The 110,538-nt window shown below is 69.5% G+C and carries 104 protein-coding genes and 1 pseudogene (2 of these 105 only partly in view); 48 read left to right on the forward strand and 57 right to left on the reverse strand.

Going from position 1 to position 110,538, the window contains the following annotated elements; genetic code table 11:
- The 6 genes from AC07OC_RS23445 to AC07OC_RS23470 form a co-directional block, all read right to left on the reverse strand.
- Nucleotides 1–116, reverse strand: the start of a protein-coding gene (locus tag AC07OC_RS23445) for a hypothetical protein (protein WP_255591615.1). Its footprint begins 268 nt before the window's first position; only the first 116 of its 384 coding nucleotides appear in the window; its start codon is at nucleotides 114–116; its stop codon lies off the left edge, out of view.
- Nucleotides 117–188: 72 nt separating this feature from the next.
- On the reverse strand, nucleotides 189–596 hold the full coding sequence (locus AC07OC_RS23450; RefSeq protein WP_255591616.1) for a DUF6463 family protein: 408 nt from the start codon (nucleotides 594–596) through the stop codon (nucleotides 189–191).
- 12 nt (nucleotides 597–608) lie between these two features.
- The gene (locus AC07OC_RS23455; protein ID WP_494602366.1) at nucleotides 609–1,931 is read right to left on the reverse strand and encodes an ABC1 kinase family protein; all 1,323 of its coding nucleotides are present in this window, start codon (nucleotides 1,929–1,931) and stop codon (nucleotides 609–611) included.
- Nucleotides 1,918–2,478 (reverse strand): DUF2867 domain-containing protein, encoded by a 561-nt coding sequence (locus AC07OC_RS23460; RefSeq protein ID WP_218341266.1) that lies wholly within the window; start codon nucleotides 2,476–2,478, stop codon nucleotides 1,918–1,920. The genes AC07OC_RS23455 and AC07OC_RS23460 overlap by 14 nt, the downstream gene beginning before the upstream one ends.
- The gene (locus AC07OC_RS23465; protein ID WP_218296862.1) at nucleotides 2,475–3,356 is read right to left on the reverse strand and encodes a TetR/AcrR family transcriptional regulator; all 882 of its coding nucleotides are present in this window, start codon (nucleotides 3,354–3,356) and stop codon (nucleotides 2,475–2,477) included. The genes AC07OC_RS23460 and AC07OC_RS23465 overlap by 4 nt, the downstream gene beginning before the upstream one ends.
- A 303-nt stretch (nucleotides 3,357–3,659) precedes the next feature.
- A complete protein-coding gene (locus AC07OC_RS23470; protein ID WP_218296863.1) occupies nucleotides 3,660–4,400 on the reverse strand; it encodes a helix-turn-helix domain-containing protein in 741 nt (246 codons plus the stop codon).
- Between the two features lie 126 nt (nucleotides 4,401–4,526).
- Between AC07OC_RS23470 and AC07OC_RS23475 the strand changes: the two genes are divergently transcribed.
- The 3 genes from AC07OC_RS23475 to AC07OC_RS23485 are packed head-to-tail and all read left to right on the forward strand — an operon-like array spanning nucleotide 4,527 to nucleotide 7,980.
- Nucleotides 4,527–5,471, forward strand: coding sequence for a hypothetical protein (locus AC07OC_RS23475; RefSeq protein ID WP_255591618.1), 945 nt, complete (start codon nucleotides 4,527–4,529; stop codon nucleotides 5,469–5,471).
- Nucleotides 5,468–7,447: an MFS transporter gene (locus tag AC07OC_RS23480; protein WP_255591619.1), complete on the forward strand. Its 1,980-nt coding sequence runs from the start codon at nucleotides 5,468–5,470 to the stop codon at nucleotides 7,445–7,447. The genes AC07OC_RS23475 and AC07OC_RS23480 overlap by 4 nt, the downstream gene beginning before the upstream one ends.
- A 5-nt stretch (nucleotides 7,448–7,452) precedes the next feature.
- Nucleotides 7,453–7,980 carry a hypothetical protein gene (locus AC07OC_RS23485; RefSeq protein ID WP_255591620.1) on the forward strand — a complete coding sequence of 176 codons (528 nt, stop codon included), beginning with the start codon at nucleotides 7,453–7,455 and terminating at the stop codon, nucleotides 7,978–7,980.
- Nucleotides 7,981–8,052: 72 nt separating this feature from the next.
- On the opposite strand, the gene AC07OC_RS23490 is transcribed toward AC07OC_RS23485, so the two are convergent.
- Nucleotides 8,053–8,775 carry a GntR family transcriptional regulator gene (locus AC07OC_RS23490; RefSeq protein WP_218296864.1) on the reverse strand — a complete coding sequence of 241 codons (723 nt, stop codon included), beginning with the start codon at nucleotides 8,773–8,775 and terminating at the stop codon, nucleotides 8,053–8,055.
- Between the two features lie 156 nt (nucleotides 8,776–8,931).
- Between AC07OC_RS23490 and AC07OC_RS23495 the strand changes: the two genes are divergently transcribed.
- From AC07OC_RS23495 to AC07OC_RS23540, 10 genes are read left to right on the forward strand one after another with little or no spacing between them, the layout of a single operon-like run.
- Nucleotides 8,932–9,777 (forward strand): SDR family NAD(P)-dependent oxidoreductase, encoded by an 846-nt coding sequence (locus tag AC07OC_RS23495; protein WP_218341267.1) that lies wholly within the window; start codon nucleotides 8,932–8,934, stop codon nucleotides 9,775–9,777.
- A gap of 50 nt (nucleotides 9,778–9,827) precedes the next feature.
- Entirely contained in the window at nucleotides 9,828–11,036 is a 1,209-nt protein-coding gene (locus AC07OC_RS23500) for an ABC transporter substrate-binding protein (protein ID WP_218296866.1), read from the forward strand.
- Between the two features lie 54 nt (nucleotides 11,037–11,090).
- Nucleotides 11,091–11,993: a branched-chain amino acid ABC transporter permease gene (locus AC07OC_RS23505; protein ID WP_218341268.1), complete on the forward strand. Its 903-nt coding sequence runs from the start codon at nucleotides 11,091–11,093 to the stop codon at nucleotides 11,991–11,993.
- Nucleotides 11,994–11,998: 5 nt separating this feature from the next.
- Nucleotides 11,999–12,943: a branched-chain amino acid ABC transporter permease gene (locus tag AC07OC_RS23510; RefSeq protein WP_218341269.1), complete on the forward strand. Its 945-nt coding sequence runs from the start codon at nucleotides 11,999–12,001 to the stop codon at nucleotides 12,941–12,943.
- Nucleotides 12,940–13,704 carry an ABC transporter ATP-binding protein gene (locus AC07OC_RS23515; protein ID WP_218296869.1) on the forward strand — a complete coding sequence of 255 codons (765 nt, stop codon included), beginning with the start codon at nucleotides 12,940–12,942 and terminating at the stop codon, nucleotides 13,702–13,704. Before AC07OC_RS23510 ends, AC07OC_RS23515 begins: the two co-directional genes overlap by 4 nt.
- Nucleotides 13,697–14,440, forward strand: coding sequence for an ABC transporter ATP-binding protein (locus AC07OC_RS23520; protein WP_255591621.1), 744 nt, complete (start codon nucleotides 13,697–13,699; stop codon nucleotides 14,438–14,440). The genes AC07OC_RS23515 and AC07OC_RS23520 overlap by 8 nt, the downstream gene beginning before the upstream one ends.
- A 28-nt stretch (nucleotides 14,441–14,468) precedes the next feature.
- Nucleotides 14,469–15,221 carry an SDR family NAD(P)-dependent oxidoreductase gene (locus AC07OC_RS23525; protein ID WP_218296870.1) on the forward strand — a complete coding sequence of 251 codons (753 nt, stop codon included), beginning with the start codon at nucleotides 14,469–14,471 and terminating at the stop codon, nucleotides 15,219–15,221.
- 19 nt (nucleotides 15,222–15,240) lie between these two features.
- Nucleotides 15,241–16,020: an SDR family NAD(P)-dependent oxidoreductase gene (locus AC07OC_RS23530; protein WP_494602370.1), complete on the forward strand. Its 780-nt coding sequence runs from the start codon at nucleotides 15,241–15,243 to the stop codon at nucleotides 16,018–16,020.
- Complete coding sequence (locus AC07OC_RS23535) at nucleotides 16,017–17,729, forward strand: FAD-dependent oxidoreductase (RefSeq protein WP_494602372.1); 1,713 nt, start codon at nucleotides 16,017–16,019, stop codon at nucleotides 17,727–17,729. The genes AC07OC_RS23530 and AC07OC_RS23535 overlap by 4 nt, the downstream gene beginning before the upstream one ends.
- 14 nt (nucleotides 17,730–17,743) lie before the next feature.
- Nucleotides 17,744–18,352: a glutathione S-transferase gene (locus tag AC07OC_RS23540; protein ID WP_218341272.1), complete on the forward strand. Its 609-nt coding sequence runs from the start codon at nucleotides 17,744–17,746 to the stop codon at nucleotides 18,350–18,352.
- Between the two features lie 34 nt (nucleotides 18,353–18,386).
- Here AC07OC_RS23540 and AC07OC_RS23545 read toward each other — a convergent pair whose 3' ends face one another.
- Both AC07OC_RS23545 and AC07OC_RS23550 read right to left on the reverse strand, forming a co-directional pair.
- Nucleotides 18,387–19,382, reverse strand: a complete 996-nt coding sequence (locus AC07OC_RS23545; RefSeq protein ID WP_218296874.1) for a Bug family tripartite tricarboxylate transporter substrate binding protein — start codon at nucleotides 19,380–19,382, stop codon at nucleotides 18,387–18,389.
- Nucleotides 19,383–19,656: 274 nt separating this feature from the next.
- Entirely contained in the window at nucleotides 19,657–20,673 is a 1,017-nt protein-coding gene (locus AC07OC_RS23550; RefSeq protein WP_218341273.1) for a 1-aminocyclopropane-1-carboxylate deaminase, read from the reverse strand.
- Nucleotides 20,674–20,834: 161 nt separating this feature from the next.
- Between AC07OC_RS23550 and AC07OC_RS23555 the strand changes: the two genes are divergently transcribed.
- Nucleotides 20,835–21,350, forward strand: coding sequence for an Lrp/AsnC family transcriptional regulator (locus tag AC07OC_RS23555; RefSeq protein WP_218296876.1), 516 nt, complete (start codon nucleotides 20,835–20,837; stop codon nucleotides 21,348–21,350).
- 18 nt (nucleotides 21,351–21,368) lie between these two features.
- Here the strand turns inward: AC07OC_RS23555 and AC07OC_RS23560 are convergent.
- Together AC07OC_RS23560 and AC07OC_RS23565 are read right to left on the reverse strand one after the other, a co-directional pair.
- A pseudogene (locus tag AC07OC_RS23560) lies at nucleotides 21,369–22,272 on the reverse strand (EamA family transporter).
- Between the two features lie 106 nt (nucleotides 22,273–22,378).
- On the reverse strand, nucleotides 22,379–23,560 hold the full coding sequence (locus AC07OC_RS23565) for a saccharopine dehydrogenase family protein (protein ID WP_494602376.1): 1,182 nt from the start codon (nucleotides 23,558–23,560) through the stop codon (nucleotides 22,379–22,381).
- A gap of 269 nt (nucleotides 23,561–23,829) precedes the next feature.
- On the opposite strand from AC07OC_RS23565, the gene AC07OC_RS23570 reads away from it, so the two are divergent.
- From AC07OC_RS23570 to AC07OC_RS23590, 5 genes are all read left to right on the forward strand, one after another.
- Nucleotides 23,830–24,327, forward strand: a complete 498-nt coding sequence (locus AC07OC_RS23570) for a YiaA/YiaB family inner membrane protein (RefSeq protein WP_494602378.1) — start codon at nucleotides 23,830–23,832, stop codon at nucleotides 24,325–24,327.
- A gap of 105 nt (nucleotides 24,328–24,432) precedes the next feature.
- Nucleotides 24,433–24,888, forward strand: a complete 456-nt coding sequence (locus AC07OC_RS23575) for a hypothetical protein (protein WP_218296879.1) — start codon at nucleotides 24,433–24,435, stop codon at nucleotides 24,886–24,888.
- 77 nt (nucleotides 24,889–24,965) lie between these two features.
- Nucleotides 24,966–25,769 (forward strand): DUF2145 domain-containing protein, encoded by an 804-nt coding sequence (locus AC07OC_RS23580; protein ID WP_218297003.1) that lies wholly within the window; start codon nucleotides 24,966–24,968, stop codon nucleotides 25,767–25,769.
- Between the two features lie 76 nt (nucleotides 25,770–25,845).
- On the forward strand, nucleotides 25,846–26,901 hold the full coding sequence (locus AC07OC_RS23585) for a serine endopeptidase (protein ID WP_218296880.1): 1,056 nt from the start codon (nucleotides 25,846–25,848) through the stop codon (nucleotides 26,899–26,901).
- A 12-nt stretch (nucleotides 26,902–26,913) separates the two neighbouring features.
- The gene (locus tag AC07OC_RS23590; protein ID WP_494602380.1) at nucleotides 26,914–28,341 is read left to right on the forward strand and encodes an FAD-binding oxidoreductase; all 1,428 of its coding nucleotides are present in this window, start codon (nucleotides 26,914–26,916) and stop codon (nucleotides 28,339–28,341) included.
- Between the two features lie 27 nt (nucleotides 28,342–28,368).
- On the opposite strand, the gene AC07OC_RS23595 is transcribed toward AC07OC_RS23590, so the two are convergent.
- From AC07OC_RS23595 to tgt, 5 genes are all read right to left on the reverse strand, one after another.
- Nucleotides 28,369–29,784, reverse strand: coding sequence for a GGDEF domain-containing protein (locus AC07OC_RS23595; RefSeq protein WP_218296882.1), 1,416 nt, complete (start codon nucleotides 29,782–29,784; stop codon nucleotides 28,369–28,371).
- Nucleotides 29,785–29,920: 136 nt separating this feature from the next.
- The gene (locus AC07OC_RS23600; RefSeq protein WP_218296883.1) at nucleotides 29,921–30,490 is read right to left on the reverse strand and encodes a LuxR C-terminal-related transcriptional regulator; all 570 of its coding nucleotides are present in this window, start codon (nucleotides 30,488–30,490) and stop codon (nucleotides 29,921–29,923) included.
- A gap of 65 nt (nucleotides 30,491–30,555) precedes the next feature.
- Nucleotides 30,556–31,698, reverse strand: coding sequence for a GGDEF domain-containing protein (locus AC07OC_RS23605; RefSeq protein WP_494602382.1), 1,143 nt, complete (start codon nucleotides 31,696–31,698; stop codon nucleotides 30,556–30,558).
- An 80-nt stretch (nucleotides 31,699–31,778) separates the two neighbouring features.
- On the reverse strand, nucleotides 31,779–32,246 hold the full coding sequence (locus AC07OC_RS23610; RefSeq protein ID WP_255591624.1) for a hypothetical protein: 468 nt from the start codon (nucleotides 32,244–32,246) through the stop codon (nucleotides 31,779–31,781).
- A gap of 109 nt (nucleotides 32,247–32,355) precedes the next feature.
- Entirely contained in the window at nucleotides 32,356–33,528 is a 1,173-nt protein-coding gene (gene tgt, locus AC07OC_RS23615) for a tRNA guanosine(34) transglycosylase Tgt (protein WP_494602384.1), read from the reverse strand.
- A 132-nt stretch (nucleotides 33,529–33,660) separates the two neighbouring features.
- Between tgt and AC07OC_RS23620 the strand changes: the two genes are divergently transcribed.
- Nucleotides 33,661–34,140 carry a universal stress protein gene (locus AC07OC_RS23620; protein ID WP_218296886.1) on the forward strand — a complete coding sequence of 160 codons (480 nt, stop codon included), beginning with the start codon at nucleotides 33,661–33,663 and terminating at the stop codon, nucleotides 34,138–34,140.
- 96 nt (nucleotides 34,141–34,236) lie between these two features.
- Here AC07OC_RS23620 and AC07OC_RS23625 read toward each other — a convergent pair whose 3' ends face one another.
- From AC07OC_RS23625 to AC07OC_RS23640, 4 genes are all read right to left on the reverse strand, one after another.
- Complete coding sequence (locus AC07OC_RS23625; protein ID WP_010466226.1) at nucleotides 34,237–34,626, reverse strand: hypothetical protein; 390 nt, start codon at nucleotides 34,624–34,626, stop codon at nucleotides 34,237–34,239.
- Between the two features lie 384 nt (nucleotides 34,627–35,010).
- On the reverse strand, nucleotides 35,011–36,192 hold the full coding sequence (locus tag AC07OC_RS23630; RefSeq protein ID WP_218341318.1) for a phospholipase A: 1,182 nt from the start codon (nucleotides 36,190–36,192) through the stop codon (nucleotides 35,011–35,013).
- Nucleotides 36,189–36,425 carry a hypothetical protein gene (locus tag AC07OC_RS23635; protein WP_255591626.1) on the reverse strand — a complete coding sequence of 79 codons (237 nt, stop codon included), beginning with the start codon at nucleotides 36,423–36,425 and terminating at the stop codon, nucleotides 36,189–36,191. Before AC07OC_RS23635 ends, AC07OC_RS23630 begins: the two co-directional genes overlap by 4 nt.
- A 260-nt stretch (nucleotides 36,426–36,685) precedes the next feature.
- Complete coding sequence (locus tag AC07OC_RS23640) at nucleotides 36,686–38,785, reverse strand: ATP-dependent helicase (protein ID WP_218296888.1); 2,100 nt, start codon at nucleotides 38,783–38,785, stop codon at nucleotides 36,686–36,688.
- Between the two features lie 277 nt (nucleotides 38,786–39,062).
- Here AC07OC_RS23640 and AC07OC_RS23645 point away from each other — a divergent pair, with 277 nt between their 5' ends.
- Together AC07OC_RS23645 and AC07OC_RS23650 are read left to right on the forward strand one after the other, a co-directional pair.
- Nucleotides 39,063–40,340 carry an ABC transporter substrate-binding protein gene (locus AC07OC_RS23645; protein WP_255591627.1) on the forward strand — a complete coding sequence of 426 codons (1,278 nt, stop codon included), beginning with the start codon at nucleotides 39,063–39,065 and terminating at the stop codon, nucleotides 40,338–40,340.
- 134 nt (nucleotides 40,341–40,474) lie between these two features.
- The gene (locus tag AC07OC_RS23650; protein WP_218296889.1) at nucleotides 40,475–41,428 is read left to right on the forward strand and encodes an AEC family transporter; all 954 of its coding nucleotides are present in this window, start codon (nucleotides 40,475–40,477) and stop codon (nucleotides 41,426–41,428) included.
- 81 nt (nucleotides 41,429–41,509) lie between these two features.
- On the opposite strand, the gene AC07OC_RS23655 is transcribed toward AC07OC_RS23650, so the two are convergent.
- Nucleotides 41,510–42,238 carry a hypothetical protein gene (locus AC07OC_RS23655; RefSeq protein ID WP_218341283.1) on the reverse strand — a complete coding sequence of 243 codons (729 nt, stop codon included), beginning with the start codon at nucleotides 42,236–42,238 and terminating at the stop codon, nucleotides 41,510–41,512.
- A 404-nt stretch (nucleotides 42,239–42,642) separates the two neighbouring features.
- Here AC07OC_RS23655 and AC07OC_RS23660 point away from each other — a divergent pair, with 404 nt between their 5' ends.
- On the forward strand, nucleotides 42,643–43,515 hold the full coding sequence (locus AC07OC_RS23660) for an alpha/beta hydrolase (RefSeq protein ID WP_218296891.1): 873 nt from the start codon (nucleotides 42,643–42,645) through the stop codon (nucleotides 43,513–43,515).
- Nucleotides 43,516–43,655: 140 nt separating this feature from the next.
- Here the strand turns inward: AC07OC_RS23660 and priA are convergent, their stop codons facing one another.
- On the reverse strand, nucleotides 43,656–45,779 hold the full coding sequence (priA, locus tag AC07OC_RS23665) for a replication restart helicase PriA (protein WP_218296892.1): 2,124 nt from the start codon (nucleotides 45,777–45,779) through the stop codon (nucleotides 43,656–43,658).
- Between the two features lie 840 nt (nucleotides 45,780–46,619).
- Here priA and AC07OC_RS23670 point away from each other — a divergent pair.
- Nucleotides 46,620–47,063, forward strand: a complete 444-nt coding sequence (locus tag AC07OC_RS23670; RefSeq protein WP_370627860.1) for a NuoB/complex I 20 kDa subunit family protein — start codon at nucleotides 46,620–46,622, stop codon at nucleotides 47,061–47,063.
- Between the two features lie 6 nt (nucleotides 47,064–47,069).
- Here the strand turns inward: AC07OC_RS23670 and AC07OC_RS23675 are convergent, their stop codons facing one another.
- The 4 genes from AC07OC_RS23675 to AC07OC_RS23690 form a co-directional block, all read right to left on the reverse strand.
- Complete coding sequence (locus AC07OC_RS23675) at nucleotides 47,070–47,954, reverse strand: helix-turn-helix transcriptional regulator (RefSeq protein ID WP_492245091.1); 885 nt, start codon at nucleotides 47,952–47,954, stop codon at nucleotides 47,070–47,072.
- Nucleotides 47,955–47,968: 14 nt separating this feature from the next.
- Nucleotides 47,969–49,081, reverse strand: coding sequence for a uroporphyrinogen decarboxylase (hemE, locus tag AC07OC_RS23680; RefSeq protein WP_218341286.1), 1,113 nt, complete (start codon nucleotides 49,079–49,081; stop codon nucleotides 47,969–47,971).
- A 145-nt stretch (nucleotides 49,082–49,226) separates the two neighbouring features.
- Nucleotides 49,227–50,810 (reverse strand): MFS transporter, encoded by a 1,584-nt coding sequence (locus AC07OC_RS23685; RefSeq protein WP_218296896.1) that lies wholly within the window; start codon nucleotides 50,808–50,810, stop codon nucleotides 49,227–49,229.
- A 152-nt stretch (nucleotides 50,811–50,962) separates the two neighbouring features.
- Complete coding sequence (locus AC07OC_RS23690; RefSeq protein ID WP_369643533.1) at nucleotides 50,963–51,487, reverse strand: MarR family winged helix-turn-helix transcriptional regulator; 525 nt, start codon at nucleotides 51,485–51,487, stop codon at nucleotides 50,963–50,965.
- Between the two features lie 125 nt (nucleotides 51,488–51,612).
- On the opposite strand from AC07OC_RS23690, the gene AC07OC_RS23695 reads away from it, so the two are divergent.
- From AC07OC_RS23695 to AC07OC_RS23705, 3 genes are all read left to right on the forward strand, one after another.
- Nucleotides 51,613–52,566, forward strand: a complete 954-nt coding sequence (locus tag AC07OC_RS23695; RefSeq protein WP_494602388.1) for a tripartite tricarboxylate transporter substrate-binding protein — start codon at nucleotides 51,613–51,615, stop codon at nucleotides 52,564–52,566.
- A 147-nt stretch (nucleotides 52,567–52,713) separates the two neighbouring features.
- A complete protein-coding gene (locus AC07OC_RS23700) occupies nucleotides 52,714–54,048 on the forward strand; it encodes a sulfatase family protein (protein WP_494602390.1) in 1,335 nt (444 codons plus the stop codon).
- Nucleotides 54,049–54,130: 82 nt separating this feature from the next.
- Entirely contained in the window at nucleotides 54,131–55,351 is a 1,221-nt protein-coding gene (locus AC07OC_RS23705; RefSeq protein WP_492245094.1) for an MFS transporter, read from the forward strand.
- 64 nt (nucleotides 55,352–55,415) lie between these two features.
- Here AC07OC_RS23705 and paaN read toward each other — a convergent pair whose 3' ends face one another.
- Nucleotides 55,416–57,095: a phenylacetic acid degradation protein PaaN gene (gene paaN, locus AC07OC_RS23710; RefSeq protein ID WP_494602392.1), complete on the reverse strand. Its 1,680-nt coding sequence runs from the start codon at nucleotides 57,093–57,095 to the stop codon at nucleotides 55,416–55,418.
- 144 nt (nucleotides 57,096–57,239) lie between these two features.
- On the opposite strand from paaN, the gene AC07OC_RS23715 reads away from it, so the two are divergent.
- The 14 genes from AC07OC_RS23715 (at nucleotide 57,240) to AC07OC_RS23780 (ending at nucleotide 70,936) form a co-directional block, all read left to right on the forward strand.
- Nucleotides 57,240–58,043, forward strand: a complete 804-nt coding sequence (locus AC07OC_RS23715; RefSeq protein ID WP_494602394.1) for an enoyl-CoA hydratase-related protein — start codon at nucleotides 57,240–57,242, stop codon at nucleotides 58,041–58,043.
- Between the two features lie 7 nt (nucleotides 58,044–58,050).
- On the forward strand, nucleotides 58,051–58,515 hold the full coding sequence (paaI, locus tag AC07OC_RS23720; protein WP_494602395.1) for a hydroxyphenylacetyl-CoA thioesterase PaaI: 465 nt from the start codon (nucleotides 58,051–58,053) through the stop codon (nucleotides 58,513–58,515).
- 31 nt (nucleotides 58,516–58,546) lie between these two features.
- On the forward strand, nucleotides 58,547–59,854 hold the full coding sequence (gene paaK / locus AC07OC_RS23725; RefSeq protein ID WP_494602397.1) for a phenylacetate--CoA ligase PaaK: 1,308 nt from the start codon (nucleotides 58,547–58,549) through the stop codon (nucleotides 59,852–59,854).
- Nucleotides 59,855–59,876: 22 nt separating this feature from the next.
- Nucleotides 59,877–60,890, forward strand: a complete 1,014-nt coding sequence (gene paaA / locus AC07OC_RS23730) for a 1,2-phenylacetyl-CoA epoxidase subunit PaaA (RefSeq protein ID WP_492245097.1) — start codon at nucleotides 59,877–59,879, stop codon at nucleotides 60,888–60,890.
- Nucleotides 60,891–60,913: 23 nt separating this feature from the next.
- Nucleotides 60,914–61,243: a 1,2-phenylacetyl-CoA epoxidase subunit PaaB gene (gene paaB, locus AC07OC_RS23735; RefSeq protein ID WP_255591631.1), complete on the forward strand. Its 330-nt coding sequence runs from the start codon at nucleotides 60,914–60,916 to the stop codon at nucleotides 61,241–61,243.
- Between the two features lie 11 nt (nucleotides 61,244–61,254).
- Entirely contained in the window at nucleotides 61,255–62,031 is a 777-nt protein-coding gene (paaC, locus tag AC07OC_RS23740; RefSeq protein WP_218341293.1) for a 1,2-phenylacetyl-CoA epoxidase subunit PaaC, read from the forward strand.
- Nucleotides 62,031–62,573: a 1,2-phenylacetyl-CoA epoxidase subunit PaaD gene (paaD, locus tag AC07OC_RS23745; protein WP_218341321.1), complete on the forward strand. Its 543-nt coding sequence runs from the start codon at nucleotides 62,031–62,033 to the stop codon at nucleotides 62,571–62,573. The genes paaC and paaD overlap by 1 nt, the downstream gene beginning before the upstream one ends.
- 25 nt (nucleotides 62,574–62,598) lie before the next feature.
- Nucleotides 62,599–63,684, forward strand: coding sequence for a 1,2-phenylacetyl-CoA epoxidase subunit PaaE (gene paaE / locus AC07OC_RS23750; RefSeq protein WP_494602400.1), 1,086 nt, complete (start codon nucleotides 62,599–62,601; stop codon nucleotides 63,682–63,684).
- 134 nt (nucleotides 63,685–63,818) lie between these two features.
- Nucleotides 63,819–64,448, forward strand: coding sequence for a TetR/AcrR family transcriptional regulator (locus AC07OC_RS23755; protein WP_494602402.1), 630 nt, complete (start codon nucleotides 63,819–63,821; stop codon nucleotides 64,446–64,448).
- 126 nt (nucleotides 64,449–64,574) lie between these two features.
- On the forward strand, nucleotides 64,575–65,732 hold the full coding sequence (locus tag AC07OC_RS23760) for an ABC transporter substrate-binding protein (protein ID WP_370627858.1): 1,158 nt from the start codon (nucleotides 64,575–64,577) through the stop codon (nucleotides 65,730–65,732).
- A gap of 234 nt (nucleotides 65,733–65,966) precedes the next feature.
- Nucleotides 65,967–66,995 (forward strand): branched-chain amino acid ABC transporter permease, encoded by a 1,029-nt coding sequence (locus AC07OC_RS23765; RefSeq protein ID WP_218296910.1) that lies wholly within the window; start codon nucleotides 65,967–65,969, stop codon nucleotides 66,993–66,995.
- Complete coding sequence (locus AC07OC_RS23770) at nucleotides 66,992–68,905, forward strand: branched-chain amino acid ABC transporter ATP-binding protein/permease (protein WP_494602404.1); 1,914 nt, start codon at nucleotides 66,992–66,994, stop codon at nucleotides 68,903–68,905. The genes AC07OC_RS23765 and AC07OC_RS23770 overlap by 4 nt, the downstream gene beginning before the upstream one ends.
- Nucleotides 68,902–69,651 carry an ABC transporter ATP-binding protein gene (locus AC07OC_RS23775; protein ID WP_218341295.1) on the forward strand — a complete coding sequence of 250 codons (750 nt, stop codon included), beginning with the start codon at nucleotides 68,902–68,904 and terminating at the stop codon, nucleotides 69,649–69,651. The genes AC07OC_RS23770 and AC07OC_RS23775 overlap by 4 nt, the downstream gene beginning before the upstream one ends.
- 118 nt (nucleotides 69,652–69,769) lie before the next feature.
- Nucleotides 69,770–70,936 carry an ABC transporter substrate-binding protein gene (locus tag AC07OC_RS23780; protein WP_218341296.1) on the forward strand — a complete coding sequence of 389 codons (1,167 nt, stop codon included), beginning with the start codon at nucleotides 69,770–69,772 and terminating at the stop codon, nucleotides 70,934–70,936.
- A 23-nt stretch (nucleotides 70,937–70,959) separates the two neighbouring features.
- On the opposite strand, the gene AC07OC_RS23785 is transcribed toward AC07OC_RS23780, so the two are convergent.
- A complete protein-coding gene (locus AC07OC_RS23785) occupies nucleotides 70,960–71,865 on the reverse strand; it encodes a LysR substrate-binding domain-containing protein (RefSeq protein WP_218341297.1) in 906 nt (301 codons plus the stop codon).
- A gap of 264 nt (nucleotides 71,866–72,129) precedes the next feature.
- Between AC07OC_RS23785 and AC07OC_RS23790 the strand changes: the two genes are divergently transcribed.
- From AC07OC_RS23790 to AC07OC_RS23800, 3 genes are read left to right on the forward strand one after another with little or no spacing between them, the layout of a single operon-like run.
- Nucleotides 72,130–73,110, forward strand: coding sequence for a TerC family protein (locus AC07OC_RS23790; protein ID WP_218296915.1), 981 nt, complete (start codon nucleotides 72,130–72,132; stop codon nucleotides 73,108–73,110).
- Nucleotides 73,111–73,125: 15 nt separating this feature from the next.
- Nucleotides 73,126–73,287, forward strand: a complete 162-nt coding sequence (locus AC07OC_RS23795) for a hypothetical protein (protein WP_218296916.1) — start codon at nucleotides 73,126–73,128, stop codon at nucleotides 73,285–73,287.
- A complete protein-coding gene (locus tag AC07OC_RS23800) occupies nucleotides 73,278–73,859 on the forward strand; it encodes a DUF2062 domain-containing protein (RefSeq protein WP_369643521.1) in 582 nt (193 codons plus the stop codon). Before AC07OC_RS23795 ends, AC07OC_RS23800 begins: the two co-directional genes overlap by 10 nt.
- Before the next feature lie 169 nt (nucleotides 73,860–74,028).
- Here the strand turns inward: AC07OC_RS23800 and AC07OC_RS23805 are convergent, their stop codons facing one another.
- From AC07OC_RS23805 to AC07OC_RS23820, 4 genes are all read right to left on the reverse strand, one after another.
- The gene (locus AC07OC_RS23805; protein WP_218296917.1) at nucleotides 74,029–74,997 is read right to left on the reverse strand and encodes a Bug family tripartite tricarboxylate transporter substrate binding protein; all 969 of its coding nucleotides are present in this window, start codon (nucleotides 74,995–74,997) and stop codon (nucleotides 74,029–74,031) included.
- A gap of 104 nt (nucleotides 74,998–75,101) precedes the next feature.
- The gene (locus tag AC07OC_RS23810; RefSeq protein WP_218297010.1) at nucleotides 75,102–75,362 is read right to left on the reverse strand and encodes a DUF2783 domain-containing protein; all 261 of its coding nucleotides are present in this window, start codon (nucleotides 75,360–75,362) and stop codon (nucleotides 75,102–75,104) included.
- Between the two features lie 14 nt (nucleotides 75,363–75,376).
- Nucleotides 75,377–77,029, reverse strand: a complete 1,653-nt coding sequence (locus tag AC07OC_RS23815) for an FAD-dependent oxidoreductase (RefSeq protein WP_218341298.1) — start codon at nucleotides 77,027–77,029, stop codon at nucleotides 75,377–75,379.
- Nucleotides 77,030–77,055: 26 nt separating this feature from the next.
- Nucleotides 77,056–78,015, reverse strand: coding sequence for an MBL fold metallo-hydrolase (locus AC07OC_RS23820; protein WP_218296919.1), 960 nt, complete (start codon nucleotides 78,013–78,015; stop codon nucleotides 77,056–77,058).
- 143 nt (nucleotides 78,016–78,158) lie between these two features.
- Here AC07OC_RS23820 and AC07OC_RS23825 point away from each other — a divergent pair, with 143 nt between their 5' ends.
- Entirely contained in the window at nucleotides 78,159–78,968 is an 810-nt protein-coding gene (locus AC07OC_RS23825) for an IclR family transcriptional regulator (RefSeq protein ID WP_218341299.1), read from the forward strand.
- A 13-nt stretch (nucleotides 78,969–78,981) separates the two neighbouring features.
- Here the strand turns inward: AC07OC_RS23825 and AC07OC_RS23830 are convergent, their stop codons facing one another.
- A complete protein-coding gene (locus tag AC07OC_RS23830; RefSeq protein ID WP_218341300.1) occupies nucleotides 78,982–80,307 on the reverse strand; it encodes an O-acetylhomoserine aminocarboxypropyltransferase/cysteine synthase family protein in 1,326 nt (441 codons plus the stop codon).
- A gap of 60 nt (nucleotides 80,308–80,367) precedes the next feature.
- Nucleotides 80,368–80,883: a CoA-binding protein gene (locus AC07OC_RS23835; RefSeq protein ID WP_218341301.1), complete on the reverse strand. Its 516-nt coding sequence runs from the start codon at nucleotides 80,881–80,883 to the stop codon at nucleotides 80,368–80,370.
- Between the two features lie 91 nt (nucleotides 80,884–80,974).
- On the opposite strand from AC07OC_RS23835, the gene AC07OC_RS23840 reads away from it, so the two are divergent.
- Nucleotides 80,975–81,325, forward strand: coding sequence for a hypothetical protein (locus tag AC07OC_RS23840; protein ID WP_218296924.1), 351 nt, complete (start codon nucleotides 80,975–80,977; stop codon nucleotides 81,323–81,325).
- A 127-nt stretch (nucleotides 81,326–81,452) separates the two neighbouring features.
- On the opposite strand, the gene AC07OC_RS23845 is transcribed toward AC07OC_RS23840, so the two are convergent.
- The 4 genes from AC07OC_RS23845 to AC07OC_RS23860 form a co-directional block, all read right to left on the reverse strand.
- Entirely contained in the window at nucleotides 81,453–82,058 is a 606-nt protein-coding gene (locus AC07OC_RS23845; RefSeq protein WP_218341302.1) for a thioredoxin family protein, read from the reverse strand.
- 55 nt (nucleotides 82,059–82,113) lie between these two features.
- Entirely contained in the window at nucleotides 82,114–84,354 is a 2,241-nt protein-coding gene (locus tag AC07OC_RS23850) for a protein-disulfide reductase DsbD family protein (RefSeq protein WP_218341303.1), read from the reverse strand.
- Between the two features lie 204 nt (nucleotides 84,355–84,558).
- Nucleotides 84,559–88,359 carry a DUF748 domain-containing protein gene (locus tag AC07OC_RS23855; protein WP_218366911.1) on the reverse strand — a complete coding sequence of 1,267 codons (3,801 nt, stop codon included), beginning with the start codon at nucleotides 88,357–88,359 and terminating at the stop codon, nucleotides 84,559–84,561.
- Nucleotides 88,360–88,767: 408 nt separating this feature from the next.
- Nucleotides 88,768–89,523: an alanyl-tRNA editing protein gene (locus AC07OC_RS23860; protein WP_218296928.1), complete on the reverse strand. Its 756-nt coding sequence runs from the start codon at nucleotides 89,521–89,523 to the stop codon at nucleotides 88,768–88,770.
- A 131-nt stretch (nucleotides 89,524–89,654) separates the two neighbouring features.
- On the opposite strand from AC07OC_RS23860, the gene AC07OC_RS23865 reads away from it, so the two are divergent.
- Nucleotides 89,655–90,521 (forward strand): creatininase family protein, encoded by an 867-nt coding sequence (locus AC07OC_RS23865; RefSeq protein WP_218296929.1) that lies wholly within the window; start codon nucleotides 89,655–89,657, stop codon nucleotides 90,519–90,521.
- A gap of 150 nt (nucleotides 90,522–90,671) precedes the next feature.
- On the opposite strand, the gene AC07OC_RS23870 is transcribed toward AC07OC_RS23865, so the two are convergent.
- From AC07OC_RS23870 to AC07OC_RS23920, 11 genes are all read right to left on the reverse strand, one after another.
- Nucleotides 90,672–91,343, reverse strand: a complete 672-nt coding sequence (locus tag AC07OC_RS23870; RefSeq protein WP_218296930.1) for a histidine phosphatase family protein — start codon at nucleotides 91,341–91,343, stop codon at nucleotides 90,672–90,674.
- 96 nt (nucleotides 91,344–91,439) lie between these two features.
- Nucleotides 91,440–92,423: a threonine dehydratase gene (locus AC07OC_RS23875; RefSeq protein WP_218341810.1), complete on the reverse strand. Its 984-nt coding sequence runs from the start codon at nucleotides 92,421–92,423 to the stop codon at nucleotides 91,440–91,442.
- Entirely contained in the window at nucleotides 92,420–93,061 is a 642-nt protein-coding gene (locus tag AC07OC_RS23880) for a LysE family translocator (RefSeq protein WP_218341811.1), read from the reverse strand. The genes AC07OC_RS23875 and AC07OC_RS23880 overlap by 4 nt, the downstream gene beginning before the upstream one ends.
- A gap of 5 nt (nucleotides 93,062–93,066) precedes the next feature.
- Nucleotides 93,067–93,750, reverse strand: a complete 684-nt coding sequence (locus tag AC07OC_RS23885; RefSeq protein ID WP_370627887.1) for a VOC family protein — start codon at nucleotides 93,748–93,750, stop codon at nucleotides 93,067–93,069.
- 26 nt (nucleotides 93,751–93,776) lie between these two features.
- The gene (locus AC07OC_RS23890; protein WP_218341812.1) at nucleotides 93,777–94,652 is read right to left on the reverse strand and encodes a PhzF family phenazine biosynthesis protein; all 876 of its coding nucleotides are present in this window, start codon (nucleotides 94,650–94,652) and stop codon (nucleotides 93,777–93,779) included.
- Between the two features lie 178 nt (nucleotides 94,653–94,830).
- A complete protein-coding gene (locus AC07OC_RS23895) occupies nucleotides 94,831–95,694 on the reverse strand; it encodes a PhzF family phenazine biosynthesis protein (protein WP_218341813.1) in 864 nt (287 codons plus the stop codon).
- A gap of 8 nt (nucleotides 95,695–95,702) precedes the next feature.
- Complete coding sequence (locus AC07OC_RS23900) at nucleotides 95,703–96,329, reverse strand: glutathione S-transferase (protein ID WP_218341814.1); 627 nt, start codon at nucleotides 96,327–96,329, stop codon at nucleotides 95,703–95,705.
- A gap of 96 nt (nucleotides 96,330–96,425) precedes the next feature.
- The gene (locus AC07OC_RS23905; protein ID WP_218296937.1) at nucleotides 96,426–97,628 is read right to left on the reverse strand and encodes an aminotransferase-like domain-containing protein; all 1,203 of its coding nucleotides are present in this window, start codon (nucleotides 97,626–97,628) and stop codon (nucleotides 96,426–96,428) included.
- A gap of 88 nt (nucleotides 97,629–97,716) precedes the next feature.
- Nucleotides 97,717–98,046: a DHCW motif cupin fold protein gene (locus AC07OC_RS23910; protein ID WP_218341815.1), complete on the reverse strand. Its 330-nt coding sequence runs from the start codon at nucleotides 98,044–98,046 to the stop codon at nucleotides 97,717–97,719.
- A gap of 81 nt (nucleotides 98,047–98,127) precedes the next feature.
- Nucleotides 98,128–99,042, reverse strand: a complete 915-nt coding sequence (locus AC07OC_RS23915; RefSeq protein WP_218341816.1) for a DMT family transporter — start codon at nucleotides 99,040–99,042, stop codon at nucleotides 98,128–98,130.
- Nucleotides 99,039–99,653, reverse strand: a complete 615-nt coding sequence (locus tag AC07OC_RS23920; RefSeq protein WP_218296940.1) for a LysE family translocator — start codon at nucleotides 99,651–99,653, stop codon at nucleotides 99,039–99,041. Before AC07OC_RS23920 ends, AC07OC_RS23915 begins: the two co-directional genes overlap by 4 nt.
- Before the next feature lie 148 nt (nucleotides 99,654–99,801).
- Here AC07OC_RS23920 and AC07OC_RS23925 point away from each other — a divergent pair, with 148 nt between their 5' ends.
- On the forward strand, nucleotides 99,802–101,289 hold the full coding sequence (locus AC07OC_RS23925) for an aminotransferase-like domain-containing protein (RefSeq protein ID WP_494602413.1): 1,488 nt from the start codon (nucleotides 99,802–99,804) through the stop codon (nucleotides 101,287–101,289).
- 218 nt (nucleotides 101,290–101,507) lie between these two features.
- Here AC07OC_RS23925 and AC07OC_RS23930 read toward each other — a convergent pair whose 3' ends face one another.
- The 8 genes from AC07OC_RS23930 to flgF form a co-directional block, all read right to left on the reverse strand.
- A complete protein-coding gene (locus AC07OC_RS23930) occupies nucleotides 101,508–102,737 on the reverse strand; it encodes an HDOD domain-containing protein (protein ID WP_218296942.1) in 1,230 nt (409 codons plus the stop codon).
- 69 nt (nucleotides 102,738–102,806) lie between these two features.
- Nucleotides 102,807–104,060, reverse strand: coding sequence for a flagellar hook-associated protein FlgL (flgL, locus tag AC07OC_RS23935; RefSeq protein WP_494602415.1), 1,254 nt, complete (start codon nucleotides 104,058–104,060; stop codon nucleotides 102,807–102,809).
- A gap of 26 nt (nucleotides 104,061–104,086) precedes the next feature.
- Nucleotides 104,087–106,063 carry a flagellar hook-associated protein FlgK gene (gene flgK / locus AC07OC_RS23940; protein ID WP_218296944.1) on the reverse strand — a complete coding sequence of 659 codons (1,977 nt, stop codon included), beginning with the start codon at nucleotides 106,061–106,063 and terminating at the stop codon, nucleotides 104,087–104,089.
- A gap of 20 nt (nucleotides 106,064–106,083) precedes the next feature.
- Nucleotides 106,084–107,007 (reverse strand): flagellar assembly peptidoglycan hydrolase FlgJ, encoded by a 924-nt coding sequence (flgJ, locus tag AC07OC_RS23945; RefSeq protein ID WP_369643503.1) that lies wholly within the window; start codon nucleotides 107,005–107,007, stop codon nucleotides 106,084–106,086.
- Nucleotides 107,008–107,147: 140 nt separating this feature from the next.
- Entirely contained in the window at nucleotides 107,148–108,290 is a 1,143-nt protein-coding gene (locus AC07OC_RS23950; RefSeq protein ID WP_218341819.1) for a flagellar basal body P-ring protein FlgI, read from the reverse strand.
- A 410-nt stretch (nucleotides 108,291–108,700) separates the two neighbouring features.
- A complete protein-coding gene (locus AC07OC_RS23955; protein WP_369643501.1) occupies nucleotides 108,701–109,393 on the reverse strand; it encodes a flagellar basal body L-ring protein FlgH in 693 nt (230 codons plus the stop codon).
- A gap of 20 nt (nucleotides 109,394–109,413) precedes the next feature.
- Nucleotides 109,414–110,196: a flagellar basal-body rod protein FlgG gene (gene flgG, locus AC07OC_RS23960; RefSeq protein WP_218296948.1), complete on the reverse strand. Its 783-nt coding sequence runs from the start codon at nucleotides 110,194–110,196 to the stop codon at nucleotides 109,414–109,416.
- Nucleotides 110,197–110,241: 45 nt separating this feature from the next.
- Nucleotides 110,242–110,538: the end of a flagellar basal-body rod protein FlgF gene (gene flgF, locus AC07OC_RS23965; RefSeq protein ID WP_218296949.1), read on the reverse strand. It continues 444 nt past the right edge of the window; 297 of the gene's 741 nt are visible here — the last part of the coding sequence; the start codon falls outside the window, past its right edge; the stop codon is at nucleotides 110,242–110,244.

Genomic DNA, 110,538 nt, shown 5'->3' on the forward strand with positions numbered 1-110,538 from the left:
GGCACCACGCCCTGCGTGCGCAGTGCGCGAAACACGAGGAATTCACCCAGCACCGAGTGCGCAACGCCCACCAGGGCGAGGCCCCCGGCTGCCAGTACCAGCGCAATATTCATCATGGACAGTTTTCAAGTCAATCAGGGTGGCCGTGGAAGGTGCAGACGCGGCGCGTCGATCCGTCTTCGTCGCCTTCAGCGCCTTGGGGGCCAGCACAGGGCCAGCGCGGGCGGCAGCGCCAGCCAGAAGCCCGAGGCGGGCATGAGCACGATGCCCAGCAGCGTGAGTGCCAGCAACCCGGCACCGAGCCCGCGCATGGGGACGGGCGCCATGGCTGTGTTGCGTTCGGCCAGCAGGATGGCCCAGCCCAGCAGCGCGAACAACACGCCGAACAGCACAAACCAGACCACGGCGCCCACGGTCGGGTCTTTTTGCACGCTGTTGAAAACGCCGCGCCGCACGATCTCCTGCAGCTGGGTCGGAAACACGACGGCGGCATACAGCGTGTGCAGCAGCGCCACGGCCAGCATCCACGGGCCCTTCCAGCGGCTGCGAGGCGGCATGGCCGCAGAGCGAGGGGAGGGGGAGGTCAGGGTGGTCATGTGGGCGGGTTCCTAGGAAGAAAGAAGGGCGGGGCAATGCGTGCGCACCCGTGCACCCAGCCCCGTGAGCAGGTGCATCAGGCCCATCCACATGCGCTCGAACGCCGGCATTTCGCCGGGCACCTGCACCAGGTGATCGCCCAGCACGCGCTGGTGGCGGCCGGCGGTGATGGGTGGCGGCGTCTTGGCGCCAAAATCGAAAACCGCCTGCGTGAAGGGTTCCATCTGCCAGGCCTGCATGTCAGCCAGTGCGGGCGCGAGTTCGGCGGTGTAGGCCGGCACGGAGAGGCCGGCGTTGACGAGCCCGAGTGCCTGGTAGGCCTGCAGCACCAGCGCGTCGCGCTGCGGGTCGGAGGGAGGGCGCAGCAGTGCGGACCACGCCTGTGTCACTTGCGCCCGAAACCCGTCGGAGAGGCTGCGCGTGCAGCCAAAGTCGAGCACACCCACCGTGCCATCGGGGGCGAACAGAAAATTACCAGGGTGCGGATCGGCATGCACCCGGCCCAGCACAAAAGTGCAGTGCATGAACCAGTCCCACAGGTGCTGCCCGGCCTGATCGCGTTCCTGCTGTGTGGGTTGCGTGGCCAGCCAGGCCTGCAGGTGCTGGCCCGGCAGGAACTGCTGCGTGAGCACATGGGCCCGCGTGTGCGACAGGATGGGCCGCGCCAGCACCACGCCGGGCAAAGCCGCGTGCTGCGCAAACCATTGCAGTTGCTCGGCTTCCTGCAGGTAGTCCACCTCGCGCAGCAGCGTGGCCTCGATCTCGGCCATCACGCCGTCCACCACGGTGCTGGCGGGCAGGGGCATGTCGGTGTGGGCCAGCGCGCGCAGCGCGGTGCGCATCAATTGCATGTCGCTGGCGATGGTGGCGGCAATGCCGGGGTACTGCACCTTGACGGCCACCGTGCCGTGGCCCGCCAGCTGTGCGCGGTGCACCTGGCCCAGGCTGGCGGCGGCGAAGGCGGTGGGCTCGAAGTGGTCGAACAGCGCCTCGGGCTCCTGGCCGAAGGCCTGGCGGAACACGCGCCCCACCAGCGCGCGGTTGAGCGGCGGCGCCTGGTGGTGGGCGCGCGCCAGCTCCTGCCGCACGCCGTCGGGCAGCAGGCCCGGGTGCATGCTGAGCAGTTGCGATACCTTGAGCGCCGAACCCCGCAGCTGGCCCAGGGCGCCAAAAAGGATGCGGCCCAGGGCGGCCTCGTGGTCGGCCTGCGCCTGGGCAGACGGCGTGCTGCGCACGCGATGGCCTAGCTGGGCCATGCCGATGCGTGCCGCCGCCAGGCCCGTGATGGTGCCGCGCGCAAGCCGGCTGGTGCGCGGCGGGTCAGCGCGGGCCATGGTTTGAAGCGGCCAGTTGTTGCAGCATGGCCTGCACGATGCGGCGGTGAAACGGCGTGATGACGGCCATGTAGGCATGGCCCAGCGTGTTGTGAATGTGCACCACGGTGCTGATGACGACCGTGGGGGCACTGCCAGGCTGGCCGTGCTTGGTCAGCGAGACCTGCACATCCAGGTGTTTGTCGTCCTGCCCCATCACCACTTCGGTGTCGCTCAGATGGCGGATGAGGAAGATGCCCACGCGGTCTCCGACGCGGTAGCTGCGCGCATTGGTTGGAGAGGCTCCGCTGGCAAGCGGGTGCACGTCCTGCAACTGCCCCACGCCCTTGAGGCCCACCAGCCGCACCAGCTTGTTGCGGACTGCCAAAAGTTGCTCCGTCCACCGCGGTGTCCGGGCCAAGACCTCCAGCCAGGTCTGCAATGCGCTGGCGGCGGGGCGGGGATCGGTCGTTGTGAAGGCGTCAAAAAAATCCGCGTCATGCAAGGTGGCATGGATGACGGTGCCTGGGGGCACCTGGATTTCGCGCACGGCGCGGGCGGTGGTCATGCGGACTTCCTCTTGCGGGGCGTGGCCACTGGCTGTGCGGCGGGTGTCGGGCTGGCAGCGCGGGGTTTGCGCGGCGCACGCGGCGGTTTGGAAGGCTCCGGCGACCGGGATGGTTCAGCGGCTGCCGTGTAGGCGGGGGCCGGGCCGGGCGGTGCGCTGGCCATGGCCTGTCTGGCCAGCTGCAGCATGCCCATCAGGCCGCTGCTGTGCTGCACCATGCGGGCCATCTGGCTGCGCAGCACAAAGCCACCGAGCTGCAGCACGCGGTTGACGAGCCCTCCGCGCAGCGCCTGCACCAGCACGCCGAGCGAGAGGTCCACCAGCTGCGTGGTGTCGGCAAATTCCTCGGAGGTGTCGGCCAGCCAGTACGTCACCACACCGGCCAGGTAGTCGGTGTACAGCCCGCCCGCCATGCCCTTGAAGTCGCAGGGCTCGATTTCGCCACTGGCCTCCGCGGCTTCCAGAAAGCTGGCGACGGCCTCGCGCAGGCTGTGCCGTGCCGCCAGGGGCTCGGCCAGCATCGACAGCGGCGAGCGCCGCGCCAGGCTGCGCACCTGGGCCACGAACTCGCGGTCGGCCAGCAGGCGCTCCAGCACCGCGTCGGTCAGGCGCTGCAGCTTTTCCTGCAGGCCGTAGCCCGCGAAGCCGGGCGTCTGCAGGGTGTCGGCCAGCGCCTGGTGGGCCACGTCGTCCAGGTAGCCCAGCACGATGCGGTCCTTGGTCGGGAAGTATTTGTAGATCGTGGCGTCGCCAATGCCGGCGGCGCGGGCGATGTCCTTCATCGTCGTGCCGTCGAAGCCCTGGCGGGTCATGAGGTCCACCGCGCTGGCCACGATCTGGCGGCGGGTGGCATCTTGCTGCTGGCGGGTGGTCTTCATTTAATATCTTTAAATTGGTAAAATTTACTATTTAAAGAATAGTGTATTCACATTAAAGAGTCAACCGGCGCTGAAACGGGCATTCGGTGCGCTGGAGGCGGCTGTTCTGAGCACTTTTTAGCCCTCTACCGCTTGTCGGTAAAGCGCAAGAAGCTATCAAAAAGATAGTGTTTGTGCTGGCTCGCCCGGCCCCCCGCCATGCCATCGCCCTCCGAAACCGGCGCGCCCAAGGCCGGTGCACCCGTGGAACCGGCTCTGCCGGGCCACCGGGTGCGTCCCCCGCGGGGGACGCCGCGCAGCGGCTCAGGGGGGGAGTCGTCTCATCCCGGTGAAGGCCTCGAACTCCCAGCTGCGCATGGCCAGCAGCAGGGTGTAGCCCTCCAGTTCGCGCGGCGGCAGTTTCTGGTCGGCCAGGTGCTGCTGCGCGAAGTCCTGCGCCACGCGCTGCATGCGCTCCATGAAGGCGGGCGCCAGGCCCCGGCTGATGGTGCCGTGCACCAGCAGCACGCCTTCGCCCGGGCCGTCGAAGCCGCCCGCGAAATAGTCGAGCAGCGCATGCTCGCGAAAGTAGTTCATCACCGGCCCGTGGGGCCGCCAGCGGAAGGTCTTGGCCAGCTTGAGGCGGTAGCGGTTCAGCGGCCGCAGCTCGATGATGCCGATGCGGTCGAGCTGCGCGAGGTACTTGATGCCCTCGGCCTCGGTGAGGCGGTAGGTGGTGGTCACCTGCTCCAGCGTCCACTGGCTGAGCACGCAGATGGCCATGAGCAGCAGCTTCTTGTCGGCCACCACCGCGCGCTCCTGCTCCTGGCTCAGTTCCTTGAGCAAGGGCTGGCTGTCGGCCACGCGGCGCGCCAGGTCGGCGAAGTCCAGCGCCAGCGCGCGGCAGATAGCGTCGATGCGCGACAGCGGCATGTCGCCCTTGGCCAGCATGCGCTTGACGCTGGACTCGGCCATGCCCAGGGCCTGGGCCAGGTCCGCGTAGGTCATCTGCGCGGTCTTGAGTTCCTTTTTCAGGGCGGCAACGAGGTCGGCGGTGGTGCTCATGGGTATCGATTATCGGTACCCAGGGTGCTCCGGGTGGCCCTCCGTGCGACTTTTCGCGGCCCGGGGCCGTTGGGCTGAAGACACTGCGCTGCATCGATCAACCACCTGCCCACGGACACGACGACCATGACCGTTCTCCCCGCTCCCTTTCGCCATCGCCCCGGCCCGTCGCGCGCCGAGGGGGCCCTGCTGGGCCTCGCCGTGCTGCTGCTGGGGCTGGCGTGCCTGGGCCCGGCGCTGCCGGCCAGCACCCTCCAGCATGCCTTTGCGGACCAGCGCGCGCTGTGGGGCATCCCTTGCGCGCTGGATGTCCTGAGCAACCTGCCATTCGCCGCCGCCGGCCTGTGGGGGCTGCGGTGGCTGCGGCGCGTGGAGCGCCCGGCCATGGATGCGGCCTCCCGGGTCTTCGCGGCCCTGTTCTTCGCGGGCCTGGTGTGCACGGCCGTGGGCTCCGGCCTGTACCACGCGGTGCCCGACGATGCGGGCCTGCTGTGGGACCGGCTGGGCATGGTGCTGCCTTTCGCGGGCCTGCTGGGCCTGGCGGCGGGTGGCCGGGTGAGCGCCCGGGCGGGCTGGGCCGCCGCAGGCACGGTGTTGCTGGCGGGTCCGGCTGCGGTGCTGTGGTGGTCCACCACCGGCAACCTGCTGCCCTGGGCCGTGGTGCAGCTGGGCGGGATGCTGGTGGTGCTGGCGCTGGCCCTGCTGCCCCGGCGTGCGGGCACGCTGCCGGTGCACCTGGGCGCCGTGATCGCGATGTACGCCGTGGCCAAGCTGTTCGAGGCGGTCGACCATGCCGTGTTCGACGCCACGGCGCAGTGGGTGTCGGGCCACAGCCTCAAGCACGTGCTGGCGGCTGGCGCTGCCTGGCCGGTGCTGATGGCGCTGGATGCGCTGGCGGCTTCGCGCCACAGCCGCGCCCCGCGCCCCGCATTTGCCGCCATGTGCGGGCAGAATGGCGCCCACACCATGGGTGTCGCGCGCGGGCAGGGCCTCCAGCCCCGGGTGCGCCGGGCCATACCAACACACACAGCAGCCACCGCCGACCCATTGGACACGAGGAGAAACGCATGAACCCCGAGACCACCCCAGCCAGCGTGCCCCAGGCGCCCCACGTGCACTCCGTGCAGCACACGGGCAGCCCGGGCCATGGGCATGAGGACCCGAACCAGTTCGCGCTGTTGCGCCAGCGGCGCTTCGCCCCGTTCTTCTGGACCCAGTTCTCCGGCGCCGCCAACGACAACCTCTTCAAGTTCGCATTCACCGTGATGGTGACGTACCAGCTCAGCGTGTCGTGGCTGCCGCCCGCGATGGCGGGGCTGGTGATCGGCGCGCTGTTCATCCTGCCGTTCCTGCTGTTCTCGGCCACCTCGGGGCAGCTCACCGACAAGTACGACAAGACGCGCATGATCCGCTTCGTGAAGAACCTGGAGATCGCCATCATGCTGGTGGCCGCCTTCGGGTTCATCGCGGGCCACGTGCCCGTCCTGCTGCTGTGCACCTTCCTCATGGGCGTGCACTCCACGCTGTTCGGGCCGGTCAAGTTCGCCTACATGCCGCAGGTGCTCAACGAGCGCGAACTCACGGGCGGCAACGGCATGGTCGAGATGGGAACCTTCGTGGCCATCCTGCTGGGCAACGTGGCGGGGGGCCTGCTGGTGGCGCTGCCGGGCATCGGCCACACCACGGTGGCCGTGGCCTGCGTGGTGGCCGCGCTGGCGGGGCGCGCCGTGGCGCAGTTCATTCCCCCGGTGCCGGCCACCGACCCGGGGCTCACGATCAACTGGAACCCCTTCACCGAGACCTGGCGCAACCTCAGGCTCGCGCATGGCAACATCGTGGTGTTCCGCTCGCTGCTGGGCATCAGCTGGATGTGGTTCTTCGGCGCGGTGTTCCTGAGCCAGTTCCCCAGCCTGGCCAAGGAGGTGCTGCACGGCAACGAGCAGGTGGCCTCGCTGCTGCTGGTGGTGTTCTCCATCGGCATCGGCATCGGCTCGCTGCTGTGCGAGGTGCTCTCGCGCCGCCATGTCGAGATCGGCCTGGTGCCCCTGGGCGCCATCGGCATGAGCGTGTTCTCCATCGACCTGTACTTCGCCGCGCGCAGCCTGCCGCCCGCGGAGATCATGGGCCTTGGCACCTTTCTCGCGCAGAGCCAGCACTGGCGCGTGATGCTCGACCTGGCGCTGCTCAGCCTGTTCGCGGGCCTGTACAGCGTGCCCATGTACGCGCTGATCCAGATGCGCAGCCAGCCCACGCACCGCGCGCGCATCATCGCGGCCAACAACATCCTGAACGCGCTGTTCATGATCGCGAGTTCGCTCATCGCGGGCGCCTTGCTGGGCGCCGGTTTCACGGTGCCGCAGATCTTCCTGTTCACCGGCCTGGCCAATGCGGTGGTGGCGTTCTACATCTTCATGCTGGTGCCCGAGTACCTGCTGCGCTTCGTGGCCTGGGTGTCCTCGCGTTTCGTCTACCGCTTCAAGGTGCAGGGCGACGAGAACCTGCCCAGCACGGGCGCGGCCATCCTGGCCTGCAACCACGTGAGCTTTGTGGATGCCGTGCTGCTCATGGCGGCCAGCCCGCGCCCCATCTACTTCGTGATGGACCACCGCATCTTCCGCGTGCCGGTGCTCGGCTGGCTGTTCCGCCTGGCCAAGGCCATCCCCATCGCGCCCTACAAGGAAGACCCCAAGACCTACGAAGCCGCCTTCGACCGCGCCGCGCAGGTGCTGCGCGAAGGCGACCTGCTGGCCATCTTTCCCGAAGGCGGCATCACCAAGGACGGGCAGCTGCAGGAGTTCAAGGGCGGCATCATGAAGATCATCGAGCGTGCCCGCGAAGAGGGCATCGAAGCGCCCGTCATTCCCATGGCGCTGACCAATCTGTGGGGCTCGTACTTCAGCCGCATCGAGCAGGGCGGTGCTATGGTGCGGCCCTTCCGGCGGGGCTTCTACAGCCGCGTGGGCCTGAACGTGGGGCACGCCGTGGCGCCGTCGGACGTGCAGCCTTCGTTGCTGCGTTCGCGCGTGGCGGACCTGCTCGGAGCCTGACCGCCATGGAGCAGGACCGGGTGGAACAGGAAGAGCGCACCGCGCTGGCCCGCAAGATCATGGCCTTTCTGCGGGAGATCGGCCTGGACGTGGCCGAGGACGAGCTTGCCGGCGGCAACAGCTTCCTGCCCGGCGTGCGCATCGCGCGCGGCGGCCTGAGGGTGGACCTGGCGCGGCTGCGGTGGCCCGGCGACCTGCTGCACGAGGCCGGACACCTGGCCGTGGTGCCCGCAGCCCTGCGCGCGGGCATGGACGATGCCCTTGCCGAACTGCCCCCCGTGCCGCACGGCGGCGAGATCGAAGCCACGGCATGGGCCTGGGCCGCCCTGCAGCATCTGCGGCTGCCATCGGCCGTGCTGTTCCACGAAGGGGGCTACCACGGCCACTCGCAGGGCTTGCGCATGACCTTCGAGCTGGGCGTGTATCTGGGCGCTGCCGGGCTGGTGTCGGCGGGCCTCGCGGCATCGCCCGCACAGGCCGCCTCTTCGGGCGTTGCGCCCTATCCGCACCTGCAGGCCTGGCTGCGCGCCTGAGCCGCGATCCTGCCGGCATGGATACATGGGCCGGGAACCGCCCTCGGGCGTTCCGCCTGGCCTGTCGCCGGGTCAGTCTTTGGGCGCACCCCGGCGCGCCGGTGGCTTGGCCCCCGGCGCTGCGTCCCCGCACGAGAGCAGCTTCTCGTAGTTGCGCCGCAGGATCAGCCCTGCGTAGTACACGTGCTCGCGCATCAGCTGCTCGGCACGCACACAGTCGCGCGCGATGACCGCCTCGATGATGCGGTGGTGGTCGCCGTGCGAGCGCAGGATGATGGGATGGTCGTCCCACAGGATGATGCGGTCCGAGGCGAAGGGAATGTTCTGCGCCTGCTCCGCGAAGCGCGTGACCCAGGGGTTGCCCGAGGCTTCCAGCAGCGTGTCGTGGATGGTCACGTTCATCTGCTGGTAGGGCTCGTGGTCTTCGGGCCTCAGTTCTCCCAGGGCCAGGATGCGGTCGCCGTCCGCCAGCGCCCCGCGCAGCCGCTGCGCCTGTTCGGGCGTGAGTCCGCGCATGGCGGCGTTGCGGCAGGCCAGGCCTTCGAGCACCGCGCGCACCTCGTAGGCCGCGACGATCTCCTCCATGTTGAAGCCGCGCACCAGGTAGCCGCGCTTGGGCTGGTGGTCGACCAGCCCCTCGCTGGCCAGGGTGCTCAGGGCGGCGCGCACGGGGGTGCGCGAAACGCCCAGCTTCTCGGCCAGGGGGATTTCCTCCAGCCGCTCGTCGGGCCGTATCTCCCCGTTGAGGATCCAGTTGCGCAGCGTCTCGGTCACGTCCTGGGCCAAAGTTCTCATCCCTGCCGCTCCAGTAGAAATTTTCTTCAAGTATACATGTGCTGCCATTAATGGCATTTTTACGGGTTATCCCTGAGATAAATCAGTAGTCATGTATACATAATTGCCTCGCTTACGCACCATGCGTGATTTTGATCAAGAAGGGCGAGCGTGGATATGGCAAGGGTTGCAAGTGAAGATGGCGGCTGGCTGGGGTTGGCAAACCGCACCGGTGTGGTGACGGGCGCAGGCGGCGGCATCGGCCTGGAGATCGCCGTGCAGCTGCTGGCCGCGGGAGCCCGCGTCGCCTTGCTCGACCGCGATGCACAGCGCCTGGCGGAGATCGCCGGCGGACTGGGCGAGCACCCGGGCCGGGTCCTGCCGATCACCTGCGACGTGACCGACCCGCACAGCGTGCAGGCGGCGGCGGACCAGGTGCAAAAGGCCTGGGGCGCGGTGGATCTGCTGGTCAACAATGCCGCGGCCCTGTACGCCGACGCGCTGATGGACATCGCCGTCGACAAGTGGAACCAGCTGCTGTCGGTGAACCTGACCGGCTACCTGCTGTGCGCCCAGGCCTTCGGGCGGCAGATGATCGCCCACGGCGGGGGCTCGATGGTCCACATCGCGTCCATCTCGGCCAGCATTCCGCAGCCCTACAGCGGGGCGTACAGCGTGAGCAAGGCGGGCGTGAAGATGCTGTCGCAGCTGCTGGCCGTCGAGCTGGGCGCGCACGGCGTGCGCAGCAACGTGGTCAGCCCCGCGATGATCCGCACGCCCATGAGCGAGGGCATCTACACGGACCCCGCGGTGCGCCTGCGGCGCGAACAGATCGTGCCCGCCGGCCGCATCAGCACGCCCTCGGACATCGCCGGCGCCGTGCTGTTCCTGTCCAGCGAGCGGGCCAGCTACATCAGCGGCCAGGAATTCCTCGTCGACGGCGGCCTGACGCAGGCCTGGCTGGGCCTGATTCCCCGCCCAGGGTTCGAGAAGAAGGACACGGCCGCACAGCCGGCCGCCTGACGCCATTGCGCTCCCCGTTACCTCACCCCCCCCAAAAAAAGGAGACTCTCGTGAAACCAGCCAAGTCCTTGCTCGTGGCCTGCGTGGCCGCACTTTCCACCTTCTGCGCGCAGGCGCAGACCGAACCGGGCCTGACCGACAAGACCATCAAGCTCGGCCTGTTCGGGCCGCTGTCGGGCAACTCCATGGCCTACGGCTTCGACGTGATGAACGCGGCCAAGATGTACTACGACAAGATCAACAAGGACGGTGGCATCCACGGGCGCAAGATCGAACTGGTGGTCGAGGACGACCGCTGCAACGCCAACGACCTGCTGGCCGCCGTGAAGAAGCTCACCGAGCAGGACAAGGTCTTCGCGCTCAACGGGGGCTCCTGCTCTGCCGCCGTGGTGGGCGCGCGCGAGTACGTGGAACGCTCGCAGATCCCCCTGGTGATGCTCAACGCGTCGGGCGACGGCGCCCTGTACCCGCCGTCGAAGTACATCTACGGCGCGTTCTCCATCTCCCAGCGCGCGGTGGGCGGCTCGATGGTGCAGTTCGCCGCCGAGCACCTCAAGGGCAAGAAGATCGGCTACATCAACCACGACGATGCCTATGGCGGGTGGAACCTCGAAGCGGCGGAGTTCCAGGCCAAGCAGCTCGGGGTGGACCTGCAGGTCCAGTCGGTCGCGCCGAACCTGACCGACGTGACCGCGCCGATGCTCAAGATCCGCGCCGCCAACCCCGACGTGCTGCTGATCACCACCTACGCGCGCCCCGTGAGCCTGCTGGTCAAGAAGGCGCAGGAGCTGGGCTGGACCAAACCCATCGTGATCGCCGTCAACGGCACGGCCGACCTCAAGCAGCTGGTCGAGAACGTGGGCAGCAAGGATGCGTTCAAGAACGTCTACCTCCAGGAAGTGATGGCCGACGTGGCCGGCGGCCCCAAGCTCAAGTGGGTCTACGACATGTACAAGGCCTACTACCCCGAGCTGGCCGCCAAGCCCGGCTATCCGCAGACCTACATGCCCTACGGCATCCCGTCGGCGATGACCGTGGTCAACGCGCTCAAGGCCGCGGGCCCGCAGCTCACGCGGGAGAAGTTCCTCACCGCGCTGTCGCAGACCAAGTTCGAGTCGAACGTGATGGCCGGCCCGATCGAGCTCACGCCCACCGACCACGCGGGCCAGAAGTCGGCCATCTACCTGAAGTTCGACGGCACCAACATGACCGCGGTCCCAGGCGCCTACCGCAGCCTCTGGACCTACCAGCCCAAGTAACCAACCAGGAGAAGGGGCCGGTCCACGCCCGCGTGCGGCCGCCCCTCCATCGCCATGAGTTTCAGTGAGATTTGGCTGTTTCTGCAGCAGGGCATCCTTTCCGGCCTGGTGACGGGCAGCGTCTATGCGCTGCTGGCCATCGCCATCGTCGCGATCTTCAAGACCACCGACGTGCCGAACTTCGCCCAGGGCGAGATCTTCATGATCGGCGGCTATGTGGCGCTGTCCCTGCTGCTGATCGCGGGCTGGTCGTACGCCGTGGTCATCCCTGTCACGGTGGTCGCCGTGGCGGTGGGCGCGGCGCTCTTCCAGCGGGTGGTGATGGAGCGGGTGACCCATTCCAAGGGCGTGGGCCCGCAGCTGGTGATCGCCACGCTGGGCCTGGCCTACATGCTCAAGGGCCTGGTGCGCCAGACCGGGCTGGGCGACACGCCGCGCTCGCTGCCGCCCCTGGTCTCCAACGACCCCGTGATCATCGGCGACGCCTTTCTCACGCGGCTCGACGTGGCGATCTTCGTCGCCTCCCTCACCGCGATGGTGCTGATCTACCTGATGTTCAACCACACGCGCATCGGCAAGGCGATGCGGGCCGTGGGCATGAACCCGCGCGCCGCGCAGATCGTCGGCATCCGCCTGTCGCGCATCCGCATGATGGTGTGGGCCATGGCAGGCCTGCTGTCCGCGCTGGCCGCCCTGCTCATCACCCCCAAGATCCTCATCACGCCGGACATCGCGCACATCGCGATCCTGGCCTATGCGGCGGCCATCGTGGGCGGCTTCACCAGCCTGCCGGGCGCCGTGCTGGGCGGCCTCGTCATCGGCATCGTCGAGAACCTGGTGGGCCTGTTCATCTCCACCAACGCCATCGTGGTCGCGCCCTTCCTGGCCATCCTGGTCACGCTGATCGTGCGTCCGCAGGGCATCCTGGGCGGCAAGCCCCAAGTCAAGAAAGTATGAAAACCATGACCCGCGATCACTGGGCATTGCTCGCTGCCGCCCTGGTTCTGTTGATCCTTCCCTTCGCCGTGTCGGGCTATGTCCTGTACGTGGTCAACCTGCTGATGGTCTTCGTGGTGCTGGCCCTGGGCATGCACGTCGTGATCGGCGAATCGGGCCAGTTCGCGCTGGCGCACGCCGCGTTCTTCGGCATCGGCATCTACACGGCCGGCATCATCAACACGGCATGGCACCCGCCCTTCGTGCTGTCCGTCCTGGCCGGCGGGGCCCTGTCGGCCGTGCTCGGCTACCTCATCGGCTACCTGGCGCTGCGCATGCGCGACATCTACCTGGCCCTGGCCACCTTCGCCTTCGGCGAGGCGATGCAATGGGTCTTCCTCACCTGGGAGCGCGTCACGGGCGGCTCCAACGGCATGAAGATGGATCCGGCCAATCTGTTCGGCTACAGGCTGACCAACGACCTGCAGGCCTACCCCTTCGTGGTGGTGCTGGCGGGGCTGATGCTGTGGCTCACCGTGGCGCTGGCGCGCTCACAGTACGGCTCGTCGCTCAGGGCCGTGCGCGAGAGCGATGTGGCCGCGATGGCCATGGGCATCAACGTCAAGGCCATGAAGCAGAGCGCGTTCGCCATCTCGGCGGCCTTCGCGGGCATCGCCGGGGGCATGTACACGCTGTTCACCTCGTTCATCCACCCGGAGAGCCTGGGCTTCCAGACCACCATCCTGGTCCTCACCATGGTCGTCGTGGGGGGCATGGGCTCGGTGCGCGGCGCGGTGGCCGGCGCCATTGCCTTCGGCCTCATCTCCGAGCTGCTGCGCCAGCTCATGTCGGTGCAGGAAATCATCTATGGCGTGATCCTCATGGGGTTCATGATGTTCATGCCCAAGGGGCTGTTCGCCGACCGCAACCGCCGCGTGGCACGCAAGCCCGCCAAGGGGGTGCAGGCATGAGCACGCGCCCCTTCCTGGAAGTCTCCGGCATCACCGTGCGCTTTGGCGGGCTGGTGGCCGTGAACAGCCTCTCGTTCGACGTGGCGCGCGGCTCGATCCATGCGCTGATCGGCCCCAACGGGGCCGGCAAGTCGACCACCTTCAACTGCATCTCCCGCTACTACCAGCCGACCGAAGGCCGCATCGTTGTGGACGGCGAGGACGTGACGCACCATGCACCTTCGCGCATGGCCGGCATGGGTATCGCGCGCACCTTCCAGAACCTGGAGCTGTTCGGCGACCTGAGCGTGTACGAGAACGTGCTGCTGGGCTGCCACTCGCACAGCGCGAACACGCTGGGCCGGCTGCTGCGCCGCCCCGGCGGCGAGATCCGCGACCTGGTGGACAGCCTCATCGAGCGCGTGGGCCTGACCCACGACCGCGAGACCCGCGCCAAGGAACTCGACTTCGGCCACCAGAAACTGCTGGAGATCGCCCGCGCCCTGGCGCTCAAGCCGCGCCTGCTGCTGCTGGACGAACCGGCGGCCGGCCTGCGCAACCGGGACATCGAGAACCTGGACCACCTGCTGACCGAACTGGCCCAGAAGGACGGCATCACCGTGCTCCTGGTCGAGCACGTGATGCAGCTGGTGATGTCGATCTCCGACCGCATCACCGTCATGTCCTTCGGCCAGAAGATCGCCGAAGGCACCCCCAAGGAAATCAGCGAGAACCCGACCGTGATCGAAGCCTACCTCGGCAAGGGAGCGGCCCATGCCTGATCCCATGCAGCAACCAAGCCAGGGCGCACTGCTCGAAGTGCGCGGCATCAGCGCCTCCTACGGCGCCATCCAGGCGCTCTCGGGCGTGAGCCTGGCCGTGCCGCAGGGCGCCATCGTGGCCCTGCTGGGCAGCAACGGTGCCGGCAAGAGCAGCACGTTGAACGCGATCTCGCACCTCATCGATCCCACCGCCGGCGAGGTCCACTTCGCCGGCGAGCCCATCCACCGGCAGCCGTCCGACGAGATCGTCCGCAGGGGCCTGGTGCAGGTGCCCGAGGGGCGCGAGGTGTTCAAGGAAATGAGCGTGCGCGAGAACCTGGAGCTGGGCGCCTTCCTGCGCCGCGACCGCGCCGCGATCGCCGAGGACCTGGACAAGGTCTACACCCTGTTTGCGCGGCTCAAGGAACGCTCCGAGCAGCGGGCGGCCACGCTGTCGGGCGGCGAGCAGCAGATGCTGGCGATCGGCCGCGCACTCATGTCCCGCCCGCGGCTGATCATGTTCGACGAGCCTTCGATGGGGCTGTCGCCGCTGCTCGTCGAGCAGATCTTCGAGGCGATCCAGCGGCTCAACCGGGAGCAGGGTCTCACCATCCTGCTCGTGGAGCAGGACGTGCGCCTGGCGCTCACGGTGGCCAGCCACGCCTACATCCTGGAAAACGGCGAGATCACGCTGCAGGGCGCGGCGGCCCAGCTCATGGACGACCCGGCCGTGCGCCGGGCCTACCTCGGCGTCTGAACGGCGCCCATTCAGCAGGAGAAATTGGATGGATTTGTTGAAAGGCAAGCTCGCGCTGGTGACCGGCGCCGGCGGGGGACTGGGCTCGGCCATTGCGCTGGGCTTCGCGAACGAGGGCGCCAAGGTGATCTGCGCCGACATCGGTGCGGACAAGGCCGAGGCCACGGCCCGGCGCATCCGCGATGCCGGCGGCGAGGCCTGGAGCGTGGTGCTGGACGTGTGCGACCGGGCCGCCGTCCAGGCCTGCGCCGCGGACCTGCAGGCGCGCATCGGCCCGATCGACGTGCTGATCAACAACGCAGGCATTTCCGGCCGCGCGCGCATCGACGACCCGCACGCGCCCGAGGTGTGGGACCGCCTCATCGACGTGAACCTGCAGGGCCTGTTCAACGTCACGCATGCCTTCGTGCCGGCGTTGAAGAAGACCCGGGGGTGCATCGTGAACCTGTCGTCCATCGTGGCGTTCGTGAGCGGCATCTCGTCGGCGGGGTATGTCGCCTCCAAGGGCGCCGTGCGTTCGCTGACCCAGGTGCTGGCCCGCGACCTGGCGCCTTTTGGGGTGCGCGCCAATGCGGTCGCGCCCGGGCTGATGCTGACCGAGATGGTCGCCCCGCAGCTGGCCGTGCCCGGCGGCACGGACTGGTACATGAAGCGCGTGCCCGCGGGCCGCGGCGGCGAGGTCGAGGAAATCGTCGGACCCGTGGTCTTTCTTTCCTCCCACATGGCCAGCTATGTGAATGGTGTGGTGCTGCCCGTCGATGGCGGCTTTCTCTCGGCTTGATCGGAATCTTCGCAAACACATGGACGACAACAGCAACAGCAACAGCAACAGCAACAGCAACAGCAACAGCAACAGCAAACCGATTGCCCTGGTCACCGGCGGGGCCGGTGGAATGGGCCTGGCCACGGTCGAACGCCTGGCCCGCGACGGCTACGCCGTGGTGATGGTGGACCGCGATGAAGCCCTGGCGCAGCGCGAGACTGGCCGCTTGAAGGGCCTGGGCCTGGATGTGCAGTGCCGCGTGCTCGACCTGACGGACGAAGCGGCCGTGCGCGGCCTGGTGCACTCCCTGCCCCCAGTGCGCGCTCTGGTCAACAACGCCGGCATCTTCGACGAGCGCAAGTTCCTGGAGGTGAGCAACGACGACTTTCGCCGTGCCTACGAGGTCAACCTCATCGCCGTGGCCACGCTCACACAGGAAGTGGCCAAGACCATGCCCGAGGGCGGCCGCATCGTGAACATCGCTTCGCGCGCGTACCTGGGGGCGAAGAACCACCCGCACTACGTGGCCTCCAAGGCCGCCGTGGTCGGCTACACGCGCGCCAGCGCCATGGAACTGGCGCCGCGCGGCATCCTGGTCAACGCGATCGCGCCGGGGCTGATCGACACGCCCATCCTGCGCGCGCTCACGCCCGAGCGGCTGGCGGCGCAGCTCGCGCTGCAGCCCACGGGCAAGGCCGGCAGGCCGGAAGACATCGCCCAGGCGGTGGCCTTCCTGGTGTCGCCGCAGACCGGCTTCATCACCGGGCAGGTGCTGTTCGTCGATGGCGGCAAGTCGCTGGGTGGGTCGGGCGCATGACGGCCCCCCACTGGGATGCCGAGTACGACGTCGTCGTGATCGGCGCGGGCGCGGGCGGCATGGCCGCCGCGCTGACCGCGAAGATCGAAGGCTGCAGCGTGCTGCTGGTCGAGAAGACCGACCGCGTGGGCGGCTCCACCGCCGTGTCCGGCGGGGCCGTGTGGGCGCCGCTCAATGCGCAGTCGGCGCGGGTGGGCCACCCCGACAGCTTCGAGAAGGTGTGGACCTACCTGCGCAACACGGTGGGCGACGCGGCGCCGGCCGGGATGCAGCAGGCCTTCCTGCGCCACGGCGCCGGCATGGTCGACTACTTCGAGAAGCACACCGCCGTGCGGCTTGTCGCGCGCAGCTACTCCCCCGACTACTACCCCGACCGCGAGGGCGCGGCCTTCGGCGGCCGGTCGCTCGACCCGGCGACGTTCGACGGGCGGGAACTGGGCGCGCATTTCCGGGAACTGCGCGACCCCCTGCCCGAGTTCATGGTACTGGGCGGAATGATGGTCAACATGACCGACGCCAGGCACCTGCTGACGGTCACGCGCTCGTTCACGGCATGGCGCGAGGGCATGAAGCTCGTGCTGCGCTACTTCGCCGACCGGCTGCGCGGCTACCACCGGGGCACACGCCTGGTGCTGGGCAATGCGCTGGCGGCCCGGCTTTTCAAGAGCGTGATCGACCGTGGTATCGACTACTGGCTGGACACACCGGTGGAGAAGCTGGACGTGTCCCATGGCGCGGTGGTGGGCGTCTCGCTGGTGCGCGCGGGCAAGCCGGTGCAGGTGCGGGCGCGCCGCGGCGTGGTGGTGGCCACGGGGGGATTCCCCTGGAGCGAGGAACTGCGCAGTGCGCACTACCCCGCGCCGACGGGGCCCTGGTCCATGTCGCCGCAGGGCAACCGGGGCGAGGGCATCGCGCTGGCGCGCGAAGCCGGCGCGGTGCTGGGGCAGGGCCATACCAACCCGGCGTTCTGGGCGCCGGTCTCCATCCTGCAGCGGCCCGATGGCTCGGTCGTGCGCTATCCGCACCTGGTCTGGGACCGTGCCAAGCCCGGCCTCATGGCCGTGAATGGGGCCGGCCAGCGCTTCGTCAACGAAGCGACCTCGTACCACGAGTTCGTGCGGGCGATGTACCGCTCCCACGCCACGGTGCCCACGCTGCCGGCCTACCTGGTCTGCGACAGCGACTTCATGGAGCAATGGGGCATGGGCCTGGCGTTGCCGGGCGGGCGGCCGCGCGATCACCTCGTCAAGGCCGGCTACCTGGTGAAGGCGCCGACATTGCGGGCGCTGGGCGATGCCCTGGGCATCGGCGGCGCCGCGCTGCAGGCCACGGCCGAGCGCTTCAACGCGCAGGCCGACCAGGGGCGCGACGACGACTTCGGCAAGGGCAGCACCGAATACAACCGCTACCTGGGCGACGCGGCGCACCAGCCCAACCCCTGCATCGGTGCCTTGCGCCAGGGCCCGTTCTATGCCGTGAAGGTGTTCGCGGGCGACATCGGCACGGCCGTGGGCATTGCCTGCAACGAAAATGCCCAGGCGCTCGATGCCGCCGGCCAGCCCATCCCGGGCCTCTACGCGGCGGGCAATGACATGCATTCGGTGATGGGGGGCGAGTACCCCGCGCCCGGCATCACCCTGGGGCCCGCGCTGACCTTCGGGTGGATCGCCGGCCGACAGCTGGCGCAGGCTGCGCCTTCCCATCCATGAACCGGTGAACTTCCATGCAGATCTATTTCTCTCCGTTCTCCCCCTACGTGCGCAAGTGCCTGGTGACGGCGCACGAGCTGGGCCTCAGCGACCGCGTGCAGCTGCTGCCATCGAACGCCAACCCGGTCCGGCGCGACCAGGACATCATCGCCAGGAACCCGCTGGGCAAGGTGCCGACCTTCATCACCGACGAGGGCGCCGTGCTGTACGACAGCCGCGTCATCTGCGAATACCTCGACGAGATCGGCAACGGAACGCTGTTTCCCCGCAGTGGCGATGCGCGCTGGAATGCGCTGACGCTGCAGGCGCTCGGAGACGGCATCCTCGACGGCGCGCTGATCGCCCGCTATGAGGACGTGGCGCGGCCCGAGCCGCTGCGCTGGCCCGAGTGGCGCGCCGCGCAGCTGGACAAGGCCGAGACTTCGCTGGCCCACCTGTCCGCGAACCCCGCACTCATCGCGCCGCAGCGGCTGGACATCGGCACGCTCACGGTGGCCTGTGCGCTGTGGTACCTGGATCTCAGGTTTGCGGACTTCGGATGGCGCCAGCGCCATCCCGCCGTTGCGGCCTGGTACGAGGCATTTTCAAAGCGTCCATCATTGCAGGCGAGCTGGGCGCTGTGATCCGGCGCGCGCCAGCGCCCCATCGCTGCCGCGCTCACTCCGCCCGGATGTTCGCGCGCTGGGCGATCGCGCGCATGCGCGGCAGTTCGTCCTCGATCCGCGCCAGCACGGCGTCGCCGCTGGCATAGGACTGCTCCAGCCCGCTGGCGATGAGCTTGCTGCGGATCTCGGCATCCGCCATGGTCTCGGCCAGGGCCTTGCCCAGCTTCGCCTTGACTTCGGCGGGCAGGCCGCGCGGCGCCACGACGGCCAGCCACGAATCCGCGGCAAAACCCGCGAAGCCGCTTTCCGCCACCGTGGGCACATCCGGCAGCTGCGTGGCCCGCGCCGCGCCGGTGACCACGATGGGCTTGATCTTGCCACCCTTGAGCTGCGGCAGCGCGGCCGCCACCGTGTCGATGGTGAACGGGATCTGCCCACCGATCAGGTCGCTCATGGCGGGTGCGCTGCCCCGGTAGGGCACATGCATCAGCTGGATGCCGGTGGCCGACCACATCAGCTCGGCGGCAAAGTGGCCCGTGGTGCCGCTGCCGAACGAGCCGTAGGAGAACTTGTCCGGAGCGCGCTTCACCGCCGCGATCAGCTGCGGGAGGTTGGCCACCGGCACATCGCGGTGGGCCAGCAGGATCAGCGGCACGCGCGCCACCATGCCGATGGGCTCGAAGCTCTTGACCGGGTCGTATGGCAGCTTGTTGTTGAGCGCCGGGTTGACGGTGAAGGTGGAGCCCGAGCTGATCAGCAGCGTGTAGCCGTCGGCCGGAGCGTTGGCCACGAAGGATGCGCCCACGATGGTGCCCGCACCCGCCTTGTTCTCGACCACCACCGCCTGGCCCAGGCGTTCGCCCAGCTTCTTGCTGATGAGCCGGCCCACGATGTCGACGGCCCCGCCGGGCGGAAAGGGCACCACCAGCTGCACCGGCTTGGCGGGGTAGCCATCGGCGTGCGCCATGCGCCCCCAACCCAAGCCTGCGATGGCTGCCATGAACAACAAGGCGACGCTGGTGCGTCTTTTGGGCTGTGGGCATTTCATGTGGCGGTCCTTCTGGTGCGGGTTGTTCACCCTGCGTTGCGGCTGTGAACAAGGGGAAGGCGCGCCAGTCTTCGTCTCGCTCTGGCCACGCCTGTCGCTACCGCGGAGTTGTCGAGGCCGCCAGGGCGATGAGATGAGGGCACGGGACCATGGCGGTGGAAGACCGGGCGGCATGCGCAGGTCTTGCGAGGGCAGAGCGGGGGGCGCTCAGATCACGGACAGCCCGGCCAGCCGGCACAGGCGCTGTTGCTCGGTTTCCTCGCGCGGCGGTGCGTCAGCCGTTGCGAAAAAGAAAGCTGTAGGCGTTCAACGCCGGCACCCCTCCCAGGTGCGCGTACAGCACGCGGGAGCCTTCGGGGAATTCGCCCTTGCGCACCATGTCGATCATGCCGTGCATGGACTTGCCTTCGTACACCGGGTCGGTGAGCATGCCTTCCTGGCGTGCGCACAGGCGGATGGCTTCGAGCGTGCCCTCGTTGGGCAGGCCGTACTCGGGGCCGCCGTAGCGCGTGTCCAGCACCACGTCGTCGGCCGTGATCTCCTGGCCCAGCTCCACCAGCTTGGCCGTGTTCTGCGCGATGCGCAGCACCTGGGCATGCGTCTTCTCGGGCTTGGCCGAGGCGTCGATGCCGATCACCTTGCGCGCCCGGCCGTCGGCCGCAAAGCCCACCACCATGCCGGCCTGCGTGCTGCCCGTGACCGAGCACACGACGATGTAGTCAAACGTAAAGCCCAGCTCCTTCTCCTGCTGGCGCACTTCCTCGGCAAAGCCGACGAAGCCCAGGCCGCCGTACGGGTGCTCGGAGCAGCCGGCCGGGATGGGGAAGGGCTTGCCGCCGGCCTTCTTCACGTCCTCCATGGCCTGCTCCCAGCTGGGGCGGATGCCGATGTCGAAGCCCGCAGCGTCCAGGCGCACGTCGGCGCCCATGATACGGCTCATCTCGATGTTGCCCACGCGGTCGTACACCGCGTCGGAGTAGTTGACCCAGTTCTCCTGCACCAGCACGCATTTCATGCCCAGGTGCGCGGCCACGGCGGCCACCTGGCGCGTCTGGTTGGACTGGATGCCGCCGATGGAGACCAGCGTGTCGTAGCCGCCCGCGATCGCCTCGGGGATGAGGTATTCGAGCTTGCGCGTCTTGTTGCCGCCAAAGGCCAGGCCCGAGTTGCAGTCCTCGCGCTTGGCATACAGGTGCACCTTGCCGCCCAGGTGGGCCGACAGGCGCGGCAGCGCGGTGATGGGCGAGGGCCCGAAGGTCAGCGGGTGGCGGGCGAATTTCTGCAGGTTCATGGCGGGTTTCCGGTCGATGGAAGGGATGGTGCAAGAGGTGGCTTGCAGTGCCTTCATCGTAGGAAAACACGCGCATACAGTGGTTGCGAATTTCTTCCTGATTTCAGCGTTTCAGGTTTGTGTATGAGAATATGAAAAACTAATATTTCTCACAGATCACCATGCGCACAATAAAAGTTCGTGCCAAGAATGTGCCGCAGTCCGATGTGTCGGCCGAGCTGGACCGTACCGACAAGGCCATCCTGCGCCAGCTGCAGCGTGATGCCTCGCTGTCCAATGTGGCGCTGGCCGAGAAGGTGCACCTGAGCCCGCCCGCCTGCCTGCGCCGCGTGGAGCGGCTCAAGCGCCTGGGGCTCATCGACGGCATCGTGGCGTTGCTCAACCCCCAGGCCGTGGGCGCGGGCATGCTGGTGATGATTGGGGTGGTGCTCGACCGCTCCACGCCCGAGTCGTTTGCCGAGTTTGAAAAGGCGGCGGCCAAGGTGTCCGGCTGCATGGAATGCCATGTGGTCACCGGCGAGTTCGACTACTTCATGCTGGTGCGCACGCGCGACAACGACAGCTTCAACCGGCTGCATGCCGAGCAGCTGCTCTACCTGCCGGGCGTGCGGCAGGTGCGCTCGTTCATGGTGCTGCGCAATGTGCTGTCCACCACCGAGCTGCCGCTGGCGCTGTAGCGGCGGCCAGCCCTCCGCTCACGGGGCGCCGCGCAGGCGCCCCACCACGGCCGACCAGGCCGGACCGCCGAACAGGTTGACCACCAGCCCCGCCATCAAGAGCCCCCGCGCCCGCAAAGTGCACGGGCAACAACTGCTCGCCGAACACCCACCAGCCCGTGGTCAGGCCCACCACGGGCACCAGCAGGGTGAAGGGGGCGACGCGGTTCACCGGGTAGCGCGACATGAGATACGTCCACAGCCCGAAGCCCAGCAGCGTGGAGATCCAGGCGATGTAGGCCACGGCGGCCATGGATTTCAGCGACAGGTGCTGCACGGCGGCCCACACGGCCGCGGGCCCGTCCAGCAGCAAGGACAGCGCCACGAATGGCAGCGGCGCCACCACGCTCGACCACACGATGAAGGCAAACTGGTTCATCGGCCCGTAGCGTCCCACGGCGCGCGTGACGATGTTGCCGCAGCCCCACATCGCCGCCGCCCCCACGGTCAGTGCGAATCCCGCCAGCGGCATCGACGCGCCGTGGGCACTGCCGATCAGCACCAGCCCCACGCCGGCCAGCGCCAGGCCCGCCACCTGGTTGCCCTGCCATGCCTCGCGCAGCCACCAGGCCGCCAGCAGCAGCGTGAAGAACGACTGCGACTGCAGCACCAGCGAGGCCAGGCCCGACGGCATGCCGATGTGGATGGCGGTGAACAGCAGCGCGAACTGGCCCACCGCCATGGTCATGCCGTACAGCAGGTACAGGCGCAGCGGCACCCTGGGCGGCGTCACGAACAGCAGCGCCGGAAACGCCGCCAGCAGGTAGCGCAGCGCGCCCAGCAGCAGCGGTGGCACACCGGCCACGCCCACCTTGATGACGGCGAAGTTGAGCCCCCAGACCACGATGACGAGCAGGGCCAGGGCGAGATCGCGGGGGCGCAGGGCAGTGTTCATGCCCTGTATTTTCGGTGCACCGGCGGGTCCGTGGCCGCGCGTTTCACGACCGGCCTGGTGCGAAAACGGACATGCCCGGGCCCACCCCGGGGCGTTACGCCGCTTCCACCGCGAAGCTCAGCCCCGCGTGGGCCTGCAGCCGCGCGACCAGCTTGCCGCCCAGCGCGGGCGCCGTGGTCCAGATGCCGCCGGGGGTGTCCGTGGCGTCCTGCAGCAGGCACACGGCCGCCTCGGTGATCATCTTGGAGGTGGAGCCATAGCCCGGGTCGCGGTCGCCCTTGACGCCCACGCGCAGGCTATTGCCCACGGCGTCGGTGCCCAGGAAGAGCACGTCGTAGAAGCCGTTCTCGCGTTCCTCGCGCGAAGGGCCCTCGCCGGGCTTGGGGCCCTTGTCCGAGCCCAGCGACTTGTCGCCCGCCACGGCATTGGCCATGGCCTCGCCTTTTTCGCCCGGGCCGGTGATGAGCATTTCGTCGTACACGAAGTCGGTGCCGTAGGCGTGCTGCAGCAGGAAATTGGAGCGGTGCACGTTGCGGGTGTTGATGGCGGCCATCACGAACGGGGCCACCCACACTCCTTCGCCCAGGGCCTCGTCCACCATGGGCTTGTTGCCCGAGGGCTGGCGCGGCCCTTCGAAGCCGGGCGTGAGCGAGAACGGGTTCTTGAGCAGGTCCAGCACGGCGGGGTTGGTGGCGGCGGCGGCCATGGTGGCCTTCAGGCTGGCGGCGGTGCCGCCCGAGAATGTGCCCTTCATCTTGCGCACCCGGCCGCGCACCCGGCTCGCGGGGTGGCCGAAACGGGCCTTCATCTCGGTTTGCAGCAGGTACACGCCCAGGTCGAACGGGATGGAGTCGAACCCGCACGAGAACACGATGCGCGCGCCGCTGGCCCGGGCCGTGGCTTCGTGCGCGTCGATCATCTGGCGCATCCACGCGGGTTCGCCGCACAGGTCCACGTAGTCCACGCCGGCCGCCGCGCACGCGGCCACCAGTTCGTTGCCGTAGAGCTGGTAGGGCCCCACGGTGGTCAGCACCAGGCGGGTCTGGTCCATCAGCGCCTGCAGGCTGGCGGGGTCGGTGCTGTCGGTCACGATCAGCGGGGTGTCGGCCGGGGCGCCCACTTCGTCGCGCACGGCGGCGAGCTTGTCGGCATTGCGCCCGCCCATGGCCCAGCGCAGGCCGCTGCCGGTGGGATAGCGCTGCAAAAGGTACTCGACCACGAGGCGGCCCGTGAAGCCGGTGGCGCCGTGGACGACAAGATCGAAGGGTTTGGTCATGGGCTGTCTCCGTGCACTGCTGCGTGCGGGTGGGGGAAGGGGCGGGCGCCGCCGCGGGCGGCCGCCGGCTGCTGGGATGCGATTGTGAAAGACAAGCGGGTGCCGGCATGTCGCCCAGGTGCCGCTTGCGATGGGCAAAAAGTATCGTTTGGCGATACCGTGAAGCCGGACTGCCGCCACTGGCGCAACCCGGCGGGGGCGGCGGGGGCCGGGCCCGGCACCATGCGGTCCGTGTTCAACCACGGGCCTGACAAGGGCCCCACCTCTGTATGTCATCCAATGCCCCCTTCCTCGTTCAGCGTGACACCCGTGCCTGGCAACTGCAGGTGTGGGTCTCGTTCGGCATCGCCGTCTTCCTGTGCGCCGTGGGGCTGGCCTGGCTGCCGGGCGAGCAGCTGGAGCAGGCGTTCATGGTGATGGGCTATGTGTTCTGCCTCTCGGCCGCGTTCGTGCTGGCCAAGTTCGTGCGGGACAACGAGAGCGCCGCGCGCCGCGGTGCGGGCGACACGCCCATGTGGAAGCTGGTGGTCTGGGGCGGATTCGTGGTGGCCATGGGCCTCACGGGCTGGGGCCTGTTCGGCATGGAGATCAACGTGACCTACAAGGCCTTCCTGGGTGTGAGCTGGCTGTACCTGATCACCACCGCCTTCACGCTGGCCAAGATGCTGCGCGACCGCCACGAGGCTGACCTGCTGGAAGCGCGCCTGCAAGGCCGCCGCGAAGCTGCCGCAGCACATGCTGCTACGTCTGGTAACAACGCCAGCTGAGTTTCCGGCGTTCGCCCTGGCCCCATGGCGGATGCTCGGAGGTTGCCCTGAAAAAATCCGGTGCTGCCGCGCTACTGCGCAGCACCTCCCGCGAGGAGTGAAACCATGAAGAAATTGCCGAAGATCCTGACCCTTGCCCTGGCCGCCGGCCTGCTGTGCACGCTGGCCGCGCTGCCCGCGCGCGCCCAGAGCGAGGCCTCGGCCGCGCTGTCGCTGCTGCCTGTCGCGTCGGTGGTGGGCACGGCGTCGGTGGCGTCCGCCGCCGCTGGCGCGGTCGTGGCGGTGCCTGCCGCATTGTCGGTGGCGGGTGCGGTGCTGACCGTGAAGACGGTGGAGGCCTCGGCCACCGGCACGGTGTACCTGCTGGAGCGCGCCTCCGACGGCGCCCAGGTCAGCGTCGAGGTGGCGGGCCGGGGCGTGGGCGCATCGGCGCACACCGTGGGCACGGTGGTGACCTGCAGCGTGATCGGCACGGGCGTGGTGCTGTCGGTGGCGGGCGAGGCGATCGCCTTCGTGCCCAACGCCATCGGCCGTGCGCTGCTGCACAACGAGCGCCTGTAAGGGGCACCGCCATGGATGTGCAGCAGATGACCGTGACGACCCCGGCGCATGCCCGCGTGCGCTCCTTCAACCCCACCATGCTCGGCCTGGCCCTGGTGGCGGGCGCGGCCCTGCTGGCGGCGCCAGCGGCCCACGCGGGCCGCTCCTGCGAGGCCGCCAAGCCCGTGCCGGCCAAGGTGATCGAGCGCGGCATGCAACTGGCGCAGCAGACCTCCGCCGCGCTCGACGCGGAGCATGCGAAGTCCGGCGCCCAGGTGGTGGTGCTCGCCCGCGCCGGGCAGGACCTGAGCAAGTACGGCCTGCGCTATTCGCACCTGGGCTGGGCCTACAAGACACCCGAGGGCCCCTGGCGCGTGGCCCACAAGCTCAACGAATGCGGCACGGCCGTGGGGCACCTGTACCGGCAGGGCCTGGGCGAGTTCTTCCTGGACGACCTGTGGCGCTACGAGGCCGTCTACGCCGTGCCCACGCCCGAGGTGCAGCAGCGCCTGCTGGCCGTGCTGCAGGACAAGGCCCGCACCAGGACGCTGCAGCACCCGCCCTACAGCATGGTGAGCTACGTGTGGGGCCGCAAGTACCAGCAGTCCAACCAATGGGCGCTGGAAACGCTGGCCGTGGCCATGGAGCCCGCCACGGTGCGCAACCGCGAGCAGGCGCAGGCCTGGCTGCAGTTCAAGGGCTACGAGCCGACCACGCTCAAGCTCGGGCCGCTCACGCGGATGGGCGGGCGCGTGGGTTCGGCCAACATCGCGTTCGACGACCACCCGGGCGACAAGCGGTTCTCGGACCGCATCGAGACCGTCACGGTCGATTCGGTGCTGGCCTGGCTGCAGCGGGCCCAGCTGGCGGCCGCGCCGGTGGTGCTGACCGTGAAGAATTGATGAAATGGGCCGATTGCGCTTGACTGGTAAGCGCTGGCAGCTATCAAATGCATAGTATCTACAGAGGGGAATGATCATGAGCAAATCACTGCGGCTGTCTGAAAAATGGTTCCGCCGCGGCCTGTGGCTGGTGGCGCTGGTGTTTGCCAGCTTCCTCATCGGGCTGGGCGGCACCATCGTGGGCGATTTGCCCAAGGTCGAGACGCCGCTGCGCGTGGATGACTTCCTGGACAAGCCGGCCGCTGAAAAGCTGCGCGCCCAGGTCAAGGACGCGCGCCAGGCCGAGCAGGACGCGCAGACCGCGCTGGAGCAGGCGCAGTTGCAGCGCAGCAAGGCCCGCAGCGAAACGCAGGCCGCGCGCGAGACCTTCAACAACTGGCTCTCCACCCGCTCGGCCACCCAGCGCGCCGACCAGGACCCGGAGGTCATTGCGCGCACCCAGGCGCTCGATGTGCTCAAGCTCGCCGAGCGCAAGACCCAGCAGGCGGTGGAGCTGCAGCAGCAGGCCGCGCTCGACGCGCGCCAGGCGGCGGCGGCCACGCAGGAGCGCCTGAACAGCATGGAAGCCGATGGCTACGTGAAGCTGGAGGCCGAGCGCCGCAAGGTGGAGCTGCGCGTGTTCCTGTACCGCCTGGCGCTCACCCTGCCGCTGCTGGCCATCGCCGGCTGGCTGTTCGTGAAGAAGCGCAAGGGCACCTACTGGCCGTTCGTGTGGGGCTTCATCTTCTTCGCGCTGTTCGCGTTCTTCGTGGAGCTGGTGCCCTACCTGCCCAGCTACGGCGGCTATGTGCGCTACGTGGTGGGCATCGGCATCACGGCGCTGGTGGGGCGCTACGCCATCCTCGCGCTCAACCGCTACCTGGAGCGCCAGAAGCTGGCCGAAACCCTGCCCGACCAGGAGCGCCGCAAGGAGCTGAGCTACGACGTGGCCCTGGCCCGCCTGGCCAAGAGCGTGTGCCCCGGCTGCGAGCGGCCCGTGGACTTGAAGAACGAGAAGATCGACTTCTGCCCGCACTGCGGCATCGGCCTGTTCGACCACTGCGGCACCTGCACCACGCGCAAGAGCGCCTTCGCCCGCTTCTGCCATGCCTGCGGCACGGGCGCGGGGGTGCGGCTGGCGCGGGATGACTGAGCGGGTCCCCGCGTGACACCCTTGGGGGGGCTGCGCCGCCGCGAGCTTCTGGGCGCGCTGGCCGCCGCCGGACTGGCGGGGGCCTGTGCGCCGCTGCCGGCCCACAGTGCGCCCGGGGCGCTGATCGAGAACGTGACCCGCCTGTACCCCGTGCGCGTGTCGCGGGTGGTGGTGCCCGCCAGCCTGCAGGACGTGGCGCAGGCCGTGCGCAACTGGCCCGGCGCGGTGGCCGTGGGCGGCGGGCGCTACAGCATGGGCGGCCAGGTCGGCGTGGAAGGCGGCCTGCACATCGACATGCGCGGCATGAATGCCCTGGTGTGGCTGGACACCGGGGCGCGCACGGTGCGCGTGCAGGCCGGCATGCGCTGGCGCGACCTGCAGGACCACCTGGATCCCCACGACCTGGCGGTGCGCACCATGCAGAGCTACTCGAACTTCACGGTGGGCGGCTCCGTGTCGGTGAACGTGCATGGCCGCTATGTGGGGCACGGGCCCATCGGCGCGTCCGTGCGGGCCCTGCAGATCGTGCTGTCCAGCGGCGAGGTGCGCGAGGCCAGCCGCCAGCAGCACCCCGACCTGTTCCGTGCCGCGCTGGGCGGCTATGGCGGGCTGGGCGTGATCACCGAGGTAGAGCTGGACCTGGATGCCAACACCGCCATCGAGCGCACCGTGGCCCAGGTGGCGCTGGACGACTACCCCGGCTTCTTTGCCGCCAGGGTGGCCGCCAACGCGCGGGCCGTGATGCACAACGCCGACCTGCTGCCCCCCCGTTTCGACCGTGCCACCGCCGTGACCTGGGCCCGCACCGACAAGCCCGTGACCGTGCCCGGGCGCCTGGTGCCGCGCGGCCAGCGGTATGACCTGGACAAGAGCGTGATCTGGGCCATGACCGAACTGCCGGGCGGCCACCAGCTGCAGCACAAGGTGGTGCGCCCGGCGCTGCTGCGTGGCCAGCCGGTGGTGTGGCGCAACCACGAGGCCAGCCTGGATGCCGCCTCGCTGGAGCCCGCGAGCCGCGCACAGTCCACCTACGTGCTGCAGGAGTACTTTGTGCCCGTGGCCCGGTTCGCCGCTTTCACGCGGGGCTTGGCCCGCATCCTGCAGCAGCATGGGGCGCAGGTGCTCAACATCTCGGTGCGCCATGCGCCGCCCGACCCCGATGCCATCATGGCCTGGGCGCGCGAGGAGGTGTTTTCGTGGGTGCTGTACTACAGGCAGGGCACCCGCCCCGAGGCCTGTGCCGAAGTGGCTCTGTGGACGCGTGCGCTGATCGACCTGGCCCTGCAGCATGGCGGCACCTACTACCTGCCCTACCAGCGCCATGCCACGCGGGCGCAGTTCGCGGCGGCCTACCCGCAGGCGGACCGGTTTCGCGCGGCCAAGGCCGTCTGGGACCCCGCGGGGCGGATGACCAACATGCTCTGGGCGCAGTATCTGTAGAGGGACGCCGCGGGCCGGCGCGGGGGGCTACCCCATCATCACCCGGTTTCGCCCCTGCGCCTTGGCGCGGTAGAGCGCCGCGTCGGCCGCGAGCAGCAGCATGTCCATGTCGGCATCGCCGCCCAGCGTGGCGCTGTGCACCAGGCCGATGCTGATGGTGGCATGCCGTGGAACGCCCCCGGCGGCGCCAAAGGTCTGCTGCTCCACCACCTTGCGCAGGCGCTCTGCGATCGCGTGCGCCTCGGCGGGCGAGGCATCGGGCAGCACCACCGCGAACTCCTCGCCGCCCAGGCGGCCCAGCACGTCCTGGGGGCGCAGCGCGCCGGCCATGGCCTGGGCGAGGCCGACGAGGAGCTGGTCGCCCGCGCCGTGGCCCAGCTGGTCGTTGACCTGCTTGAAATGGTCCACGTCCACCATCAGCACGGCCAGGCCGGCGGATTCGCGCTGGTAGCGCGCGACCAGCCGCTCGCCCTGCTGCAGGAACGCGCGGCGCGCGAGCACGCCGGTCAGGTCGTCGTGCCGCACGGCGTGGTCCAGGCGGCGCAGGGCCTCGGCGCGCGCGGCGCTGGCGCAGGCCACGGCCAGCGGCCCCAGCGCCAGCAGCGTGACGCCCACGCGCAGCGAGAACACGTCGCTGGCATGCGCGGGCGTGAAGTTGAGCACGCCCGTGGCCACCCCGGCCATGGTCCACAGGCACACCACCAGCGACAGCAGGCTGGACGTGAACGGGCTGTAGCTGAGCGCGCACCACAGCAGCCCCGGCACCACGAAGGCCAGCATGCCGGGCCCGCCGACCACGGTGCGGATGCCCTCGGCCAGCAGCAGCGAGCTCACGGGGGCCACGCGCCAGAACAGCGATGCGCCCGGCAGGCCCTGCGGGGCGTTCATGGCGGGCGGCGGGTCGTCGGCGCGGGGCGCGGCCAGCACCACCGGCACGATGAGCATGTAGTTCATGAGTTCGGTGCTGAACCACAGGGACAGCAGGTCGGTCCAGGGGGTATCGAAGTACACCGGCGCGGCGCCGCAGCCCGCCAGGGCCCCCACGGTGCTGGCGACCAGCGCCGCCACCAGCAGGTACAGCGCCGACACCGTGCGCTGCAGGCGCCGGATGCGTTCGTCCAGGCGGCGCAGCACCAGCCAGCCCGCCGTGGCGCCCAGCATGTTGGCCCCGTTGAGCCACAGTGCCATGGACCAGTCGCTGCCCGTGGCCAGGTCCGCCGCCAGGTAGCCCACGGCGGCCGCCACCCAGGCCGGCGGCCGCGCGAGCCGGGGGTAGCGGACCAGCAGTCCCAGCAGCAGCGCATTGGCGGGCCAGAACGCCGACAGGAAGCCGATGGGCCGCGCAAAGATGCCCACCAGGCAGGCGGCGAAGATCAGCAGGGCCAGCCCCAGCCAGGCCAGGGGCGGCGGAAGCGGTCGCAGGAGCGCGAAAGGGCGGTACATGGGTGGATGGCGGTGGATCGGCGGGAGGGCGGTGGGCGGGGGTGCCCCCGATTGTCCCCGGGCCGGGCGTGGTGGGGGGCTCGCCCGGCACCCCCGGGACACCGTTGTTGACGATTTCAAACGCCCGCCGCGAGGGTCAGGGGGGGCCTGCCAGCAGCAGCGCCACCAGTTCGCCCGTGCTGCTGGCGCCCAGCTTGCGCATGAGCCGGGCGCGGTGGGCGTCCACGGTGCGGTGGCTGATGTCCAGGTGGCGCCCGATCTGCTTGCTGGTGGCGCCCGTGACGATGTGCTGCGCGATCTCGCGCTCGCGCACGGTCAGCGGCGTGCTGACGGGGCGGCGGTGCGAGATGTCCTCGAACATCCACACGGCGCGCGCGAACGGGTCGGCCCGGTCGAGCGCGCGGCCCGCCACGTGGCACCAGAACAGCGACCCGTCGCGCCGCCGCATGATGCGCTCGTCGCTGTAGCCGCCCGTGTCGCGCATGGCCTTCAGGCCCCGGTGGCCGGTGTGCGTGAACTCGTCGAACGACGGGTACAGCGGCGCCAGCGGCTGGCCCAGCAGCTCGGCCTGGGCATGGCCGAACATGTGGGCGAAGGCATCGTTGCACAGCTCGATGGCGCGGTCGCGTGTCACGCACATGCCCACGGGCGCGAGGTGAAAGGCCAGTGCGAGCGCCTCGTTCGGAACGGCAGGGGGTGCGGGCATGGGGTGGCATTCTGCAGCAACCGCCCCCTGGCGCGGTGTGTCCGCTCCCGGCCGGGAGGGGCGGCTCAGGCCGGGCGCTCGTGCACCACCGCCACGCGGTTGCGGCCCGCGCTCTTGGCGTCGTACAGCGCGTGGTCGGCCGCGCTCAGCCAGTCGGCCCAGGTTCCGCCGGCGCGGGCCACGCAGGCCAGGCCGATGCTCACGCTGACGGGGATGTCCTCGCCATTCTTGGTCAGCCGGATCTGCGCCACGGCCGTGCACAGGCGCTGGGCGATGGTGGCGGCGTCGCCCGCCGAGACATCGGGCAGGTAGACCAGGAATTCCTCGCCGCCCATGCGCGCGAGCAGGTCGGAGTCGCGCAGCTGGCGGCGCAGGCATTCGGCGAAGGCGACCAGCACGCGGTCGCCGGCCGCGTGGCCGAAGCGGTCGTTGATGCGCTTGAAGTGGTCCAGGTCGAGCTGCGCGATGGCGCTGCCCACCGGCAGCTGCGCGGGCAGCCGGGACATGACCCAGTGGCGGTTGCCCACGCCCGTGAGCGCGTCCGTCTGCGCCATCCGCTCCAGGCGCGCCTCGGCCCGTTCGCTGGAGAGCGACGAGACCATGAGGGCGATGCCGAAGTGGCAGAACATCTGCACGTAGAAGGCCCTGGCGAAACCGGTGGAGCTGGCGTTCTCGGTGGCGATGTAGAACAGGCGCAGCGCGAAGATGAAGGCGCTGACCAGCAGGAACCCCGCCAGGAGGGCCCGTGACGGCAGGGGCTCGGCGCGGCGGTCGCGCCATATTTCATGGGCCGAGCCCACCAGGGCTGCGGTGGCCGTCACGTGGAAGGCACCGGCCCGCAGCAGGTTGTCCAGCGGAAACTGTGTGGCGATGCCCGCCACCAGCCAGCCCGCGGGCACCAGGGCGAGCCAGCCCACCGGGATGCGCCTGCGCCCGCTCAGCGCCCGGACGCCCGCCCAGAAGAGGCAATAGCCGACCGTGCCGAGCAGCAGGCTGCCGTGTGTCCAGAGCCAGTCCGGCAGGATGAGGTACTCGCCCCGGCCCGCCAGTTCGGCGCCGATGGCCAGCAGCAGGTACGCCCCGGCCAGCGGCCGCAGCCCCTGGGGCCGGCAGGAATGCCGGCTGACGTGAAAGATGCTCAGGGCCCCGGCCACCAGGGCGGTCTTGTAGAGCAGGAGTACGGTGGGGAGGTCAAGCTGTATGCCCATGTCGCGGTGCAATGGCGGGTTGGTGGCGGTCCCAGGCGGGGACCGTGGTCTGTGGTTCGTGGTCGCGATGGGGGAGGCGCTCAGCGGCGGCGCCAGCGCAGCCGCCACTGCCGCCGGATGACCCGCGCCACGCGCCAGGCCCATGACGCGCGGGCGCGCTCCAGCACGGCGTGCTTGATGCCCATCCAGCGGGCATGGGTCCAGGCGAACCAGCGCAGCTGCATCAGCGCGGCCTGGGTGAGGCTGTACAGCCGGGCCACCACGGCGGTGCCCACCACCTTGGCGATCACGATCACGGTCATGCCCAGCACCACGTGCCCCCGGCCCACCGCCCACAGGGCCAGCAGCTTCACGGGCAGCAGCAGCGCCGTGGGCAGCAGGAACACGGCCACCGCCGCCCAGGGCGGCAGGGCGCGCACGCAGCCTTCGATCCAGCGCAGGCCAGGCCAGCGGCCGATGCGCGCCAGCAACTGCTGCAGCGGTACCCAGCCCCATTCCTCGAACAGGATCAGCAGGGCCAGCAGCCCGCTGCCCAGGCCGGTCAGCATGCGCGCGGGCCAGCGCAGCAGTTGGTGCAGGATTCTTGGAATGATTTTGGCCTCTGGCGCTTGTCTATCCGGTGCGGATAGCTATTGTTTTTATAGCTTCCGATCGTGATTACACGCCCCGGGCCCGCTCGGCCTTGAAGCGCGCCCGGAACTGCGCGAACGCGCCCGCGTCGAGCGACTCGCGCACCTCGCGCATGAGGTTCAGGTAGTAGTGCAGGTTGTGCACGGTGGTGAGCATGGGGCCCAGCATTTCGCCGCAGCGGTCCAGGTGGTGCAGGTAGGCGCGGCTGAAACCCTCGCGCCCGCCCTCGTCCCACGACACGCCCGCGCTGCCCGCGCAGGCATAGCAGGTGCAACTGGTGTCCAGGGGCTGGTGGTCGGCCTTGTGGCGTGCGTTGCGGATTTTCAGGTCGCCAAAACGCGTGAACAGCGTGCCGTTGCGCGCATTGCGCGTGGGCATCACGCAGTCGAACATGTCCACGCCGTCGGCCACGCCCTGCACCAGGTCCTCGGGCGTGCCCACGCCCATCAGGTAGCGGGGCTTGTGCGCGGGCAGTCGGTGCGGCGTGTGGGCCATGATGTCCAGCATCTCGTCCTTGGGTTCGCCCACGCTCACGCCGCCCACGGCGTAGCCGGGGAAATCCATCTCGACCAGGCGCTCGAGCGACTCCTGGCGCAGGTTCTTGAACATGCCGCCCTGCACGATGCCAAAGAGCGCGTTGGGGTTCTGCAGGCGCTGGAACTCGTCACGCGAGCGTTTGGCCCAGCGCAGGCTCATCTCCATGCTCTTGCGCGCCTCGGCCTCGGTCGTCAGGTGGCCTTTGGTCTCGTACGGCGTGCACTCGTCGAGCTGCATCACGATGTCGGAGTTGAGCGTGGTCTGGATCTGCATGCTCACCTCGGGCGACATGAAGAGCTTGTCGCCGTTGACCGGGCTGGCGAACGTCACGCCCTCTTCGGTGATCTTGCGCATCGCGCCCAGGCTCCAGACCTGAAAGCCGCCGGAGTCGGTGAGGATGGGCTTGTCCCACTTCTCAAAGCCGTGCAGGCCGCCAAAGCTCTGCATCACATCGAGGCCCGGGCGCATCCACAGGTGGAAGGTATTGCCCAGGATGATCTGCGCGCCCATGTCGTGCAGGCTGCGCGGCATCACACCCTTGACGGTGCCGTAGGTGCCCACGGGCATGAAGATGGGGGTTTGCACCACGCCATGGTTGAGCGTGAGCGTGCCACGGCGTGCGTGGCTGGTGGGGTCGGTTTTGAGGAGGTCGAACTGCAGCATGATGGGGCGATTGTCCCAGACGGGCCGCCCCCGCCTTGTGCGGGCAGGCCGCAGGGACATGGGCTGGCGTTGGCGCGCCGCATCGCTACACTGGTTCCAGACGGGCTACCAGCCCATCACAAGGAGAACAACATGCTCAAGATCCTCATCGCCGTGGATGGCTCGGAACTCTCCCTGGACGGCGTGCACCATGCGCTGGCGCTCCTGGGCCAGGGCCTGAAGGCCAGCGTGGTCCTGGCCAACGTCCAGGAACCCGCCACGCTGTACGAACTGGTGACCACGCGTGACCCCGACCTGATCGCCGCCGCCAGCCTGGAGGCCGGCCAGCACCTCATGGCGTCCGCGCGGGCGCTGCTCGACGCGGCGGGCGTGGCCTACGAGACCGACGTGGGCGTGGGCGACGTGGCCCACACGCTGGTGGACATGATCGAGCGCTCGGGCTGCGACATGGTCATCATCGGTGCCAAGGGGCAGGGCGCCATCACCAGCGCGCTGCTGGGCTCGGTCTCGCAGGAGGTGGCGCACGCGAGCCCGGTGCCGGTGACCATCGTCAAGCATGCCGAGGTGCTGGAAGCGCTGGAAAGCGACGTGGCCGAAGACACCGAGGCCTGAGAACCTGTTCAAGAACTTTTCGGGGGGGGCCAGAAAATAAAAGGGCCGCTGTGCGCGGCCCTGGCGGGGATCTTCGGAGGACGGGTGCCCGGCGTGTCAGGCCGCCTTGCGAAACGGTTCGGCCGCGGGCCGCTGCAGCTTGCCGTGGGGCAGGGTGGCCAGGCGCGAGAACATGCGGCGCACGTAGCCGCGCACCCACAGGCATTTGTTGAGCTCGTCCACGGGCAGCGGGCCCGACACCACCACGATGTCGTTGGCCACGTCCTGGGCTCCTGCGGCCCGCAGGCGGCGGCGCGTGTTGTTGGCCCAGGACTGGATGCGCGTGGGGCTGCCGTGCTGGTGCACCTCGCCCGTGTGCGCATCGAACGCAATCGCCACGGTATCGGTTTTCAGCTTGAACCTGCGCTCACCCGTCACGGCGCTGGGCGCCTCGCGCATGTCGTAGAGGTAGTAGCTGCCTGCCTTGAGCTGGTATTGCATGTCCATGGGTGTGTTCCTCTCTGTCGGCATTGTCGAGGGCGCACGGTGCGGGCAATGGCAGGTAAAACGGTGGGAAAGGGGCTCTTATCGGGAGCCGTTCGCCAGGGCCGCGCTGGTTTCTGTGCGCGTGCCATTGTGGCGGCGCCCCGGCGCCAGCGCGCGAAACTTGAGGGCGATGTCGTAACGAGTTGTGAGTGGGGTGTTTGGCGCGTCTGGCCTTTGGTTGCGCCCGGCCGTTGCGTTGCCCAAGGCGTATGCGACTGGCGCGGCCCACGCCAGGGCCGCCAAGCAAGGGCCGCCCCGCAGCGAGGGCTGCGTCCCTCTGCCCGCGCAGCGCAGCGCAGCGAGAGCGGGGGGACGGCGCACAGCGCCTCAGGGGGGATGTCCCTGCTAGAAATCCACCAGGCTCAGCCCCAGGCTGAACACGGTGCGCTTGCGGTTGTAGTCGATCATGCTGTCGCCATAGCCGCTGAACAGCTGCGTGTGCAGGCGCAGGTTGCTCTTGCTGCCAAAAAGGCCCGTGCCCACCGTCTGCAGCCATTCCAGGCGCACCGAGCCCCGGTCGCTGCTCGACAGCGAGTGGCGCAGCGTGGCGCCCACGGTGTTGTCCTTGTTGACGTTCCAGAACGCCGACAGCTCGCCCCGGCCGACGTAGTCGCTGATGCCGGGGTTGTCGTCGCTGCCCGAGCTTTCGGGCACGCGCTTCCACAGGCGCGCGTTCACGCTGAAGCTGTTGGAAAGCTCCATGCCGGTCATGAGGTACACGCGGTTCCAGCTGCGCGACAGGGGCTTGCTCTGGCCGTTGGACTGGTGCACCAGGCCGATGCCGCTGTAGCGCCACTTCCAGCCGAACGGCAGCTGCGCCGTGGTGGGGTAGACGTACATGACCTCGGGCTCGTGGTCGGTGGCGCGGAAGGGGCGCGAGATCTGGGGCGTGAACAGCTGCCAGTACGACTGCTGCGAATAGCCGAACCACACGGAATCCTTGAGCGTGGGGTGGCCCTGCGTGAGCAGGCCCTGCGCGAGCTTGGTGCGCACCGACAGTTGGATGCGGTTCTCGGTGCGGCGGTAGGGCGTGGATTCGGTGGCCGAGTGGTCCGCCGCGTCGGACGTGGGCTGGCGGTTCACGTTGCTCGACGCCACCACCGACACGGTGATGGGCCGGTAGCCCCGGAAGCTGAAGGTGCCGCAGTCGCTGCCCGATTCCAGCTCCCAGAAGCGCGAGAGGTCACTGTACTGCGGGTCGCGGCAGCCCTCGGTGCGGGCCACGTCGATGACGCGGGTGGCGGGCAGGGTGGTGTCCACGGGCGGCGGCACGGCCGACGCGGCGGCGGAGGCGCCCGGCGCATTCCAGCTTTGCTGGTCGGCGGCCCACTGGTCGAAGCAGGCCAGGCGCGCCTGGTTGTCGCTGGACAGGGCGGTGCAGCGGCGCCAGGCGCTCTCGGCGCCCCCGGCGGTGGCGCCGGCCGGTGCGGCCGCCTGTGCCAGCGCGGCGCCGGCGGGCGCCAGCGCGGCGGCCACCAGCAGCGCCAGCGTGCGACGCGATGGCGCGGCGGCGGGCGTGGCGGTCATGGCCACCCCGCCTGCCTGCGCAGCGCGAAAGGGGCCGATGGAGCTGAAGGGGTGGGGGTGGCGTTGTTCCATGTTCCGCGTATTTCCTTGCCGCACGATCCATCCACCACCTGGCCCGTCCAGGGGGTGCTGATGTTCATGCCGTTGATCGATTCTTCCAGGGTCGGGTCGCCGCCATCGGCGTCGCCGCTGACCGGCGCCGTGGTGCCGCCACGCTGCACGGTACCACGCACGCTGTGTGCCAGTGCGGCGTGGTGCCCCAGCTGCGGCGTGGCCGTGGCGCCCGGCGCGGGGGCCGGCGGCTCGGCCAGCCAGCGGCTCCGCAGGCGCGGGTGGCCCCTGTCCGCCGCGGCGGGGCACGCCGCCGTGGATTGTGGTTCATTTCGGCGGTGGGCGCTTGTAGGATAAGCGCTGATAGCTATCAAAATAAAAGCAGCCCCCCGCCGGGGCGCGGGGCGGGGGCGAGCGGGTGCCGGCCGGGGCATGGGGCGCCTCAGGCCGTGGGCGCGGGCTGGGCGGCCACGGCGGCGTTGGCCGCGCTCGTCGCCTGGGCCTTGGCGGCGAATTCGGCGCGCAGGGCCTTGAGCTTCTCGCGCGGGTCTTCGCGGGCGGTGGTCTTGTCCAGGCCCATCTCGGCGATGAAGCGGCTGGGCTGCGCGGCCACCATCTCGCGGCCCTTCTTGCGCCGCTTGGTCCAGCTCACGGCCAGCGTGCGCTGCGCGCGTGTGATGCCCACGTACATCAGGCGGCGCTCTTCCTGCAGCCGCTGCAGCGTGTCGTCGCTCACCTTCTGCTGGCGCCCCTCGTCGTCGTCGAGCTTGAACGGCAGCATGCCTTCGGTCACGCCCACCAGCACCACGTGCGGCCACTCCAGGCCCTTGCTCGCGTGCAGGGTCGACAGCGTCACCATGTCCTGTTCCTGCTCGCGTTCGCTGATGGTGGACAGCAGCGCGATGGTCTGCGACACCTCCAGCAGGCTCTTGGTCTCCTTGGCCACCACGGCGCCCGCCGTGTCGTCGATCTGGCCGCCCGCGCGCTGGGCCATCCAGTCGCAGAACTCCATCACATTGCTCCAGCGCGCGGCGGCCACCTTTTCGCTGTCCTCGTTGTCGTACAGGTGCTGCTCGTAGCCGATCTCCTTGAGCCACTCGTTCAGGAAGGTGCGCGACTCCTCGGCGCCATGCACGCGGCGCGCGCTGTACTCCAGGTAGTTGATGTAGCGGCCGAATTCATGCAGGCCGTCCATGGCCCGCTTGGGCACGGCCGCCGGCAGCATGCCGTTGAACAGCGCGCCGAACATGCTCTGCTTGTGCTGCGTGGCGAACGCGCCCAGCGCCGCCAGCGTGGTGTGGCCGATGCCGCGCTTGGGCGTGGTGATGGCGCGCAGGAACGCCGGGTCATCGTCGTTGTTGATCCACAGCCGGAACCAGGCGCACAGGTCCTTGATCTCGGCGCGGTCGAAGAAGCTGGTGCCGCCCGAGACCTTGTAGGGAATGTTGGCCTTGCGCAGCGCCTTCTCGAACGGCTTGGCCTGGTGGTTGGCGCGGTACAGGATGGCGAAGGCCTTCCAGTCGGGCGGCGGGTTGCTGGCCGCGCGCAGGCTCTGGATGCGGGCCACGGCGCGTTCGGCCTCGTGCTCTTCGCTGTCGGCGTCCACCACGCGCACGGGCTCGCCCTCGCCCAGCTCGGAGAACAGCGTTTTCGGAAACAGCTTGGGGTTGGGCCCGATCACGTTGTTGGCCGCGCGCAGGATGGCGCTGGTGGAGCGGTAGTTCTGCTCCAGCTTGATGACCTTGAGGTGCGGGAAGTCGATGGGCAGCTTCTTCAAGTTGTCCAGCGTGGCGCCGCGCCAGCCGTAGATGGACTGGTCGTCGTCGCCCACGGCCGTGAAGTGCCCGTTCTCGCCCACCAGCAGCTTGAGCAGCTCGTACTGCGTGGCGTTGGTGTCCTGGTATTCATCGACCAGCACGTGGCTCAGCGCAGCCTGCCACTTGGCGCGCACCTCGGGGAAGTCGCGCAGCAGGCGCAGCGGCATGCCGATGAGGTCGTCGAAGTCCACGCTCTGGTAGGCCGCCAGGCGCTCCTCGTAGCGCGCCATCAGCGTGGCGATGATGCGCTCGTTGTCGTCGGCCGCCTGGGCCAGCGCCTGCTCGGAGGTCAGGCCCATGTTCTTCCACTTGCTGATCACCCACTGCCATTGGCGCGCGGTGGCCATGTCGGTGGTGCCGCCCGAGGCTTCCTTCAGGATGCCCGTCACGTCGTCGGCATCCAGGATGCTGAACTGGGGCTTGAGGCCCAGCACCGAACCATCCTCGCGCACCATGCGCACGCCCAGGGCGTGGAAGGTGCACACCAGCACGTCCTTGGCGCGCCGGCCGATCAGGCCCTTGGCGCGCTCGCGCATTTCGGCGGCCGCCTTGTTGGTGAAGGTGATGGCGGCGATGCGCCTGGGCTCCATGCCCTTCTCGATCATGTGCGCGATCTTCTGCGTGATCACGCGCGTCTTGCCCGAGCCCGCGCCGGCCAGCACCAGGCAGGCCCCGTCGGTGTAGTGGACAGCCTGGAGCTGGGCGAGATTGAGACCGGCGGACATGGATGGAGGAAGAAGGAAAAAGCAGGAGAGGAAGAAGGGGCCGGGGGCACCCAGGGGCGGGCGTACCGCAGCGCCGCCGGAGCGCGCAATGATACCGGCGCGCTCCGGCGGGGCCGGGTTGCGCCGCGGCCGGCCCCGGGCCCGGCGGGGTCTGACAGGGGCCTGACGCCGCCCCCGCGCTGCGGGAAACCCCGCTAGGGACGGGATCGTCACACTTTGATACTACGCCCATCGGTTTTCGCCCGATCCGGGTGGCCGCGCCGTGACGAGTCCCACCATGCACCTTCCTGCCCCACTCCGCGCCCTTCGCCCCCTTCGCGCCCGGGCACCGCTGCAACCTGGTACCCGCCGGCGCCGCGGCCGTGGGGCCCTGGGCGCCGCCCTGCTGGCCTGCGCCGCCGCGCTGGCCCCGGCGCACGCGCAGCTGGGCAGCACCGCCCCGGTGCGTGTCGGCGTGGTCGGCCCGTTCACGGGGCCTTCGGCGGATTTCGGGGTGCCCATGCTCAACGGCATCAAGCTCGCGGTGGACGAGATCAACGCCGTGGGCGGCTACCTGGGGCGGCCGCTGGAGCTGGTCATCAAGGACGACGCCGCCAACCCGGACCAGGGCCGCAAGGTCTCGCAGGAGCTGCTGGGCGAGAAGGTGGTCGCCACCATCGGCTTTTGCAACACCGGCGTGGCGCTCAAGGCCATCGACCTGTTCCAGGAGGCCAGGAGCCCGCTCATCGTGCCGTGCTCCACGGGCACGGCGGTCACGGCCAGGTACCCGGCCGCCGACAGCTACATCTTCCGGGTGCAGGCCCGCGACGCGCTGCAGGCGCCCTTCATGGTGGACGACATCGTCAAGCGCGGCTGGGACAAGGTGGCCATCTTCGCCGACAAGACGGGCTACGGCGAGGGCGGCTACAACGACGTGGTGGCGGCGCTGGCGGCCAAGAACCTCAAGCCCGTGCACGTGGCGCGCTTCGACCTGGGCGTGAAGGACCTCACGGCCGAGCTCGCGGCCGCCCGCGCCGCGGGCGCCAACGTGGTCTACAGCTACACCGTGGGGCCGGAGAACGCGACCATCGCCAACGGCAAGAAGGCGATGGGCTGGAAGGTGCCCCAGGTGGGCGCCTGGCCGCTGTCCTTCCCGTTCTTCCTTGAAGGGGCCAAGGACGCCGCCGAGGGCGCGCTCATGGTGCAGACCTTCATCGCCGAGCCGAGCAACGAGCGCCGGGCCTCGTTCCTGTCGAGCTACACCCGCAAGTACAACGGCAAGGTGGCCGTGCCCATGGCCGCGGCCAACGCGTACGACGCCACGTACCTGCTGATGTATTCCTTCCTCGGCATCCGCGACGGCAACCTCTCGGGCAAGGCCATCAAGGAATCGCTGGAGGGCAGGATGAAGACCTACTACGGGGTGGTGTCCACCTACGACAAGCCGTTCAGCGTGCAGGACAAGGAGGCCATCACCCGCAACATGCTGGTCATCGGCATGGTCAGGAACGGTGCCATCACCTTCGCCTACCCCGAGGACGCCAAGCGCAACCTGATCGTGCAGCGCAAGCAGTAGTGGCGCGCAAGGGCACCGCCGCGCCGGCGCTCGCGCCGTGCATTCGCCAGGGGTGATGGCCCCCGCCTGACTTTGCGCTGACCGCCGCCGGCGCCCGGCGACCGGCCGCGCCGCGCAGCACGGACAATAGCCCCGTGCTCTCCGTCCTGCTCATCACCTTCCCCTTCTTCGCGCTCGTGCTCTGCGGCTACCTGGCCGCGCGGCGCGGCGTGCTGCCCCAGCCGGCCATCCCGGGGCTCAATGCCTTCGTGCTGTATTTCGCACTGCCCTGCATGCTGTACCGCTTTGGCGCCAGCACGCCCATCGGGCAGCTGCTGGACCCGGCCGTGGCGGGCGTGTACGTGGTGTGCGCCCTGGCCATGGTGGGCGGCACGGTGGCGCTCACGCGCAGCGCGCGCATCGGCTGGAACGACGCGGCCTTCGGCGCGCTGGTGGCCGCCTTTCCCAACACGGGCTTCATGGGGGTCCCGCTGCTCGTGGCCTTGCTGGGCGCGCAAAGCGCGGGCCCGGCCATCGTCACCATCGTGGTGGACATGGTCATCACCAGCTCGCTGTGCATCGCGCTGTCGCGGCTGGACGGCGCCGGCACCCACGGCGTGGGCGTGGCGCTGCGCAGCGCCTTCAAGGGCATGGCGACCAACCCCATGCCCTGGTCGATCGCGCTGGGCGCGCTGGCATCGGCCCTGCAGTTCACGCTGCCGGGCCCGGTCGACAAGACCATCGCCATGCTGGCCGACGCGGCCTCGCCCGTGGCGCTGTTCACCATCGGCGCGGTGCTGGCCCGCTCGCAGATGAACCAGCACGAGCAGGTGCCCGCGCGCGACTACGTGCCCATCGCGCTGGCCAAGCTGCTGGTGCACCCGCTGCTGGTGTGGGGCGCGGGCACGGCGGCCATCGCGCTCGGGGTGCCGCTCACGCCGTTCGCGCTCACGGTGCTGGTGCTGCTGGCGGCCCTGCCCAGCGCCAGCAACGTCTCGCTGCTGGCCGAGAAGTTCGGCGCCAACAACGGGCGCGTGGCGCGGATCATCCTGGTGTCCACGGCGCTGGCGTTCCTGAGCTTTTCGGCGGCGGTGGCGCTGCTGGCCTGATTGCTATATTTTCGATAGCTTTCAGCGATTTCTGGCAAAGCGCTGGCGGCCAAGAAGCACTTGAAATTCTGTGCCGTCCCCCTACCTGGGGCGCATCCCCTGGCTCCGCCGCAGCCAGGCACCGGTCACCAGAAGCACCAGGCAAAGCATCGCCAGCGCCCAGGGCGAGTTGACGGGAATTTGGCTGGGCGCCACCTCTTCGAGCACGAGGTCGTCGTGGTAGCCCGCCGCGTCGAAGGTGAAGAAGCTGCCGGTCTTCAGCGCGATGGTCACCTGGCTCGAGGCGGCGGTGAAGGTGGCATCGAACGGCTCCCACTGGAACTGGAATACCCCGTTGAGCGCGAGGTTCGAGACGTCGCGGCGGGCGATCATCGTGTCCAGCGGGCCGGGCGCGGCGTCGATGGTGGCGGCCCCCACGGCGCCGTCGTAGGCCACGACCTCCCACCAGGTGGCGTTGCCGCCCGCATTGCCCGTCACGCCCCCTGACCAGGCGCCGCGCAGCCGGTACACCCGCCCGGGGGTCACCGCCACGGTCTGGAACAGGCCGCCGTGCGCATTGCCCGCGCCGCTGCCCTTCTTCTGCGCGTGCGAGGTGCCCGCACCCCCGAAGGGGCACTGGGTGGGCACCCAGATGTCGCAATCGTTGCTGTGGATCCAGGTGCCATCCCAGAAGCCCGGCGGCGCCGTCCAGGTGCTCCAGCCGACCAGGCCGGCGTCGAAGTTGCCGTTGGTGAGCAGGTTCTGGGCGCGCACGGCGGTCCCCCCCGCGAGGAGGGCCAGCAAGATCAGGGCACGAACAATGGCGGTCATTGGCAGGCTTTCTGACGAGGGAAGGGGGAACGGGGCCGGTCGACGGGCCCTGGATGCCGGGTCCACCGGACCCGCGCAGCACAGCCACGCCCCGAGGCGCTGGAGTGCCAGGCCGCAGTATCTGGGGCAAGCCCACGGCAGGCAAGTTTTATCGGGCCCGCGCGACCGTGGGTTGCCGATCGCGCCGGACAGGATCAGCGCCCTGGCCTCGAACGGATGGGTGTGGTCGTCCAGCATGCGCGCCCGCATCGCGCGTGACGGTCGGGGGGGGCGCGCAGCGCCCGGGAAGGCCTTCCTCCACGCCTGTCGCCGGCGAAACGTCCACTGTGGCGTAGTGCGCACACAATGCTATCGCCTGTGCCGCTGCAGCATGGGCGTATCCATCCATTCATGAGGAGACCTCCATGCGTTTTGCGAAGCCTTGTTTTCGGAGCTGGCTGGCAGCGGCTGCCGTTCTTTCCGCCGCCGCCACCGCGCAGGCAGGCCAGGTGTTTGCCGACCAGGCACCCTCGGCCGCGCTGGGCCGCGACGTGAAGTTCACGGTGTATGTGCCCGACGGCTACCAGCCCGGCGGCACGGTGAACTATCCCGTGGTCTACCTGCTGCACGGCGCGGGCGGCGACGAGAACGAATGGCGCACCAAGGGGGGCGCGGTCGAGACCCTGGACGGCCTCATCAAGCGCGGGCTGATCCGCCCGTCGGTCGTGGTCATGCCCACGGCGGGCCCGGCGTCGTGGTGGGCCGACGGCGCGGCCGAGAAGGCGGGCACGGCCATCATGAAAGACCTGCTGCCCTACGTCGAGTCGCGCTACCGCGTGCAAAAGGAGCGCAGCGGCCGGGCCATCGGCGGCCTGTCGATGGGGGGCTACGGCGCGTTGAACCTGTCGCTGCGCAACCCCACGCAGTTCTGCGCCGCGGCGGTGATCAGCCCCGCCATCTATGACCCGCTGCCGCCGGACACCTCGGCGGCACGGCGCACCCCGCAGTTCGTGCGCGACGGGCAGTTTGACCCCGACACCTGGAAGTCGCTGAACTACGCGGCGGCGCTCGACGCCTACAAGGCGGGCACGCCGCGTGTGCCGATGTGGATCGTCTCGGGCGACCACGACTATCTGGGCATCGCTCCCATGTCGGCCACCCTGTACTGGCGGATGTACCAGATTCAGCCCAAGCAGGTGGAGCTGCGCGTGATCGACGGCGACCACGAGTGGCTGGTGTTCCGCGACGCGTTGCCCGACGCCCTGCAGTACGTGGACCGGCAGTGCCGCCAGGGGTGACCGGATGGCCTGCGCGCACCCCGGCCCGGAATCCGCCGGGTGCGAGGATGCGCGGGGCGTGGCGGAATTTGCTATCAATTAAATAGCTATCCGCGCATGTCCATCAAGCGCCAGGGCCATGAAAACCCTGGATCTCGAGCCTAGATCACCAGCGGGTCCACATCCACCAGCCAGCGCACCAGCCCCTTGTGCGCGGGCTGGGCGCGCGTGGCCTGCAGCACCGGCTGCCAGGCGGCCAGGAAGCGCTGCAGCGCGGCGCGGCTCGGGCTTTCCATCAGCATCTGGGCGCGCTCCACGTTGGCCACGCGCTGGATGGTCAGCGGCACCGGGGGGAACAGCGTGACCGCGTCCAGCCCCGGCAGGCCGGCGGCATGGGCGGCGGCCGTGGCGGCGGCCAGGAAGCCCTGGGCCACCTCCTGCGTGCGGGCATCGGCGCGCACCAGGGCCTGGTAGGCGAACGGGGGCATGGCGGCTTCCTCGCGCTCCTGGAGCTGCTGGGCGGCGAAGGCGGGGTAGTCGTGGGTGCGCAGCGCCTCGTACACCGGGTGCTTGGGGTGGTAGCTCTGGATCCACATCTCGCACTGGGTGCCCTGCGCGGCCATGTAGGCGGCGTCGCGCCCCGCGCGGCCGGCGGCCTGCATGAGCAGCGCGAACAGGCGCTCGGGCGCGCGGAAGTCGCTGCTGAACAGCGCGCCGTCCGGCTGCACGGCCGCCACCAGCGTGATGCGCCGGAAGTCATGGCCCTTGGCGATCATCTGCGTGCCCACGAGCACATCCACCTCGCCCGCGTGCACCTGTGCCAGCTGGGCCTCCAGCGCGCCCTTGGCCTTGGTGGTATCGGCGTCGATGCGGGCGATGCGCGCGGGCGTGCGGTCGGGCCGCAGCACCTCGGACAGCAGGGTGGAGAGCTGCTCCTCCAGCTGCTCCGTGCCCCGCCCCATGGAGTGGATGTCGGGGCTGCCGCAGGTGGGGCAGGCGCGGGGCACGCGCACGGTGTAGCCGCAGTGGTGGCAGCGCAGGGTGCGGTCGGCCTTGTGGAAGACCTGGTGGGCGCTGCAGTGCGGGCAGTCGCTTTTCCAGCCGCAGTCGGCGCAGTGCAGCACGGGGGCGTAGCCGCGCCGGTTGAGCAGCACCATGCTCTGCTCGCCGCGCGCCACGCGTTCGGTGATGGCGGCCAGCAGCGGCGCGCTGAAGATCGCGCGGCGCGGCTGCTGGTTCATGTCCACGCGGCGCACCCGCGCCAGGGCGCCCGCGCCGATCCGGCTGGGCATGGCCAGGCGCGCGTAGCGCCCGCCCTCGGGGTCGTCCGGCGTGGGCGGGCGGCTGGCGTGCCAGCTTTCCAGCGAAGGCGTGGCCGAGCCCAGAAGCACCTTGGCGCCCTGCTCGCGCCCGCGCCAGATGGCCAGGTCGCGCGCGGAGTAGCGGGCGCCCTCCTGCTGCTTGTAGCTGGGGTCGTGCTCCTCGTCGACCACGATGAGCTTGAGGCCCGGCATGCTCGCGAACACCGCCATGCGCGTGCCCAGCACGATGCGCGCGGCGCCGCCGTGCGCGGCCAGCCAGCTCTTGAGGCGCTGGGGGTTCGTCATGCCGCTGTGCAGCGAGACGACGGCCCCCGCGCCGAACCGCGGGGCGAAGCGGGAGACGAAGCGCTCCTCCAGCTGGGGCGTGAGGTTGATCTCGGGCACCATCACCAGCGCCTGCGCCGCCGGGTCCGCCTCCAGCATCTCCTGGGCGCAGCGCAGGTACACCTCGGTCTTGCCGCTGCCGGTGCTGCCGAACAGCAGGAAGGGGCCGGATTCTGAAGAAATCCGGGCCCTGGCGCTTTCCTGTTCAGCGGTGAGTGCTATTGTTTGCATAGCGTCCGTGGTGTCCCCGGCCGCCTTCGCGGGGCGGCGCAGGCGGCGGGCCAGCTGCTCGGGCCGCAAATCGCGCAGCTGGGGCGGCAGGGCCGCCAGCGCCACTTCGCCCAGCGCGCGCTGGTAGTAGCGCGCGGCAAAGGCCACCAGGCGGCGCCAGGGCAGGTCCAGCGGGGCCACGCCCTCCAGCACGCCCGCGATGGGGCGCAGGGTGGCCCCCTCGGGCAACTCGCCGGTGCCCTCGGCCGCGTCCCACACCACGCCCAGCACTTCGCGGCTTCCGAGCGGCACCCGCACCAGCGTGCCGGGCGGCAGGGCCTGGGGGCTGGCGTAGCTGAGCAGGTCCCCCACGCCGCTGTGGGACGGGGTGTGCAGCGCGACGTGGACGATGGCGAGGGAGGCGGACACGGACGGGAGCGAGTTACAGAGGCTTGTGGAGGCGGTGTGGAGGTTCGGGGGCTAAGTGCTTGATTTGTTGGAGCGAGCGAGTAATCCCGTCTTTCTGTGGATAACTTTGTTGACATCCTGCCCCGGCACCCTGCCGACCCGCATGAATACTGGGCCTGAACAGATTGCACACAAAATCGGCAGCTCCAAAAAATCCTTATGAATCAATCATCTGAAGGATTTTCGGTACAAATTCTGTGCTAAGGCTGCCGGGCCCGATTATGTTGCGTCGCATCAAGATTTGTGTGCATAAGTCGAACATCGATCGGCCGTCAAGGCCCGGGGAAGCCCCAAAATTGTGCTAGCCGCCCCATTCCCTGCTGAGGCCTTCCTGCGATGTAGGCCGCAAGTGCTTGATTTGCCTCAGGTTTTGCGAGAAATCCAGAATTTCTGTGGATAACTTTGTTGATATCCCCTGTGTTTGGCGTGCAAGCCCTTGTGGCGCCGTGCTTTCGCCGGAATGCCCGCAAAAAAAGCAATCCTGCTACATCCTTTGAAATCAATGACTTACGTGCTGGTTGAGAATATTTCCGTTCGGGCCTGCCTGGCGTGCCGCGCCGCGCGGACGGAGCGGGCCCTGCGCCAGTTTTGTGCATAAGTCAGGCCTTCGGCCGCACGGACTGGCTGGAAATGCGCTCGCGCGGCCGGGCATTGTCGCAGGGCGCGGCGGGCGGCCCTGAGGTCGCTTTGCTTCAAGACGGCGGGCAGCGGCCTCGCCAAGATGCCGCCATGGCTTCCTCCTTCTCCTCCCACCCCCCTTTCCCCGCCGAGGCGGCTCCCACGCTGGAGCGCGATGGATTCATGCTGGCCCGGCTGGACGACGTGGTCCAGGCCGCGCGCTCCGACAGCCTGTGGTTCATGACCTTTGGCCTGGCCTGCTGCGCCGTGGAGATGATGCACGCGGCCATGGCGCGCTACGACCTGGACCGCTTCGGCATCATCCCGCGCTCCAGTCCGCGCCACAGCGACCTGATGATCGTGGCCGGCACGCTGACCAACAAGATGGCGCCCGCCATCCGCAAGGTCTACGACCAGATGCCCGAACCCCGCTATGTGATCTCCATGGGCTCGTGCGCCAATGGCGGAGGCTACTACCACTACAGCTACTCGGTGGTGCGGGGCTGCGACCGCATCGTGCCGGTGGACGTGTACGTGCCCGGCTGCCCGCCCACGGCCGAGGCGCTGCTCTACGGCATCCTGCAGCTGCAGGGCCGGATCCGGCGGCCCCGGGTCATCCCGCGCTAGCACCGGCTAGCGCCGCGCGCCAGGCGCCGCTGGCATTTGCGCGGGCCGGCGCAGCAGCCAGTCCGCGTCGTCGGCGGGCTGTTGCGCGTGGGTCCTGAGCGCCGCGGGGGAGCGCTCGTAGAGCGTGCGTGCCTCGCGGCTGAAATGGGCCTGGTCGGCGTAGCCGTGCCGCAAGGCCGCGTCGACGACGCTCGCGCCCGCGTCGCGCATGGCCAGCAGGGCGTGTTCGGCGCGCAGCATGCGCTCGACCTCGCCGGGGCGCAGGCCGGTGATCTGGTGCGCGCGCCGCTGCAGGTGGCGGGGCGTCCAGCCCAGCTCCCGGGCGAGGGCCTGGCGCGCCGGGCGCTCCCAGCGCCCCTGCAGCACGCGCAGCCAGGCCGCATGCTGCCGCGCCACGGCGGCCCAGCGGGGCGCCAGGAACGCCTCGCACAGGGCCATGCGGGCACCGTGGCCGGGGGCGGCGTGCATCGCCTCGAGCCAGCAAAGCCAGTCGGCGCGCCCGGGGCCGGCGGGCAGCCAGTCGCGCGCGTCCTGCACGCGGTCGGTGAGGGGCTGCAGGTCCTGCCCCGTCAGCAGCGCGAGCGCGCCTGGCTGGAAGGCCAGGCAGAAGAAGTCGCCCGCGGGTTCGGAGGTGGAGTGGTAGGCGTGCCGGTGCGCTCCCGAGAGCGCCGTGCGGGGCAGCCATTGGTCCGTGGCCTGGCCCGCGCATTCATGCAGGTGCACGGCGCCGCGCACCAGCCAGAGGATTCCGGGGTACGGGCTGGCCGGCACCCGCGTGTCGCGCGGAGCGCCGGCGGGCAGCGCGGCCAGGTCGCGCCAGATGTAGGCGCGCACGCAGCCGGCGAGCGCGGGCGGGGGCGCCAGCAGGGCCGATGCGGGCAGTGCCGCCATCGCTGGTGGCCGGTTCAGCCCTGGCGCTGCGCCCGGGAGTGGCCGTGCACCGCCTCGACCAGCGCGGCCACATGCTCGGGTGGCGTGAACTGGCTGATGCCGTGGCCCAGGTTGAAGATGTGGGTGGGGCCGGTGGTGGTGGGGTCGGTGTGCGGCGTGCCGAAGCTGTCCAGCACGTGGCGCACCTGCTGCGCGATCTGCGCGGGGGGCGCGAACAGCACGTTGGGGTCGATGTTGCCCTGCAGCGCCTTGCCGGGGCCGCCGGCCTGGCCGCCGACGATGGCCCGGGCCTTGCCCAGGTGGGCCGTCCAGTCCAGGCCCAGCACCTCGCAGTCGATGCCCTTCATGTCTTCGAGCCAGATGCCGCCACCCTTGGTGAAGACGATGCGCGGCACGTCGGTGCCGTCCACGCCGGTGCGCTTCAACTGCGCCAGCACGCGCGTGGTATAGGCCAGGCTGAACTCCTGGAAGGCGCCGTCGGCCAGCACGCCGCCCCAGCTGTCGAAAATCATCACGGCCTGGGCGCCCGCGTCGATCTGGGCATTCAGGTAGGCGGCCACGCTGTCGGCGTTGATGGCCAGGATGCGATGCATGAGGTCGGAGCGGCTGTACATCAGGCTTTTGACGAGGCGGTAGTCGTCGCTGCCCTTGCCCTCGACCATGTAGCAGGCCAGGGTCCAGGGGCTGCCCGAGAAGCCGATCAGCGGCACGCGGCCGTTCAGGGCCTTGCGGATGCTGGTGACGGCGTCAAACACATAGCGCAGCTTGTCCATGTCGGGCACGGCCAGTTCGGCTACGGCGGCCTCGTCGCGCACCACCTTGGCAAAGCGCGGACCCTCGCCTTCGGCAAAGGTCAGGCCCAGGCCCATGGCGTCGGGCACGGTGAGGATGTCGGAAAACAGGATGGCGGCGTCGAGCGGGAAGCGCTCCAGGGGCTGCAAGGTGACTTCGGTGGCGTAGTCCACATTGGTGGCCAGGCCCATGAAGCTGCCGGCCTGGGCGCGCGTGGCCTTGTATTCGGGCAGGTAGCGGCCCGCCTGGCGCATCAGCCACAGGGGGGTGTAGTCGGTGGCCTGGCGGCGGCAGGCGCGCAGGAAGGTGTCGTTGGAGAGGGGTGCAAAGCTCATGCACCGATTGTCGCAGGGTGGGCGGAGGCTCGGCTGATCTGTGCCAAGGGCGCGCCTCTGCCAGCGCCACCGTGGAACCGGCTTTGCCGGGCCACGGGTGGCGTCCCCCCTCAGGGGGGAAGACGCGAAGCGGCTCAGGGGGGAGCTATCTCTCGGCGATGTAGTGCGACATGCGCACCACCTCGCCGGGCGCCAAGAAGGCCCGCACTTCCGTCTCCAGCGCCTGGTCGGCCATGGTGGCGCGGGCGCGCTGGTGCAGGTAGTCGGCCCAGGATTCGACGATGAAGCGCTCCACGTAGCGCGAGGGTTCGCCCAGGTCCTTGTACACGCGCCAGAAGGTGGCGCCGTCGCGCCGGCGCGGGGCCTTCATCTGGCTGATGGTGTCGAGGAAGGCGGCGTCGGTGCCGGGCGCGATGCGGTAGCCCACCTCCACGGCCACGGGGCCCGCCTCGGGCAGGGGTTCGGCCTCGATGAACAGCTCATCCCAGGGGGTGGCCTGCGTCACCTCGTGCAGCGCGCCCATGCGCAGCGGCATGGGGCGCGCCAGCAGCAGGCCCACGCCCATGAGCGCGGCGGCCACGTACAGTGTGGGGGCCAGGCCCATGATGTCGGACGCCGCGCCCCAGAACGCCGAGCCCATGGCGAACGCGCCCAGCGCCGCCACCATGTGCATGGCCACGGCGCGCGAGCGCACCCACTGCGGCGCGCTGGCCTGCGTGGCGGTGTTGAAGGTGGACATGGCCGACATCCATGCGGCCCCGGCGAACAGCATCGCGATGTAGACCAGCCAGGCCATCTTGGTCAGCGCCGCGACCAGCATGGCCATGGCGAACACCACCCCGCCCGCGCCCACGATGGCCTCCATGCCAAAGCGCGCGCGCAGGCGCCCCAGCACCAGGCCCACGGCCACGGCCCCGGTGCCCAGGCAACCCATGAGCAGGCCGAAGCCCTGTGCGCCCGTGCCCAGCTGGCGCTGGGCGATCACCGGCAGCAGCGCCCACAGGGCCGAGCCCGCCGCGCTGAAGGCCATCACCCGCACCAGCTGCGCGAGGATGATGCGCGAGTGCCAGGCAAAACGCAGGCCGCTCAAGGTGCCGCCCCACAGGCGTTCGGCCGGCAGCTTGGACGGGGGATGGGCCTTGGGCGGCCAGCGGCGGATGGACTGCCACATCACCAGCGTGGTGGTCACCGTGACGGCGAACACCCAGCCCGCGCCCAGCTGGGCAAACACCAGGCCGGCCATCGTGGGGCCCACGGCGCGCGCGGCGTTGTAGGCAATGCTGACGGCGGTGATGGCCTGCGGCCACTCGTCGCGCGGCACGGGGTCGATGACCGAGGAGTTCCATGCGGGCGTGAGCACGGCCGTGCAGCAGCCGCACACGAACACCAGGAACAGCACCGACGCCGGGCCGCCCCAGCCGCCCAGCACCAGCAGCGTGAGCAGCGCGCTGGCCCCCACCTGCGCCAGCAGCGCGCCGGAGATCAGGCGCCGCCGGTCGGTGGTGTCGGCCAGCACCCCCGCCGGCAAGGCCAGCAGGAACATGGGCATGAACACGGCCGTCTGCACCAGCGCGGCCAGGAACGAGGAGCCCGTGAGCTCCACCATGAGCCAGGCGGCCGCCATGGTCTGCATGCCGCTGCCCACGAAAAAGATGCCACCGCAGATCCACAGCCCCCGGAACGCGGGTTGGCGCAAGGGGCTCCACAAAGAGGTTGGGTGCTGGGACATGAAAGGTGGTCTGCGGGGGGCGTCGTGGTGGGGCCGTCGGGCGGGAGAGACTCGGCTGGGCGGGCGCGCGGCCGCTTTTCGGCTGCGGCGGCATGCGGGATGGAAGGATATCGCCTCATCCCTGTTTTGGGGCGGTGCCGGCGGGATGCCCCTCAGTCGGTGTGCCGTCCGCCCCGCAGCCGGTAGGTGCGCGGCACGTCGGTGCGCGCCGCGACCAGCGCCTCGGCGCGCTGCTGCATGTCGGACAGCGCATGGTCCAGCGCCCGCACATCCGGCGCTTCCAGGCCGGCCAGCAGTTCCTGGTTGAGCGCCTTCACCTGCGGGAACAGCCCGTCGTGCACCGCCTGGCCCGCGGGCGTGAGGGTCAGCACGGCCTGGCGCCGGTCGCCGGGCATGGCGTCGCGGGTGATGAGTTTCTTGGCCAGCAGCGAGGTGACGGCCCGCGAGGTGCGTGCGCGGTCCAGTCCCAGGCGCCGGGCCAGCTCGGCCGGGGGCATGCCGGGGTGCTGGGCCAGCATCATGAGCAGGCCCCACTCGCGCCGCGTGATGCCGTAGCCGCCCTCGCACAGCCGCACCACCAGGCTGCCCGCCACGGCGAGCAGGCGGTTGAGCCGGTACATCAGCAGGTCGTTGGCGGCCTGCGGGTCGGTCAGGCGGTGGCCGGGCGGTGCGGGCATCAGGGTATTTCCGGGCGAGAATTGATTAGATCAATTGATTGTGTGGCCAATACAGTGCGCCCATCAACCTCACCACCTGCGCGGCCGCGCAGGGCCCATGCCCTTGCCCTGGAGATATTTCGACCATGTGGAAACCCCTTGCCTTTGCGTTCGCCACCGCGCTTGCCCTGTCCGCGTCCCTGGTCCAGGCGCAGGAGACGCCCCTGCGCATCGTGGTGGGCTATGCGCCCGGGGGCGCCACCGACCGCGTGGCCCGCATCGTGGCCGACAAGCTGGGCAGCAAGCTCGGCACACCCGTGATCGTGGAGAACAAGACCGGGGCGGGCGGCCGCCTCTCGGCCCAGGCCGTGAAGGCCGCGCCCGCCAACCAGCCCACCCTGCTGCTGGCCAACCCCGCCGTGATGCTGGTGGCGCCCCTGGTGTTCCCCGACGCGGGCTATGACCCCGAGCGCGACTTCCGTCCCGTGAGCCACGTCAACAGCTACGAGTTCGGCGTGGCCGTGGCCAGCGCCGTGCCCGTGAAGGAGCTGCCGCACCTGATGGCCTGGCTGCGCGCCAACCCGGACAAGGCCAACTTCGGCGTGCCCGCCACGGGCAGCCTGCCGCATTTCTTCGGGCTGATGGTGGGCGATGCCGCCAAGGTGCGCGCCGAGGTGGTGGGCTACCGGGGCTCGGCGCCGCTGCTCAACGACCTGCTGGGCGGGCAGGTGCCCGTGGCGTTCGACACCTTCGACACCCTGCTGCCCCAGCACGAGGCCGGCAAGATTCGCATCCTGGCCGTGTCGAGCGCCAAGCGCAGCCCGCTGGACCCGAAGATTCCCACCTTCAAGGAAGCCGGCATGGACCTGGCCGCCACCGGCTGGAACACCTTCTTCGCCCCGATGAGCATGCCCAAGGCCCAGGCCGAACGCCTGGCCGGGCTGATCGTGGAGGTGATGAAGGACCCCGACACCCAGCGCAAGTTCGAGACCGCCAAGATGGAACCCGTGGTGGCGACCATGGCCCAGACCGATGCCATGCTCAAGGCCTACCGCGCGCAGTGGGCGCCGGTCGTGCAGCGCTCGGGCTTCAAGCCTTGACAGGAAGCACCCCCTGAGCGGCTTTGCCGCGTCTCCCTCGAAGGGGACGGCGGCCTTGCTGCGGGGCGGCCCTTGCTTGCCGCCCCTCGCCTCGGCCGTGCCTGTTGCAAAGGCAATGGGCGCGGTTTAGTGAAACTGGACTTCGAGATGACCATCAAAACCCGCCCCAACATTATCTTCATCGTCGCCGACGACCTGGGCTATGCCGACCTGGGCTGCTACGGCGGGCGCGAAGCGGCCTTCGGCCCGGTCTCGCCCGTGCTCGACGGCCTGGCCGCGCAGGGCTTGAAGCTCACCCAGGGTTATTCCAACTCGCCCGTGTGCTCGCCCACGCGCTTCGCGCTGATGACGGCGCGCTACCAGTACCGCCTGCGCGGCGCGGCCGAGGAGCCCATCAACAGCAAGAGCCGGGGCAGCACCACGCTGGGCCTGCCGCCGTCGCACCCCACGCTGCCCTCGCTGCTGCGCGCGGGCGGCTACCGCACGGCGCTCATGGGCAAATGGCACCTGGGCTACCCGCCGGCCTTCGGGCCGCTGCAGTCAGGCTACGAAGAGTTCTTCGGCCCCATGTCGGGCGGGGTGGACTACTTCACGCACTGCAGTTCCAACGGCACCCATGACCTGTACCTGGGCGAAGAGGAAAAACAGCAGGACGGCTACCTCACCGACCTCATCACCGACCATGCGCTCGGCTACGTGGAGCGCATGGCGCCGGGCGCACAGGCCGGCACGCCGTTCTTTCTGAGCCTGCACTACACGGCGCCCCACTGGCCGTGGGAGACGCGCGATGACGGGGCGCTGGCGCAGGAGGTGAAGGGCAACCTGTTTCACCTGCATGGCGGCAACATCGAGACCTACCGCCGCATGATCCACCACATGGATGAAGGTATTGGCCGCCTGATGGACGCGCTGCGCCGCCACGGCATCGAGCGCGACACGCTGGTGGTCTTCACCAGCGACAACGGCGGCGAGCGCTTCTCGGACAACTGGCCCCTGGTGGGCGGCAAGATGGACCTGACCGAAGGCGGCATCCGCGTGCCGTGGATCGCCCACTGGCCCGCCGTGATCGCACCGGGCGGCGTGAGCCCGCAGACCTGCATGACCATGGACTGGTCGGCCACGATGCTCGATGCGGCCGGCGTGGCGGCGCATGGGGACTACCCGCTCGACGGCCGCTCGCTGATGCCGCTGCTGCGCGATGCCGCCCTGCACGATGCGCCGCCCCTGTTCTGGCGCATGAACCACCGGGGCCAGCGCGCCATGCGCCAGGGCGACTGGAAATACCTGCGTGTGGACGGCAACGACTACCTGTTCGATCTGTCGCAGGACGAACGCGAGCGCGCCAACCGGGCTCCCGTGGAACCCGAGCGGCTGCGGGCGATGCGCGCGGCCTGGGAGGCATGGAATGCGTCCATGCCCGCGATCCCGGACGACGCGACGGTGAGCCTGGGCTACTCGGTCAAGGACATGCCGCAGCGGTGACGGGCGGCCGGCGGGGCTGTCGGCTATGGTGTGGGGGGCGCATGCCATCCGCCCGCCTTCCTTCCGAATCCATGCCTTGAAGATGCCCCCGTTGACTTCCTTTCCCCTGAGCGCGCCCATCGCCGTGTTTCTGGCGGGGCTCGCGGCCGCGCTGCACATCGGCAAGATCCCACCCGCCATCACCGTGCTGCGGGAGACGCTGGGGGTCTCGCTGGTCGAGGCGGGCTTCCTGCTGTCGGCGGTCCAGCTGGCGGGCATGCTGCTCGGCGTTCTGGTGGGGGCGCTGGCCGATGGTTTTGGCCTGCGGCGCAGCATGCTGTATGGGCTGGGCGTGTTGTGTATCGCCAGCCTGGCGGGCGTGTGGGCCCGCCATCCGGCGGACCTGCTGGCATTGCGGGCGCTGGAGGGGCTGGGTTTCCTGTGGGTTGTGCTGCCGGCGCCCAGCTTGATGCGGCAGCTGGTGCCCGCTGCCAGGCTGCCCGCCTTCATGGGGCTGTGGGGTGCCTACATGCCCGCCGGCGTTGCCCTGGCGCTTCTGGCGGGGCCGGTGGTCATGGGGCTGTGGAGCTGGCAGGCCTGGTGGGGTCTGCTGGGTGTGCTGGCGGGCTGCGCGGGGCTCTGGCTGGCCCTGGCCGTGGGCCCGGATGCGCTGCGCGCCACCGTGGCGCGGCCGCGCACCGACCCGCCGTCTCCCGCGGTGGTCCTTCTGGCGCGGCGGCTGCGGCTCACCCTGGCCAGTCCCGGGCCCTGGGTGGTGGCGGTGGCGTTTGGCATGTACTCCTGCCAGTGGCTGGCCGTCATCGGGTTTCTGCCCTCCATCTACATGCAGGCGGGCGTCAGCGGCGTGGCTGCCGGTGCGCTGACCGCACTGGCCTGCGCGGCCAATGTGGTGGGGAACCTGGGGGCCGGCGGCTTGATGCGGGCGGGTTGGCGCACGCACCGTCTGTTGTCCCTCGGTTTCGGCGGCACGGCATTGGCCACGGTGGTGGCCTTCAGCCCCTTGGCGGGGGATGGCGCGGTTCTTCGGTTCGCTGCCGTGGTGGCGTTTTCAGCGGTGGGCGGGATGATTCCGGCCACCTTGTTTGCCCTGGCGGTCCGGGTGGCGCCCAGCGAGCACACGGTGTCCACCACGATGGGCTGGGTGCAGCAGTGCTCGGCCTGTGGCCAGTTCCTGGGCCCGCCGCTGGTGGCCTGGGTGGCGGGCCTGGCGGGCGGCTGGCATTTCACCTGGGCGGTCACCGGCGTGGCTTCGGTGGTGGGCCTGGGGCTGTCGTGGTGGGTGCGCCGGCAGCACCCGGCCTGAGACCGCAAACATGTCCTGGCGGAGCGGGCAGGGCCGGGCGCCCCGCCACCTGCCGCCCGCCCGATCACGCTGCCGCAGCGGACCCCGCCTGCACATGCTCGCGCCGCTGCACGATCACGAAGCGGTCGGCCACGAAGGCCAGGTTGGTGTAGCTGGCGTTGGCGGCCGGGTTGCCGCCCGTGGCGTGGTAGTCCGAGAACGAGGCCGACTGGTTCACGAACACCCCTTGTGTGAGGTTGATGGACAGGGCCACGCGCGTGCGCCGGCCCAGGGCGATGGCGGCGTCGATGTAGGCGCGGTCGGTGGAGTACACGCCCAGCGTCAGCGCGCCATGCGCGCGCAGCGTGGCCTCGGCCACCTGCAGGCTGGCGGCGCCCGAATCGGTGGCCACCAGGTAGGACACGGGGCCGAAGCATTCCTGGCCGTAGATGGCGCTGTCGGCCTGCTCCAGCGCCACGATCACCGGCGTGTGGATCTGTGCGTTCGCGAAATCGGGGTGGGGCAGGGCGCGCGAGGCCAGCACCAGGCGGCCCTGGCCGCTGGCCCGCTGCATGCGCGCCACGGTCTCGGGCGAGCCCACGGCGCCCAGCACCGAGGTGGCCACGCGCGGGTTCGAGGCCAACTCGGTCACGGCGGCGGCGAGGTCCGCGCACACCTGCTCGAAGCTCTTGTGCCCTTCGTCGGTGGCGATGCCGCCGCGCGGCACCAGGAGGTTCTGCGTGGTGGTGCACATCTGGCCGCTGTACAGCGACAGCGTGAACGCCAGGTTGCGCAGCAGGGCCGCGTACTGGTCGGTGGATTCGATGATCACCGTGTTCACGCCGGCCATCTCGGCATACACGCGCGCCTGGCGGGCGTTGTCGATGAGCCAGCGGCCGAACTGGTTGCTGCCCGTGAAGTCGATGCTGGCCACCGCGCTGTGCGTGGCCAGGGCCTGGGTGTCTTCGGCGCGGGGGCTCAGCGCCAGGGTCACGGTGTTCGGGTCCAGCCCCTGCTCGGCCAGCACCTCGCGCAGGATGTTCACCGAGATCGCGGCCGGCAGCACGGCATGGGGATGCGGCTTGACGATGACCGGGTTGCCCGTGGCCAGCGCGGCGAACAGGCCGGGGTAGGTGTTCCAGGTGGGGAAGGTGGCGCAGCCGACCACCAGCGCGACGCCGCGGCCCACGATCTCGTAGTGCTTTTGCATCAACAGCGGCGGGTTCTTGCCCTGGGGCTTGTCCCACAGCGCCTCGCCGGGCACGTCGGCCATGGCCTTCCAGGCGTAGGCGATGGCTTCGAGCGCGCGGTCCTGGGCGTGCGGGCCGCCGGCCTGGAAGGCCATCATCGGGCCCTGGCCGGTGGTCAGCATCACGGCGTGGGCGATCTCATGGCTGCGGCGGTGGATGCGCATGAGCGCCTCCAGCAGCACGCCCACGCGGCCTTGCGCGCCCAGTGCCTGCCACGCGGGTTCGGCCGCCTGGGCCGCTGCCACCAGCGCGTGCACGTCGCAGTCGGGGTAGCGCACATCCAGCGCCACGCCATAGGGCGAGCGTTCTGTCGCCAGCCGGCCCTGTTCACCGGGCTGCTGCAGCGGGAAATCCTTGCCCAGCAGGGCGGCCACGGCCGCCTGGCCGTCGGCCTGGCCGGTCTCGCCATAGACCTTGGGCGAGGGCGATTCGGGGAAGGGCGTCCAGTGGCCGCGCGTGGCCAGGGCGTCCAGGGCGCCATCGAGCAGGGCACGGTGCGTATCGAACAGGGGCATGTATTTGTCTCCGTTAAGGGTTTGCCCTGAGGGGTTTGACTTGTGTCAGGGTTGTGGAAAGTTTATTCTCTACCGAACGGTCGGTCAATAATGTTTGCGGCCGATCAATACAACGTTTCCCCACTTTGGTAGGCAGGAGCATCCATGTCTGAACCCCTTGTCCTTGTGACGCAGTCGGGCGCCGTGCAAACACTGGCGCTCCACCGGCCCGCCGCGCTCAACAGCTTTACCGCCGAGTTGCATGCGCAACTGCTGGACGCCCTGGAGGCCGCTGCGGCCAACACCGAGGTGCGCTGCGTGGTGCTCACGGGCACGGGCCGGGCCTTCTGCGCCGGGCAGGACCTGGCCGACCCGGCCGTGGCGCCCGACCTCACGCCCGGCGCCGCGCCCAAGGACCTGGGTGAAGTGATCGAGAAACTCTACGGCCCGCTGTGCCTGCGCATCCGCAGCATGCCCATCCCCGTGGTGGCCGCCGTCAACGGTGTGGCCGCCGGCGCGGGCGCGAACCTGGCGCTGGGTTGTGACCTGGTGCTGGCTGCGCGCTCGGCCAGCTTCATCCAGGCCTTCACCAAGATCGGCCTGGTGCCCGACACCGGCGGCACCTGGCTGCTGCCGCGCCTGGTGGGCCGTGCGCAGGCCCTGGGCCTGGCGCTGCTGGGCGACAAGCTGCCCGCCGCCGATGCCGAGCGCCTGGGCCTGATCTGGCGCTGCGTGGACGACGCGGCGCTGCAGGACGAAGCCCAGGCCCTGGCCCAGCGGCTGGCCGCCATGCCCGTGAAGGCGCTGGTCGCCACGCGCAATGCGATCGATGCCGCCGCGCAGATGGACTACGGCCAGGCCCTGGCCCGTGAGGCGGCCGTGCAGCGCACGCTGGGCGCTTCGGCCGACTATCGTGAGGGCGTCGAGGCCTTCATCGGCAAGCGCGCTCCCGTGTTCAAAGACCGCTGAGCGACCCATGGACTCCACCACCTCCCCCATGGACCCCCAGGCCATCGCCGAGCACGTGCGCACCGGCATGCTCGCCAACGACCGCGCCACGCAGGGCCTGGGCATCGCCATCACGGCCATCGCGCCGGGCCGGGCCACGCTCGAGATGACCGTGCGTGCCGACATGCTCAACGGCTTCGACATCTGCCACGGCGGCTTCATCACCACGCTGGCCGACTCGGCGTTCGCCTTTTCGTGCAATGCGCGCAACGAGATGACCGTGGCCTCGGGCCTGTCCATCGACTTCCTGGCGCCCGCGCGCGAGGGCGACCGCCTCACGGCCGTGGCCACCGAGGTCTCGCTGGCCGGCCGCACCGGCGTGTACGACGTGAACGTGCACAACCAGCGCGGCGAGGCCATCGCCGTGTTCCGTGGCCGCTCGTACTGCATGAAGGGCAAGCACACCGTACCTTTGGCCGACAACGCCCGCTGACCCCATACCGAGAACACCACAGGAGACATCCATGGCCGTGCGCCACCCCGCCCCAGGCGACCTGGAGCCCATCGAAACCGCCAGCCGCGACGAGGTCCAGGCCCTGCAGCTGCAGCGCCTGCGCTGGACGCTGCAGCACGCCTACGACAACGTGCCGCACTACCAACGCGCCTTCGATGCCAAGGGCGTGCACCCGTCGGACCTCAAGCAGCTGTCCGACCTCTCCAAGTTCCCCTTCACGGTCAAGAAAGACCTGCGCGACAACTACCCCTTCGGCATGTTCGCCGTGCCGCGCGAAAAGGTGGCCCGTATCCACGCCTCCTCGGGCACCACGGGCAAGCCCACGGTGGTGGGCTACACCTTGAAGGACATCGACACCTGGGCAGACCTGGTGGCGCGCTCCATCCGCGCAGCGGGTGGGCGCGCTGGCGACCTGATCCATGTGGCCTATGGTTACGGCCTGTTCACGGGCGGCCTGGGCGCGCACTATGGTGCCGAGCGCGCGGGCTGCACGGTGATTCCCATGTCGGGTGGCCAGACCGAAAAGCAGGTGCAGCTGATCCGCGACTTCGGGCCCAGCATCATCATGGTCACGCCGTCCTACATGCAGGTCATCAACGAGGAGTTCGTGCGCCAGGGGCTGGACCCGCGCGAGAGCTCGCTCAAGGTCGGCATCTTCGGCGCCGAGCCCTGGACCGAGGCCATGCGCCGCGAGATCGAGACCAAGGCCGGCATCGACGCGGTGGACATCTACGGCCTGTCCGAAGTGATGGGCCCCGGTGTGGCCAGCGAGTGCATCGAGAGCAAGGACGGCCCCGTGGTCTGGGAAGACCACTTCTACCCCGAGATCATCGACCCCGAGACGGGCGAGGTGCTGCCCGACGGCCAGGAGGGCGAACTCGTCTTCACCTCGCTGAGCAAGGAGGCGCTGCCCATGATCCGCTACCGCACGCGCGACCTCACGCGCCTCTTGCCGCCCACCTCGCGCGCGTTCCGCCGCATGGGCAAGATCGTGGGCCGCTCGGACGACATGCTCATCATCCGCGGCGTGAACGTGTTCCCCACGCAGATCGAAGAGATCGTGCTGCAGAACGAGAAGCTGTCGGGCCAGTATCAGATCCTGGTGGCGCGCGACGGCAACCTCGACCAGGTCACCGTGCGCTGCGAGTTGCAGCCCGGCGTGGCCGACGGCGAGCGCCCCGACCTCACCGGCTGGGTGCAGCACCGCATCAAGACCCTGGTGGGCATCACCTGCCAGGTCGAGGTGCTGGCCACCGATTCCATCGAACGCACGCTGGTGGGCAAGGCCCGCCGCGTGATCGACCAGCGCCCACGCTAACCCTTCACGAAAGGACGACACCATGTACACCCAGGCCATGGACACCATGGGCAAGGAAGGCGGCGACGCCGGCAACAAGGCCCTGCGCAGCGCCGAGGAGATGCAGCGCCAGGAGGCCTTCGACGCGCGCATCGACGCGGGCGAATTCATCGAGGCCAAGGACTGGATGCCCGATCACTACCGCAAGACCCTGCTGCGCCAGATCAGCCAGCATGCGCACTCGGAGATCGTCGGCATGCTGCCCGAGGGCAACTGGATATCGCGCGCGCCCACGCTCAAGCGCAAGGCCATCCTGCTGGCCAAGGTGCAGGACGAGGGCGGCCACGGCCTGTACCTGTACGCCGCGGCCGAGACCCTGGGCAGCTCGCGCGACCAGATGCTGGATGCGCTGCACACCGGGCGCGCCAAGTACAGCTCCATCTTCAACTACCCCACGCTGACCTGGGCCGACATGGGCACCATCGGCTGGCTGGTCGATGGCGCGGCCATCATGAACCAGGTGCCGATCTGCCGCTGCTCGTACGCGCCCTACGCGCGGGCCATGGTGCGCATCTGCCGCGAAGAAAGCTTCCACCAGCGCCAGGGCTACGACGCGCTGCTCACCATGATGCAGCAGGGCACCGACGCCCAGCGCGCCATGGTGCAGGACGCCGTGAACCGCTGGTGGTGGCCCTCCATCATGATGTTCGGCCCGCCCGACGACCAGTCGCCCAACTCCGCGCAGTCCATGCGCTGGGGCATCAAGCGCGTCTCCAACGACACGCTGCGCCAGAAGTTCATCGACGCCACGGTGGAGCAGGCCCGCGTGCTGGGCGTGACGCTGCCCGACCCCGACCTGCAATGGAACGAGGAGCGCCAGGCGCACGACTACGGCGCCATCGACTGGAGCGAGTTCTGGCGCGTGATCGGCGGCGACGGCCCCTGCAACGAAGAACGCCTGGGCGCGCGCGTCAAGGCCTGGGACGACGGTGCCTGGGTGCGCGAAGCCGCCCTGGCCCATGCCGCCAAGCACGCCCCGGTGCGCGCTGCGGCCTGAGATTCCCTGTTTCGAGACAACCCATGACGAACCCCACCACCCCCTCCACCCCCGCCGCCGACCCCGCCATGGCCACCGAATGGCCGCTGTGGGAAGTCTTCGTGCGCAGCAAGGCCGGCCTGGACCACAAGCACTGCGGCAGCCTGCATGCGGCCGACCCGCGCATGGCCATCCAGCTGGCGCGCGACGTCTACACCCGGCGCCAGGAAGGCACCAGCGTCTGGGTCGTGCGCTCCGACCAGATCGTGGCCAGCGACCCCGGCGAGAAGTCCATGTACTTCGACCCGGCGCAGGACAAGGTCTACCGCCACCCCACCTTCTACGTGCTGCCCGAGTCCGTGGACCACATGTGAGCGCCACTGCCATGCAAGCCACCAGCATCCACACCAGCCAGGACCCGGCCGTGCAGTACCTGCTGCGCATCGGCGATACCTGCCTCATCCTCGCCCAGCGCCTGTCCGAATGGTGCGGCCACGGCCCCGTGCTCGAAGAGGACATCGCCCTGTCCAACATGGCGCTGGACCTCGTGGGCCAGGCGCGCGCCGTGCTCACCCGGGCCGGGCAGATCGAAGGCCGTGGCCACGACGAGGACCAGCTGGCCTTTTTGCGCGACGAGCGCGACTATGTCAACGTGACCCTGGTGGAGCTGCCGCGCGGTGACTTCGCCTTCACCGTGGTGCGCAATGCCATGGTGGCCACCCTCTTCAAGCTGCTGTGGGAGCGCCTGGCCACCTCCAGCGACACGGAGCTGGCCGCCATCGCCGGCAAGGCGGTCAAGGAGGCGCGCTACCACCAGCAGCATGCGGCCGACTGGGTCGTGCGCCTGGGCGACGGCACGGCCGAATCGCGCCGCCGCACCGAAGCGGCCTTGAAGGCCCTGTGGCGCTACACGCCCGAGCTGTTCGTGGTCGACGCGGTGGACGAATCCGCCCACGTCACGGGCCTGGGCCCGCGCTGGGCCGACCTGCAGGACACCTGGACCGGCGAGATGGCGCAGATCCTGGCCGCGGCCAGCCTGGCCACGCCCAAGGAATCGGCCTTCCTCAGCACCGGCAAGCAGGGCGTGCACAGCGAGCACATGGGCTTCATCCTCACCGAGATGCAGTACCTGCAGCGCAGCTTTCCCGGAGGCGTGTGGTGATGATGGCCGAGGCCATTGCACGCCCAGGCACCGCGGACGCGCGCATCGCCCGCGCGTGGGCGGTGCTCGACGGCGTGCCCGATCCCGAGGTGCCCGCGGTCTCCGTGTGCGACCTGGGCATCGTGCGCGACGTGCGCCTGGCGGGCGATGGCCTGGAGATCGTGCTCACCCCCACCTACTCGGGCTGCCCGGCCACCGAGGCCATCGAGCGCGACGTGCTCGCCGCCATAGAGGCGGCAGGACTGGGTCCGGCCCATGCCACGCTGCAGCGCGCCCCGGCCTGGACCACCGACTGGATCACCGAACGCGGCCGCGCGCGCCTGCTGGCCTACGGCATCGCGCCGCCCGGCCCGCTGCCGCCGGGCACCGAGGTGCCGCTGCGCTTCATGCCGCGCACCGGGGCTGCAGCGCCGGCCCTGGCCTGCCCGCGCTGCGGCAGCCTGCAGACCGAGCGCCTCTCGGCCTTCGGCTCCACGGCCTGCAAGGCGCTGTACCGCTGCATGGCCTGCCGCGAGCCCTTCGAACATTTCAAGCCGCTGTGACGGCCACCCACCACAAGACACCGACATGAGCGTCATCTTCCATCCCCTGCGCGTGCGCGCCATCGAGCCCGACACGGCCGAGGCCGTCATCGTCTCCTTCGACGTGCCGCCCGAGCTGCGCGAGGTCTTCGGCTTCACCCAGGGCCAGTACCTCACGCTGCGCACCGACATCGGTGGCCAGGACCTGCGCCGCTCGTACTCCATCTGCGCCGGCGTGGACGACGCCGAGCTGCGCGTGGGCGTGCGCAAGGTCAACGGCGGCGTGTTCTCCAACTGGATCAACGCGCAGCTCAAGGTGGGCGACACCCTGCAGGTCATGGCGCCGCAGGGCCGCTTCTTCGTGCCCATCCAGGCTGCCGCGCAGCGCCACTACCTGGGCATCGCGGGCGGCAGCGGCATCACGCCCATCCTGTCCATCATGAAGACGGTGCTGGCGCGCGAACCCGGCAGCCGCTTCACGCTGATCTACGGCAACCGCACGCTGCAGTCCACCATGTTCAAGGAGGAGATCGAGGACCTCAAGAACCGCTACCTCACGCGCCTGGTGCTGCACCATGTGTTCTCGGCCGAGCAGACCGACGCGCCGCTGAACATGGGCTTCGTGAACCGCGAGAAGCTCGCCGAGTTCCTGAAGGCCCTGGTCCCCGCGCAGAAGATCGACGAGGCCTTCATCTGCGGCCCCTTTCAGATGAACGATGAGGCCGAGGCCGCGCTGCTGGCCGGCGGCGTGCCGGCCGAGCGCATCCATGTGGAGCGCTTCGGCGTGGCCCTGCCCGCAGGAGGGCAGGTCGGCGCGGTGGTGCACGAGGCGCTGCCGGGCGATGCCAAGACCTCCCGCATCGCCATCGTGCGCGACGGCCTGCGGCGCGAATTCCCGTTCTCGGGCGAGCAGGCCAGCATCCTCGATGCGGCCTCGGCCGCCGGGCTGGAGGTGCCGTTCTCGTGCACCTCGGGCGTGTGCGGTACCTGCCGCGCCAAGTGCGTGGAGGGCGAGGTGCGCATGGAGCGCAACTTCGCGCTCGACAAGAACGAGGTGGCCGCCGGCTTCGTGCTCACCTGCCAGTGCCGGCCGCTGTCCGACAGCGTGGTGCTGTCGTTCGACGAACGCTGATGGTCGCTATGACGGCATCCACCGCTGCACACGGTGCCTGGCATCGGCAAGGAATGGGCCGCCGTGGGCCTGCGATGCCCCCGGATGCGGCAAGATGGCGCCCCTTCACTCCAGGATGCAAAGGAAAACTGCCCATGGCCCGAGGACGCTCCCCCGGATACGACGACCAGCGCGAAATGATCCTCCGCCATGCCGCCGAACTGTTCGCACGCCGCGGCTATCCTGCCACCTCGATGAACGAGGTGGCCGAGGCCTGCGGCCTGTCCAAGCCCACGCTGTACCACTACTTTCGCGACAAGTACAACCTGCTCGTGCACATCGCCGACGGGCATGTCTCGCGCCTGCAGGCGCTGGTGGAGGAGGTCGAGGCCCAGCAGCTCGCGCCCGAGGCGCGGCTGCGCGAGCTGATCCACCGCTTCGTCGAGGAATACGCCGAGGCCCAGCACGCCCACCGCGTGCTGACCGAGGACGTGCGCTTCCTGCAGTCCGAGGACAGCGAGCGCATCCTGGGCAAGGAGCGCGCCGTGGTGGCCGCCTTCGCCACCGCGCTGGGGCAACTGCGCCCCGACACCGATGCCGCCGGCCTGACCAAGGCGCTGACCATGCTGCTGTTCGGCATGATCAACTGGATGTTCACCTGGCTCAAGCCCGACGGCGAACTCGACTACGGGACCATGGCGCCCATCGTTGCGGACCTGTTCTTTGGTGGATTTCCTGCCGTCCGAATGCCCATTGAACCGGCCCAAAGACCCGCGCGTCCATGACAATGGCCACGCACGTTCACCACCGCGTACCCGATACCGGCCGACAAGAGCCGGAACAGCGCTGAATCTTCCTTGCTTGCCTGCCGCTGACAACACCATCCTTTCTTTTCCACAGGAGACAAACGCATGAAAAAAACCCGCTTCGCACAACTCGCGCTGGTGGCCGCAGCCGCCGCCATGGCCTGCGGCGCCGCCCTGGCCGACATCACCGTCGGCGTCACGGTGTCGGCCACCGGCCCGGCCGCCTCGCTGGGCATCCCCGAGAAGAACACCATCGCCCTGATGCCGCGCACCATCGGCGGCCAGAAGGTCAACTACATCGTGCTCGACGACGCGTCGGACACGACCACCGCCGTGGGCAACACGCGCAAGCTGATCAGCGAAAGCAAGGTCGACATCATCCTCGGGTCGAGCACCACGCCCAACTCGCTGGCCATGATCGACGTGGTCGCCGAGGCGCAGACGCCCATGATCTCCATGGCCGCCTCGGCGCGCATCGTCGAGCCCATGGACGCCAAGAAGAAGTGGGTCTTCAAGACCCCGCAGAACGACATCATGATGTCGCTGGCCATCGTGGACCACATGGCCAACGCCGGCGTGAAGACCGTGGCCTTCATCGGCTTTGCCGACGCCTACGGCGAAGGCTGGTACCAGGAGTTCGGCAAGGCCGCCGCCATCAAGAAGATCCAGATCGTGGCCAACGAGCGCTATGCGCGCACCGACACCTCGGTGACGGGCCAGACGCTGAAGATGATCTCGGCCAAGCCCGACGCCGTGCTCATCGCCGGCTCCGGCACGCCGGCCGCATTGCCCCAGAAGGCGCTCAAGGAGCGCGGCTTCACCGGCAAGGTCTACCAGACCCACGGCGTGGCCAATGCCGACTTCCTGCGCGTGGGCGGCAAGGACGTGGAAGGCACCTTCCTGCCCTCCGGCCCGGTGCTCGTGGCTTCGCAGCTGCCCGCCTCGCACCCGGTGAAGAAGTCGGCCAGCGCCTACGTGGCCGCCTATGAGGCCGCCCACGGCAAGGACAGCGTCTCCACCTTCGGCGCCCATGGCTGGGATGCCGGCGTGCTGATGGCCGCCGCCGTGCCCGTGGCCCTGAAGAAGGCCAAGCCCGGCACCGTGGAATTCCGCACGGCCCTGCGCGATGCGCTCGAGCAGATCAAGGAAGTGCCCGGCGCGCACGGCATCTTCAACATGTCCGAGAACGACCACCTGGGCCTGGACCAGCGCGCCCGCGTGATGGTCAAGATCGAGAACGGGACCTGGAAATACATTCCCTGACCCCCTGAGGCGCTGCGCGCCTTCCCCTCCAAGGGGACGCCACCCGTGGCCTGGCGAAGCCGGTTCCACGGTGGCGCTGGTCTGGGGCGCGCCGGTTTCATGGTGTCCGTCTCTTCGGCGAAGAGCTGTCTGGAAATGCCATGAAAATGGCCTCTGGCGCTTACTGGTAAGGCGCTGGCAGCTATTAAATTGGTAGTAAGCGCTGGTCGACCTGCTTCTCAAAGAAAGCTGAATATGGATTTGCAGATTGCCCTGCTGCTGGGGCAGGACGGCATTGTCAATGGCGCCATCTACGGACTGATGGCGCTGGCGCTGGTGCTGGTTTTTTCCGTGACCCGGGTGATCTTCATCCCCCAGGGCGAGTTCGTGGCCTTCGGGGCGCTGACCATGGCCATGATGCAGGGCGGGCGCATTCCCGCCACGCTGTGGCTATTGCTGGGCATGGCCGCCGTGGTGCTGGTGGTGGAGGTGGTGCGCTTTCAGCGCGGCAGCCCGGTGAACTGGCCCGCCACCGTGGTCTGGTGCCTGGTGCTGCCGCTGCTGGCCACAGCGCTGATCCTCGGGCTGCGTCCGACTTCGCTGGGCATGCAGGCGCTCACCACGCTGATCCTCATCACGCCCATGGGGCCGCTGCTGTACCGCCTGGCGTATCGCCCGCTGGCCGATGCCACGGTGCTGATGCTGCTCATCGTCTCGGTGGCGCTGCATGGCGTGCTGGTGGGCCTGGGCCTGTTGTTCTTCGGCGCCGAAGGCTCGCGCACGCCACCGTTCTCGGAGGCGCGCTTCGACCTCGGCGGCATCCCCGTCTCGGGCCAGTCGCTGGTGGTGCTGGGCGTCACGCTGGCGCTGGTGATGCTGCTGTTCCTGTTCTTCGGCCGCTCCATGGTGGGCAAGGCGCTGCGCGCCACGGCCCTCAACCGCGTGGGGGCGCGCCTCATGGGCATCCCCACCGAACTCTCGGGCGACGTGAGCTTCGCCCTGGCCGCGCTGATCGGTGCGGTCTCGGGCCTCTTGATCGCCCCGCTCACCACCGTGTACTACGACACGGGTTTCCTGATCGGCCTCAAGGGCTTCGTCGCGGCCATCGTGGGCGGCCTGGGCAGCTACCCCATGGCGCTGCTCGGCGCGCTGATCGTGGGCCAGCTGGAGGCCTTTGCATCGTTCTGGGCCAGTGCCTACAAGGAGGTTCTCGTGTTCACCCTGATCGTGCCCGTGCTGTGGTGGCGCTCGCTCAACAGCCGCCATGTGGAGGATGAGGAATGAGCGCGCCCGTCAAGACAGACATGGCTGCCGGCACACACGATGCAGGCACATCGCGCGGAATCGCCACGCGCACCCAGCTCACGCTGGCCGCCGTGGCGCTGCTGGCCCTGTGCTGGGGCTTCCTGCCCGACTTCACCGTGGTCATGCTCTGCTACATCGGCCTGTACGCCATCGTGGCGGCGGGCCTGGTCATGCTCACCGGCGTGGGCGGCATGACCTCCTTCGGCCAGGCGGCCTTCGTGGGCGTCGGTGCCTATGCCACGGCCTGGATTTGCACGGCGCCCGCGTCGGTGCAGGCGCTCTCGGGCCTGGTCGGCATGGCCGGCCTGCCCTGGGTGGGGCTGGTGCTCGGCCTGGTGATCACCTTCGCGGTGGCCTGGGGCCTGGGCTCGGTCACGCTCAAGCTGTCGGGCCACTACCTGCCGCTGTGCACCATCGCCTGGGGCCTGTCGCTGTACTACCTGTTCGGCAACATGGAATTCCTGGGGGGGCAGACCGGCATCACCGGCGTGCCGCCGCTCGTCGTGGCGGGCTTCTCGCTGGCCTCGCCGCGCGCCATCGGCGTGCTGATCTGGGCGGTGCTGCTGGTGTCGCTGTGGCTGCTGCACAACCTGCTCGATTCGCGCGAGGGCCGCGCCATCCGCGCGCTCAAGGGCGGGCGGGTGATGGCCGAGTCCATGGGCGTGGACACGGCGCGCTACCGCATCAAACTCTTCGTGCTGGCGGCGCTGCTGGCGGCGATCTCGGGCTGGCTGTATGCGCACCTGCAGCGCTTTGTCAGCCCCACGCCGTTCAACCTCAACATCGGCATCGAGTACCTGTTCATGGCCGTGGTCGGCGGCGCCGGCCACCTGTGGGGCGCGGTGCTGGGCGCCACCCTCATCACCCTGCTCAAGGAAAAGCTGCAGGACGTGCTGCCCTCGCTGCTGGGCACCAGCGGCAACTTCGAGGTCATTGTCTTCGGACTGCTCATGGTCTTCGTGCTGCAGCGCTTTGCCGACGGCCTGTGGCCCACGCTGAACCGCCTGAGCGAGCGCTGGCTGCGCCGCGAGGCGCCGCGCGCGGTGCGCGAGGCTGCACAGCTGGGCCAGCGTACCTTGCCCGCGGCCGGCACGGTGCTGCTGCAGGCGCGCAACGTGACCAAGCGCTTCGGCGGCCTGGTCGCCAACAACAATGTCTCCATGGACGTGAAGGCCGGCGAGGTGCACGCGCTGATCGGCCCCAACGGCGCCGGCAAGAGCACCTTCTTCAACATGATCTCGGGTGTGGACGACGCCACCGAGGGCGAGGTGCGCCTGGTGGACCAGGCCATGCTGCGCCGCCCCTCGCGCGCCTTCGCCCGCCTGGGCATGGCGCGCACCTTCCAGCACGTGCGCCTCTTGGGCCAGCGCAGCGTGGTCGAGAACGTCGCCCTGGGCGCGCACCAGCGCGCCCACCGCGGCTGGATCGCCTCGATGCTGCGCCTGGACCGCGCCGAGGAAGCCGCCCTGCTGGCCGAGGCGCGCCGCCAGATCGAGCGCTGCGGCCTGGGTGCCCATGCCGACGCGCCCGCCGCCTCGCTGGCCCTGGGGCAGCAGCGCATCGTCGAGATCGCGCGCGCCCTGGCCGGCCAGCCGGCCATCCTGCTGCTCGACGAACCCGCCGCCGGCCTGCGGCATCTGGAAAAGAAGGCCCTGGCCGACCTGCTGCGCCAACTGCGCGCCGAGGGCCTGGGCATCCTGGTGGTGGAGCACGACATGGAGTTCGTGATGAACCTGGCCGACCGCATCACCGTGCTGGAGTTCGGCACGGTGATCGCCGAGGGCACGCCTGCCCAGGTGCAGAGCAACCAGCGCGTGCTCGATGCCTACCTGGGCGGTGCCGACGACGACCTGCCCGCCGCTGCCGCCACCGAAGGAGCCCGCGCATGACCGCCTTGTTGCAACTGCAGGACCTCTCCGTGTCGTACGGCCCCGTGGAGGCCGTCCACCAGGTCCGGCTCGACGTGAACGAGGGCGAGATCGTCACCGTGATCGGCCCCAATGGCGCCGGCAAGACCACGCTGCTGTGCGCGGCCATGGGCCTGCTGCCTGCCACCGGCTCCATCACCCTGGCCGGCGAGCGCATCGCCCGCCCCAGCGTGGAAGCCATGGTGGCGCGCGGCGTGGCCCTGGTGCCCGAAAAGCGCGAGCTGTTTGGCGAGATGTCGGTGGAGGACAACCTGCTGCTCGGTGGCTTCTCGCGCTGGCGCAAAGGCCAGCGCGACCAGGCGCAGCGCATGGAAGAGGTGTTCGGCATCTTTCCGCGCCTGCGCGAGCGCCGCGTGCAGCTGGCCTCCACGCTCTCGGGCGGCGAGCGGCAGATGCTGGCCATCGGCCGTGCGCTGATGGCCCGCCCGCGCCTGTTGATGCTCGACGAGCCCTCGCTCGGCCTGGCCCCGCTCATCGTGCGCGAGGTGCTGCAGGTCGTCTCCTCGCTGCGCCAGCACGGCGTGTCGGTGTTGCTCGTGGAGCAGAACGCCCGCGCCGCCTTGCGCGTGGCCGACCGCGCCTATGTGCTGGAGATGGGCGCCGTGGCGCTCACGGGCGCCGCGCAGGACCTGCTCAACGACCGCCGCATCATCGACACCTACCTGGGCATGGGAGGGGCGGCGCACGCCCGGGCCGAAGCCCATTGAAAGTCCCGAGGACCGCCGCGCAGCGCAGCGACCGTCCTGTTTCGCCCTTTCGCAGGCCTTGGGGCTGCGGAAGGGCTTTTGCGTTGTGAAGATCCATGAATACGACAGGAGACAAAGCATGAAGACAGGCGTTCAGCCAGGGTTGGCACGCAGGGCGTTTTTGCGTTCGGGTGGGGCATTGGCCGCGGGGCTGGCGGGCACGGCCTGGGCCCAGGACAGCGCGGGCGTGACCGACAGCGAGATCGTGATCGGCCAGTCCTGCCAGCTGAGCGGCCCGCTCGCGGCGCTGACCAGCGAGGTGCGCCAGGGCGCGGCCCTGTATTTCGACCATGTGAATGCCTCGGGCGGCGTGCGCGGCCGCAAGATCCGCGTGGTCGCCCTCGACGATGCCTACGACCCCAAGAAGGCGGCCGAGAACACGAAGAAGCTGATCGACGAGGACAAGGTGCTCGCGCTGTTCCAGTACGCGGGCACCCCGCCCGCGCTGGCCGCCCTGCCGATCGCCGAGGAGCGCGGCGTGCCCTTCATCGCGCCGTTCACGGGCTCCGACGGCCTGCGCCAGGCCAGCAGCCGCTACGTGTTCAACATCAAGGCAGGCTATGCGACCGAGCTCGATGCCACCGTGAAGCAACTGGCCTCGGTGGGCATCGCGCGCATCGCGGCGGTCTACCTCAACAACCCCTTCGGCACGGGCGGGCTGGCCTCGGTCGAGAAGTCGGTCAAGAACCACAAGGTGGAACTCGTGGCCCAGGCCCCGCTGGAGGTGGATGGCTCGAAGATGGCGGACGCCGTGGCCTCGGTGGCCAAGACCACGCCCCAGGCCATCATCGTCATCAGCGCGGGCAAGCCCAGCGTGGATTTCGTCGATGCCTACCTGGCGGCCGGGCACCGCTCCACCTTCTACATGCTCTCGGTGATCAGCAACGCCCAGCTGGTCAAGGCGCTGGGCGAGCGCGCGCGGGGCGTGGTGGTGTCGCAGGTCGTGCCCTCGCCGTGGAACCAGAGCATGCCGATCTCTCGCGAGTTCCAGACCCTGGCCAAGGCCAAGGGCATCACCGAGTACACCTTCAGCCAGATGGAGGGATTCATCTCCGCCCGCTTCCTGGTCGAGGCGCTGCAGCGCGCGGGCGCCAAGCCCACGCGCGCAGGGCTGGTGCAGGCCATGGAGTCGATGAAGAGCGTGAACCTGGGCGGCTACCCCGTGGAGCTGTCGGCCACGCAGCACAGTTCGGGCAAGTTCGTGGATCTGCTCATGATGGGCCGCGACGGCCGGTTCACCAAATAGGCCGCACAGGCAGCACGCGCTGCTCAGGAGTTGAGCAGCGCACCTCCCTCGGAGGCTTCCAGCAAGCGCGTGAGCAGCGGGTGCATGACCTTGCGCGCGTTGTAGATCAGGTGGAACTGCTCCTGCACGTCGGGCGTCGTGCCCACCTGCACCAGACCATGGGTCTTGAGCAGATGCGCGCCCACGGTCACGGGGGCCGGCATCACCCCCATGCCCGTGGCGGCAAAGGTGCTCAGCAGGGCACTGTCCTCGAATTCACCGGCAATGCGCGGGCGAATGCGTTCGCGCTCCAACCAATGGTCCAGGCGCGCGCGCATGGCGGCATGGTCGGTAGGCAGCAGCACGGGCACCACCGCCAGGCTCTGCGGAAACTGCCGCGCCGCCGCTTCGGCCCACACGGGTGGGGCATACCAGGCCACGGCGCTCGTGCCCAGCAGCTGGCTGGTGGTCTTGAGGGCCGGGTTGGGCGGCGCGGCGCGGTCGGCCAGCACCGCGTCGAGCTTGTGCAGCGCGAGCTCGCCGAGCAGCGGCTGGAACTCCCCCTCGTGGCACAGCAGGCGCAGGTGGGGCTCGTCGAGCACGGGCGTGAGCAGCCGGTGCATGGCCAGCTTGGCGATGCCGTCCGAGATACCCAGGTTCAGCCGCAGCGTCTGGCCGCTGGCGGCCTCGCGCACGCGGTGGGTCAGCTGCTCGCCCAGGGCAAAGATGTGGTCGGCCTCGTGCAGCGCGGCCACGCCGGCCTCGGTGAGCACCAGGCTGCGCCCCTCGGTGCGCAGCAGGCTGGTGCCCAGGGCCTGCTCAAGGGAGCGCACCTGCGCGCTGATGGTCTGCACGGCCATGTCCAGCCGCTCGGCGGCGCGCGCGATGCCGCCCTCCTTGGCGACCACCCAGAAGTAGTACAGGTGGCGGTAGTTGAAGCTCTGGCTCATGGTCTTGCGTATCCCAATGGGTTGAAGGGGTATCGGTGCAGGAACTGGTTGGTTCGTAAAAACCGAACAAATAGTATTGTGAAGGCAGGTTTTTAAGATGCAAAAGCATCCCTACAGTGCGGGCTTGTCCTGAATGCCAACCCATTGCACCGGAGAGAACCCATGCGCCAAGCCGCACCCCTTCCCCTGTCCGCCCCGACCCCGGGCCTGCCACCCCTGCCGCGTTCGCGGCGCTGACGCCGTCGCGCGAAGGAGCAAGACTTCATGGAAACGATCGGAACCTGGTGGATGTGGGCGGGCTTTGCCGTCTTCGTGGTGGTGGCCATCGGCATCGACCTGCTGGTGATGGAGCGCCAGGGCGCGCACAAGGTCACGATGAAGGAGGCCGTGCGCTGGAGCCTGCTGTGGTTCTCGCTGGCCTTCGTGTTCGTGGGCATCCTCTGGTGGTACCTGGACGGCAGCCAGGGCCGCGAGGTGGCCAACACGGTGTCGATGCAGTTCATCACCGGCTACCTGGTGGAAAAAAGCCTTTCGGTGGACAACATCTTTGTGTTCCTGATGCTGTTCAGCTATTTCGCCGTGCCGCCGCAGTACCAGAAGCGCGCGCTCATCATCGGCATCATCGGCGCGATCGTGCTGCGCACGCTGCTCATCCTGGCAGGCGCCTGGCTGCTGGCCACCTTCCACTGGCTGCTGTACGTGTTCGGCGCGTTCCTCGTGGTCACGGGTGCCAAGATGTGGTTCGCGGCCGGGCAGGAGCCCGACATCGCGACCAACCCCGTGCTCAGGTTGCTGAAGAAGCGCATCCGCATCACCGACCAGTTCGACGGCGAAAAGCTCTCCACGCTGGTCCAGGGCGTCAAGCACTACACCCCGCTGTTCGTGGTGCTGGTGCTCATCGGCACCACCGACATCATCTTCGCGGTGGACAGCATCCCGGCCATCTTCGCCATCACCAGCGACCCGTTCATCGTGCTCACGGCCAACATCTTCGCCATCCTGGGCCTGCGTGCGCTGTACTTCCTGCTGGCGGACCTGGCCGACCGCTTCCACCTGCTGGCCTATGGCCTGGCCCTGGTGCTGGTGTTCATCGGCGGCAAGATGCTGCTCATCGACCTCGTGAAGATTCCGATCGGCTACGCGCTGCTGGTCACGGCATCGCTGATCGCGGGTTCGATCTTCCTGTCGCTGCGCAACTCGGCCCCGGGCGCCCACAAGCCCCTGGCATCGCCATCCAAGGACTGAAGGGAGTAGGAGACCATGCAATTGCTCGATGCCATCATGCTCTGTGTGCTGGTGGGCCTGGTGGGGGCGACGGTGACGGCGTACCGCGCCGGCAATGAGCGGCGGGACGTGCGCCTGCTGGCGGGCCTTGCCGCCCTGTGGGGCGCCGGCACGGCCGCGGCCCTGGCGTGGAGCTGATCAGGGTGGTGATGCAGATGCTGTGCACCCTGCGCCGCTGGTTGCGCGGCCTGGAACCCCGGGCCCGCGTGCACCTGGACCGGGGCTGGCTCGCCCGCTTGCGGCCCTGGCTGGAGCGGCGCGAGCTGTTCCGCTTTCAGCGCCAGCCGCTGGCGCGCGGTGTGGCGGCCGGCATGTTCTGCGGGCTCATTCCCGGCCCGCTGCAGATCCCCGGCACCCTGCTGGTGTGCGCGTGGCTGCGCGGCAACGTGGTGGCGGGCGGCGTGGCCACCTTCTATACCAACCCGTTCACCACCGTGCCGCTGTATGCCCTGGCCTTCTACCTGGGCGCGCTGGTGATGCCCGGCACGCAAACCCTGCCGCCATGGAGCAGCGTGGCGCCGGGCGGCGATTTCTCCGTGCAGGCGATGGCGGCCTGGATCCAGGCCCTGGGCACGCCACTGCTGGTCGGCCTGCCCACGCTGGGATTGCTGCTCGCGGCGCTGGGTTACGCCGTGGTGCAGGTGCTGTGGCTGGCCCCCGCCCTGCAGCGCAAGCGCCGGCTGGCGCGCTGCCGCTCAGCCGCCGCGTAACGGACGAATCGGCGCTGCTCGCTTTCCGAAGCGCGAAATCCCGCAGATCCTGGAGTCCACGGGCAGCGAAACCGGCGCGCTGCTATCGCCAGTGCCACCGCGGGACTGGCTTGGCCAGGCCGCAGGTGGCGTCCCCCTGAGGGGGAAGCGGCGCAGCCGCTCAGGGGGCTCAATCCAGCTTGACGCCCACCTTGGTGATCACACGCCCCCACTTCTCGCGTTCGGCGCGCGCGAAGCTCCCCATCTGCGCGGCGGTGCCGGGCAAGGGTTCGACACCCAGGGCCTGCAGGCGCGCACGCGTGCGCGTGTCGGCAAGGGCGGTTTGAAGGGCCTTGCTGAACTGGGCCACCGCCTCGGCCGAGGTGCCATGGGGGGCGACCAGCCCCTGCCACGCAAAGCCCTCGAAGCCCTGCAGGCCCTGTTCGGCAATGGTGGCCACGTCGGGCATGGTGCCCACGCGCTGCGGGCTGGCCACGCCGATGGCCTTGACCTTGCCGGCGGCAAGGAACGGGTACACGGTGGCGCTGTCGATCCACATGGCCGGGACCTGGCCGCCGATCACGTCCTGGATGGCCGGTGCCGCACCCCGGTAGGGCACGTGCGTGAGCCTGAGGCCGCTTTGCTCGCGGAACAGCTCGCCCACCAGGTGGTGCGGGCTGCCGGGCCCGGCCGAGGCCCAGTTCACGCCGTCGGGCAGGCCCTTGGCCCAGGCCATGAACTCCTTGAGGTTCCTGGCGGGCACGTTGTTGGACACCACGAGGAACATGGGGAAGCGCACCAGCAGGCCCACGGGCTGGAAGTCCTTCTCGGCGTTGTAGCTCAGCTTGCTGAACAGGAACGGGTTGGCGGCCAGCGTGGCGAAGTCGGCCGAGAAGATCAGGTTGCCGAAGTCCTTGTTGCGCGCGCTGTACTCGGCCGCGATGTTGGTGCCCGCGCCGGGCTTGTTGTTGATGACGATGGGGCGGCCCAGCGTGGCCGACATCGACTCGGCGATGGTGCGCGCGACGATGTCCGAGCCGCCGCCGGCGGCATAGCCCACCACCCATTCCAGCGGCTTGGTGTCCTGGGCATGGGCCTGGGGGAGGGTGGTGGCCAGGGCCAGCCCGGCAAGGGTGGCGAGGAAGTGTTTGCGCAGCATGGTGTCGTCTCCGGGGTGTCGTCAAAAGAATCGGGCAAAGCCGGGGCTTGCACCGTCCGTGCGGTGCCGAAGCCCCGGGGGGCGGATGGGGTGCGGGGGCGCGGCTAGGCCGCCAGGGCGTGCGTGGGCACCACGGGCGTGATGGCCTGGGTGGCGCGCCGGTCTGCCAGAGGCATCGCGGCGCCGCGCGCCAGCTGCAGGGCATGCAGCAGCGTGGCCTGGTCGCCGATGTGGTTGGCCAGCAGCAGCACGAGGCGGGCGTTCATGGCGTGGCTCTCGGGCGTGGACAGGCCCTGGTGCGCAGCGATCAGCGCCTCGTAAAAATCGTCGCAGGCCTGCAGGTGGGGCTGGGTGTTGAGCATGATGAAGGTGTTCCTTGTCAGGGGGCCGGCGCCGTGGCGTGGGCCAGGGCGGCACGCACCGCCGCTTCGGTGGGGGTGCGCCAACGTGCGCACACATGCTGGTCGGGGCGCACGAGGTACACGGTGCGTGGCTGGGCATCGAGCCGCTGCGCGGCCAGCGCCTGGTGGTCGATCACGTCGATGCCGATCTGCAGCACCCGCACATGGGCCAGGTCCCGGGCCCAGGTGGGGGCGGGGCCAAACACCAGCAGCGTGAAGTCCGGCCCCAGCTCTCGCAGCAGCCACGTGGGGCGGCCCTGTTTTGTCAGGGGAGCGTCGAGCAGCACCGCACCGGGCACCTGCGTGCCCGCGAAGGTGTCGGCGTCGGGCGTGTTCAGCGGCGACTGGTGCAGCGTGGCCGGCACCGACAGGCGTCCGCTGTTGACGATGCGGCGCGCAAACGCATGCTCGCGCGCCAGGTGCAGCGCGGCATCGCGGAACAGGCGGCTCACCTCGCTCTTGGGCGTGATGAAGTCGGTGGCGCGCGTGGAGTTGCACAGGTTCTCGTCCGCCGCGTACTCGCGCTCGGGCCCGTAGGTGGCCAGCAGGGCAGGGCCCACCCGGCCCTTGAGCACCCAGTCCAGCTTCCAGGCCAGGTTCTCGGCATCCTGCACGCCGCTGTTGGCGCCGCGTGCGCCAAAGGGCGAGACGCCATGCGCGCTGTCGCCCGCGAAGACCACGCGGCCGTGCACGAACTGGTCCATGCGCAGGCAGGCAAAGGTGTAGACACTCGCCCAGTCCAGCTCGAACTGCGCATCCGCGCCCAGCAGCGCCTGCACGCGCGGGATGATGTTCCCGGGCTTCTTTTCTTCTTCCGGGTCGGCGTCCCAGCCCAGCTGGAAGTCGATGCGCCACACGTTGTCCGGCTGGCGGTGCAGCAGCACGCTCTGGCCGGGGTGAAAGGGCGGGTCGAACCAGAACCAGCGCTCGGTCGGGAAGTCCGCATCGCCCGCCAGCTTCACGTCGGCGATCAGGAACCGGTCCTGGAAGATGCGGCCCTTGCTTTCCAGTCCCATCATCTGGCGCAGGGGCGAACGCGAGCCGTCGCAGGCGGCCACCCATTGCGCATCCACCTGGTAGGGGCCTTCGGGTGTGTCGATGCTGAGCAGGGCGCCGTCGTTGCGTGCGGCCACGGCGGTCACCTTGTTGTGCCAGCGGATGTCGATGCCGGGCAGCTGCAGCGCGCGCTCCACCAGGTAGGCCTCGGCGTAGTACTGCTGCAGGTTGATGAACGCGGGGCGCTCGTGGCCTTCTTCGGGCAGCAGGTTGAATTCGTAGAGCTGCTCGTCCTTGAGGAACACCTTGCCCACGTTCCACGACACGCCCTTGTCCGCCATGCGCTGGCCCACGCCCAGGCGGTCCCAGATCTCCAGCGTGCGCTTGGCGAAGCAGATGGCGCGCGAGCCGATGGAGAGCTTGTGGTCGTTGTCCAGCACCACCACGCGCTGGCCGCGCTGGGCCAGGTCGATGGCGAGCGACAGGCCCACGGGGCCCGCACCCACGACCACGATGGGGTGCGGCGCGGGCGCGGCGCTGTCCTGGTCGGGCGAGCGCACGTAGCCGAAATCGATGGCCTGCACGTCCGGGCCGCTCGCGTGGAACGCCTCGGCAGGAATGTCTCTGGGGTTCATCTTTTGTCTCCTTCAGCCTCAGTGGCTCAGCCTTCCAGAGATTTCCACATCTGAATGTCGCGCTCGGCCGTCCAGATGCGCGGGTCGGGGTACTGCGTGGCCTCGTCGTAGGCGCGGGTCACGTCGAACGGCATGCAGTGGTTGAAGATCACCCAGTGGCCGTACTTGGGTTGCAGCTTCGCGAAGGTGGCCTCGTACACCTTGCGCAGGTCCTCGCCTTGGGCGGCGCTGGCCTTGACGCTTTCGTACAGGTCGCTGATGAAGGCGCGCGTGCCCGCCAGGCCCGCCTGCACCTGCTCGGGCGTCTGCAGCGCGGCGCCCCGGCCGGGCACTAGCTTCTCGGGCTTCAGGGCGGCCAGGTTGTCCAGGGTCTGCGGCCAGTCCTGGAAGTACGCATCGCCCGCATACGGCGTGGCGTCGAACTCCACCAGGTCTCCGGAAAAGAGGATTTTTTCCTGCGGCAGCCAGGCCACCGTGTCGCCCTTGGTGTGGCCCCGGCCCAGTTGCAGGATCTGCACTTCCACGCTGCCCAGCCACAAGGTCATCTTCTTGTTGAAGGTCATGGTCGGCCAGGTCAGGCCCTCGGGCACGCTCTCCACGTTCTGGAACAGGCGCGGAAAGCGGCCGATCTCGCTGTCCTTGTCGAACTGGCCGCGCTCCACGATCAGGTCGCGCGTGTCTTCGCTGGCGATGATGTGCTCGGCACCGTAGGCGCTGGCACCCAGCACGCGCACGGCGTGGTAGTGGGAGAGCAGCACGTACTTGATGGGCTTGTCGGTGACTTCGCGGATGCGGCGGATCACGTCCTGCGCCATCACCGGCGTGGCCTGCGTGTCGATGACCATCACGGCGTCGTCGCCAATGATGATGCCGGTGTTGGGGTCGCCCTCGGCGGTGTAGGCATAGGCGTGGTCGGAGAGCTTGTCGAAGCTCACCTTCTTCACTTCGAGGTCGGCGGCGGAGGCAAAGGTTTTGACGGTGCTCATGGTGTAGATTTGTTAATGATGAATGCGTTTGTCTAAACGGAATGTGTTGATGTTAGGCAAGAAATTCGTTCATGTCTAATGCATTTGTTTAGGTGAAAACCCGAAGAGGCGTGCCTTGCCGCCAGGCGTGGACAATCGGGCCCATGCCCATCACGACCCCCGACCTGCCCCTTGCCGATGACGAAGACACGCCCCGCAGCCCGCGCGGCATCCAGAGCGTGGAGGTGGGTGGGCAGTTGCTGAAGGTGCTGGCGCGCACCGGCCGGCGCATGGCGCTCAAGGACCTGGCCCGCGCGGCGGACATGACGGCCGCCAAGGCCCATCCCTACCTGGTGAGTTTTGGCAAGCTGGGCCTGATCGAGCAGGACGCCGTGAGCGGCCACTACGGCCTGGGCCCCTTGGCCATGCAGCTGGGCCTGATCAGCCTGCAGCAGGTGGACCCGGTGCGCCTGGCCATCGCCGAGCTGCCCGCGCTGGCCCAGCGCATCGGCTACACCGTGTCGGCCTCGGTGTGGGGCGACAGCGGCCCGACCATCATCCGCGTCGAGGAAGGCCCCACGGCCGTGTACGTGGCCATGCGCCACGGCACCACGGCCTCGGTGCGCCACACGGCCACGGGCAAGGTGTTCGCGGCCTTCGGGTCGCGCGAACGCGCCGCCGCAGCCTTGGCGGCCGAAGGGTTCGCGGGCGCGCTGGATGAACCCGCGTTCGCGGCCGAACTGGAGGCGGTGCGCACGCACCAGATCAGCGAGGTGACCGACCAGCTCCTGCCCGGCATCAGCGCGCTGGCCACGCCGGTGTTTGACGGGTTCGGGCAGCTGGTGCTGTGCCTGGCGGTGATCGGGCCCAGCGCCACGCTGCGGACGGGTCCCGCCAGCCCGGCGGCGCGGCATCTGCGCGAGGCCGCGCGGAGCCTGTCACAACGGCTGGGGGCGCCGGTGAGCTCCGCCTAGTGCGCCAGGGCGTTCAGGCGGTTGCGCGCCCCAGCGCCTGGTCGATATCCCACAGGATGTCGTCCACATCCTCGATCCCCACCGACAGCCGCACCATGTCCGCGCTCACGCCCGCGCGGGCCAGCTCTTCTTCGCTCAGCTGGCGGTGGGTGGTGGAAGCGGGGTGGATCACCAGCGTCTTGGCGTCGCCGATGTTGGCCAAGTGGCTCAGGAACTCGCAGGCGTCGATGAACTTCTCGCCCGCCGCCGCGCCGCCCTTCACGCCAAACGTGAGGATGCCCGAGGCCCCGGGCGTACCGTCCACGGCGCGGAACTGCTTTTGCGCCAGATCGAAGTACGGCGAATCCGCCAGACCCGGGTAGTTGACCCACGCCACCTGCGGATGGCCTTGCAGAAACTTCGCCACGGACAGCGCATTGCGGCAGTGCTCGCGCATGCGCAGGTGCAGCGTCTCGGCGCCCTGCAGCAGCTGCCACGCGTTCATGGGCGAGAGCACGCCACCGAAGGTGCGGTTGACCTCCATGCGCGCCTTCATGGTGTAGCCGAAGTCGCCGAAGGTCTCATAGAACTTCACGCCGTGGTAGGCGCGGCTGGGCTCCACCATCTCGGGGAACTTGCCGTTGTCCCACGGGAACTTGCCGCCCTCCACCACCACGCCGCCCATGGTCGTGCCGTGGCCGCCGATGTACTTGGTGGCGCTGTGCACCACGATGTCGGCGCCCAGGGCCAGCGGGTTGCACAGGTAGGGGCTGGCCACCGTGTTGTCGATGATGAGCGGCACGCCGTGCGCATGCGCCACCTCGGCCACGGCCGCGATGTCGAGCACGTTGACCAGCGGGTTGCCGATGGTCTCGCCGTACACGGCGCGGGTGTGGGGGCGCATGGCGCGGGCAAAGTTCTCGGGGTCGGCCGGGTCCACGAACGTGGTCTCGATGCCGAGGCGGCCAAAGCCCACGCCGAGCTGGCCCACCGTGCCGCCATAGAGCGTGCTGGCCGCCACGATGTGGTCGCCGGTCTTCAGGATGGCCAGCAGCGCCGCCATCTGCGCGGCCATGCCGCTGGCGCAGGCCAGCGCCGCGCGGCCGTTCTCCAGGCTGGCGATGCGCTCCTCGAACACGGCCACCGTAGGGTTGCTGATGCGGCTGTAGACGTTGCCGAAGGTCTGCAGGTTGAACAGGCTGCTCGCGTGTTCGGCGTTGTCGAACACGAAGCTGGTCGTCTGGTGGATCGGCGTGGCGCGTGCGCCGGTCACGGGGTCGGGCTGGGCGCCGGCGTGGATGGCGCGGGTGCCGAAGCCGAAGTCGCGGTCGGCGCCGGAGGGGTGGTCTGATGAGGACATGGTCTTGAATGAAATTGGCCGCAAGCGCTTGATGGGCAAGCGCTGACTGCTATGAATTTGCTAGTAAGGCAGTTGCCGCAGGCGCTTGGCGCTGATGACGCGCGTGTTCACGCCCATCCAGCCCAGGCCGCCAAACAGCCGCGCGTGCTCGATCTTCACGCAGCGGTTTTCGACCACCTGCAGCCCGGCGGCCTCTGCCTGCAGGCGGGCGGCCTCGTTGAACACGCCCAGCTGCAGCCACAGGCAGCGCGCACCGATGGCGATCGCCTCCTCGGCCAGCGGGGGGATGTCCTCGCTCTTGCGAAAGCAGTCCACCATGTCGATGCGTTCGCCCCGGGCCGCGAGCGCCCGGGCGGCATCGGCCACGCTGGCGTAGGCCGTCTCCCCCAGAATCTGCCCGCCCTCGCGCGCGACGAGCGGATTCACCGGCACGATGCGGTAGCCATGCGCCTGCATGTACTTGGCCGCGAAATAGCTGGGCCTGTGCCATTGGGGCGACAGTCCCACCACCGCAAGGGTGCGGCAGTGCGTCAGAATATCGCGCAGGGTGCTGATGGTGTCGGGCGTGCGTGTCATACATGGCAGTGTATGGGGACGGACTGCTGCGGCGCCAGAGCACCGTTGTCCATCCACACTGTGGCCCCGCCCCAGATTCCGAGGAGATCCCGTGCAGAACCCCCCACGCGCTCGCCGCGCCACTGGCCTTGTGGCCGCCGCCGTTGTCCTGTCCACCGTTGCCCTGAGCGCCTGCACGCCGCCCCGCGCGCCCGATGTCCCCAAGGTCCAGCGTGTCACGACCTACGCCTGTGACCGTGGCCCCATGCTGGTGGTGCACTGGCCCGCCCAGCCCGATGGCCCGGCGCTGCTGGAGATCAACGGCCGCACCGTGCCGCTGCAGCCTGAGCGTGTGGTCACCGGCTTTGGGTACGGCGACGGTGGCACCTACATCCGTGGCCAGGGCAACACGATGTTCTTCCAGGCGCCCCGTGTGCTGCGCGTGAACTGCGTGGCGCGCTGAGCCGAGCCCGCCACACTCGTAAAAACTGGCGCGCTCCCCGCACCAGTGCCACCGTGGAACTGGCTCCGCCAGGCCACCGGTGGCGTCCCCCGCCGGGGGAAGGCGCGCAGCGCCTCAGGGGGGCTTCCTACTTGTACTTGATGCTGCAGCCATAAGGCTGTGTCGTCGCCGCCGAGATCGGCTTGCCCGCCAGCGCCTCCGACAGCCCCACCTTCACGTAGTTGGTGGCCTTCTCGATGTCGGCCGGCCGGGCCGAGGGGATACTGTCGATGCCGCCCGCATAGACCAGCACGCCCTGCGGGTTGACGATGTACAGGTGCGGCGTGGTGCGCGCGCCATAGCTTTTGCCCACGGTGCCCTCCTCGTCCATGAGCACGGCGGTGGGCACGGCCTTGCGCTCGGCGAGCCAGGCCGTGAGTTTGGCGGGCTCCAGGTAGTCGCTGCTGGCCTTCTCGGTGGAATTGACCGCCAGCCACACCACGTTCTGGCCAGTGGCGTGCTTCTGCGTGGCGGGCATGTTGCCGCTGTCGTAGTGCTTGCGCACGAAGGGGCAGCCGGGATTGGTCCACTCCAGCACCACATGTTTGCCCCTGAAGTCCGACAGGCGCACCGTCTTGCCGGCGGCGTCCTTGAGCGTGAAGTCCGGGGCGGGCTGGCCCACGGTCGCGGCGGCCTGGGCACCCAGCGCCACCAGCGCGGCGGTGGCAATCAACGTACGGCGAAGCATCTTCATGGCGGACTCTCCTGAAGGGTTGGCTGTCGATGGAAAAGAAACGGGGTGAAAACCTCTACAACTGGGCAATGGTGGAGCGCACCTCGTCCACGCTGAGCACCTCGGTCAGCACCACGGGCGGCTTGCCGGGCCGGTAGAACACGTACACGGGCACGCCGCTGCGGCCCAGCGCCGCCAGCGCGGCGGTGATGTCGGGGTCGCGGCGCGTCCAGTCCGCGCGCAGCAGGGCCACGTTCCTGGCCTGCAGGTCGGCGATCACGTCGGCGTCGGCCAGCGTGGTCTTCTTGTTGTATTGGCAGGTCACGCACCATGCGGCGGTGAAGTCCACGAACACAGGGCGGCCCGTGGCCACGATCTGCTCGGCCGCGCCGGGTGCCCAGGGCTGCCAGCCGTTGGCGGAAACCTGCGGGGCGGCCTGCGTGGCGGGCATGGTGGTGATATGCGGCGCAAAGGCCCAGACCAGCAAGGCCATCGCCGCGATGGACACACTGGCCATCCACACGCGCGCGCGGCCCGCCAGCGACAGCGCCCACACCACCAGCGACAGCCCCACCAGCAGGATCAGCAGCGCACCGGCGCCGTCGATGCCGCTTTGCTGGCCCAGCACCCACACCAGCCAGACCACGGTGGCCAGCATGGGGAAGGCCATGAGCTTGCGGAAGGTGTCCATCCACGCGCCGGGGCGCGGCAGCGCGCGGGCCACGGCGGGGATGAAACTCGCGGCCAGAAACGGCAGCGCCAGGCCCAGGCCCAGCGCTGCGAACACGGCCAGCGCCTGCGGCGCGGGCAGGGTGGCCGTGAGGCCCAGCGATGCGCCCATGAATGGTGCGGTGCAGGGTGATGCCACGGCCACGGCCAGCACGCCGGTCAGGAAGCTGTCGGCCACCGGGTGGCGCGCCTGCAGGCTGGCCACCGAGGACGGCAGGAACTGCCCGAACTCGAACACCCCCGCCAGGTTGAGCGCGATCAGCGTGAACAGCGCCGCCAGCGAGGCCACCACGGCCGGCGACTGCAGCTGAAAGCCCCAGCCAATGGCCTCGCCCGCCGCGCGCAGGCCCAGCATGAGCGCGCCGAGCAGCATGAACGACAGCACCACGCCCGCCGCGTAGGCCATGCCGCTGAGCCGGTGCGCGCGGCGGTCCTGCGCGTGCCGGGTGAAGCCCACCACCTTGATCGCCAGTACGGGGAACACGCAGGGCATGAGGTTGAGGATGAGGCCGCCGAGCAAGGCACCCAGCAGCGCCGCCGCGAGGGTGAGTGGCGATGCGCCGGAGCCTGCGGCCGACGCCGCTGCTCCTCCCGCTTGCGCTGCATTGGCCTTGAGCGCGGCCTCCAAGGCGGGCGACACGCTGGCCACCGAGGCCGCGGGGGGCCAGGTGCCCAGCACCTTGAGCTCGGCCCGGTAGCCGGTGCGGGTGTCGGGGCCGGTGGCGTGCGCGGCCATCTGCTCGGCCAGCACCACGGGCATCAGCGTGGGGCTGTTGCTGCGCTGGGCAGACAGGGGAATCTGCGCGGTCCAGACGGTGCCGTTCCAGGCCTGCTTCCAACTGGCGGCGTTGTCGATGACCTCGGCGGTTTCGGGGAACAGGTCCAGCGTCTTGCCCCGCAGCGCCACGGGCAGGCCCTGCACGCTGACCTGCAGCGCATTGCCGTCGGAAATCTGCGCCTGGCTGTCCGGCACGATGCCGCCGGTGCCCGCCAGCACGGGCCGGGGCTGCGCCTGGGCGGCCGCCTCGAACGCGGCGCCGTTCAGGGCCGTGGTGCTGCGCAGGGGCAGCTGCAGCGTGAATTCGCCCTCTTCGGGGATGCACTCCTTGCGGCAGACAAGCCAGGATGCGCGCAGCTTGATCGTGGCGTCCCTGGCGAGCGGCCCGGCGGCAAAGCTGCCGGCCACCGTGACGGGCACGGGCAGCAGCACCGTGCCTTCATAGCCGTAGTTGGCCAGGGTGCCGATGGGGATCTTGCGGGGCAGGGGCCAGGCGATCTCGCCCGCGTCCAGGCCGGCGGGCAGCGTCCAGGCCAGGTCGGTGGGCAGGCCGGAGTCGCCGGGGTTCTTCCAGTAGGTATGCCACTCGGGCTGGTGGGTGATCGAGAGGCCCAGCCACAGCGGCTGGCCGGGCGCTACGCCCTGGGGGGCATGGGCCATCAGCTCGGCCCGCACATACGGCGTGGTGACCACGCTCGTGCCTTGGCCGCTGGTTTTGGGGCTGAATTGGGCGCTAGCGCTTGTCCATACAGCGCTGGCGGCTATGAAAAGCAGAGTGACTGCAAGGCGGTGGAGCAGGCGTTGGGGCATGGTTGCAGTGTGGGAGCAGGCGCGGCGCCGTTGGTTCCGGCGCCCGGCCGTCCATTCAGTGAATCCGCCATTGTGCGCGGGACCGCCCTCCCTCTGGAACGGGGCGCGCCCCGCGGGCCCCCTGGGGAAACGGGCGCAGCAGCTCCGGCACGAGGCGCCGGGGACCGCTCCGAAGAGCCGCCGCGTCTCGTGGCGGCACGGGGGCTACTGGGTGTTCAGGCTCAGTTCCGCACGCGGTGTCCACTTGTCGGGCTGGCTGCCCGACTTGGGCGCGGCCACGAACAGCCGTTCGGCGGGCAGCTTCTGCGCCACCAGATAGGCCCGGATCGCCTGGCCGCGTTCCTGCGCGAGTTCGGCGGCCATCGCGTCGGTGGCGCTCTGGCTGGTGATCAGCAGGGTTTCCATCTCGGGCACCGTGAGGTCCTTGGCCAGGCCCACCAGGTTGCGCGGCTTGGGGATGTCGGCGCGGCGGTACACCTCCTTGAGCAGGGCGGGGTACTCGGCCGCCGACACGGGCGCTGCCGTGTCGCCCCCGCCCGCACGGCGCTTTTCGGCGGCCACCAGCTGCTGCAGGCGTTCGCGCTGCAGGCCTTCGCGCTCGTCCTTGAGGCTCGCCATGCCGGTCACGGTGATCTTGAGGGCCGGCCGGTCGGTCAGCGCCTTCACCACCTTGTCCAGATTCTGTTTCGCCTCGGCCGTGAGCGCGGCGCTGCCCGGCGCGAAGGCCACGTGGCTCAGCTCGTTGCCGCCGCCAAAGGCGCTGGCCAGCAGGCTGAAGGGGGCGGTGAGGGCCTTGCCGATGAGGTTGACGATGATCCGGCCGATCACCGGGCCCAGGCGGAACTGCGGGTCGTTCAGCGAGCCGCTGATGGGCAGGTCCAGGTCGATCACGCCGTCGCGGTCGGCCAGCAGCGCCACCGCCAGCTTCACCGGCAGGCTGTTGGGCGCACCCTCCACCGGCTCGCCAAAGGTCAGCTGGTTGAGCACCAGCCGGTTGCTGGCCGTGAGCTGGCCGCTCGGCAGCACCTTGTAGTTCACGTCCATGCTGAGCTTGCCGCGCTCGATGCCGTGTCCGGCGTACTTCACCGCATACGGCGTGAGCGGCGGCAGCTCCAGGTCGCGCACCTTGCCCACGATGTCGAGCGCCAGGGGCTTGGCCAGCGGGTTGAGCTTGCCCGTGACTTCCAGCGACGCCGAGCCCTCGGCACGGCCGCGCAGCTCCAGGTCGGCCAGCATGGGTTCGCCGCCCGGGGCCTCGGAAGAGAACGCGCTGAGCCGGCCGGTCAGCTCCGAGAGGTCGGCCGAGTAGTTGGGCCGGATGAAGAAGTCCGAGAACGCCACCCGGCCATTGACCAGGCTCACCGGCCCGAACTGCACCACCGGGGCCAGCGGGTCGGCCTGGGCCACCGCGGCGCTGGCGGGGGCCGCGGCGGAGGCAGAGGCCGCGGGGCCGCTCGCTGCGGCGCTGGCGGCGTTCGCGGCCTGCGCCTCGGCGGGGGTCTTGGCGATGTCGCTCAGGTTGATGCGGCCGGCCTCGTTCACGGTGATGCGCGCGAAGAAGTCCACCAGGCTGGTCTCCTTGACCTCCACGCGTGGCGCCGTGCCCGGCGCCGTGGCCACGGACAGGCCGCGCAGGCTCAGGCTTTTCCAGGCCAGCAGTTCCTCGCCCACCTGCGCCTCGGTCTTGGGCGTGGAGGCGGCCGTGCTGTTGGCCTTGAGTTCGTCGACGGCGGCGTCGCCCGCCAGGCGCAGGCTGGTGCCCTTGTCGTTCTGCGCCAGCGCGACCTGGCCCCGGAAACCCACGTCCGCGCGCAGCAGCTCCACCGACAGCTGGCTGGCCAGGTAGCCGTCCAGCGCATGCAGCGGCAGCCGCGCGATGTCGAGCTTGCCCTGCGCGGCCAGGGGCTGCAGGGCCAGGGTGCCCTGGTAGTCGATCCGGCCTGCCTCGGGCTTGCCCGCGCCCCTGGCGCCACCCTTGCCGGGCGCGGCCACGCGCGCCGAGAGCTGGAAGGCCTCGGGCCTGGCGCCGTCGCTGGCAAGGTTCCTGGCGCTCAGGTTCAGGGCGGAAACTTCCAGGGCCACGGGCCGTGCCTGGGCGTTGTCGGCGAAGGAGACCACGCCCCCCTGCACGGCGAAATCGGCCACGCGCAGCTTCCAGGGGGCGGCCGCGGCGGTGCCCGGGGGCGGGCTGGCGGGGGCGGGCGACGGGCTGGCGCCCTTGGCCCAGCGCTCGAACATCCAGCGCCCGTCCGCGCCCCGGTCCACCGTGGCCTGCGGCTGGCTGAGGGTCAGCTTCTCCAGCGTGACCGTGCGGGCATCCAGCGGCACCTGGGCGCCCTGCACCTCCAGCCTGCCCAGGCTGGCCAGCGTGGTCCTGCCTTGCTTCACCGACAGTTGCTCCAGGGCCAGGGGGCCGGCCGTCAGGGTGACGCCGGTGGCGCCGGCCTGCGCGGCCTTGGGGCTGGGCGCCTCCCACAACACGGCCACGTCGCCCGTCAGCTGTCCGGACACCTGCGGCTCCAGCGCCTGCGCTAGATACGGGGCCGCCAGCTGCAGGGCCAGCGCGTTGACCGAGACAGTGGTCTGCGCCCGCCGGTCGGTGGCTTCGCCCACGAAGGCCAGGGCGCTGCCTTGCACGTTGAGGCCCCCCTTGAAGGTGAAGGGCTTCGACGATTCAGTGAAGGGCAGGGCGATGCCGGCGGCGTCCAGCGTGAGGTCGGTGGCCTGCAGCGCGGCGGCCGGGCGCGTGCCCTGGTCGGCCCAGCGCACGGTGCCGCCCCGCACCGCGGCGCTGGCGACGGACACCTCCCACGGCGCGGGCGCGCGGGGGGCTGCGGCCCTGGCGCGCGCGGGGCCCGATGCAGCGCCGCTGGCGGGTGTTGGGGGCGCTGCCCCGGAGCTGGCGGGCCCGCGCGCGGCGCTGGCCGGCGCGGCCTGTGCGACCTGCGCGGGGGCCGACGGCGCCTGGGCCAGCTGGGCCCAGTTGATGTCGCCCGACGCGTTGCGCGTGGCGGTCACCACGGGCGCGGTCAGCTCCACATGGCTCAGGCGCACGATCTGTTCCAGCGGCCGCACATCGGCCATGTCGATCTTCAGCCCGTCGTAGGCCAGCAGGTCCTGGCCGCCCCGGTCGGTCATGCGCACATCGCGTGCCTGTACGGTCCCGCTGAGCTTCACGGCCATGCGGGGCGCCTGCTCGAACGCCACTTTCACATCCACATCCAGCGTGGCGCCCTGCACCTTGACCGGCAGGCTCGCGGGCAGGTACCCCAGATAGGGCGCGAGATTCAGCCCCTGCCAGCGGATGTTCGCGTCGGCATGGGTGGTCTGGGCGAAGGGGGTGCCCTGGGCGGAGGAGTCGAAGCGGCTGCCGCCCAGCACGAACGCCAGGTGAGGCTCGACCTTCACGTCGCGCTGGCTGGAAAGGGTGCTCACGAACGGCACCTGCAGCGCCAGCTCGCGCACCTCGTGGGTCTTGCCCACGCTGCTGTCGGTGAAGTCGATGCTGCCGCCGGTCAGCGCCAGGTTGTAGAGCGCCAGGCGCGCCGGCCCCGTGTCGGGCTCGTTCGTGGGCGCGGTGACCTTGGCGATGATGTCGTCCACGTCGTAATGGCCATCGCCGCGGTGCGTGAGGCGCAGCACGGGGTTTTCCACGGTGAAGGCATCCACCACGGGCGCCAGGCGCAGCAGCGACTGCAGTTCGCCGTCGGCGTAGATGCGGCCGATGGTGAGCTGGGGTGGCGCGCCCTCGTCGGCGCCGGCCACCGCCACGTCGCGCAGGGCCAGCTCCAGCGTCCAGGGCTTGAAATCGATCGCGCCCACCGTCACGGCACGGCCCAGCTGCGCGGTGGCCGCGCGCTCCAGCGGGCCCTTGAGCAGCGGCGGCACGGCCAGCCAGGTCAACAGCCACAGCCCGGCCAGGGCCAGGGCGGCGCGCACGATGGGGCGGAACCAGCGGTGCTGGCGGACGGAGGCAGGGGTGACGGAGCGCAGGGAAAACGGCATGGCGGCAGGCAGAAGTGAGCGCCGCCGTCCCAGGAGGCCTGGTGCAAGACCGCGTGCGCGGGCCGCTATTGTCCATGTTGTACGTCAGGCCGCGTAAACCAATGCAACGGGGGCACCGCCCTGGCTCAAGATTGTTGACATTTGAGGGGGTGGCCAGGGCGTGGGCTCACTGGGCAAAGCCCGGTGCCACCCTGCGGGTGGTGGCCAAGTGCCACGTCTTTTGGTGCGCACTCATTTGCGCTGCGCACCCATGAGTGCTCCCCAAGGAAAAGCGCTCTTCGCTGCGCTCACTGGGCAAAGCCCAGCACCACCCTGCGGGTGGTGGGGCAGTGCCACGTCTTTTTGGGGGCACTCATTTGCGCTGCGCACCCATGAGTGCTCCCCAAAGAAAAGCGCTCTTCGCTGCGCTCACTGGGCAAAGCCCAGCACCACCCTGCGGGTGGTGGCGCTTTTCTTTTCAATCTTCGTCACCACGATGGCGCCGATCTCGGACGTGTTGGCCACATGGGTGCCGCCACAGGGCTGTAGGTCGATCAGCGGTGCACCGCTGTCACCCCCGATGCGGATGGTGCGGATGCGCCCCGTGCCACGCGGGGGCTGCACGCTCATGCTTTTGACCAGGGCAGGGTTGGCGTCCAGTTCTTCGTCGCTGATCGAGGCCACCGTGAGCGGGTGCGCGGCGGCCACCAGGGCGGCGATGGCGGCGGTGAGGGCTTCCTTGTCGAGCGGGTCGGTCATCGCGAAGTCCAGCCGCGCGTAGTCGGGGGTGATGGAGCAGCCGTTGACCAGTTGCGGCACCACATGGCACAGCAGGTGCGAGGTGGTGTGCAGGCGCATCATGCGGTGGCGGCGTTCCCAGTCGATGCGGGCGGTCACGGCGGTGCCTGCCGCGAGCTGGGCCACGCGGTCTTCCTGCCCCGGGGCGGGGACATGCACGATGTCGCTGGTGGCATGGCCTTCGGCGTCCTTGCCCTTGCGGGTGTCGGCGATGGCGATGCTGCTGCCGTCGGCGAGCAAGAGCACGCCGCTGTCGCCGGCCTGGCCCCCGCCCAGCGGATAGAACACCGTGCGGTCCAGCACGATGGCGCCGGTGTCGGTGATGGCGGTGACGTGCGCATCGCAGTCGCGCAGGTAGGCGTCTTGTCGGAAGATGTCTTGGGTCATGCGGTGATGGTAGCGGCATGGGCGGCGCCCCGTGGCTGCAGGGATACCACGGGCGCGGGCCGCCGGCTGCCATGGGCTGGGCAAGGCGGCGCCGAAGTGACGCGGCCCCGGACAGGCCCTAACATCGCGGCATGACCGCTGCCGCCGCGACCTCCTCCGCCCGCCCCGCCTTGCCCTCCCGCTTCTGGGCCGATCTGTCCACCCGCGACTTTGCCGCGCTGCAGGGCACGGGCCAGGCCGGCCAGGTGGTGGCCGTGCTGCCCGTGGCCGCCGTCGAGCAGCATGGCCCGCACCTGCCGCTGTCGGTGGATGCCACCCTGCTGCAGGGCGTGATCGACGCGGCGCTGCCGCAGCTGCCCGCCGACCTGCCCGTGCTCTTCCTGCCGCCGCAGAACGTGGGCCTGAGCCCGGAGCACATCCGCTTTCCGGGCACGCTCACGCTGTCTCCAGCCACGGTGATCGCGCTGTGGACCGAGATCGGCGAATGTGTGGCCCGTGCGGGCATCAAGAAGCTGCTGCTGTTCAACGGCCACGGCGGCCAGGTGAGCGTGATGGACATCGTGGCGCGCGAACTGCGCACGCGCTGCGACCTCATCGTCTACAGCGCCAGCTGGTTCAGCCTGCCGCTGCCCGATGCGGTGGCGGGCCAGTTCAGCGGCGAGGAGCACCGCTTTGGCATCCACGCGGGCGAGATCGAGACCTCGATGATGCTGCACCTGGCGCCTGGCGCGGTGCACATGGAGCACGCGCGGGATTTCCGCTCCACGTCGCAGGACCGGGCGGAGCGTTACGCCATTCTGGGCAACGGCAAGAGCGCCAAGCTGGGCTGGCAGATGCAGGACTACCACCCCGCGGGTGCCGTGGGCAATGCCGCTGGCGCCACGGCGGGCAAGGGGCGCGCGGTGGTGGAGGCCGCGGCGGGCCAACTGGTGGCGTTGCTGCAGGAGCTTGCGGACCTGGCGCCGCAGACGGTGCGCCCCGATACGGAATGGGAATAGGCCCGGATGTGCTGGCCGAGCCCGCCGTGGCCCGGCGGCGCCATGCCTCGCCGGGCCACGGCTGCGCCCGTGAGCTCGAACCCCGTGCCCTGAACCCGGTTCCGGGCGCGCTGGATGGTCAGGCAGGGGAACAGGCGGGCCCGCTGGCGGCTATGCGTGCGTGATCCAGTCCAGGTGCGGCCCCTCGTTCAGGTGCGGCAGGGTGTTGAAGGTCTGCATCATCAGCCGCTTGGGCGCGATGGAGAACTCCGTCACCGCGCTGTTGCGCAGGCGCATGTTCAGGGCGATCGTCACCTCGGGCGCCGTGCCCAGCACCTCGCCCACGGCGGTCGAGATGGGGCCGCCGCTGCTCACCAGCAGCACGTTGTGGCCCACGTGGTGATGGCGCACATGGTCCAGTGCCGCGCGCACGCCGGCGGAGAATTCGTTCCAGCTGGGCATGCCCTGCGGGCTGATGACGCCGGCCATCCACTGCGCGAGCGCGTCGCACAGGATGCGAAAGTGCGCGCGGTAGCGCTCTGGCGTGTCGGCCGGGCCCAGGGGCTGGGGGTGGATGGCGGCGATCAGCGCATGGCTGTCGTACTCGTTGAGCCCCGGCAGCCGCAGTACCTCGGGCGCGGTCCGCAGGCCCTCGGCGATGCCTTCCAGCGTTTGTGTGTGGCGGCGCAGCGTGCCGGTGATCACGGCGTCGAACGCCAGGCCGCGCGCGCGCCAGTATTCGCCCAGGCGCACGGCCTGCTCACGGCCCCGCGCGCTCAGCTGGTCGTAGTCATCCGCGCCAAACGAGGCCTGGCCATGGCGCACGAGGTAGAGGGTTCCCATGCGGCGGATTGTGGCCAGATCCGGGCCCTGGCGCTTGTCGCACAAGCGACCAATGCTACTGAAGATGTAGCAATTGAGCCTGTATGGACAAGGCGGTCAGGTCGCCAGGACGCTGCCGAACACCGGCGCGTCGACGTTGCCTCCCGTCAACGCCAGGCCCACTGCCAGCCCCTGGAGTTGCGCGCGCTCCTGCAGCGCCGCCGCCAGCGCGGCCGCGCCCGCGCCCTCGGCCACGTTGTGCGTGTCGGTGAAAAGGGCACGCATGGCGGCGGCCACCTCGTCGTCGCTCACCTGCACGATGTGGTCGATGTGCGGGGCGATGATGGCCAGCGCCTCCCGGTCGGCCACGCGGCAGGCCATGCCGTCGGCCAGGCGCGTGGTGACCGGCGCTTCGACCACGCGGCCTGCGGCCAGCGAGTCGGCGTAGGTGGTGGCATGGCTGCTGACCACGCCCACCACGCGCACGCCGTGGCCCAGCGCCAGCTTGGCCGCGATGGCCGAGCACGCGCCCGAACCCTGGCCGATGGGCACGTACACCACGTCGAGCTGGGGCACGGCGCGCAGGAACTCCCACCAGTAGGTGCTCACGCCGCGCAGCAGGTCGGGGTGGAAGCTGGGCACCATGTGGGCGCCGCGCTCGGCCGCGAGGCCCATGGCGAACTCGCGCGCCTCCTGGAAGTCGCTGCCGTGCTCGATGAGCGTGACGCCCAGCGCGCGCATGGCGGCGTTCTTCTCGACCGAGTTGCCCTCCGGCACGACGATGGTGCAGGCCACGCCGTGGCTGCGCGCGGCCCAGCCCATGCTCTGTCCGTGGTTGCCGCGCGTGGCGCTGATCACCTCCCGGGGCATGGCGCCGCGCCGGGCAAGCTGGTCGAAGTACGTCAGGCCGCCGCGGATCTTGAAGGCGCCCACGGGCGTGTGGTTCTCGTGCTTGAGCCAGCAGTCGGTGCCCAGGCGTTCGCTCAGCAGGCCCCAGCGGTACTGGGGCGTGGGCGGAAAGTCGCGGTACACCACCTGCGCGGCGGCCTCGATGTCGGCCAGAGTGGGCAGGAGGGGGGCGGTGTCGAGGCGGGCGTTCATGCGGCGGCTTTCTTTTCGGTGAGCAGTCTGAGTGCGAGCAGGCCGAGCACCGTGCCCATGAAGTAGCGCTGGGCCCGCATCCATGCGGCGTTGCGGTTGAGGAACAGCGCCACGCGGGCGGCGCACAGGATCAGCAGTGCGTTGACGGCCGCGCTGGTGGTGATCTGCACCGCGCCCAGCGTCAGGCTCTGCAGCAGCAGGTGGCCGCGCTCGGGGTGCAGGAACTGCGGGAAGAACGACAGGTAGAACATGGCGACCTTGGGGTTCAGGAGGTTGGTCATGAAGCCCATGAGGAACAGCGTGCGCGGGCCGTCGTGCGGCAGGTTGCGGGCCTCGAAGGGCGCGGCGCCGCCGGGCTTGACGGCCTGCCAGGCCATCCACAGCAGGTAGGCGGCCCCGGCGTAGCGGATGGCATCGAACGCCACGGGCACGGCGGCCAGCAGCGCGGTGAGGCCCAGTGCCGCCGCCAGCAGGTGCACCAGAAAGCCCAGCACCACGCCCGCCAGCGAGATCAGCCCCGCGCGCGGTCCCTGGGTGAGGCTGCGCGAGACGCAATAGACCATGTTGGGGCCGGGCGTGAGCACCAGCACGAGGGCGGCGAGCGCGAAGAGCAGCAGTTCCTGTGCGGAAAAGAGCATGGTGGTTACTCCGGAATGAAGGACGAAAGGGTGACCGGGCCGCGCGGCGTGGAGAGCTGGGCGGTGAGGCGGGGCGCATCCCCCGCGCCCACGGCCAGGTGGGCCGCCACGCCGACGGCTGCGCAGGCGGCCTGCAGCGTGGCCGATTGCGGGTGCTGCAGCGCCAGGGACTGCAGTTGCACGCCAGATGCCGGCAGGCTGTCGCAAGGGTGCGCATCGCTCCACTGGATGAGCGTGGGCAGGCAGCCGTCCATCAGGCGCAGCCCATCGCCGCGCACGGTGATCTGCCACTGCAGCAGCCCTTGCGGCGTGGGACGGCTGGCGGTGACGATGGCGCCGCGCTCCATGCCGAGCGCCGACAGCGCGGCGCACCCTTCGGCCACGTCGGGCACGGAAGCCACCCAGTGGATGAGCCGTGGGCCGTGTTGCGCCACCTGGTGCTGCAAGGCGGCATCATCCATGTCAAACCAGCGTCTGGCGCTTTCTGGTATTGCGCGAGCAGCTCCTGGGTTGATAGCAATGATCTCCAGGTAGGTGCGTGGATGCGCGGTGCTCCCCACATTCAGGATGCGGTTGTGCGTGCCCATCAGCGGGTGTTCGCCGCCTGCCGTGGGCGTGATGCCCAGCGTGCGTTCGCACCACGACACGCCCGAGGCCAGGTCGGCCGCGAGCACGACCAGGTGGTCCACGCAGGGCGGCCTGGGCGCGGCGGCCGTCACAGCAGCACCTCGCCCGACACGCAGGTGACGGAGCTGCCGCCCACCCAGATGGTGTCGCCGTCCTGCTCCACGAACACGCGGCCCGCGCGGGCCAGGCAGGTGCCCTGGCTGGCCACGTACCGGGTGGGGGCCAGGCCGGCGCCGATGAGCCACTGGGCCAGAGCGGCGTTGAGGCTGCCGGTCACCGGGTCTTCGGCCAGGCCGTTGTTGCCGGGGAAGAAGGCGCGCACCTCGAAGGCAATGCCCTCGGCGTCGGTGCTGCCGATGACGCCCACTTTTCCACGCGGGCCCACCACGCCCACGTCCAGATGGCCGAGGATGCTGGCGTCCGGCCTGAGCGCCAGCACCTGCTCGGCCGAGCGCAGCATCACGCCGCGCCAGTTGGGACCGTTGTCGCACCAGGCGTGGTGCAGGATGTCGCCGCGCGCCACGCCCAGGCCACGCGCGATCAGGGCGACATCGGCTTCGGGCAGCGGGCCGCTCTTGATGAGCGCGGGCGCCGCGAACGCGAGGCGCTCGCCGTCCTGGCGCAGCGTGACCGGGCCCACGCCGCACTCCTGCACCACGGTGCCGGCCACCCGGGGCTGGCCCCCGGCCTGCAGCCAGGCGTGGCAGCTGCCCAGCGTGGGGTGGCCGGCAAAGGGCAGTTCGCGCCCGGGGCAGAAGATGCGCACGCGGTAGTCGGCACCGCCGGCGCGGCCTTCGGGCGTGGGGGGCAGCAGGAAGGTGGCTTCGGACAGGTTGGTCCAGTTGGTGAACTCCTGCATGGCCTCGGTGCTGAGGCCGGTGCCATCGAGCACCACCGCCAGCGGGTTGCCGCGGTAGGGCTGGTCGGTGAAGACGTCGACTTGCTTGAAGGGGCGCTGTTGCATGGTGGTCGTGGTCCTTGGAACAAAAAAGTGGTGAAACGGGCGGCGGATCGATCGGGGGAGGGCACGCCGGGGGCTGACCGGGGACGTGGCTCGGTGTTTTTCAGCTGTGTTCGGTGGGCGCCGGGGGAAGCCCACGGGGTCGGGGTTCAGCCGCTGGGGCGTGGGGTCTTGGGCGAGGTCATAGCAGCACCGTGCCTTCAATGCAGGTGACGGCGCGCCCGCCCACCCAGAGCTGGTGGTCGTCGTCCTGGCGGATGTGCACGCGGCCCGCACGGCCCAGGCACTCGCCCTGGGCCACCAAGTAGCTGCGCGGGGCCAGGCCGTCGGCGATCAGCCATTCGGCGAGGCTGGCATTGAGGGTGCCGGTGACCGGGTCTTCCGGGTTGCCCATGGGCGCGGCAAACGCGCGCACCACCACGCCGGGCCGGCTGGTGTCGCTGGCGGCGGGGCCCACATGGATCACGCCCACGTCCTGGCCCAGGTCCTTCAGGCGCGCATGGTCGGGCTTGAGGCCCAGCACGGTGTCCGCGCTGTCGAGCAGCAGGCCCAGCCACACGGGGCCGTTGTCCAGCAACTGCGCGCCCTGGATCTGCTGGGGGCGCACGCCGAGCGCGCTGGCGATCAGCGGCACCAGCGCGGGGCTGGGCGCGCTGCGCTGGAGGGGCGGAGCGGCAAAGGCCAGGGTGTCCTTTGCCTGCGCGATGCGCACCAGGCCCAGCGCGCACTCCTGGATCGCCAGGCCGCTCTGGCGCGGCGTGTTGCCCGCCTGCAGCCAGGCGTGGCAGGTGCCCAGCGTGGGGTGTCCGGCAAAGGGCAGCTCGCCATTGGGGCTGAAGATGCGCAGGCGGTAGTCGGCGCCCGCAGCGCGCCCGGCCTCGGTGGGGGGCAGCAGGAAGGTGGTTTCCGACAGGTTGGTCCAGGCCGCGAAGCGGCGCATGTCGCTGTCGTCCAGGCCGTCGGCATCCAGCACCACCGCGACCGGGTTGCCGTAGCCGGGCCGGTCGCTGAAGACGTCGATCTGCTTGAAGGGGCGCTGGTGCATGGTGAGGTTCAGGAGAGAGGCTGGTCCAACACGCCCCGAGCGCCGGGGCGGGTGCTGACCGTGTTGTACCACCGCTCCAGGTGCGGCCGCGCGATGCGGTCCTGCGGCAGGCCCCACCAGCGGTGGATCTCGCAGCCCACCGGAATGTCGGCCATGGTGAACCGGTCTCCCGCCATGAAGGGCTGGCGTGCCAGGTGCGCATCCAGCATCGCCAGCAGGGTCTCGGTGGCCGCCACCGACGCGGCAATCAGCGCATCGCTGCGCTGCGCGGCCGGCGTGCGTATCCACTGGATGAAGGCATCGCGCCCGGCCGGGTTCAGTGTGGTCTGCTGCCAGTCCATCCACTGCTCGGCCACGAAGCGCTCGCGCAACGCATCGGGGTACAGCTCGCCCATGGAATGCCGGGCACACAGGTAGCGCACGATGGGGTTGGACTCCCACAGCACGGCGCCCGTGTCGTCATCCTCGATCAGCGGGACGAGGCCGTTGGGGTTGAGCCCGAGGTAGCGGGCCTCGCGCACGATGCCGAACTGCCCCCCCGCATCGGTGCGCTGCAGCGTGATGCCCAGCTCCTGCGCCGCCCACACCACCTTGCGCACGTTGATGGACGAGAGCCGTCCCCAGAGCCTCAGCATGTTGAATCAACTTTCATGGTGCGTTGCGCGGCCCGTGACGCAGCAGGAAGCGGGCGCGGCCCAGGCGAGGTGGCCGCGCTGCGCCACAGGGGTTGTTCATTTGCTATCGCGGATCGCGGCGGCCAGTGCGGCGATGCCCGTGGCGATCTGCTCCACCGTGGACGTGACGAACGACAGGCGCAGCGTGCGCGGGTCGGCGTTGTCGGCATAGAAGGCCGCGCCGGGCACGAAGGCCACATTGCGCTCCACCGCCTTGGGCAGCAGCTCGATGGCGCTCATGCCCTCCGGCAGGCGCACCCACAGGAACATGCCGCCGTCGGGGCGGTTCCATTGCACGGACAGGCCCTGCATCTCCTTGTCGAGCGCGGCCAGCATGGCCTCGCACTGCTGCTTGTACAGTGCGCGGATGGTGGGCACGTGGCGGTCCAGGAAGTTGCCCTTCATCACCTCGGCCACCAGGCGCTGGTTGTAGCCGGGCGTGTGCAGGTCGGCCGCCTGCTTGGCCTGCAGCAGCTTGGGGTACACGGCCTTGGGCGCCACGACGAAACCCAGGCGCAGGCCGGGGGCCAGCACCTTGGAGAACGAGCCCATGTAGATGCAGCCCTCGGGGTTGCGCGCCGTGAGCGGTGCGGGCGGCGGCGTGTCGAACCACAGGTCGCCGTAGGGGTTGTCCTCCACCAGCGGCAGGTTCAGTTCGGCGGCGGCCTGCACCAGGGCGGCGCGGCGGGCTTCGCTCATGGTGCGGCCCGTCGGGTTCTGGAAGTTGGGCAGCACGTACAGGAAGCGCGCCTTGCCGGCGCCCGTGCCCACCTTGGCCTTCAGGTCGTCAATCAGAACGCCTTCATCGTCGCTGGCCACGGACACCACGGCGGGCTCCATGGGCGTGAAGGCCTGCAGCGCGCCCAGGTAGGTGGGTGTTTCCACCAGCACGCGGCTGTCCGTGTCGATCAGCACCTTGGCGATCAGGTCCAGCGCCTGCTGCGAGCCGGTGGTGATCAGCACCTGGTCGGCGTCCACGTCCCAGGGCAGGAAGTCGGCGATGGCCTGGCGCAGCGGGGCGAAGCCTTCGCTGGCGGCGTACTGCAGCGCGGCCGGGCCGTCGTTGGCCAGCACGGCGGCGGAGGCTTCGGCAAAGGCCGAGACCGGGAAGGTCCTGGGCGAGGGCAGTCCGCCGGCCAGGCTGATGATGCCGGGCTTTTCGGTGACCTTGAGGATTTCGCGGATGACCGAAGGGTTCATGCGCTCGGCGCGGCGCGCCAGGGTCCAGGTGCTGGTCTGTGGAAGGTCGTTCAGTTTCACTCTCGTCTCCTGCGGGCAGTCCCCAAGGACCGCCCCTGTTGCAAAGTCGTCAAAAAATCGGATGCGGCGCGCCGGGCCGGGCACTGCGTCAGTCCACGATGAACAGGGTGGCGCCCTGTGGCGACGTGGATCGATGGGGTTCCGCATTGTCGGCCACCTGGTAGCTCATGCCCGGCGCCAGGGTGAACTGGCGGCCGTCGGCCAGCTCGGTGTGCAATTCTCCGCTCAGGCACAGCAGCACGTGGCCTTTGACACACCAGTGGTCCGACACATACCCTGGCGTGTACTCCACCATGCGCACGCGCACATCGCCAAACTGCTGCGTGCGCCAGAAGGCCTGGCCGGCCTGCGCGCTTTTTTCCTCGCGGGGAATGCCAGACCAGTCGGTGGTGGCAAACGGGATGTCGTGTAGCTGCATTTTCTCCTCAGTCCTTCAGAGAAGCCATGGCGTTGATCTCGGCCGCGCCCCGGGGGCGCAGGCGCTGCGCAGGGCCCGCCTTCATGCGGGGGCTCCTTGCCGGACGGGCATCCTCTTGCCCATGAACACCGTGGCGATCACCGCCAGGCCGAAGCCCAGGGTGGCCGCGTCCAGCCGCTCGCCCAGCAGCGGCACGGCGAAGAGCAGGCTCAGGAAGGGCTGGATGAGCTGCAGCTGGCTCACGCGCACGGCACCCAGCGCGAGGGCCCGGTACCAGGCAAAAAAGCCGATCCACATCGAGAACAGGGCCACGTAGACGAAGCCCAGCCAGCTCATGCCGCCGATGGAAGAGGGCACGGCGGGCGCGAACCACCAGGCCACAGGGATGGTCAGCGGAAGGCTGCACACGAGCACCCAGCAGATCACCTGCTCGGCGCCCAGGCGCGGCGTGAGCCGTGCCCCGCCGATGTAGCCGAAAGCGCCCGTGGTCATTGCAATGAGGAGATAGATGTTGGCCGCGCCCAGGTACAGCCCCCCTGCACGCCACACCATGAAGCCCAGCACCAGGCCGCTGCCCAGTACCGCGCACGCCCAGAACCCCGCGGAGGGCCGCTGGCGGAACCACAGCGCGCCGAGCACGGCGGTGGACAGGGGCAGCAGCGCCGTGACCACCGCGCCGTGGGTGCTGGGCACATGGCGCAGCGCCAGCGCGAGGAAGAGCGGAAACCCCACGATCACGCCAAAGGCCGTGATGGCGAGCAGCGGCCACTCCGCGCGGCGCGGCACGTTGAGCCGCCCGCGGCCGTGCTGCCACGCCAGGTAGGCCACGGACAGGAGCCCGGCCACCGCCGCGCGGCCGAAGGTGACGAACCAGGGCGAAAGCTGGGGGGCGTCCACGGGGCCCACCGCCAGGCGGGTCATCGGCAGGGTGGCGGCAAACAAGGTGACGCCCACCAGGCCCCAGACCAGCGCTTCGCGTTCCTGTGCGCGGTTCATAGGGTGAGCATCCACACGGCCGTGGCCACCAGCACCAGGGCCAGCGCGCGGTTGAACCAGAGCAGGCGGCTGCCCTGCGCCAGCCACTGGCGCAGCAGCGAGCCGACCAGCGCATAGACGAAATTGCTCGTGAACGCGAACACCATCATCACGGCGCAGATGATCGCCAGGCGCTCGCCGGGGTTGGCCGCCGGCTGCCCGGCCGCATTCACCACCCAGCCCGCGCTGAGCGTGAGCGCCAGCATCCAGGCCTTGATGTTCACGAACTGCAGGCCCACGCCCTGCCAGAAGGTCACGGAGAGGCGGGTGCTGTCCAATTCGGCCAGCTGGCCTGCGCGGCTGAGCTTCCAGGCCAGCCAGAGCATGTAGGCCACGCCCAGCAGGGTCACCGCCCAGCGCAGGGCCGGCACGCCCGTGATCAGCGCGCCCAGGCCCAGGCCGCTGCCCAGCATCAGCAGCGTCCAGCCCGCCGGAACCGCCAGGCAAAAGCGCAGGGCGCGCCGCAGGCCCAGGTTGGCGGCCAGCGCGGTGGACAAGGTGGTGTTGGGCCCCGGCGAGAAACTCATCGCGGTGCAGAACAGCAGCAGGGCAGTCAGTTCGGGGGCGCTCATGGTGCGGGGATAGGCGGGGCTCAGTGGGGGGAACTTGTCAACGCTGAGGCTTCAATGTAATCTTCCAGCCCAGTACACAACCAATACAGTTCAGCAGCGCAGTTCGTGATCTGTATTGGCCGCGATAACAGTACACAAGGACACCGCCATGCTGATGAAAACCTCCACCCAGTCGCTGACCGAGCAGCTGTCGGCGCGTTTTGGCGAGCGCATCCGCAACCGGCTGCTGGCGCCGGGCGCGCGCCTGCCGTCGGTGCGGCAGTGCGCGCAGCAGCACGGCGTGAGCCCCTCCACCGTGGTGGCCGCCTATGACCAGCTGCTGGCGCAGGGCCTGGTGGAGGCGCGCAAGAACCGGGGTTTCTTCGTGCGGGAGATGGCCACCGCGCTGCTGGAGCGGGCGCCGGAGGACGACGCGGCCGCGCAAGAGGTCGAGCGCGGCATGGGCAACTGGAGCACGGCGCACTGGTTCGCGGCCCGGGGCGCTGGGCGCGGCGCGGCGCGCGGGGCGCCGCCCGTCAATGCCACGGCGCTCATCCGCGGCATGTTCCACAAGGTGAGCGACAAGCCGCAGCCCGGCATGGGCGTGTTTCCGCCCGACTGGCTGGAGTCCACCTTCATGCCCGCCGCCGTGCGCAAGGTGACCAACACGCGCGTGCTGCAGGACTTCTCGCTGCAATACGGCGAGCCGCTGGGCGACACGGGGCTGCGCCGGGTGCTGTCCAAGAAGCTGGCCACGCTCAGCGTGCACGCGGCGCCCGAGAACATCATCACCACCGTGGGCGCCACGCACGCGCTCGACATCGTGAGCCGCACGCTGCTGCGCCCGGGCGACCCCGTGATGGTGGAGGAGCCGGGCTGGGCCGTGGAGTTTGCGCGCCTGGCCGCCCTGGGCATGCACATCCTGCCGGTGCCGCGCCGCGCCGACGGGCCCGACCTGGAGGTCATGGCGAAGTACTGCGAGGTGCACCAGCCCAAGCTCTACGTGAGCGTGAGCGTGTTCCACAACCCCACGGGCTACTGCCTGTCGCCCGGCAGCGCCCACCGCATCCTGCAGCTGGCCAACCAGTACAACTTCCACGTGGTGGAGGACGACACCTACAGCCACATCGCGCCCGAGCATGCCACGCGGCTCACGGCGCTGGACGGGCTGCAGCGCACCATCTACGTGAGCGGCTTCGCCAAGATCCTCGCTCCCAACTGGCGCATCGGCTTCCTCGCAGCGCACCCCTCGCTGATCGAGCAGCTGCTGGACACCAAGCTGCTCGCGACCCTCACCACGCCCGCGCTGCTGGAGAAGGCGCTGGCGCTGTGCATCGAGCAGGGCCAGCTGCGCCGCCACGCCGAGCGCATCCGCACGCGGCTCGACGCGGCACGCGCGCGCAGTGTGAAGCTGGCGCTCGGGGCCGGCTGCACCTTCGCGGCCGAGCCCGTGGGACTGTTCGGCTGGGTGGAGACGGGCGTGGACACCGACGCGCTGGCGCAGCGCATGCTGGACGAGGGCTATCTGCTGGCGCCCGGGGCGCTGTTCCACGCCGAGCGCAAGCCCAGCACCCTCATGCGCATCAACTTCGCCACCACGCAGGAGGCGGCGTTCTGGAAGACTTTCGCGCGCGTGCGCGATGAGCAAGGGCGGTAGGCAGATACCCTTGGCTCCAAACCGGGGTCGCTCCCACTGGACGCGTCTTCATCGCGCCATCAGCGGCCTCTGCGACCCCCGCGCACCTTCACCCCGGCTGGCCGTTGCGCACAGTGCGCGGCCCCGCCAGCGCCACCGTGGAGCCGGCTTTGCCGGGCCACGGGTGGCGCCCCCTGGGGGGAAGACGCGCAGCGGCTCAGGGGGCTTCCGTGGGAGGTTTACTTCCTGTCGACCACCAGGTCTGACAGCACGCGCAGCAGGGCGCGGTTGACCTCTTCCAGGTCGAGCTCATAGGTCTCGCACAGCTGGCGGATGGCGCTGGCGTCGTCCGTCTCCAGCGCGCAGGCCATCTGCAGGCCTTCGGTGTAGGGCCCGGTGCGCAGCACCGTGGCATCGTAGATGCGCTCGGACAGGGGCAGGCGCCGCAGGATCGTGCCCAGGGATTCACCCAGCAGCTCGTCGATCTGCGAGAGCAGGCCGCACAGGTAGATCTCGCGGCGCAAATCGTTTTCCACGCCCGCGTCCAGCAACTGCGCGGTCAGGCGGGCGCGCATCACCATGGCCTCGCGCACCGGGTGCATGTTGGGGTCCGTGCTCGCGTGGGGCAGCTGGTCGGACAGCCAGCGCTTGATGGAGCCGTAGCCCATCATCACCAGGCCCCGGCGCAGCGAGTCGATGCCGGTGCGCAGGCCGAGCGCGGCCGAGTTGGTGTACACCATGAAGCGGTAGGCCAGCAGCGGGTCCTCGCCCATGATGGCCTCGAAGGTCTCGAGCGATTGCTCGTCGTCGATGGCCTTCATGAGCTTGAAGATCACCGCGTGCGAGGGTTGCTGGGGGTGGTGGCGCAGGCTGTAGAGCACGTCCTCCGACGGCCAGCCGGCCAGCGCCAGCGCGTTGTTCTGGTCCAGGCAATGCTCCATGAGCGCGCGGCTGGCGACGTTTTCGTACATCTGCCCGGCCAGCACCGGGCTGGCGGCGCGCAGCGGCTGCGCGGGCGCGCCGGGACGGGCGGGTGCGGCCTGCAGCGCCGCCACGGCGTCTTCGGGGCGCAGGGTGAGCAGGCTGTTGTCGAAGCACTGGGCTATGTCGGGTTCTGGCAGCTTGCCCAGTTCACCCCGCCACACCAGCTTGAGGCCCCGCTGGTGCGCGGACCTGACGCGCGTGTAGATGGCGGAATCGGCCAGCCAGCCGCCCCGCACCTCGATCCACGGGGTGCCGCGCGGCGCGTGCTCGAGCATGTCGCACAGCAGCTGGCGGCTCTGGGGCGACAGCAGGATCGGCGGGGAACTGGCCGACCAGAGCTCCTGCAGCGTGCGCAGCAGATGGGCGGCATCGACCAGGGCCGTTGCCTCGCTGTGCACGTAGAGCTGGATGCCGGCGAGTTTGCGGGCGCGGCTCCACAAGGGGCGATAGCCCAGAATCAGGCTGCCAAGGACAGATTGGACCATGTGCTCTCAGGCAAATGTACGGGGGCCTGTTCCCGGGTGGGGGCATCCCCTCCACCGCGTGAGCAGGTCCTAGCTAATGAAGTTGAACAGAGACAGCCTCTGGACCTGGGCATAGGACTTGAGCGCAGCCTCATAGCCCACCTGCTGGTTCTGGAAGTCCGAAATTCCCTGGATCATATCGAGATCCTCGGCGCGTGAGCGGTCGCTTTCGAGCTGGATGGAGCGCTTTTCCTGGTCGCCCGTGATGCGGTCCGCGCGGTTGAGCAATTCACCCGCATAGCCGCGCATGTTGTGCATGCGCTCCAGGCCGATGTCCATGTTGCCCAGCGCCTGCCCCACGGCCTGCGCCGCCGCATTGCTGTTGGGTGCGTTGCGGATGCCGTTGATCGCGCTGTCCATGGTGCTGAACATGCTGGGGCTGGGCTGCAGGGTGATGGTGTCCCCGTTGGCCGGATTGCCCTTGATGTCGAAGGTCAGCCCCGGAATGCCGGTGACGGCAATGGTCACCGGCTTGTCCGATGGAAAGTCGGGCACCACCACGGCAGGGGAGACGGCGCCGGTGGTGGTGTTGGTGAGGGTGTAGGTGGCGGTCGTGGTGCCGGGCGTGGCTCCGGGGCCGACGGCGCTGAACGTGATGGTGTAGTTGTCGCCGGTCACCAGGCTCGGGTCCACGGGCGTGATGGCCGTGGTGTTGAGGATGCGCCCGGTGGGAATGGCGCTGATGCCGGCGGTGTAGACGCCGTCGCGCTGCGGGTCGAACATGAAGGCGGCTTCGCCGTCCAGCGCGCCGGGAATGGTCACGCCGGAGCTGGCCGCCTGCCCGGGCAGCCCGTCGAAGCTGTAGTCCGGCGAGCTGCTCAGCGGGCCGAGGAACGGCGCGAGCGCGCTGCCCAGCGCGCCCAGCAGCGGAATGCCGTTGGTGTCCTTGCGGTTGGCCACTTCCACCAGCTGTTCGCGCAGGCCCTGCAGCTGGTTGGCGATGGTGGTGCGCTCGTTGGGGGTGAGGGCGGCATTGCCGGCGCTCACCACCAGTTCGCGGAAGTTCTGTACCAGATTCACGGCATCGCCCAGGGCCGATTCGGCCTGCGCGATGGCGTTGCGCTGGGTTTCCAGCGCGCGCTGCTCGGTCTGGATGCGGGCCAGGCGGTTGATGGCGCGCTCGGCCTGCGCGGCCGACACCGGGTCGTCGCTCGCCCGCACCACGCGCTTGCCCGAGGTCAGGTTTTCCTGCAGGTTCGACAGGCTGGTCTGCCGCGTGCCCAGATTGCGCAGGGCGTTGTCATACATGTTGGCGGTGCCAAGGCGGTAGATGCTATTGCTCATGTCGAACTCCTAACTCCTGTCCGCATTCAGCGGCCCAGGCCCTGCAGCAGCGAGTCAAAGATGTTTTGCGCGATCTGGATCATCTTGGAAGATGCCTGGTAGGCCTGCTGGTATTGGATCAGCCTTGCGGCCTCTTCGTCCAGATTCACCCCCGAGATCGCGGTGCGGTCCCGCTCCAGGTTGGACGCGATGGTGGTGGACAGCTCGGCGGCGAACAGCGCGCTCTGCGTGCGGGTGCCCACCTGGGCGATGGCGCCCGCGTAGCCGTCGCTGAGCGTGGAGTCGTCGAACATCTTCACGTCGCGCAGGCCCATGAGGGCGCTGGCGTTGCCCGAGTTGCGGGTGAACGTGTCGCCGTACTGGGGGTCGGCGGCGTTGCCGATGACGACCGTGTCGCCGGTGTTCGGCGAGCCCTGCAGCTTGATCTCCCAGCCGTTGATGGAGATGGCCGCGCCGGGCGTGTAGGGCTGTGCGGCGGCGATCGTCGTGGGGGGCGCCGTGCCGCGGTCCAGCACGTCGTAGGTGGTCGGCGGGCCGGCGGTGAAGCGCAGCTGCACCCCGCCCAGGATCGGCGGCACCGCGGCCGGGTTCGCATTGGCCGGCAGCACCAGCCCCGGCGGGTTGGGCAGGCCCGTGGCCTTGAGCCCCGACAGCTGCAGCGTTCCGCCGTTGGACGTGCCCATGGCCGCGTTGACCGGATTGGCCACCGCCAGGTCGCGTGGCGAGTACACCAGGGACTGGATGTTGGCCGCCGCCGTGCTGAACGGCTTGAACAGCATGCGCTCGCCGGGGTTGCCGGGCGTGGTCAGGTTGAAGTTCAGGCCGTCGATCTGCAGCGTGGCGAGGTTGGCCGCGTCGGTGAAGGGGGTGGACTTGCCGTCCGACAGCCGCACCACCTGCCCGGCCGTGCCGGTGGTGAAGCGGATCTCGTAGTCCGACGCCGCGAACTGCGTGGGGCCGGTGAACGACACCGTGCCGACGCCCGCGCCATTGGTGTGGCCCGGCATGCTGGTGGGTACCGCGAACAGGTCCTTGCCCAGCGCGCCGTCGAGCGTGAGGCCCAGGTTGTGCTGGTCGTTCATGGTCATGCCGATGGCCATCGCCATGCGGCCCAGCAGGTTGCGGCCTTCGCTCAGGTCGTTGTTGTTGAAGCGCAGCAGGCCGGACATCGACCCGCCGCCCAGCACGTTCTCGTCCATTTCCACGGCCGGTGCGCCGGGCCGGTTGAAGAACAGCTTGAGCTGACCGCTGCCGGGAAAGGCCGTCGCATCCCCGACCGACAGGCTGGTCGCCGTGGTGCCCAGCACCAGGGGCTGGCTGCCCGCCACGAACAGGCCCACGGTGCCGTCGTCGGCCGGGATCTGCGTGGTCTGCACGTACTGGTTGATGTCGCGGATGATCTGGTCGCGCTGGTCCAGCAGGTCGTTGGGCGTCTGGCCGTTGCCCTTGGCGCGCGCGATCTGCTCGTTCACGCTGGCCATCTGCTGGGCCAGGCTGTTGACGGCCGTCACGCTGCTCTGCAGCTGTTCGGTGACGGTGTACTGGATCTCGTTGATGCGGTCGGCGGCCGAGCGCATGCGCGAGGCCGTTTCGTCCATGCGCGTGAGCACCACGGTGCGCGCCGTGATGTCGGTGGGGGCGCTCACCACGTCCGAGAACGCATTCATCATGTCGTTGATGGCGGCACCCAGCCCCGCCGTGCCGCCGCTGAAGACCTCCTGCAACTGGCGCAGGCGCTCGGCCCGCACGATGTCGGACGACTGCACCGAGCCCGCCGTGGCCGACTGGCGCGTGAGCAGCTCGCTCTGGTTGCGCAGGATGGTCTGCACGTCCACGCCCTGGCCGATGTAGCCGCCGCCGGTGAACTGGCCCTGCACGGTCTGCAGCACCACCGTCTGGCGCGAATAGCCAGGCGTATTGACGTTGGCGATGTTGTGGCCCGCCGTCTGCAGGGCCACCTGGTTGGCCAGCAGGGCGCGGGCGCCGACGTTGAGAAGACTCATGGCTTACCTCGGCTTTCTCATCACGCCTGGGCGCGCTGTACGCGCAATGCGCTGTTGATGGCGCCGCTGAGCTTTCGGGCGTATTCGGGGTCGGTCGCGTAGCCCGCCTTTTGCAGTTCGGCCGCATAGGCCACGGCGGAGCCGCTCTTGGCGGTGGCCTGCGCCTTTTCGTAGCGGGGGTTGTCCGTGATCAGGCGGGCGTAGTCCCGGAACGAATCTTCGTACGAGTCGTAGGCGCGGAATTTAGCCGTCACCTTCTGGGGCTTGCCGTTGATGTACTCGGTGGTGGTGATCTCGGCCACCTTGCCGGTCCAGCCCTTGCCGGCCTTGATGCCGAACAGGTTGAACGAGTTGGAGCCGTCCTTGTTCCGGATCTCGCTCTTGCCCCAGCCGGTTTCATGGCCGGCCTGGCCCAGCATGAAGCTGGCGGGAATGCCGCTGTCCTGGGCCACGCGCTCGGCGGTGCCCGAGAGGTGCTGCACGAAACCCTCGCGGCCCTTGGGGGCCTGCAGAGTGGCCTCCGCGGGGGCTGCCGTGGCCGGCGCGGCGGCGCGGGGCAGCGCCTGCTGCTGCAGGCTCAGCGTGGAGGGCACGGAGAAGTTGGCGTCGGCGCCCCCCATCTGGCGCGACAGCTGGCGGGCGATCGCCTCGGACAGCCCGCCCTGCATGCCGGACATGCTCACGGACAGTTGCTGGTCGAGCATGTCCTGCCCCAGGTTGGCCTGCTCTCCCTCCATGAGACCGGATTTCATCGTGGCGTCGCGCATGCTCTTGATCAGCTCGCGCATGAACAGCGACTCGAACTGCTTGGCCACCTCGCGCGTGGTCTGGGCGCTGCTGGCCGTGCCCGCGTCGTACTTGAGGGAATTGAGCGAGCGGATGTCCACCGCCAGCGCGTTCGACGTGCTGGTGGTGCTACCGGACGAAGGGAGTGTGAGGGCCATGGTCAAGCCTCCTGCGCTGGGCTACCCACAGACAGTGAATTTGGCGCTGCCCAGGCCAGTGCACCTGTGGAACGGGCTTCGCCAGGCCACCGGGTGCGTCCCCCTTTGGGGGAAGGCGCGAAGCGACTCAGGGGGAACATTTAGATCACTTCCAGCTCGGCGTTGAGCGCGCCGGCAGCCTTGATGGCCTGCAGGATGGCCAGCAGGTCTTGGGGTGTGGCGCCCAGTGTGTTGAGCGCCTTCACCACGTCCGCGAGCTGGGGCGAGGGCGGCATCTGGATGATGTTGCCCGGCTCCTGGTTGATGCGGATGTCGCTTTGCTGCGCCACCACGGTCTGCCCTTGCGAGAGCGGTGCGGGCTGGCTGATGATGGGCGTGGAGCTGATGGTGATCGACAGGTTGCCGTGCGCGATGGCGCAGGGGCCCAGCGTGACCGCCTGGTTGAGCACCACCGAGCCGGTGCGCGCATTGATGACGACCTTGGCCGAGGGCGTGGACGATTCCAGCGCCAGCTCTTCCAGGTCGGCGATGAAGCCCACGCGGGCGCCGGGGTCGAGCGGCGCGCGCACCTGTACCGTGCGGCCGTCCAGCGCCGTGGCCAGGCCGCTGCCCAGCTTGGTGTTGATGGCCTGCGCCACGCGCCGCGCGGTCTGGAAGTCGGAGGCGTTGAGCCCGAGGTTGATGGTGTCGCCCTCGTTGAGCGGCGTGGGCACGGCGCGCTCGACCTGCGCGCCCTGGGGAATGCGGCCCGCGCTCAGGTGGTTGATCTGGACCTTGCTGCCGCCGGCCGAGGCACCCGCGCCGCCCACCACCACGTTGCCCTGGGCGAGTGCGTAGATCTCGCCATCGGCGCCGCGCAGCGGCGTGACGATCAGCGTGCCGCCCTTGAGCGACTTGGCGTTGCCCATGGAAGAGACGTTGATGTCGATCATCTGGCCGGGCTGGGCGAACGCGGGCAACTGCGCCGTGACGATCACCGCCGCCACGTTCTTGAGCTGCAGCTGATTGGCCGAGCCGGGTGGCAGGCTGATGCCCATCTGCTGCAGGTAGTTGGACATGGCCTGCGTGGTGTAGGGCATCTGCGTGGTCTGGTCGCCCGTCCCGTCCAGTCCCACCACCAGGCCGTAGCCCGTGAGCTGGTTGGTGCGCACGCCCTGCACCGCCGCCACTTCCTTGATGCGCAACGCGTGCACGGGCATGGCCAGGCAGGCGGCCACGAGGGCCAGCAGCAGCCACAGCGCGCGCGCGGAGCGTGGCAGGAGGGAATGGGACAAGGCTTTCATGGCATCCATTGTGGGCGGCCCCGCCAGGAACTAAAACCCAAAAAGAAGCGGGTTCACCGGCTTATTGCATGGGTTCCCGGGCGGGTGGGGAGCGGCCAGTGGTGCGCGGAAAACCAGGCAGGCGCTGGTGCCGCGCTACAGGAGAAAGTATGAATAAAAACAGCCTCTACCGCTTTATAGGTAAGCGCTAAAAGCTATAAATTATGTAGCAAACTGGGGCGAGGATTTTTCACAACGGTCAGACATCCCGAAGCCTCAAAACCCCAGGCTTTGTGCCCCCGGCGCATCCAGAAACCACACCCGTAAAAACTGGCCCGGCCAAAGGCCAGCTCCACCGCGGATCCGGCTTTGCCGGGCCGGGGGTGGCGTTCCCCCTCAGGGGGAAGGCGCGCAGCGACTCAGGGGGGAATCTAGAACGGCGTGATGGTATTGAAGAACCGCCCCATCCAGCCCATGGCCTGGGCCTCGCCCTGCGCGCCACGGCCACGGGATTCCACCCGCACATTGGCCACCTGGGTCGAGTTGACGATGCTGCCCGGCTGCAGCGCGCGCGGATCGATGGTGCCCGAGAAGCGCAGCACGTCCACGTTCTGGTTCACGCCGATCTGCTTCTCGCCCGTCACGACCAGGTGGCCGTTGGGCAGCACGTCCACCACCGTGGTGGTGATCGACCCCGTGAAGGTATTGGCGCTTTCGGTGCCGCCCTTGCCGGAGAAGGTGTTTTCCGAGGCCGCGCCCAGCGTGGTGCGGTCGGCCAGCGATTTCTTCACGAAGGGCAGGTTGGTGATGCCGGCCGAGGCCTCGGAGGTGCGGTCCACCGTGGAGGAGGATTTCTGGCTGGCCGTCACGTTCTCGACGATCATGACCGTCACGTTGTCGCCCACCATGCGCGCGCGGCGGTCTTCGAAGGCGGGGCGGTAGCTGGCCTGGTGGAACAGGCCGCCCGTGACCGGTGGCGGCGTGCGCGGGGCGGCGGCCAGCGGAGGGGGCGTGGTGGGAAGGATGTCCACCGGCGGGGGGGGCGACATGGTGGCGCAGCCCGTGAGCAGCAGGGCGCCCGCGGCGGCGGCGGCCAGGGCTGGGAGGCGTGTGGAGTGCAGCATGGCGAAAGGTCCTGTCGTCGTCACAGCTGGCTGAGCTTGGCCAGCATCTGGTCCGAGGTCTGGATGGCCTTGGAATTCATTTCGTAGGCGCGCTGGGTCTGGATCATGGTGACCAGCTCTTCCACCACGTTGACGTTCGAGGCTTCCAGGAAGCCCTGCTTGAGAATGCCCAGCCCGTTGGTGCCCGGCGTGCCCTGCTGCGGCTGGCCGGAGGCGGCCGATTCCTTGAACAGGTTCTGCCCGATGGGCTCCAGGCCAGCCGGGTTCACGAAGGCCGACATGGCCAGGTTCCCGAGCGGCTGGGGCTGGGTGTTGCCCTGCACCGTGGCGGACACCACGCCGTCGGCGCTGATGCTCACGCTCGTGGCGTTGGGGGGCACGGTGATGCCGTTGGCCACGGGCAGGCCGCTGGAGGTGACGAGGCGGCCCTGCGCATCCACCTGGAACGAGCCATCGCGCGTGTAGCCCAGGGTGCCGTCCGGCATGGTCACTTCAAAGAAGCCGTTGCCGTTGATGGCCACGTCCAGGTTGTTCTTGGACTCCTGCAGGCTGCCCTGCACGAAGTTGCGGCTGGTGGCCACCGTGCGCACGCCCAGGCCCAGGTGCAGGCCGGTGGGCAGCTGGTTCTGTTCGGTGGTGTTGGCGCCCACCTGGCGCAGGTTCTGGTAGATCAGGTCCTCGAACACCGCGTTGTTGCGCTTGTAGCCGGTGGTGGAAACGTTGGCCAGGTTGTGCGAGATGACGTCGAGCTGGGTCTGCTGGGCAGACATGCCGGTCTTGGCGATCCAGAGGGAGTTGATCATGGTGTGCTTCCTTCCTTGGGCGATGCGGGCGTGGGTGGTGCCGCGTCAACCGTTCATGCCCAGCAGCTGGCTGGCGGTCTTGTCATTGGTCTCGGCGGTCTGCAGCAGGCGCATCTGCTGCTCGAACTGGCGCGATGCGGCGATCATCCCGACCATGCTCTCGACCGGGTTCACGTTGGAGCCTTCGACGGCCCCCGCGAGCATGCGGGCGTTGGCATCGTTCGCGATGGGATCGCCGGACGTGGTGCGAAACAGGCCGTCATCGCCGCGCTTGAGCGGGTCTTCCAGCGTGGGGGTGGCGAGTTTGAGCCGGCCGATGGCCTGCGCGGGCTGGCCCGCGGC

The organism is Acidovorax sp. GW821-FHT10E04 (assembly GCF_059415185.1).

Coding starts and splice junctions, on each gene's coding strand:
- AC07OC_RS23450 (WP_255591616.1), bottom strand. CDS start 596: ATGACCACCCTGACCTCCCCCTCCCCTCGCTCTGCGGCCATGCCGCCT.
- AC07OC_RS23455 (WP_494602366.1), bottom strand. CDS start 1,931: ATGGCCCGCGCTGACCCGCCGCGCACCAGCCGGCTTGCGCGCGGCACC.
- AC07OC_RS23460 (WP_218341266.1), bottom strand. CDS start 2,478: ATGACCACCGCCCGCGCCGTGCGCGAAATCCAGGTGCCCCCAGGCACC.
- AC07OC_RS23465 (WP_218296862.1), bottom strand. CDS start 3,356: ATGAAGACCACCCGCCAGCAGCAAGATGCCACCCGCCGCCAGATCGTG.
- AC07OC_RS23470 (WP_218296863.1), bottom strand. CDS start 4,400: ATGAGCACCACCGCCGACCTCGTTGCCGCCCTGAAAAAGGAACTCAAG.
- AC07OC_RS23475 (WP_255591618.1), top strand. CDS start 4,527: ATGACCGTTCTCCCCGCTCCCTTTCGCCATCGCCCCGGCCCGTCGCGC.
- AC07OC_RS23480 (WP_255591619.1), top strand. CDS start 5,468: ATGAACCCCGAGACCACCCCAGCCAGCGTGCCCCAGGCGCCCCACGTG.
- AC07OC_RS23485 (WP_255591620.1), top strand. CDS start 7,453: ATGGAGCAGGACCGGGTGGAACAGGAAGAGCGCACCGCGCTGGCCCGC.
- AC07OC_RS23490 (WP_218296864.1), bottom strand. CDS start 8,775: ATGAGAACTTTGGCCCAGGACGTGACCGAGACGCTGCGCAACTGGATC.
- AC07OC_RS23495 (WP_218341267.1), top strand. CDS start 8,932: ATGGCAAGGGTTGCAAGTGAAGATGGCGGCTGGCTGGGGTTGGCAAAC.
- AC07OC_RS23505 (WP_218341268.1), top strand. CDS start 11,091: ATGAGTTTCAGTGAGATTTGGCTGTTTCTGCAGCAGGGCATCCTTTCC.
- AC07OC_RS23510 (WP_218341269.1), top strand. CDS start 11,999: ATGACCCGCGATCACTGGGCATTGCTCGCTGCCGCCCTGGTTCTGTTG.
- AC07OC_RS23515 (WP_218296869.1), top strand. CDS start 12,940: ATGAGCACGCGCCCCTTCCTGGAAGTCTCCGGCATCACCGTGCGCTTT.
- AC07OC_RS23520 (WP_255591621.1), top strand. CDS start 13,697: ATGCCTGATCCCATGCAGCAACCAAGCCAGGGCGCACTGCTCGAAGTG.
- AC07OC_RS23525 (WP_218296870.1), top strand. CDS start 14,469: ATGGATTTGTTGAAAGGCAAGCTCGCGCTGGTGACCGGCGCCGGCGGG.
- AC07OC_RS23530 (WP_494602370.1), top strand. CDS start 15,241: ATGGACGACAACAGCAACAGCAACAGCAACAGCAACAGCAACAGCAAC.
- AC07OC_RS23535 (WP_494602372.1), top strand. CDS start 16,017: ATGACGGCCCCCCACTGGGATGCCGAGTACGACGTCGTCGTGATCGGC.
- AC07OC_RS23540 (WP_218341272.1), top strand. CDS start 17,744: ATGCAGATCTATTTCTCTCCGTTCTCCCCCTACGTGCGCAAGTGCCTG.
- AC07OC_RS23545 (WP_218296874.1), bottom strand. CDS start 19,382: ATGAAATGCCCACAGCCCAAAAGACGCACCAGCGTCGCCTTGTTGTTC.
- AC07OC_RS23550 (WP_218341273.1), bottom strand. CDS start 20,673: ATGAACCTGCAGAAATTCGCCCGCCACCCGCTGACCTTCGGGCCCTCG.
- AC07OC_RS23555 (WP_218296876.1), top strand. CDS start 20,835: ATGCGCACAATAAAAGTTCGTGCCAAGAATGTGCCGCAGTCCGATGTG.
- AC07OC_RS23565 (WP_494602376.1), bottom strand. CDS start 23,560: ATGACCAAACCCTTCGATCTTGTCGTCCACGGCGCCACCGGCTTCACG.
- AC07OC_RS23570 (WP_494602378.1), top strand. CDS start 23,830: ATGTCATCCAATGCCCCCTTCCTCGTTCAGCGTGACACCCGTGCCTGG.
- AC07OC_RS23575 (WP_218296879.1), top strand. CDS start 24,433: ATGAAGAAATTGCCGAAGATCCTGACCCTTGCCCTGGCCGCCGGCCTG.
- AC07OC_RS23580 (WP_218297003.1), top strand. CDS start 24,966: ATGCTCGGCCTGGCCCTGGTGGCGGGCGCGGCCCTGCTGGCGGCGCCA.
- AC07OC_RS23585 (WP_218296880.1), top strand. CDS start 25,846: ATGAGCAAATCACTGCGGCTGTCTGAAAAATGGTTCCGCCGCGGCCTG.
- AC07OC_RS23595 (WP_218296882.1), bottom strand. CDS start 29,784: ATGTACCGCCCTTTCGCGCTCCTGCGACCGCTTCCGCCGCCCCTGGCC.
- AC07OC_RS23600 (WP_218296883.1), bottom strand. CDS start 30,490: ATGCCCGCACCCCCTGCCGTTCCGAACGAGGCGCTCGCACTGGCCTTT.
- AC07OC_RS23605 (WP_494602382.1), bottom strand. CDS start 31,698: ATGGGCATACAGCTTGACCTCCCCACCGTACTCCTGCTCTACAAGACC.
- AC07OC_RS23610 (WP_255591624.1), bottom strand. CDS start 32,246: ATGCTGACCGGCCTGGGCAGCGGGCTGCTGGCCCTGCTGATCCTGTTC.
- tgt (WP_494602384.1), bottom strand. CDS start 33,528: ATGCTGCAGTTCGACCTCCTCAAAACCGACCCCACCAGCCACGCACGC.
- AC07OC_RS23620 (WP_218296886.1), top strand. CDS start 33,661: ATGCTCAAGATCCTCATCGCCGTGGATGGCTCGGAACTCTCCCTGGAC.
- AC07OC_RS23625 (WP_010466226.1), bottom strand. CDS start 34,626: ATGGACATGCAATACCAGCTCAAGGCAGGCAGCTACTACCTCTACGAC.
- AC07OC_RS23630 (WP_218341318.1), bottom strand. CDS start 36,192: ATGACCGCCACGCCCGCCGCCGCGCCATCGCGTCGCACGCTGGCGCTG.
- AC07OC_RS23640 (WP_218296888.1), bottom strand. CDS start 38,785: ATGTCCGCCGGTCTCAATCTCGCCCAGCTCCAGGCTGTCCACTACACC.
- AC07OC_RS23645 (WP_255591627.1), top strand. CDS start 39,063: ATGCACCTTCCTGCCCCACTCCGCGCCCTTCGCCCCCTTCGCGCCCGG.
- AC07OC_RS23655 (WP_218341283.1), bottom strand. CDS start 42,238: ATGACCGCCATTGTTCGTGCCCTGATCTTGCTGGCCCTCCTCGCGGGG.
- AC07OC_RS23660 (WP_218296891.1), top strand. CDS start 42,643: ATGCGTTTTGCGAAGCCTTGTTTTCGGAGCTGGCTGGCAGCGGCTGCC.
- AC07OC_RS23670 (WP_370627860.1), top strand. CDS start 46,620: ATGCTGGCCCGGCTGGACGACGTGGTCCAGGCCGCGCGCTCCGACAGC.
- AC07OC_RS23675 (WP_492245091.1), bottom strand. CDS start 47,954: ATGGCGGCACTGCCCGCATCGGCCCTGCTGGCGCCCCCGCCCGCGCTC.
- hemE (WP_218341286.1), bottom strand. CDS start 49,081: ATGAGCTTTGCACCCCTCTCCAACGACACCTTCCTGCGCGCCTGCCGC.
- AC07OC_RS23685 (WP_218296896.1), bottom strand. CDS start 50,810: ATGTCCCAGCACCCAACCTCTTTGTGGAGCCCCTTGCGCCAACCCGCG.
- AC07OC_RS23690 (WP_369643533.1), bottom strand. CDS start 51,487: ATGCCCGCACCGCCCGGCCACCGCCTGACCGACCCGCAGGCCGCCAAC.
- AC07OC_RS23695 (WP_494602388.1), top strand. CDS start 51,613: ATGTGGAAACCCCTTGCCTTTGCGTTCGCCACCGCGCTTGCCCTGTCC.
- AC07OC_RS23700 (WP_494602390.1), top strand. CDS start 52,714: ATGACCATCAAAACCCGCCCCAACATTATCTTCATCGTCGCCGACGAC.
- AC07OC_RS23705 (WP_492245094.1), top strand. CDS start 54,131: ATGCCCCCGTTGACTTCCTTTCCCCTGAGCGCGCCCATCGCCGTGTTT.
- paaN (WP_494602392.1), bottom strand. CDS start 57,095: ATGCCCCTGTTCGATACGCACCGTGCCCTGCTCGATGGCGCCCTGGAC.
- AC07OC_RS23715 (WP_494602394.1), top strand. CDS start 57,240: ATGTCTGAACCCCTTGTCCTTGTGACGCAGTCGGGCGCCGTGCAAACA.
- paaI (WP_494602395.1), top strand. CDS start 58,051: ATGGACTCCACCACCTCCCCCATGGACCCCCAGGCCATCGCCGAGCAC.
- paaK (WP_494602397.1), top strand. CDS start 58,547: ATGGCCGTGCGCCACCCCGCCCCAGGCGACCTGGAGCCCATCGAAACC.
- paaA (WP_492245097.1), top strand. CDS start 59,877: ATGTACACCCAGGCCATGGACACCATGGGCAAGGAAGGCGGCGACGCC.
- paaB (WP_255591631.1), top strand. CDS start 60,914: ATGACGAACCCCACCACCCCCTCCACCCCCGCCGCCGACCCCGCCATG.
- paaC (WP_218341293.1), top strand. CDS start 61,255: ATGCAAGCCACCAGCATCCACACCAGCCAGGACCCGGCCGTGCAGTAC.
- paaD (WP_218341321.1), top strand. CDS start 62,031: ATGATGGCCGAGGCCATTGCACGCCCAGGCACCGCGGACGCGCGCATC.
- paaE (WP_494602400.1), top strand. CDS start 62,599: ATGAGCGTCATCTTCCATCCCCTGCGCGTGCGCGCCATCGAGCCCGAC.
- AC07OC_RS23755 (WP_494602402.1), top strand. CDS start 63,819: ATGGCCCGAGGACGCTCCCCCGGATACGACGACCAGCGCGAAATGATC.
- AC07OC_RS23760 (WP_370627858.1), top strand. CDS start 64,575: ATGAAAAAAACCCGCTTCGCACAACTCGCGCTGGTGGCCGCAGCCGCC.
- AC07OC_RS23765 (WP_218296910.1), top strand. CDS start 65,967: ATGGATTTGCAGATTGCCCTGCTGCTGGGGCAGGACGGCATTGTCAAT.
- AC07OC_RS23770 (WP_494602404.1), top strand. CDS start 66,992: ATGAGCGCGCCCGTCAAGACAGACATGGCTGCCGGCACACACGATGCA.
- AC07OC_RS23775 (WP_218341295.1), top strand. CDS start 68,902: ATGACCGCCTTGTTGCAACTGCAGGACCTCTCCGTGTCGTACGGCCCC.
- AC07OC_RS23780 (WP_218341296.1), top strand. CDS start 69,770: ATGAAGACAGGCGTTCAGCCAGGGTTGGCACGCAGGGCGTTTTTGCGT.
- AC07OC_RS23785 (WP_218341297.1), bottom strand. CDS start 71,865: ATGAGCCAGAGCTTCAACTACCGCCACCTGTACTACTTCTGGGTGGTC.
- AC07OC_RS23790 (WP_218296915.1), top strand. CDS start 72,130: ATGGAAACGATCGGAACCTGGTGGATGTGGGCGGGCTTTGCCGTCTTC.
- AC07OC_RS23795 (WP_218296916.1), top strand. CDS start 73,126: ATGCAATTGCTCGATGCCATCATGCTCTGTGTGCTGGTGGGCCTGGTG.
- AC07OC_RS23805 (WP_218296917.1), bottom strand. CDS start 74,997: ATGCTGCGCAAACACTTCCTCGCCACCCTTGCCGGGCTGGCCCTGGCC.
- AC07OC_RS23815 (WP_218341298.1), bottom strand. CDS start 77,029: ATGAACCCCAGAGACATTCCTGCCGAGGCGTTCCACGCGAGCGGCCCG.
- AC07OC_RS23820 (WP_218296919.1), bottom strand. CDS start 78,015: ATGAGCACCGTCAAAACCTTTGCCTCCGCCGCCGACCTCGAAGTGAAG.
- AC07OC_RS23825 (WP_218341299.1), top strand. CDS start 78,159: ATGCCCATCACGACCCCCGACCTGCCCCTTGCCGATGACGAAGACACG.
- AC07OC_RS23830 (WP_218341300.1), bottom strand. CDS start 80,307: ATGTCCTCATCAGACCACCCCTCCGGCGCCGACCGCGACTTCGGCTTC.
- AC07OC_RS23835 (WP_218341301.1), bottom strand. CDS start 80,883: ATGACACGCACGCCCGACACCATCAGCACCCTGCGCGATATTCTGACG.
- AC07OC_RS23845 (WP_218341302.1), bottom strand. CDS start 82,058: ATGAAGATGCTTCGCCGTACGTTGATTGCCACCGCCGCGCTGGTGGCG.
- AC07OC_RS23850 (WP_218341303.1), bottom strand. CDS start 84,354: ATGCCCCAACGCCTGCTCCACCGCCTTGCAGTCACTCTGCTTTTCATA.
- AC07OC_RS23855 (WP_218366911.1), bottom strand. CDS start 88,359: ATGCCGTTTTCCCTGCGCTCCGTCACCCCTGCCTCCGTCCGCCAGCAC.
- AC07OC_RS23860 (WP_218296928.1), bottom strand. CDS start 89,523: ATGACCCAAGACATCTTCCGACAAGACGCCTACCTGCGCGACTGCGAT.
- AC07OC_RS23865 (WP_218296929.1), top strand. CDS start 89,655: ATGACCGCTGCCGCCGCGACCTCCTCCGCCCGCCCCGCCTTGCCCTCC.
- AC07OC_RS23870 (WP_218296930.1), bottom strand. CDS start 91,343: ATGGGAACCCTCTACCTCGTGCGCCATGGCCAGGCCTCGTTTGGCGCG.
- AC07OC_RS23875 (WP_218341810.1), bottom strand. CDS start 92,423: ATGAACGCCCGCCTCGACACCGCCCCCCTCCTGCCCACTCTGGCCGAC.
- AC07OC_RS23880 (WP_218341811.1), bottom strand. CDS start 93,061: ATGCTCTTTTCCGCACAGGAACTGCTGCTCTTCGCGCTCGCCGCCCTC.
- AC07OC_RS23890 (WP_218341812.1), bottom strand. CDS start 94,652: ATGCAACAGCGCCCCTTCAAGCAAGTCGACGTCTTCACCGACCAGCCC.
- AC07OC_RS23895 (WP_218341813.1), bottom strand. CDS start 95,694: ATGCACCAGCGCCCCTTCAAGCAGATCGACGTCTTCAGCGACCGGCCC.
- AC07OC_RS23900 (WP_218341814.1), bottom strand. CDS start 96,329: ATGCTGAGGCTCTGGGGACGGCTCTCGTCCATCAACGTGCGCAAGGTG.
- AC07OC_RS23910 (WP_218341815.1), bottom strand. CDS start 98,046: ATGCAGCTACACGACATCCCGTTTGCCACCACCGACTGGTCTGGCATT.
- AC07OC_RS23915 (WP_218341816.1), bottom strand. CDS start 99,042: ATGAACCGCGCACAGGAACGCGAAGCGCTGGTCTGGGGCCTGGTGGGC.
- AC07OC_RS23920 (WP_218296940.1), bottom strand. CDS start 99,653: ATGAGCGCCCCCGAACTGACTGCCCTGCTGCTGTTCTGCACCGCGATG.
- AC07OC_RS23925 (WP_494602413.1), top strand. CDS start 99,802: ATGCTGATGAAAACCTCCACCCAGTCGCTGACCGAGCAGCTGTCGGCG.
- AC07OC_RS23930 (WP_218296942.1), bottom strand. CDS start 102,737: ATGGTCCAATCTGTCCTTGGCAGCCTGATTCTGGGCTATCGCCCCTTG.
- flgL (WP_494602415.1), bottom strand. CDS start 104,060: ATGAGCAATAGCATCTACCGCCTTGGCACCGCCAACATGTATGACAAC.
- flgK (WP_218296944.1), bottom strand. CDS start 106,063: ATGAGTCTTCTCAACGTCGGCGCCCGCGCCCTGCTGGCCAACCAGGTG.
- flgJ (WP_369643503.1), bottom strand. CDS start 107,007: ATGGCCCTCACACTCCCTTCGTCCGGTAGCACCACCAGCACGTCGAAC.
- AC07OC_RS23950 (WP_218341819.1), bottom strand. CDS start 108,290: ATGAAAGCCTTGTCCCATTCCCTCCTGCCACGCTCCGCGCGCGCGCTG.
- AC07OC_RS23955 (WP_369643501.1), bottom strand. CDS start 109,393: ATGCTGCACTCCACACGCCTCCCAGCCCTGGCCGCCGCCGCCGCGGGC.
- flgG (WP_218296948.1), bottom strand. CDS start 110,196: ATGATCAACTCCCTCTGGATCGCCAAGACCGGCATGTCTGCCCAGCAG.